Annotated in this window: 95 protein-coding genes, 3 tRNA genes, 1 other RNA gene and 1 pseudogene (2 of these 100 running past the window's edge); 59 read left to right on the top strand and 41 right to left on the bottom strand. The window is 58.9% G+C overall.

What is annotated here, in order from left to right; genetic code table 11:
* The 4 genes from HMPREF2651_RS10040 to HMPREF2651_RS10025 all read right to left on the bottom strand — a co-directional run.
* Positions 1-104 carry the 5' portion of an MFS transporter gene (locus HMPREF2651_RS10040; protein WP_053088410.1) on the bottom strand. It extends 1,069 nt beyond the left edge of the window, so the window shows 104 of its 1,173 coding nt (coding positions 1-104); the start codon lies at positions 102-104; its stop codon lies off the left edge, out of view.
* 124 nt (positions 105-228) lie between these two features.
* Positions 229-753 (bottom strand): CBS domain-containing protein, encoded by a 525-nt coding sequence (locus HMPREF2651_RS10035; RefSeq protein WP_049181300.1) that lies wholly within the window; start codon positions 751-753, stop codon positions 229-231.
* 296 nt (positions 754-1,049) lie between these two features.
* A complete protein-coding gene (locus tag HMPREF2651_RS10030) occupies positions 1,050-1,922 on the bottom strand; it encodes a patatin-like phospholipase family protein (protein WP_038626088.1) in 873 nt (290 codons plus the stop codon).
* Between the two features lie 96 nt (positions 1,923-2,018).
* A complete protein-coding gene (locus HMPREF2651_RS10025) occupies positions 2,019-3,269 on the bottom strand; it encodes a glutaminase (RefSeq protein WP_049181303.1) in 1,251 nt (416 codons plus the stop codon).
* Positions 3,270-3,421: 152 nt separating this feature from the next.
* Here HMPREF2651_RS10025 and HMPREF2651_RS10020 point away from each other — a divergent pair, with 152 nt between their 5' ends.
* Together HMPREF2651_RS10020 and HMPREF2651_RS10015 are read left to right on the top strand one after the other, a co-directional pair.
* On the top strand, positions 3,422-4,855 hold the full coding sequence (locus HMPREF2651_RS10020; protein ID WP_049181340.1) for a GuaB1 family IMP dehydrogenase-related protein: 1,434 nt from the start codon (positions 3,422-3,424) through the stop codon (positions 4,853-4,855).
* Positions 4,856-4,935: 80 nt separating this feature from the next.
* A complete protein-coding gene (locus tag HMPREF2651_RS10015) occupies positions 4,936-5,472 on the top strand; it encodes a YchJ family protein (RefSeq protein ID WP_311199638.1) in 537 nt (178 codons plus the stop codon).
* 3 nt (positions 5,473-5,475) lie between these two features.
* On the opposite strand, the gene HMPREF2651_RS10010 is transcribed toward HMPREF2651_RS10015, so the two are convergent.
* On the bottom strand, positions 5,476-6,462 hold the full coding sequence (locus HMPREF2651_RS10010; protein WP_038626080.1) for a DUF808 domain-containing protein: 987 nt from the start codon (positions 6,460-6,462) through the stop codon (positions 5,476-5,478).
* 171 nt (positions 6,463-6,633) lie between these two features.
* Between HMPREF2651_RS10010 and HMPREF2651_RS10005 the strand changes: the two genes are divergently transcribed.
* Positions 6,634-7,341 (top strand): isochorismatase family protein, encoded by a 708-nt coding sequence (locus HMPREF2651_RS10005; RefSeq protein WP_080972870.1) that lies wholly within the window; start codon positions 6,634-6,636, stop codon positions 7,339-7,341.
* A gap of 62 nt (positions 7,342-7,403) precedes the next feature.
* Here HMPREF2651_RS10005 and HMPREF2651_RS10000 read toward each other — a convergent pair whose 3' ends face one another.
* The gene (locus HMPREF2651_RS10000) at positions 7,404-7,958 is read right to left on the bottom strand and encodes a gamma carbonic anhydrase family protein (RefSeq protein ID WP_038626077.1); all 555 of its coding nucleotides are present in this window, start codon (positions 7,956-7,958) and stop codon (positions 7,404-7,406) included.
* Positions 7,959-8,064: 106 nt separating this feature from the next.
* On the opposite strand from HMPREF2651_RS10000, the gene HMPREF2651_RS09995 reads away from it, so the two are divergent.
* The 4 genes from HMPREF2651_RS09995 (at position 8,065) to HMPREF2651_RS09975 (ending at position 11,696) form a co-directional block, all read left to right on the top strand.
* Positions 8,065-8,388: a putative quinol monooxygenase gene (locus tag HMPREF2651_RS09995; protein ID WP_038629105.1), complete on the top strand. Its 324-nt coding sequence runs from the start codon at positions 8,065-8,067 to the stop codon at positions 8,386-8,388.
* The gene (locus HMPREF2651_RS09990) at positions 8,388-9,005 is read left to right on the top strand and encodes a hypothetical protein (protein WP_038626076.1); all 618 of its coding nucleotides are present in this window, start codon (positions 8,388-8,390) and stop codon (positions 9,003-9,005) included. The genes HMPREF2651_RS09995 and HMPREF2651_RS09990 overlap by 1 nt, the downstream gene beginning before the upstream one ends.
* Before the next feature lie 185 nt (positions 9,006-9,190).
* Entirely contained in the window at positions 9,191-10,057 is an 867-nt protein-coding gene (locus tag HMPREF2651_RS09985) for a 3-hydroxybutyryl-CoA dehydrogenase (protein ID WP_005510660.1), read from the top strand.
* A 280-nt stretch (positions 10,058-10,337) separates the two neighbouring features.
* The gene (locus tag HMPREF2651_RS09975; protein WP_049181306.1) at positions 10,338-11,696 is read left to right on the top strand and encodes an acid phosphatase; all 1,359 of its coding nucleotides are present in this window, start codon (positions 10,338-10,340) and stop codon (positions 11,694-11,696) included.
* An 8-nt stretch (positions 11,697-11,704) separates the two neighbouring features.
* Here the strand turns inward: HMPREF2651_RS09975 and HMPREF2651_RS09970 are convergent, their stop codons facing one another.
* The 3 genes from HMPREF2651_RS09970 to HMPREF2651_RS09960 all read right to left on the bottom strand — a co-directional run bounded on the left by HMPREF2651_RS09970 (position 11,705) and on the right by HMPREF2651_RS09960 (position 16,917).
* The gene (locus tag HMPREF2651_RS09970; protein ID WP_038626070.1) at positions 11,705-12,856 is read right to left on the bottom strand and encodes a MalY/PatB family protein; all 1,152 of its coding nucleotides are present in this window, start codon (positions 12,854-12,856) and stop codon (positions 11,705-11,707) included.
* Between the two features lie 97 nt (positions 12,857-12,953).
* Positions 12,954-14,537, bottom strand: coding sequence for a glycerol-3-phosphate dehydrogenase/oxidase (locus HMPREF2651_RS09965; RefSeq protein ID WP_038626068.1), 1,584 nt, complete (start codon positions 14,535-14,537; stop codon positions 12,954-12,956).
* A 685-nt stretch (positions 14,538-15,222) separates the two neighbouring features.
* Positions 15,223-16,917, bottom strand: a complete 1,695-nt coding sequence (locus HMPREF2651_RS09960; protein ID WP_049181307.1) for an FAD-binding oxidoreductase — start codon at positions 16,915-16,917, stop codon at positions 15,223-15,225.
* A 225-nt stretch (positions 16,918-17,142) separates the two neighbouring features.
* Between HMPREF2651_RS09960 and HMPREF2651_RS09955 the strand changes: the two genes are divergently transcribed.
* Complete coding sequence (locus tag HMPREF2651_RS09955; RefSeq protein WP_038626066.1) at positions 17,143-18,102, top strand: diacylglycerol kinase; 960 nt, start codon at positions 17,143-17,145, stop codon at positions 18,100-18,102.
* A gap of 57 nt (positions 18,103-18,159) precedes the next feature.
* Here HMPREF2651_RS09955 and HMPREF2651_RS09950 read toward each other — a convergent pair whose 3' ends face one another.
* From HMPREF2651_RS09950 to HMPREF2651_RS09925, 6 genes are all read right to left on the bottom strand, one after another.
* Positions 18,160-20,076 carry an ABC transporter ATP-binding protein gene (locus HMPREF2651_RS09950; protein WP_049181308.1) on the bottom strand — a complete coding sequence of 639 codons (1,917 nt, stop codon included), beginning with the start codon at positions 20,074-20,076 and terminating at the stop codon, positions 18,160-18,162.
* 60 nt (positions 20,077-20,136) lie between these two features.
* Complete coding sequence (locus HMPREF2651_RS09945; protein ID WP_038626062.1) at positions 20,137-21,489, bottom strand: maltokinase N-terminal cap-like domain-containing protein; 1,353 nt, start codon at positions 21,487-21,489, stop codon at positions 20,137-20,139.
* A 32-nt stretch (positions 21,490-21,521) separates the two neighbouring features.
* Complete coding sequence (treS, locus tag HMPREF2651_RS09940) at positions 21,522-23,333, bottom strand: maltose alpha-D-glucosyltransferase (protein WP_049181310.1); 1,812 nt, start codon at positions 23,331-23,333, stop codon at positions 21,522-21,524.
* Between the two features lie 107 nt (positions 23,334-23,440).
* Entirely contained in the window at positions 23,441-24,760 is a 1,320-nt protein-coding gene (locus tag HMPREF2651_RS09935; RefSeq protein ID WP_070586042.1) for a PH domain-containing protein, read from the bottom strand.
* Positions 24,761-24,820: 60 nt separating this feature from the next.
* Complete coding sequence (locus tag HMPREF2651_RS09930) at positions 24,821-25,309, bottom strand: PH domain-containing protein (RefSeq protein ID WP_038626055.1); 489 nt, start codon at positions 25,307-25,309, stop codon at positions 24,821-24,823.
* Positions 25,310-25,533: 224 nt separating this feature from the next.
* Positions 25,534-26,808, bottom strand: a complete 1,275-nt coding sequence (locus HMPREF2651_RS09925; protein ID WP_038626053.1) for a carboxylesterase family protein — start codon at positions 26,806-26,808, stop codon at positions 25,534-25,536.
* A gap of 100 nt (positions 26,809-26,908) precedes the next feature.
* Here HMPREF2651_RS09925 and HMPREF2651_RS09920 point away from each other — a divergent pair, with 100 nt between their 5' ends.
* Together HMPREF2651_RS09920 and HMPREF2651_RS09915 are read left to right on the top strand one after the other, a co-directional pair.
* The gene (locus HMPREF2651_RS09920; RefSeq protein ID WP_038629101.1) at positions 26,909-28,963 is read left to right on the top strand and encodes a M3 family metallopeptidase; all 2,055 of its coding nucleotides are present in this window, start codon (positions 26,909-26,911) and stop codon (positions 28,961-28,963) included.
* 75 nt (positions 28,964-29,038) lie between these two features.
* Positions 29,039-29,254 (top strand): hypothetical protein, encoded by a 216-nt coding sequence (locus tag HMPREF2651_RS09915; RefSeq protein WP_038626051.1) that lies wholly within the window; start codon positions 29,039-29,041, stop codon positions 29,252-29,254.
* A 358-nt stretch (positions 29,255-29,612) separates the two neighbouring features.
* Here the strand turns inward: HMPREF2651_RS09915 and malQ are convergent, their stop codons facing one another.
* Positions 29,613-31,832, bottom strand: coding sequence for a 4-alpha-glucanotransferase (gene malQ, locus HMPREF2651_RS09910; protein WP_038626049.1), 2,220 nt, complete (start codon positions 31,830-31,832; stop codon positions 29,613-29,615).
* Between the two features lie 154 nt (positions 31,833-31,986).
* Here malQ and HMPREF2651_RS09905 point away from each other — a divergent pair, with 154 nt between their 5' ends.
* From HMPREF2651_RS09905 to HMPREF2651_RS09850, 12 genes are all read left to right on the top strand, one after another.
* Positions 31,987-33,819, top strand: coding sequence for an AMP-dependent synthetase/ligase (locus HMPREF2651_RS09905; protein ID WP_038626047.1), 1,833 nt, complete (start codon positions 31,987-31,989; stop codon positions 33,817-33,819).
* 224 nt (positions 33,820-34,043) lie between these two features.
* Complete coding sequence (locus HMPREF2651_RS09900; RefSeq protein ID WP_016423121.1) at positions 34,044-34,730, top strand: hypothetical protein; 687 nt, start codon at positions 34,044-34,046, stop codon at positions 34,728-34,730.
* Positions 34,727-35,890, top strand: coding sequence for a radical SAM family heme chaperone HemW (gene hemW / locus HMPREF2651_RS09895; protein WP_038626044.1), 1,164 nt, complete (start codon positions 34,727-34,729; stop codon positions 35,888-35,890). Before HMPREF2651_RS09900 ends, hemW begins: the two co-directional genes overlap by 4 nt.
* Positions 35,891-35,899: 9 nt before the next feature.
* On the top strand, positions 35,900-36,937 hold the full coding sequence (gene hrcA, locus HMPREF2651_RS09890; RefSeq protein ID WP_048732700.1) for a heat-inducible transcriptional repressor HrcA: 1,038 nt from the start codon (positions 35,900-35,902) through the stop codon (positions 36,935-36,937).
* 2 nt (positions 36,938-36,939) lie between these two features.
* The gene (gene dnaJ / locus HMPREF2651_RS09885; RefSeq protein WP_070586040.1) at positions 36,940-38,070 is read left to right on the top strand and encodes a molecular chaperone DnaJ; all 1,131 of its coding nucleotides are present in this window, start codon (positions 36,940-36,942) and stop codon (positions 38,068-38,070) included.
* Positions 38,071-38,114: 44 nt separating this feature from the next.
* Entirely contained in the window at positions 38,115-38,894 is a 780-nt protein-coding gene (locus HMPREF2651_RS09880; RefSeq protein WP_049181319.1) for a 16S rRNA (uracil(1498)-N(3))-methyltransferase, read from the top strand.
* 12 nt (positions 38,895-38,906) lie between these two features.
* A complete protein-coding gene (locus tag HMPREF2651_RS09875) occupies positions 38,907-39,935 on the top strand; it encodes a PhoH family protein (protein WP_038626036.1) in 1,029 nt (342 codons plus the stop codon).
* 16 nt (positions 39,936-39,951) lie between these two features.
* The gene (ybeY, locus tag HMPREF2651_RS09870) at positions 39,952-40,485 is read left to right on the top strand and encodes an rRNA maturation RNase YbeY (RefSeq protein WP_005511056.1); all 534 of its coding nucleotides are present in this window, start codon (positions 39,952-39,954) and stop codon (positions 40,483-40,485) included.
* Entirely contained in the window at positions 40,482-41,810 is a 1,329-nt protein-coding gene (locus HMPREF2651_RS09865; protein WP_049181322.1) for a hemolysin family protein, read from the top strand. The genes ybeY and HMPREF2651_RS09865 overlap by 4 nt, the downstream gene beginning before the upstream one ends.
* 4 nt (positions 41,811-41,814) lie before the next feature.
* Positions 41,815-42,756 (top strand): GTPase Era, encoded by a 942-nt coding sequence (gene era / locus HMPREF2651_RS09860; RefSeq protein WP_048732786.1) that lies wholly within the window; start codon positions 41,815-41,817, stop codon positions 42,754-42,756.
* A 4-nt stretch (positions 42,757-42,760) separates the two neighbouring features.
* Positions 42,761-43,510, top strand: a complete 750-nt coding sequence (gene recO, locus HMPREF2651_RS09855) for a DNA repair protein RecO (protein ID WP_016423113.1) — start codon at positions 42,761-42,763, stop codon at positions 43,508-43,510.
* A 28-nt stretch (positions 43,511-43,538) separates the two neighbouring features.
* Positions 43,539-44,261 carry an isoprenyl transferase gene (locus HMPREF2651_RS09850; protein ID WP_016423112.1) on the top strand — a complete coding sequence of 241 codons (723 nt, stop codon included), beginning with the start codon at positions 43,539-43,541 and terminating at the stop codon, positions 44,259-44,261.
* Between the two features lie 29 nt (positions 44,262-44,290).
* Here HMPREF2651_RS09850 and HMPREF2651_RS09845 read toward each other — a convergent pair whose 3' ends face one another.
* A complete protein-coding gene (locus HMPREF2651_RS09845) occupies positions 44,291-44,785 on the bottom strand; it encodes a Fur family transcriptional regulator (protein ID WP_049181323.1) in 495 nt (164 codons plus the stop codon).
* A gap of 190 nt (positions 44,786-44,975) precedes the next feature.
* Between HMPREF2651_RS09845 and HMPREF2651_RS09840 the strand changes: the two genes are divergently transcribed.
* From HMPREF2651_RS09840 to HMPREF2651_RS10945, 3 genes are all read left to right on the top strand, one after another.
* Positions 44,976-46,361: a glycine--tRNA ligase gene (locus tag HMPREF2651_RS09840; RefSeq protein ID WP_048732689.1), complete on the top strand. Its 1,386-nt coding sequence runs from the start codon at positions 44,976-44,978 to the stop codon at positions 46,359-46,361.
* Positions 46,361-46,930, top strand: coding sequence for a hypothetical protein (locus tag HMPREF2651_RS09835; protein ID WP_049181324.1), 570 nt, complete (start codon positions 46,361-46,363; stop codon positions 46,928-46,930). The genes HMPREF2651_RS09840 and HMPREF2651_RS09835 overlap by 1 nt, the downstream gene beginning before the upstream one ends.
* 158 nt (positions 46,931-47,088) lie before the next feature.
* A complete protein-coding gene (locus HMPREF2651_RS10945; protein WP_141746498.1) occupies positions 47,089-47,334 on the top strand; it encodes a hypothetical protein in 246 nt (81 codons plus the stop codon).
* Positions 47,335-47,342: 8 nt separating this feature from the next.
* Here HMPREF2651_RS10945 and HMPREF2651_RS09825 read toward each other — a convergent pair whose 3' ends face one another.
* Positions 47,343-49,376 (bottom strand): TPM domain-containing protein, encoded by a 2,034-nt coding sequence (locus HMPREF2651_RS09825; protein WP_239663063.1) that lies wholly within the window; start codon positions 49,374-49,376, stop codon positions 47,343-47,345.
* A gap of 28 nt (positions 49,377-49,404) precedes the next feature.
* On the opposite strand from HMPREF2651_RS09825, the gene HMPREF2651_RS09820 reads away from it, so the two are divergent.
* Positions 49,405-50,697: a deoxyguanosinetriphosphate triphosphohydrolase gene (locus tag HMPREF2651_RS09820; protein ID WP_049181328.1), complete on the top strand. Its 1,293-nt coding sequence runs from the start codon at positions 49,405-49,407 to the stop codon at positions 50,695-50,697.
* A gap of 4 nt (positions 50,698-50,701) precedes the next feature.
* Here the strand turns inward: HMPREF2651_RS09820 and HMPREF2651_RS09815 are convergent, their stop codons facing one another.
* Entirely contained in the window at positions 50,702-51,220 is a 519-nt protein-coding gene (locus tag HMPREF2651_RS09815) for a guanyl-specific ribonuclease (protein WP_038626014.1), read from the bottom strand.
* Positions 51,221-51,340: 120 nt separating this feature from the next.
* Here HMPREF2651_RS09815 and dnaG point away from each other — a divergent pair, with 120 nt between their 5' ends.
* Complete coding sequence (gene dnaG / locus HMPREF2651_RS09810) at positions 51,341-53,272, top strand: DNA primase (RefSeq protein WP_083303373.1); 1,932 nt, start codon at positions 51,341-51,343, stop codon at positions 53,270-53,272.
* Between the two features lie 49 nt (positions 53,273-53,321).
* On the opposite strand, the gene HMPREF2651_RS09805 is transcribed toward dnaG, so the two are convergent.
* Both HMPREF2651_RS09805 and HMPREF2651_RS09800 read right to left on the bottom strand, forming a co-directional pair.
* Positions 53,322-53,954, bottom strand: coding sequence for an MBL fold metallo-hydrolase (locus HMPREF2651_RS09805; protein WP_048732678.1), 633 nt, complete (start codon positions 53,952-53,954; stop codon positions 53,322-53,324).
* Positions 53,951-55,108, bottom strand: a complete 1,158-nt coding sequence (locus tag HMPREF2651_RS09800) for an S-(hydroxymethyl)mycothiol dehydrogenase (protein ID WP_049181350.1) — start codon at positions 55,106-55,108, stop codon at positions 53,951-53,953. Before HMPREF2651_RS09800 ends, HMPREF2651_RS09805 begins: the two co-directional genes overlap by 4 nt.
* Before the next feature lie 284 nt (positions 55,109-55,392).
* Between HMPREF2651_RS09800 and HMPREF2651_RS09795 the strand changes: the two genes are divergently transcribed.
* A tRNA-Asn gene (locus HMPREF2651_RS09795) sits at positions 55,393-55,467 on the top strand.
* 744 nt (positions 55,468-56,211) lie between these two features.
* Here the strand turns inward: HMPREF2651_RS09795 and HMPREF2651_RS09790 are convergent.
* On the bottom strand, positions 56,212-56,685 hold the full coding sequence (locus tag HMPREF2651_RS09790) for a hypothetical protein (RefSeq protein WP_049181661.1): 474 nt from the start codon (positions 56,683-56,685) through the stop codon (positions 56,212-56,214).
* Positions 56,686-56,979: 294 nt separating this feature from the next.
* On the opposite strand from HMPREF2651_RS09790, the gene HMPREF2651_RS09785 reads away from it, so the two are divergent.
* Positions 56,980-57,417 carry a hypothetical protein gene (locus tag HMPREF2651_RS09785; protein WP_038626008.1) on the top strand — a complete coding sequence of 146 codons (438 nt, stop codon included), beginning with the start codon at positions 56,980-56,982 and terminating at the stop codon, positions 57,415-57,417.
* Between the two features lie 185 nt (positions 57,418-57,602).
* On the opposite strand, the gene HMPREF2651_RS09780 is transcribed toward HMPREF2651_RS09785, so the two are convergent.
* The 3 genes from HMPREF2651_RS09780 to HMPREF2651_RS09770 all read right to left on the bottom strand — a co-directional run bounded on the left by HMPREF2651_RS09780 (position 57,603) and on the right by HMPREF2651_RS09770 (position 60,761).
* On the bottom strand, positions 57,603-59,123 hold the full coding sequence (locus HMPREF2651_RS09780; protein WP_049181669.1) for an acetaldehyde dehydrogenase ExaC: 1,521 nt from the start codon (positions 59,121-59,123) through the stop codon (positions 57,603-57,605).
* Between the two features lie 121 nt (positions 59,124-59,244).
* Positions 59,245-59,970, bottom strand: a complete 726-nt coding sequence (locus tag HMPREF2651_RS09775) for a LuxR C-terminal-related transcriptional regulator (protein ID WP_049181670.1) — start codon at positions 59,968-59,970, stop codon at positions 59,245-59,247.
* Complete coding sequence (locus HMPREF2651_RS09770; protein ID WP_080972896.1) at positions 59,967-60,761, bottom strand: sensor histidine kinase; 795 nt, start codon at positions 60,759-60,761, stop codon at positions 59,967-59,969. The genes HMPREF2651_RS09775 and HMPREF2651_RS09770 overlap by 4 nt, the downstream gene beginning before the upstream one ends.
* 126 nt (positions 60,762-60,887) lie before the next feature.
* Here HMPREF2651_RS09770 and HMPREF2651_RS09765 point away from each other — a divergent pair, with 126 nt between their 5' ends.
* From HMPREF2651_RS09765 to HMPREF2651_RS09725, 9 genes are all read left to right on the top strand, one after another.
* Positions 60,888-61,604 carry an ABC transporter ATP-binding protein gene (locus HMPREF2651_RS09765; protein ID WP_038625999.1) on the top strand — a complete coding sequence of 239 codons (717 nt, stop codon included), beginning with the start codon at positions 60,888-60,890 and terminating at the stop codon, positions 61,602-61,604.
* Entirely contained in the window at positions 61,601-63,037 is a 1,437-nt protein-coding gene (locus tag HMPREF2651_RS09760) for an FtsX-like permease family protein (protein WP_038625997.1), read from the top strand. The genes HMPREF2651_RS09765 and HMPREF2651_RS09760 overlap by 4 nt, the downstream gene beginning before the upstream one ends.
* Before the next feature lie 181 nt (positions 63,038-63,218).
* A complete protein-coding gene (locus HMPREF2651_RS09755) occupies positions 63,219-64,493 on the top strand; it encodes a PhoH family protein (protein ID WP_038625995.1) in 1,275 nt (424 codons plus the stop codon).
* A 97-nt stretch (positions 64,494-64,590) separates the two neighbouring features.
* Positions 64,591-65,727 carry an ABC transporter ATP-binding protein gene (locus tag HMPREF2651_RS09750; RefSeq protein WP_038625994.1) on the top strand — a complete coding sequence of 379 codons (1,137 nt, stop codon included), beginning with the start codon at positions 64,591-64,593 and terminating at the stop codon, positions 65,725-65,727.
* Between the two features lie 61 nt (positions 65,728-65,788).
* Positions 65,789-67,012: a DUF4032 domain-containing protein gene (locus HMPREF2651_RS09745; protein ID WP_038625992.1), complete on the top strand. Its 1,224-nt coding sequence runs from the start codon at positions 65,789-65,791 to the stop codon at positions 67,010-67,012.
* Positions 67,013-67,538: 526 nt separating this feature from the next.
* Positions 67,539-68,822, top strand: coding sequence for an ABC transporter substrate-binding protein (locus HMPREF2651_RS09740; RefSeq protein WP_222867013.1), 1,284 nt, complete (start codon positions 67,539-67,541; stop codon positions 68,820-68,822).
* Positions 68,823-69,001: 179 nt separating this feature from the next.
* Complete coding sequence (locus HMPREF2651_RS09735; RefSeq protein ID WP_016423090.1) at positions 69,002-69,847, top strand: carbohydrate ABC transporter permease; 846 nt, start codon at positions 69,002-69,004, stop codon at positions 69,845-69,847.
* On the top strand, positions 69,848-70,762 hold the full coding sequence (locus HMPREF2651_RS09730; protein WP_370648091.1) for a carbohydrate ABC transporter permease: 915 nt from the start codon (positions 69,848-69,850) through the stop codon (positions 70,760-70,762). It abuts the gene before it with no gap.
* 115 nt (positions 70,763-70,877) lie between these two features.
* Positions 70,878-71,510: a MusI family membrane protein gene (locus tag HMPREF2651_RS09725; protein WP_049181676.1), complete on the top strand. Its 633-nt coding sequence runs from the start codon at positions 70,878-70,880 to the stop codon at positions 71,508-71,510.
* Positions 71,511-71,570: 60 nt separating this feature from the next.
* On the opposite strand, the gene HMPREF2651_RS09720 is transcribed toward HMPREF2651_RS09725, so the two are convergent.
* A complete protein-coding gene (locus tag HMPREF2651_RS09720) occupies positions 71,571-72,575 on the bottom strand; it encodes a PfkB family carbohydrate kinase (RefSeq protein ID WP_049181681.1) in 1,005 nt (334 codons plus the stop codon).
* A 94-nt stretch (positions 72,576-72,669) separates the two neighbouring features.
* Between HMPREF2651_RS09720 and HMPREF2651_RS09715 the strand changes: the two genes are divergently transcribed.
* From HMPREF2651_RS09715 to HMPREF2651_RS09695, 3 genes are all read left to right on the top strand, one after another.
* A complete protein-coding gene (locus HMPREF2651_RS09715; RefSeq protein ID WP_038625984.1) occupies positions 72,670-73,236 on the top strand; it encodes a thymidine kinase in 567 nt (188 codons plus the stop codon).
* An 872-nt stretch (positions 73,237-74,108) separates the two neighbouring features.
* Positions 74,109-74,468, top strand: coding sequence for a Cd(II)/Pb(II)-sensing metalloregulatory transcriptional regulator CmtR (locus HMPREF2651_RS09700; RefSeq protein WP_049181684.1), 360 nt, complete (start codon positions 74,109-74,111; stop codon positions 74,466-74,468).
* Positions 74,465-75,067 (top strand): cadmium resistance transporter, encoded by a 603-nt coding sequence (locus HMPREF2651_RS09695; RefSeq protein WP_049181685.1) that lies wholly within the window; start codon positions 74,465-74,467, stop codon positions 75,065-75,067. The genes HMPREF2651_RS09700 and HMPREF2651_RS09695 overlap by 4 nt, the downstream gene beginning before the upstream one ends.
* 343 nt (positions 75,068-75,410) lie before the next feature.
* Here HMPREF2651_RS09695 and HMPREF2651_RS09690 read toward each other — a convergent pair.
* Positions 75,411-75,484: transfer RNA gene (locus tag HMPREF2651_RS09690), tRNA-Ile, on the bottom strand.
* A gap of 279 nt (positions 75,485-75,763) precedes the next feature.
* On the opposite strand from HMPREF2651_RS09690, the gene HMPREF2651_RS09685 reads away from it, so the two are divergent.
* From HMPREF2651_RS09685 to HMPREF2651_RS09670, 4 genes are all read left to right on the top strand, one after another.
* Positions 75,764-77,407, top strand: coding sequence for a DHA2 family efflux MFS transporter permease subunit (locus tag HMPREF2651_RS09685; protein ID WP_141746496.1), 1,644 nt, complete (start codon positions 75,764-75,766; stop codon positions 77,405-77,407).
* Between the two features lie 320 nt (positions 77,408-77,727).
* A complete protein-coding gene (locus tag HMPREF2651_RS09680) occupies positions 77,728-79,104 on the top strand; it encodes a dicarboxylate/amino acid:cation symporter (RefSeq protein WP_049181620.1) in 1,377 nt (458 codons plus the stop codon).
* A gap of 10 nt (positions 79,105-79,114) precedes the next feature.
* Positions 79,115-79,969 carry a serine hydrolase domain-containing protein gene (locus HMPREF2651_RS09675; protein WP_049181619.1) on the top strand — a complete coding sequence of 285 codons (855 nt, stop codon included), beginning with the start codon at positions 79,115-79,117 and terminating at the stop codon, positions 79,967-79,969.
* A 268-nt stretch (positions 79,970-80,237) separates the two neighbouring features.
* Positions 80,238-80,861, top strand: a complete 624-nt coding sequence (locus HMPREF2651_RS09670) for a DUF3145 family protein (RefSeq protein WP_049181618.1) — start codon at positions 80,238-80,240, stop codon at positions 80,859-80,861.
* Here the strand turns inward: HMPREF2651_RS09670 and HMPREF2651_RS10845 are convergent.
* Both HMPREF2651_RS10845 and aceE read right to left on the bottom strand, forming a co-directional pair.
* Entirely contained in the window at positions 80,837-81,196 is a 360-nt protein-coding gene (locus tag HMPREF2651_RS10845; RefSeq protein ID WP_049181616.1) for an acyl carrier protein, read from the bottom strand. The two genes, HMPREF2651_RS09670 and HMPREF2651_RS10845, sit on opposite strands and share 25 nt — an antisense overlap.
* A complete protein-coding gene (aceE, locus tag HMPREF2651_RS09660; protein ID WP_038625976.1) occupies positions 81,196-83,952 on the bottom strand; it encodes a pyruvate dehydrogenase (acetyl-transferring), homodimeric type in 2,757 nt (918 codons plus the stop codon). Before aceE ends, HMPREF2651_RS10845 begins: the two co-directional genes overlap by 1 nt.
* Before the next feature lie 276 nt (positions 83,953-84,228).
* On the opposite strand from aceE, the gene HMPREF2651_RS09655 reads away from it, so the two are divergent.
* From HMPREF2651_RS09655 to HMPREF2651_RS09640, 4 genes are all read left to right on the top strand, one after another.
* Positions 84,229-84,639, top strand: coding sequence for a DUF3052 domain-containing protein (locus HMPREF2651_RS09655; protein WP_005511050.1), 411 nt, complete (start codon positions 84,229-84,231; stop codon positions 84,637-84,639).
* A gap of 123 nt (positions 84,640-84,762) precedes the next feature.
* Positions 84,763-84,834, top strand: a tRNA-Val gene (locus HMPREF2651_RS09650).
* A 71-nt stretch (positions 84,835-84,905) separates the two neighbouring features.
* Complete coding sequence (locus HMPREF2651_RS09645; RefSeq protein ID WP_038625973.1) at positions 84,906-85,511, top strand: zinc metalloprotease; 606 nt, start codon at positions 84,906-84,908, stop codon at positions 85,509-85,511.
* Positions 85,477-86,460 (top strand): cobalamin biosynthesis protein, encoded by a 984-nt coding sequence (locus HMPREF2651_RS09640; protein WP_370547261.1) that lies wholly within the window; start codon positions 85,477-85,479, stop codon positions 86,458-86,460. Before HMPREF2651_RS09645 ends, HMPREF2651_RS09640 begins: the two co-directional genes overlap by 35 nt.
* A gap of 8 nt (positions 86,461-86,468) precedes the next feature.
* Here the strand turns inward: HMPREF2651_RS09640 and HMPREF2651_RS09635 are convergent, their stop codons facing one another.
* Entirely contained in the window at positions 86,469-87,455 is a 987-nt protein-coding gene (locus tag HMPREF2651_RS09635) for an SURF1 family cytochrome oxidase biogenesis protein (protein ID WP_049181612.1), read from the bottom strand.
* Between the two features lie 275 nt (positions 87,456-87,730).
* On the opposite strand from HMPREF2651_RS09635, the gene HMPREF2651_RS09630 reads away from it, so the two are divergent.
* On the top strand, positions 87,731-88,312 hold the full coding sequence (locus HMPREF2651_RS09630) for a GtrA family protein (RefSeq protein ID WP_038625967.1): 582 nt from the start codon (positions 87,731-87,733) through the stop codon (positions 88,310-88,312).
* On the opposite strand, the gene HMPREF2651_RS09625 is transcribed toward HMPREF2651_RS09630, so the two are convergent.
* Both HMPREF2651_RS09625 and HMPREF2651_RS09620 read right to left on the bottom strand, forming a co-directional pair.
* Positions 88,309-88,812 (bottom strand): low molecular weight protein-tyrosine-phosphatase, encoded by a 504-nt coding sequence (locus HMPREF2651_RS09625; protein WP_370547223.1) that lies wholly within the window; start codon positions 88,810-88,812, stop codon positions 88,309-88,311. The genes HMPREF2651_RS09630 and HMPREF2651_RS09625 overlap by 4 nt on opposite strands.
* 68 nt (positions 88,813-88,880) lie before the next feature.
* Positions 88,881-89,561 (bottom strand): HAD hydrolase-like protein, encoded by a 681-nt coding sequence (locus HMPREF2651_RS09620; protein ID WP_049181610.1) that lies wholly within the window; start codon positions 89,559-89,561, stop codon positions 88,881-88,883.
* Between the two features lie 35 nt (positions 89,562-89,596).
* Between HMPREF2651_RS09620 and cobC the strand changes: the two genes are divergently transcribed.
* The 5 genes and pseudogenes from cobC to rnpB all read left to right on the top strand — a co-directional run bounded on the left by cobC (position 89,597) and on the right by rnpB (position 93,950).
* A complete protein-coding gene (gene cobC / locus HMPREF2651_RS09615) occupies positions 89,597-90,730 on the top strand; it encodes an aminotransferase class I/II-fold pyridoxal phosphate-dependent enzyme (RefSeq protein WP_038625961.1) in 1,134 nt (377 codons plus the stop codon).
* A 69-nt stretch (positions 90,731-90,799) separates the two neighbouring features.
* The gene (locus HMPREF2651_RS09610) at positions 90,800-91,987 is read left to right on the top strand and encodes a Nif3-like dinuclear metal center hexameric protein (protein WP_070586039.1); all 1,188 of its coding nucleotides are present in this window, start codon (positions 90,800-90,802) and stop codon (positions 91,985-91,987) included.
* A gap of 5 nt (positions 91,988-91,992) precedes the next feature.
* Positions 91,993-92,736, top strand: coding sequence for a zinc ribbon domain-containing protein (locus tag HMPREF2651_RS09605; RefSeq protein ID WP_038625957.1), 744 nt, complete (start codon positions 91,993-91,995; stop codon positions 92,734-92,736).
* Between the two features lie 24 nt (positions 92,737-92,760).
* Positions 92,761-93,426, top strand: a pseudogene (locus HMPREF2651_RS09600) (histidine phosphatase family protein); the annotation flags it as partial.
* Between the two features lie 59 nt (positions 93,427-93,485).
* Positions 93,486-93,950, top strand: an RNA gene (gene rnpB / locus HMPREF2651_RS09595) — RNase P RNA component class A.
* Positions 93,951-93,961: 11 nt separating this feature from the next.
* On the opposite strand, the gene HMPREF2651_RS09590 is transcribed toward rnpB, so the two are convergent.
* The gene (locus tag HMPREF2651_RS09590) at positions 93,962-95,125 is read right to left on the bottom strand and encodes a galactokinase family protein (RefSeq protein WP_038625952.1); all 1,164 of its coding nucleotides are present in this window, start codon (positions 95,123-95,125) and stop codon (positions 93,962-93,964) included.
* Between the two features lie 276 nt (positions 95,126-95,401).
* Between HMPREF2651_RS09590 and HMPREF2651_RS09585 the strand changes: the two genes are divergently transcribed.
* Positions 95,402-95,605 carry an SPOR domain-containing protein gene (locus HMPREF2651_RS09585; protein WP_016423068.1) on the top strand — a complete coding sequence of 68 codons (204 nt, stop codon included), beginning with the start codon at positions 95,402-95,404 and terminating at the stop codon, positions 95,603-95,605.
* A 12-nt stretch (positions 95,606-95,617) separates the two neighbouring features.
* On the opposite strand, the gene HMPREF2651_RS09580 is transcribed toward HMPREF2651_RS09585, so the two are convergent.
* A complete protein-coding gene (locus tag HMPREF2651_RS09580; protein WP_049181607.1) occupies positions 95,618-97,444 on the bottom strand; it encodes a CYTH and CHAD domain-containing protein in 1,827 nt (608 codons plus the stop codon).
* Positions 97,445-97,607: 163 nt separating this feature from the next.
* Positions 97,608-98,417, bottom strand: a complete 810-nt coding sequence (gene panB / locus HMPREF2651_RS09575) for a 3-methyl-2-oxobutanoate hydroxymethyltransferase (protein WP_224786587.1) — start codon at positions 98,415-98,417, stop codon at positions 97,608-97,610.
* A 140-nt stretch (positions 98,418-98,557) separates the two neighbouring features.
* Here panB and HMPREF2651_RS09570 point away from each other — a divergent pair, with 140 nt between their 5' ends.
* From HMPREF2651_RS09570 to HMPREF2651_RS09560, 3 genes are all read left to right on the top strand, one after another.
* Complete coding sequence (locus HMPREF2651_RS09570; protein ID WP_038625946.1) at positions 98,558-99,898, top strand: glutamine synthetase family protein; 1,341 nt, start codon at positions 98,558-98,560, stop codon at positions 99,896-99,898.
* 56 nt (positions 99,899-99,954) lie between these two features.
* Positions 99,955-103,137, top strand: coding sequence for a bifunctional [glutamine synthetase] adenylyltransferase/[glutamine synthetase]-adenylyl-L-tyrosine phosphorylase (locus tag HMPREF2651_RS09565; RefSeq protein ID WP_049181605.1), 3,183 nt, complete (start codon positions 99,955-99,957; stop codon positions 103,135-103,137).
* Positions 103,138-103,235: 98 nt separating this feature from the next.
* Positions 103,236-105,458: a hypothetical protein gene (locus HMPREF2651_RS09560; protein WP_049181603.1), complete on the top strand. Its 2,223-nt coding sequence runs from the start codon at positions 103,236-103,238 to the stop codon at positions 105,456-105,458.
* Positions 105,459-105,487: 29 nt separating this feature from the next.
* Here the strand turns inward: HMPREF2651_RS09560 and HMPREF2651_RS09555 are convergent, their stop codons facing one another.
* The 6 genes from HMPREF2651_RS09555 to ptsP form a co-directional block, all read right to left on the bottom strand.
* Positions 105,488-106,915 (bottom strand): MFS transporter, encoded by a 1,428-nt coding sequence (locus tag HMPREF2651_RS09555; RefSeq protein ID WP_049181602.1) that lies wholly within the window; start codon positions 106,913-106,915, stop codon positions 105,488-105,490.
* 78 nt (positions 106,916-106,993) lie between these two features.
* A complete protein-coding gene (locus HMPREF2651_RS09550) occupies positions 106,994-108,778 on the bottom strand; it encodes a thiamine pyrophosphate-binding protein (protein ID WP_239663072.1) in 1,785 nt (594 codons plus the stop codon).
* 132 nt (positions 108,779-108,910) lie between these two features.
* Positions 108,911-110,359, bottom strand: coding sequence for a threonine synthase (thrC, locus tag HMPREF2651_RS09545; RefSeq protein ID WP_070586038.1), 1,449 nt, complete (start codon positions 110,357-110,359; stop codon positions 108,911-108,913).
* 123 nt (positions 110,360-110,482) lie between these two features.
* Positions 110,483-111,727 carry a dicarboxylate/amino acid:cation symporter gene (locus tag HMPREF2651_RS09540; RefSeq protein ID WP_070586037.1) on the bottom strand — a complete coding sequence of 415 codons (1,245 nt, stop codon included), beginning with the start codon at positions 111,725-111,727 and terminating at the stop codon, positions 110,483-110,485.
* A gap of 80 nt (positions 111,728-111,807) precedes the next feature.
* Positions 111,808-113,211, bottom strand: coding sequence for a branched-chain amino acid transport system II carrier protein (gene brnQ / locus HMPREF2651_RS09535; RefSeq protein WP_038625928.1), 1,404 nt, complete (start codon positions 113,209-113,211; stop codon positions 111,808-111,810).
* A 465-nt stretch (positions 113,212-113,676) separates the two neighbouring features.
* Positions 113,677-115,343, bottom strand: partial view of a phosphoenolpyruvate--protein phosphotransferase gene (ptsP, locus tag HMPREF2651_RS09530; protein ID WP_049181598.1) — the 3' portion only. Its footprint extends 25 nt past the window's final position; 1,667 of the gene's 1,692 nt are visible here — the last part of the coding sequence; the start codon falls outside the window, past its right edge; it ends in the stop codon at positions 113,677-113,679.

Genomic DNA, 115,343 nt, shown 5'->3' with positions numbered 1-115,343 from the left:
AGAGCATCGGTTATTCGATACGCGGGCAGGAGTGGAGCAAAGAGGTTGGCGCCAAATGCAACAGCGAACATGCCCAGGGCTACCCGAATCCAGTCTCGTGCCACGATCTGCCTCCTGTCGACTTCTCTCCTGTGGGGGGATAAAACAGTGTGTCAACAAGAATAGGCCAGCTAGCAAACGCTAGCTGGCCTTTCGAGTTACTCGGGTTACCATCCCAAGCCAGTCGCTCTAGTTATTGGCGGCACCGAAAAACGCGGTAATCGGTGAGAAGAATCCCTTAGACTTCTTTGCCTTCTTAGCTGCCTTAGTCCTGCCAAGAATACGCTCAGAGATGCGGTCGGTAAGAACCCCTACCAGCTTGCCGCTGCTGACGACGGGCAACTCGCTGCGACGCCCGTCGATAAGCTGGCGAGCCCTGATGGCAGCTGGATCCTCGGGCTTGACGAAGACCTTCACAGGAGCGCCGACGGTGTTCATATAGGCATCGCGGTCGGCGTATTCGCGGAGTTCCTTCAGCGTAATGTCGCTGGTCAGGTAGCCTTCATCGTCGACGAGGAAGACACAGGTATCGTCATCGAGACGAGCAAATTCAGCTGCGTAGGTGCTCAGTGCCTCACCGACAGTGATGTCCTCCGGCAGCGCAATGTAAGAATCCGTCATGTGCATGCTTACGGTGTCAGGCAGGAGGCTGTACGGGCTGATTGAAGATTTCGGCTTGAAGAAGTTGGCGATGGTGTTCTGTGTCTGTGTCATTGTGGATCCTTTTCCAGGTATCCCAGCTCCTTTGCTAGGAGGGAATTTCTGTTGATTGAAAAATTATGGCTCCTTCGCCTAAGAGTGTTGGCAATGTAATACCGTAACTAAAGGTGGCCACTTCAGATGGACCCTTGCCTCGGGAGTCGTTCGAAACTCTCGATAAAGTGGAGGGCAGCGGCCTATGTAGATATAGGAGCCTTACCTAACGAGGTTGTTCGCTACGCAAAGGTTAACACAAGGTTACGTACGCAGTAAAGAGGAATGAACGAAAAGCTTCCTAAAGGTGGCGGAAGCTACAAGCCCATGAACTCTAGAATTGCTGGCCATTCGGCATCGGCTTGCGCCCGGCCGAGCTCGTAGTTGTGTATCAGCTTCGACCGCTTCCGCTCCGCCTTTGTGATGCTCATATTATTTGCGTAGAAAACATATGCTTGGCCTTTTCGTTCAAGCTCAGCAGCCCAATCGAGGGAGGCGTTGTAGCGCTCGTGCCTGGTGATAAGTAGCTCAGCCACCACCGGGTTACTGCGGAAAATCTGCCGCAGCAGCTGTGGGCGCTTAGGGGCGGTGCGGCGGAATCCCTTCGGACGGGTCAGAACGATGAGGAACTTCTTAAAGCCGTCGGCTTCTGCGGCATCGATTGGGATACCGCCTGATGATCCCAGTGCACCGTCGACGAAGGGAACGCCATCAATATAGGGCATACGCATGACGCCCGGAATCGTCGAACTGGCGCGAGTGTACTTCATCAGCGTGGGTAGATCTGGGATATTGTCCGGCCCCCAGTTGATGGTCTCGCCCGTATCCGCTCGGACAGCAGAAATCCGATAGGGAGTTGGATTGTTCTTAAAAGTCTCGTAATCCAGGGGCATGGCGCCGTCGGGAAGCCCCGCGTCTTCATAGATGTACTCGGCATCGAAATAGCCGCGTCCGCGCAACATTGGGCGCCAGCCGCTGCTGGCCGGCTGTGCAATGAAGTCAGTGAAGCTATTTATGGAGCGCTGGATATCCCGGGAAAGGTAATTGACTACGTGAGAGGCACCGGCGCTTACCCCGCCGACCCAACCGACATCGATGTCCTCGCGAAGTAGCCGTTCGACGAAAGGTGCCGTGTAACTATTGCGAGTCCCTCCGCCCTCGAAGACTAATGCTACATCGCTGACCTGCATTTATATCCCTCCGGTTGTTATCGCGCTGCTGTCTTTCGGGGGTTACGATTGTTCAAGACTACCCGAACCACCATATTGGATTTCGGTTAGCGTAGTTTACGGCGCATCCTGGATGATGACCGGCAGCAGCCCCTCGCCCATATCTGGGTTCGGCAGTACGCCCTCCGGGTCGTAGAACAAGATCTCCTTGCCCTCGTGGCTCAGACGTCGCATCGCTTCCAGAATCAAGGTGCGCCCCACCGGGTTGACAACGCCAACGCGGCTGACGTCGAAGACAACTTCGCTTTCCGACGGTGTGGAAGTCGCCAACCTGTTGAGAACAATCTCGGCCGCAGTGAAGTTGACTGGCCCCTGAATCTCGATGATCGAGCGGCCATTGCTGACGCGCGTACCGCGCAGCGCACGCGAACCAATCGCATCGGCATCCATGAGATGAAGGCCCAAATCTTCGGAGAGCTTCCGGAAGATGGCAATGCTGCGGACGCTGTTGCCGTGGTCGTTCAATCGCGGTGAAAAGGCTGCGAGACCCGCCTGTCCAGGCAGCGCGCCCAGCAAGCCGCCGGCGACACCGCTCTTGGCGGGAATTCCGACTTCGGTAAACCATTCACCGGCCTCGTCGTACATGCCGGCAATAGCCATCACGGACAAGACTCGGCGAACAACCGAGCGGCTGAGCACAGTCTGGTTGGTAACCGGGTTAACGCCGCCGTTGGCCAACACTGCGGTCATCATGGCGACATCGCGGGTGTTGACCAGCACGGAGCACTGTGCGGTGTAGCCGCGGACAGCATCGTGGGGCGTGGTTTCGATAAAACCGTAAGCTGCCAGCATATGCGCGATGGACATGTTTCGATGCGCGGAGTCCATTTCGCTTTCATAGGCGTCGTAGTCAACGCGGAGCTTGCGGCCAGCCAAAGTTGAGAGAAGCTCCACCATGTGCTTGGTGCGAGTCTTCCAGTTGGCACCTGGCTGGCATACGAACTGGTTGATCGCCAGTGCGCCGACGTTAATCATCGGATTCTTTGGTCGGTGCGTGCCTTGCTCCAACGACAATTCGTTGAAGGCCTCACCGGAAGGCTCGGTGCCCACAATACTGTCGATTTTGTCTTTGCCGTGCTCAGTGATGGCTGCGGCATAAGCGAAGGGCTTGGACATCGACTGAATCGTGAATTCAGTATCGGTGTCGCCCGCGGTGTAGGTGCGGCCTGACACCGTGGTCATAGCTAGTGCCAGGCGGTCGGGATCAGCTTCAGCAAGGGTGGGAATATAGTCCGCCACCTCGCCAGACTCATCGGGGCGGACGGATTCGACGATTTCGGAAAGGTAATCTTTGATCGGCGTTTTCATCAGATTTTGCTAAGCATCTTTCCTGGGAAAGGTAATCCCGGTTGAGTCAGTGGAGTCCCGTTCGAACCTACACCAGGCAAGGCCGGCCACTGATGCTCACCTCTGTGCACTCTCACCGTGCGCGCCGGAAAAATCAGCATATCCTGGGGTATGTGAAATTCCTCAACAATCAGTCCGTGCCCTACGAGCTGACCTACAGCGATGTGTTCATGGTGCCGTCGAAGTCATCCGTCGGCTCTCGCATGGGTGTCGATTTGTCCACTAATGATGGCACCGGCACAACCATTCCGATTGTGGTGTCCAATATGACGGCTATCTCCGGGCGCCGGATGGCCGAAACCACCGCCCGCCGAGGCGGAATTGCCATCCTGCCGCAGGACGTTCCAGCTGATATTGCCGCTGAGAGTATTCGCAAGGTCAAGTCCGCTGGGCTGGTTTTCGACACCCCGATCGTCGTCAAGCCTCACCACACCGCAGGGTATGCGCGCCATCTTCTGCCGAAGCGCGCGCACGGTGCGGCAGTGGTGGTGGAAGACAACAAACCGGTTGGTCTGATCACCGGCCGTGATCTGGCGGGCGTTGACAACTTTGCGCAGGTGGGGACGCTCATGTCCACTTCGCTATTTACGCTTCCGGCTGACATTGAGCCCCGTGACGCCTTCGACCAGCTCACTGCATCCGGGCGCAAGCTCGCTCCGGTGGTGGACGCCGATGGTGCGCTGGTGGGTATTCTCACGCGTAAGGGCGCGCTGCGTGCGACGCTTTACAAGCCCGCTGTTGACACTGAGGGAAAGCTGCGCGTCGGTGCGGCGCTCGGCATCAACGGTGATGTTGAAGGGCGCGCGAAGACACTGCTCGATGCAGGCGCCGACGTGCTCGTTGTCGATACCGCGCACGGTCATCAGGAATCGATGCTCCGTGCTTTACGACGAGTCCGCGCGCTCAACCCGCCTGTGCCAATTGCCGCTGGCAATGTCGTGACCGCCGATGGTGTTCGCGACCTAGCGGAGGCGGGAGCCGACATTATTAAGGTCGGCGTCGGTCCGGGTGCGATGTGCACAACCCGAATGCAGACCGGTGTTGGGCGTCCACAGTTCTCCGCCGTGCTCGAATGCGCTGCAGCTGCTCGTGAATGCGGCGTGCATATCTGGGCTGACGGTGGAGTGAAGGATCCCCGCGATGTTGCGCTTGCGTTGGCTGCGGGTGCGTCCAACGTGATGATTGGCTCGTGGTTTGCCGGCACTTTCGAGTCCCCAGGAGATGTCCAGAAGGACGTCGACGGGCGCATGTTCAAGGAGTCCTTTGGCATGGCTTCACACCGTGCGGTGGAGAGCCGAAATGCGCAGGTAGAGGCCTTTGAGAAGGCCCGGCGTGAGATGTTTGAAGAGGGCATCTCGACTGCGAAAATCTACCTGGAGCCCGGCCGCGAAGGTGTGGAAGACCAGATCGATCGCATTATCTCGGGTGTACGTTCGTCGTTTACATACGCGGGTTCGGCCACCATCGAGCAGTTCGCTGAGCGGGCAGTGGTGGGAATTCAATCCGCTGCGGGCTTTGCGGAAGGAATGCCGAGGGCGACGCGTTAGCCGTCGTCAAGCCTCTCGGGGCTAAACCGACTAGCGGCGCTGCCGGCCAATTGGTAGGTATGTAAAGACGTTGTTAGGACGTGTTTAGTACCACGTGTGAGATTGGGGAGGGGCTGGCGACTATGGGTCGGCAGTTAAGAGAAAACAGTGCTGTAACGGAGGCCGGATTGGGAACAGGAAACGGTGCTAGAGCAGGAAGCGGGAACGCATTTTTCGCTCGCGCCCGCGTTACTGATTCCGATTTGTGCCCGTGCGGTGGGGGACTCTACGGGCAGTGCTGTGGCCCGCTGCACCGCGGTGAGCGGGAGGCTTTGACCGCAGCTGAGCTGATGGCAGCGAGGTACAGCGCTTACGCTGCCCACGAGGTGGATTACATCTGGCGGACGTGGCATCCGCGGTACCGCCCGGAAGTTATCAATGTCGATGACGGTGTCGAATGGGAAGGACTCACCATCATCAACACTGTCGATGGTGGCGAGGACGACCGCGAAGGCATCGTGGAATTTGAAGCGGCCTTTCATGACCATGACGGTGTCGGCACGATGCACGAGCGTTCCCGTTTTGTTCGTCGTGCGCGACGTTGGGTCTACGTCGACGGCGAGGTCACCTACTCCTAAGCGTCAGCTTTCCTTGGCAGAGGCCTTCGCTGCATTTTCCTGGTCAGACTTGTCGTGCTTGCCGTGGTCGAATGGCAGCACGGCGACAATCGCCACAATGATTGCACCCCAGATGGTGCCGAAAATCAGTGAGCCGGTGGTGTTGGCCAACCAGCCGAGGAAGCCGCCGGTAAACAGCTGCTCAAGGTTGTGGACTAGCTGGTAGGGGAGGTGCCAGCCCAGCTCGTCGAGACCGACCACCATGATGTGGCCACCGACCCACAACATGGCAAACGTGCCGATAATGCCGATCGTGTTCAGAACGATTGGCATGGCTTTGACCAGCGCCGCACCAAACTTGCTGATACCGGCTGACTCCTTGGACTGCAGGTGCAGGCCAATGTCATCAATCTTGACCAAGAAGCCCACCACGCCGTAGACCGCAAGCGTGATGATGAGTGCCACCACGATAAGAATCAGCGCGCGGTTGAGCAGCGGCTGATCAGCGACCTCATTGAGAGAAATCACCATGATTTCCGCAGAGAGAATTAAGTCGGTGAAAATTGCAGACTTCACCAGCGAATCTTCATTCTGCGGTGTGCGGTTGGTCGCCGCCTCCATCCGTTCCTGCTCAGTCTGATCGGGAGAGATCCGGTGCTTAATCTTCTCCCAGACCTTTTCCATGCCCTCAAAGCACAGGTATGAGCCACCGAGCATCAAAATCGGCGTCAGCGCCCAAGGCAGAAACTGACTGAGCAGCAGCGCAATCGGCAGAATAATGACAATTTTATTTACCAAGGAGCCCTTGGTGATACGCCAAATAATCGGCAGCTCGCGTTTCGGCGAGACACCATCGACGAATTTAGGCGTCACCGCAGCGTCGTCAACCACAACACCGGCGGCTTTAGCGCTAGCTTTGCCGGCCGCAGCCGCAATATCGTCTGTTGTTGCCGCTGCAGCCCGTGCAATCGTGGCAACGTCGTCAAGCAGCGCGACAAGTCCGCCTGCCATAAAAACCTCCCGCATTGGAGGACGCGACTAAGAGCCGACGTCGTATCAAAGGATTATCGAAACGATTCTAACCGCTACACCGGATTGACTCTTTGTTGTCGGTAGCTTGTTGAAGTCTTGTCGATAGTTAGCGTGCTCCTCTGAATGTGAGCACGTGGCAAGATATAGGCCATGAACGCTTCCTTCTCCGAAATCTACCGACAGGTCAACGCGGGCAACGCCGATAACGCGGACAACGAGTCAGATACCAGCAACGATGCCGGCTCCGAGGAACAACAACGCCCGGCGCGTCCCCGCATGGCACTGGTAGTCGTCGACGCTCAGAATGATTTTTCCGCCGGCGGCGCACTTGCCGTCGACGGTGCTGAGGCAGCGTACACCGCTACCTATCTGCATGTCGCGGGCACAGCGAACAAGTACTCGGTTCTTGCGACCACCCGTGACAATCACATCGCCCCAGGCACTCACTTCTCTGAAACCCCGGATTTCGTCGATACCTGGCCGAAACACTGTGTCGCAGGTACCCCGGGTGCGGAAATTCACCCCGGCATGCAGCGCGCTATTGCGTTTTTTGAGCAGCTCAACCCCGCTGCTGTGCGCATCGATGTTACGAAAGGGGAGTACGCCGCCGCCTACTCCGGTTTCGAGGGAACAACGGAGGCTGACGTTTCGCTTGCCGACGCTCTCCGCGCCTCTGACATCGAAGAAATCGATGTGGTGGGTGTTGCGACTGACCACTGCGTCCGCGCCACTGTGCTGGATGGTCTCAAGGAGGGTTTTTCCGTCCGCGTTTTGAGCAATCAGGTCGCGGCGGTGGACCCGGAGCGCGGCAAGGCTGCACTAGCGGAATTGGCCGCGGCGGGCGCGACTGTGGTGTAGTGCTGCTACGTTAACCGTCAAACTATCCGCCTAGCCGCTCAGCTAGGTGCCTCGGCAGCCACCTAGTTAAAAGTCACCATATCCAGGTCGACCTCGCGGAGGTGGCGGTGGTTGGACGCTGTTTCCACATAACGCCCTGCATGGGCGATGAAGCCCTCTGCTTCCTCAGCCGAGAGTTGACGACGCACCTTGGCGGGAACGCCTGCAGCCAGTGATCTGGGGTCGATGACCTGATCTTCTAATACCACGGCACCTGCGGCAATGAGGCTGCCAGCGCCGATATGGGAACGTGAAAGCAGGGTGGACTTCATGCCGATGAGGCAACCATCTTCAACCGTGGTGCCGTGGACCAAAGCCATGTGTCCGACGGTGACATCATCGCCGAGAATTGTGGGCACGCCTCGGTCGACATGGACCGTGGAGTTGTCTTGAATATTGGTGCGCTGGCCAATGCGAATCGGTGCGACGTCACCTCGGAGAACAGAACCGTAGAACACGGAGCTATCCGCACCGATTTCGACATCACCGATAATGACCGCGCCGGGCGCAATCCAGGCGCTGGAATGAATACGTGGGGTCTTATCTTGGTAGGTGAGAATGAGCGGAGTGTTCATCATACAAACCAATATAACTGTCACCTGAGGTCAGCGTAAGAAAAATTCTTAGCGAAACTCTATTCTTCGAAGGGTGCAATTCTGCTTGGACGCGCCTACAGTGGGCGACATGATTTTTATCGTTGTGAATTACCAAGTTAAGCCGGAGTTTGCCGACGAATGGATGGACCACGTCGCCGAGTTCACCGCTGCCACCCGCGCAGAGGCTGGCAACAAGTGGTTTGAATGGTCCCGCAGCGTAGAAGACCCCAACCAGTACATTCTCGTCGAGGCATTCGATGATGACGCTGGTGAAGCCCACGTCAATTCCGAGCACTTCGCCAAGGGGCTGGAGGCGATGAAGCCGCTGCTCGCTGAGACCCCGAAGATTGTCTCGCAGGTACTGCCAGATAAGCAGGACTGGGATCGCATGGGCGAGCTGCAGGTCGACTAATGTCCTCAGACACCATTCGCGATGGCGCAGCCGCTTCCAGCAGCGACACCTATTCTCTGATTGGACGCGGCCTGCGTATTGGCTCTGCTGTGCTGGCCTCTGCTCTCGTCGTTGGTCTCAGTGCCTGTGGGGACAGCGATGAGGCAGCTTTGGAAGGCAGCCAACATCAGTCAAGCCAGGCGCCGAGTGCTGTTGCCTCCACCGCCGCTATTCGGGATAACTTGGCTCAGCTGGCGGCGGATACTGCGGCGCTGAAGAAAGCATCGCAGGCGCTAATTGCGAAGGAAACGGTCTCGGAAGAGACCCGAAAGATTGCGCAGCAGGCGGAGCCAATCTTTGCTGAAGAGGAATCGCAGCTAGTCAAGACTCTCGGCGTCGATGTCGATCCGTCTGAGACCAAGCTCGACACCGCCACCATGACTCGCCTCGAAAACGAGGAGGGGCCACACGCAGATATGGCTTATCTGACGTTGATGGAAGGCAGCCTGGATAAGATGCTCGGCCAGTGGGAAGAACTGGAAAAGCATGGCGGAAACGACCTGCAAGAATTGGCACGCTCTTCTCAGCAGCAGCTGGAAGATATTCAGCAGGCGCTGGAAAAACGTATGCAGTACTAGCCGCTGCCCAAACCTCGTGGGGGGAAATTCAAGTAAAAAGTCCTGCAAAGCGTGCCCGGGGAACCGGGGAAGTGAGTAGCGTGTAAATAAAGCCAGTGCGCTGTGATCGTCGTCAAGCGAATGCGCACTCGGATGAAGCACAATGCTGACTAATAGCCCAGAGTAGAAGGTAGGAAAATACGCCAATGGCAAATAGCATCTCGCGAGTAGGTATCGTCGGCGCCGGTCAGATGGGCTCCGGAATTATTGAGGTCTGTGCGAAGGCCGGTAGCGATGTCAAGGTCTGGGAGGCCAAGGAAGAGTTCCTTGAGTCCGGTCGCGCCCGTATTGAAAAGTCGCTGGATAAGGCCGTTTCCCGTGGCAAGCTAGAGCAGTCTGCACGTGACGAGATTCTGGGGCGTATTAGCTTCACCACCAAGCTGGAAGACTTCGCTGACCGTGAACTGGTCATCGAGGCCATCGTGGAGAACCCGGAAGTAAAGGCCAGCGTCTTCTCGCAGCTCGATGAGATTGTTGAGTCGGACGATGCCATCCTGGCTTCCAACACCTCCTCGCTACCAATTCAGTCCATTGCTGCAGCCACCAAGCGCCCGGAGCGTGTCATGGGCCTGCACTTCTTCAACCCGGTTCCGGTTCTGCCTCTGGTAGAGCATGTCGTTACTCTGACGACCGGTGATGTTCAGTCGGAGCGTGCGTACGAGTACGCTTCCGAGGCGCTGGGCAAGACCGTCATTCGCGCTAAGGACCGCTCGGGCTTCATTGTTAACGCTCTGCTGGTTCCGTACATCCTCGGCGCTATCCGCATGCTGCAGGACGGCATCGCTACCGCAGAGGACATCGATGCCGGCATGGTCAATGGCTGTGCGCACCCGATGGGTCCGCTGACTCTGGCTGACATGGTTGGTCTGGACACCATCAAGTTCATTGCCGATGCCATGTTCGATGAGTACAAGGAGCCGACTTACGCGGCACCTCCGCTGCTCAAGCGCATGGTTGAGGCGGGTCACTTCGGCCGCAAGTCCGGACGTGGCTTCTACGACTACTCCAAGTAGTCCACGCTTTTAGCCCCGTTTGGGGCGAGTATTGAATTCTTACCGGTTGACGGGCGTTTATCCCGCCAACCGGTTTCTTTTATGCATTTATCAGTGAAAACCCGGCGTCTGAGGGGGAAAGTTCCCACGATTGGCGCTAGCATCTTGAAAACTTGTTTCTTTTCAACGAGCCGAAACCTCACAGTGCGCTTAACATAAGTGAAGATTTTGTCAGACCTTGGCTTATAGAGCACTTCACAACTGGTGCCTCCCACGCAGCAATCTGGAAAGGAATGTTTCAGTGTCTTCTTTGAAGCCGCACAAGCGCATTGCAACTCGTACTCGCGTCGGCGCTGCTACCGCAGCAGTGGCAGTTGTAATGGGGCTTACGCCGGCAACGGCCGTGGCAGCTCCGGTCAACCCGTTGGCCGAGCTGGGCAACCGCCTGGACTCTGTTTCTGATCTCCCAGCTAATGTGGCCGCTCCAGAGGGAATTAAGCTGCCCGGCGGTGGCTTGGAGGTCCCGGATTCCATTTCGCTGCCATCATCTTCCGGGGAAAACACCGACCCGAATGCGCCGAAGCCAACCTCGTACCGCCCGGACCAGATTGCGCGCGCTTACCCATCGGATGCCGCCACCGATAACTGGTTCTACTTCTACGTTGTGCATCCTTTCGTGGAGCTGGAGAAGAGCCACCCAGAGGTCATGGACCAGAACCTCGAAACGGTCGTCCGCATTAACAACGCTGCCAAGAATGACCCGCAGGCACAGGAACTCGCTCTTGATGACGACTACCTAGACCCACTGGCCAATATTTCCACTGCTTTCGGTGCAAGCCTGGGTCAGCACTTCCGTGATGCCTACGATGAGGATCGGCTGCCGAAGGTGAAGGCCCTGCTGTCCGGCAACCTTGCTCGCGGCGGCGGTCTGGTCAGCTCGACCTTCTTCGAGAAGTACGTCTACGGCTACGATCGCCCGTTTGTGGTGGCGCCGGAGCGCATCGAGCGCTACTACCGCGAAGGCCAGGATGACCCGTACTCGACCACGCCGTCCTACCCGTCGGGTCACACCAACAAGGCTGCATGGACTTCAACCCTGCTGGCCCTAATGTTGCCGGAGGTTGCGCCACAGATTCAGGCGCGTGCGGCCGAGGCCGGTCATTCTCGCCTTGTCATGGGCGTCCACTACCCTCTGGACGTCATGGGCGGCCGCATGATGGGCAACCAGGCCGCAGCTGACCGTTGGGCAGACCCAGAGTTCCGCCCACTCATCGAAGAAGCAATGGATGAGCTGCGTACGGAGCTCGAGTACCGCTGTGGCGACACCATCGCCAACTGCGTTGCCAAGGACACCCCGTACATGAGCACCGCAGCTGCCGTTCAGCAGTACACCGAGCGCATGACCTACGACTTCAAGCAGGTTGGCCCGGCTAATGAGCCAGTTGTTGTTCCGAAGCGTTACGCAGGGTTGCTGGAGACTCGCTTCCCGCAGTTGACTGAGGAACAGCGCAACTCCATCCTTGCTCAGACTGCAATCCCATCCGGTTACCCGCTCGACCGCACCGACGGTGAGGGGCAGCACGTTCGCATGAACCTGGCTCGCGCTCTGGCCGCCAACGTTGTTGTCAACGCCGATGGCAGCGTCACTGTCACCAACTAAAACGTCAACTACAAGCGCAGGGCCGCGTCGAGACGGTCCAGGGCCTCACTGAGGATTTCCGGGGAGGTCGCAAAGTTAAGCCGCACATGCCCAGCCCCGCCTTCGCCGAATGCGAAGCCGGGGTTTAGTGCTATTTTGGCGTTTTCAACCAACCACGCAGCTGGGTCATCACTGTCAACACCAGGCACGTCACCCAAGTCCAACCACGCCAAGAATGATGCCTGCGGCGGGGTAAAGCGAGCCTGCGGCGCAATAGTGGACAAACGTGTTCGCAGAGTCTCACGGTTGGTGCGCAGGACATTGATAAAGTTGTCCAACCAGGGCACACCATCGCGGTAGGCGGCGGTGGCAGCGGCGACACCAAGAATAGAGGCGCCTTCGCGCACAATGAAGGGCAGCTCAAGCCAGGTTTTGGCATCTTCGTCGTTAAAGATAATCTGCGCACACTTGAGGCCAGCGGTATTCCAGCCCTTCGAGGTAGCAGTCACTGTGATAGTCACGGCCGCCGCGGTATCCGACACCGACGCGGTTGGAGTGTGAGTGCCATTTAGAACTACTGGGCCGTGAATCTCGTCTGAGATAACTCGTGCACCAAAGCGAGCGGCTAAATCGGTAATCTCACGCAGTTTTTCGGGGGAGTAGGTAAAGCCGAGAGGGTTATTCGGGTTACACAAGATTAGGCAACCGGCACCGTCGGCGAAGGCGCGTTCGAGGGCGCTGAGATCTGGGCCGTCGGCAAGCGTGGGAATGCACACTGTCTCGCGTCCCAGCGCGGGACCTACCTGGAAGAACGGCATATAGGCAGGAGTGGGGACGACAATTGCAGAATCGGGGCGGGTGAAGCGTTCAACCGCGAGCGTGACACCGCGGACGACGTCGGCGACTGCAAAGATATTGTCGGGGTTCGGGCGCCATCCGTAGCGTGCTGCGGAAAAGTCCGCGGTTGCGGTCGTAAGCGCGGTGATGTCTTGCGAGAGGTATCCGAACTGTTCGCGCTGACACGCCTCGTCGATTGCGGCGCTGACCGCAGGGCAGGTTGTGGCATCGGATTCGGCGACCCACAGTGGCAGCACGTCCGGGGAATATGCGGTCCATTTGACTGTCCCGCGGGAGCGGAGTTTATCGAGGGAGGGGAATGTGACAGCGTTATTTACACTCATAGTTTCCGTGTATACAGAAAAAACGGGAAGTCCGAAGACTCCCCGTTTTATCCAGTAGCTACGGCCACATCAGAAGCAGCCACAGCAATGACCAGCGCTAGGTCAGCCTCAGTGCCTCCTCAGCAGCTGGCAGGGCAGCTTCGCGATCAGCCTTGACCAGCCCCAGACGTGTGCGGCGATCGAGAATATCGTCGACACTGAGAGCTCCCTCGTGCGTCACATGCCAGGCGAACTCGGCGCGGGTGACATCGAGACCCTCCGCTACCGGGGCGAGCGGTCGGTCGAGCGGACAGGATTCGATGACCTCGAAGGATTCGGCACCGTAGCGATTAAACAGCGGCATCGGGATACGGCCTGCAGCGGCAGCGGTGCGAGCGCGGTCGAGCTCCTCCGGCTCGGAGCCCAGCACAGGGATCGTGCGGGTAGAGCACGGGGCAAGCGAAACACCGAGCTTCTCTTCGACCTTATCCACGGTTTGCTCAGCCATAAGACGGTACTCGGTGAGTTTGCCACCAGTAATGGAAATCAGGCCGTTCGGGGCCTCCAACAAGGCGTGTTCGCGAGAGAGGTCAGCGGTGTGTGCCTCGCCGGCGTCGATAAGTGGACGCAGGCCGGCGAAAGCGCCGATGACATCGCCGCGAGTGAGCGGAACCTCGAGTGCCTGGTTGATGACATCGAGCAGAAAAACGATGTCATCCTCCGGTACTTCCGGAATATCCGGGATCGAGCCCGGTGCATCCTCATCTGTCAGGCCGATGTAGACGCGGTTGTGCTCTGCGGGCAGGACAAAACAGAAACGGTTGGTGTGACCGGGCACCGGTACCGTGAGAGAGCCGGTAGGGTTGCCTAGCTTCGCGGCGTCGAGAACCAGGTGTGTGCCGCGAGATGGGCGAATCTTGATGTTCGTCGCCAGTTCGGCTGCCCACACACCAGTGGCATTGACCACAGCGTGAGCAGGCAGCTCGAAGGAATCGCCAGTGAGCTCGTCGATTAGTGTGGCGCTCGTGCCAGAGGCAGTCTCGCAGCGCACCCGGGTCAGAATAGTTGCACCGTAGCTAGCGGCAGTTCGAGCGATAGCGGTGACCAAGCGTGCGTCGTCACGCAGCTGACCGTCGTAGTTGACGTAGCCGAATCTCACCTCGCGCTTACGTACGGTCGGCGAAAGCTGGCTGACTCGGCGGGAACCGACAGTGCGGGACAGCGGCAGGGTAGTGGCGGAGGTACCAGCGATAATGCGCAGGAAGTCACCGGCCAAAAAGCCTAACCGTGGCAAAATTCGGGTCAGCGGTGCAAACTTATCCATCACCGGTACGACCTGCGGCAGGTTATGCACCAGGTGCGGAGCGGTGACGTCGAGCAGCGCACCACGTTCAATAGCTGAGCGGCGAGCGATACCGACATTGCCGCTGGCAAGGTAGCGCAGGCCGCCGTGGGCGAGCTTCGACGACCAACGAGAGGTACCGAAAGCTAAATCCTTCGATTCGACGAGAACGGTATTCAAACCCCTCGATGCTGCATCTAAAGCGATGCCGACACCAGTGATACCGGCGCCGATGACCAGCAGATCAGGGATCGCGCCCTTAGCGGTATCTTCGCGCAGACGATTCAAGTCCGCTTGCCGACGAGCCTTGTTCAAAACCGCAGCTGAGCGATCGCGCTGAGGAGCGTGCGTGGCAGTCATAGTCTTTCTTCCTCGACTTTCCCGAAGACGGTAATAGTGATGAAACGATCTGGCGTACGTGATGAAGTTGTGGAGTGCGTAGTGAGCGTGAACTATTTCGGGGCGTAACCCATTGCAAGGCAATTAGAAATAGACTAAGTTGTTCATTATCAACGACCGGCACGGATATTGATTCAAGAAATCTTTCTTAGTTGCGAATCATTTCCCGGGGATTACAAGGAAGGAGACACCTCGATGGCTATGCACCCAGCGTCCAACCGCTCTGAGTCCATGAACCGAGCTTTCGCCGCTACTGCACCATCGCTGCAGATGTGTTGCTGCTGTCTCCAGTCCGTGCCGCCCCAGACAGGTCGTAACTAAAAAGACGCGCTTAGGCATGTAAAACGCCACGCTGTTTGCGGTCGCACGGACGAAATCGCACCGATTGAGCCGACCCATCCCACCATCCGAGCATTCTCGCTTGGAATTCTAGGAAGAAGCGACAGCGACAATGACCGCAGCACTCGAATCTTTTACCCTTGACGATTACGTTTCACTGTTTATTTATGACGGCCCAACGTCGCCAGAAATCTACGCCAGTGAACTGGTCAGTCTAGCTCGCTAACCGAGGCTGGCGGCTAGACAGGCCGGGTTTTGCCGTGGTCAGCAGCAAATAGCGGTTGGGCCGAAGCTGGCGGCGACAGGGTTAGATCATGTTGCCGTCGTAACGCTCTTCCAAGGAGCGCGGGCCGGTAGCCAACTTGCCCGGGTTGAGGATGCCAGCGGGGTCGAGTTCGTCCTTAATTGCGCGCATGACCTTGGCGAACAATTCGGTGTTCTCCTCGTAGTACTGCGGGCTGTGATCCTGGCCAATGCCGTGGTGGTGCGTGATGGTGCCGCCGAATTTCATTATGGCCTCTGATGCCGCGGACTTGATGTCCATCCACTGCTGGAGAATCTCGCCCTCGGTCTCGCGGAAGAAGTACGTGAAGTACAGCGAGCAGCCGGATTCGTACATGTGCGAGATGTGGCAGAAGACGTACACCGGGGTGCCGTGCTTCTCGCCAGCGGTTTCCATTGCGGAGGCGATTTCGCGGCGCAGTGTAGCGGCGTTATCCCAGGTGGTGGCGGTCTCCAGGGTGTCGACACCGACGCGGCGGGTCATCATGACATCGCGCAGGTACGGCGAGGAGAAGCGGTGGTTAACCCAAGCCATGCCCGGAATGGAGCCCATGCGGACGCACTTCTTGGTCAGCAGGCGACCGGCCAGGCGCTCACGGGTGACGCGGGCGCCGACCGGATCAGTCTGGGCGAAGCCAAAAATCACCATGCACGGGGTATCGATGCCACGCAGCTTCAGGTACTTTGTGACCTTCTCGGACATGCTGGCGGAGCCCAGCTGAGTGAGGCCAAACAGCGTTTCCTTCTCGTCGGAGATGCGCGCTAGGTGCGGGATATTTCCGCTCTGCTCCAACTTGCGCAGCTCTTCGGCGGCTTCCTCAAAGGAGTTGAAGAAGTAGGTGTCGAAGAGCATCTCCTTTTGCGGACGCTGATTTAGGGCAATCGTCACATGCGTGATGATGCCCAGGGTGCCCTCCGACCCCAGGAAAAGCTCACGCGGGTTTGGGCCGGATGCCGACGACGGCATGTCGCGGAACTCCATGGTGCCGGCTGGCGTGACGACGCGCATGCCAATCACATTGCGGTCGATGCGACCGTAACCAGAGGATTCCTGGCCTGCGGAGCGGCAGGAAACCCAACCGCCGACAGTGGAGTACTCGAAGGACTGCGGGAAGTGACCAGCGGTGAAGCCGGCCTTGGACAGCTCCTTTTCCAGGTCGGGGCCGAAAACGCCGGTCTGGGCGGTGACGGTGCCAGCGACCTTGTCAATGTCGATGATCTTGTTAAAGGCGGTCATGGACACTGCGATGGCCTTACCCATGCCTCCGTCAATAGCCTCCACGCCGCCGACGACCGAGGTGCCGCCGCCGAAGGGGACGACTGCAATCTTGCGCTCAGCGCAGACCTTGAACAGGTCCTCGATATGCTTTTCAGTTTTCGGTAGTACAACAGCATCTGGGGCGACATCGAGCTTGGCTGCGCGAAGGCGAACCAGGTCGGGGTAGGAGCGGCCGACCGCGTGCTTGACACGGGTGTCATGGTCGGTGGCGACGGCATCCGCGCCGATAATAGCCCCCAGGGCCTCGACATCCTCGTTGCTGAGGCGACTATCGGAGATGGTGACATCGGCGATATTGCGCGGCGGGTTGTTTGCGTCCAATGACATGCCGATTTCGCGCTGCAGGAGCTTCTCGCTGGCCGCGGTGATTGGCTTGTCGTTGCCGTCAACACCCCAGCCCCACCAGCGCATGCGGTACGGAATCGTGAGCTTGTTAGACATCCTGAGCTTCTCCTTGGGCATCGGTGCTGAGAGCCTGAACTGCGGAATTATGTGTAACTTGTGCAGAAGCACATCTTTACATCTTTGTATTATAGCGGTATTGCGTTACGTTTTCTCGAAAAATGTCAATCATTCTTGGTAGGCTTTAGTTAGGTGCGGTAGCAAAACCGCATAAAGGCCAGTTTCGGCCGGTCAAAAGCCCACGTAAAAGTAGGTAATTCTTCGATGAACGCTAACGACAAAGATCTCAGTTACCCGCTGGGAACAACTAAGATTCGTACCCTCGCTCTGGTCACTAACCCCCACGCCGGTCATGGCGCCTCGCAGATTGCCTCAGCTCGGGCAAGTCGAGTGTTCGCGGATCGCGGTATCGACGTCATCGCTCTACAAGGTGCTAACCCCGACGATGCCCGCAAGCTCATTCGTGAGGTCATCGCCGACGGCCGAATCGATGCCTTGGCAGTTTGCGGTGGCGACGGCATGATTAACCTCGCGCTGCAGGAACAGGCACAGACCGGCATCCCCCTCGGCATCATCCCCGCAGGTACCGGAAACGACCACGGCCGTGAATACAATCTGCCGCGTGGCAATGCTCGCGATGCTGCTCATGTTATCGCCGACGGTTTCTGGACAACCACTGACCTCGGCCGCATTACGAGCGCAACAGGGGACCGGCGCTGGTTCGGCACTATCATGTGTGCCGGCTTCGACTCCATTGTCTCCGACCGCGTCAATCAGATGACCTGGCCACACGGCCGCAACCGCTACAACCTGGCCATCGTCCGCGAATTCTTGGCTTTCCACTCCCTGCCATTTCGCATCACGCTTGACGACCATCGGGTTCTCGAAGATCCCATCACGCTGGCCGCTTTCGGCAACACCCGTTCTTACGGCGGTGGTATGAAGATTTGCCCGTCTGCAGACCACTCCGATGGCCTGATGGACATCACCGTCATTGGCAAGGCCGGACGGATCAAGGCCGCCCTTGCTTTCAAGTCCGTATTTGACGGCACCGTTGAAAAAATCGGTGAGGTCAGTACCTATCGCGCTAAGAAGGCTTACGTGGAATATATTGGCCCGCCACGCCAGATGAATGCCTACGCTGACGGTGACCTCATGTTCCCGATGCCAGTTACGGTGGAAGTCGTTCCAGGCGCTGGCCGCTACATCGTTCCCCGTCCGTAAAAGAGCGCAAGGGGGTTCTCGTCGTCAAGCTTTTTCCGCATGCTTGACGACGTCGCGTTACCCCTTGATTCCGTAGCTCTTCAGGCGCAGACGATCCGCCGCAGAAGCCGAGGCCGTCAGGCGCAGCAGCTCGGCGTAGATGCCGTCAGTCTGTGCCAATTCGGCGGGTGCGCCCACCTCGTCGACGTGACCGTCACGCAGCGTAACGATGGTGTCCACATCGGAAATCGTGGACAGGCGGTGGGCGATGATAACCGTGGTGCGCCCCTCCATCAGCTTGTCCAAGCCACGCTGAACTTCGCGTTCTGCCTTGGTGTCCAGCGCTGAAGTGGCCTCGTCCAGGATGAGCAGGGGAGCATCCTTCAAAATTGCGCGCGCAATAGCGATGCGCTGCTTCTGGCCACCCGAGAGCTTCAACCCTCGCTCACCAATAGTGGTGTCGTAGCCGTCGGCGAAGCTGCGAATGAAGTCGTCGGCATTGGCCTTTTTGGCCGCAGCGATGACTTCCTCATCGGTAGCGTTGGGTTTGCCGTAGGCGATGTTCTCCCGAATCGTGCCGGAGAACAGCGAGGAGTCCTGGAACACGACGGCAGAGTCGGCGCGCAGAGTGGAACCGGAAACCTCGGAGACATCCGACCCCAGAACGCGCAAGTGGCCTGCGGTCGGGGCATAAAAGCCGAGCAGCAGGTTGACGATGGTGGACTTGCCGCCACCCGATTCGCCGACCAAGGCGATTTTTTGACCTGAGTACGCCTGGAAGCTGACGTTGGAGAGCACCGGCTTGTCCTCTTCGTAGGCGAAGTCCACTGCATCGAAGTCGACGACGGGAGCGTCTATAGCCTCCTGCTCGGCTGCGCGTTCCAGGGAGGAGCGGTAGGCACTGTCGCTGGCGACGTTGGCTGAGGTGGAACCTTCAGCGGTGGGATCGACGTTGCCGTTATTCGCGGTCGCTGCACTGAGCAGCTCCGGCTGCGTGCGGGCCTCTGGGGTGAGTTCCATAACCTTGAAGTAGTCTCGGGAACCGGCGACTGCGCGCTGGGCAGCGTCGACCAAGAAGCTCATCATGGTCACCGGTTGGCGCGCCATATTAATCAGCTGAATGAGCATGACCATGGTGCCGATGGAGAACTCACCCGACGAGGTGCGAAGGAAAAGCAGCAGGTAGATACCTGCGAAGATGACGTTCAAAATGCCGCCGCGCAGGGCATCCATGCGGTGCCACCACGTTGACTGCTCGTGGGTCAGGGAGATGGTGCGGCGGAAACGGGAACCAAAGAAAGCAATCTCGCGCAGCTCCGCGGTGAAGGATCGAACAACCTTGACCTGGCCGATGACCTCGGCAAAACGGCCACCGGCGATATCGATTTGTTCGTTTTTCTTGGCTTCAACCTTTTGCCAGCGTCTCGACGTCAATGCGGTGAGCAGGGTGTAGACCGGGAAAACGATAATCAGCAGCACCGCCAGCGGCCAGTAGTACCAAGCAGTGATGGCCAGCACTGCACCGACGGTCAACAACATCGGGAAGAAGTTGTTGGAAAACGCCTGGAGAAATTGCGTGATATTGGTAATCGAGCGTTCCAAGCGGGCGATAATTGTGCCCGTGACCTGGCTGTCGAAATAGCGCTGCGGCAGAGACAGCAGTTTTGCATAGTAACGGGTCGACAGAATCTCGCGCATGCGCGCGGTCATCACATCACCCAGGTAACCACCGATGTTATGCACGATGGTTTGCGTCAGATCGGCAATCAGCAGTCCGATGACCAGCCAAATCACGGTGCGAGTGGTGTTGGACATCGCCGCTTGGCTCAAGCCTTCATCGCTGGACACCGCGCCGACGATGGCATCGGTGGCATCGCGGATGAGGAAGGGGCTAATCAACGACGCGGCGGCGGTGGCCAGCGAACAGATGATGACCCCGATATAGAAAGGCCAGAGCACTCGCGTAGTGGATAGAATTCTGCTGAGCAGACGCACGAAAGACCTCTATCTTGCGGGATGATGACTCCCCGCTATGAAATTACTGCGACAAAAGCCCTATCCTAACAGCGAGCGCACAGCACCAAGCGGCAGTGGCAGCCAGTTGGGGCGGTTCTGGGCTTCGTACAGGCACTCATAGATGGCCTTATCCAGCACAAACGCTTCCAACAGTACCGGGTCGCTGCTGTCGCCATAGCCTTCCAGGAAGGCATCGATATTGCGGCGAGCCCACTGCTCAACACGCTCGGTCGCTGCCTCGGTGTCCTCACGTCCTGTCAGCAGCGGATAGTGAGCGGCATAATCGAAGGATCGAATCATGCCGGCGATATCGCGCAGGCGGTGGTCCGGCAGACGGCGCTCCTCCCACGGGCGCGACGGCTCGCCTTCGAAGTCAATCAAGCGCCATGAGCTTGGAGTGCGCAATACCTGCCCCAAGTGCAGATCACCGTGGATTCGCTGGACGACGGCACCACCTTCCGGTACCGCAGCCTCTGCGCGATTGAAGATAGCCTGCGCTTTATCCTTGACCTCCGCAATTTGTGGCACCACACCAGCGACGAAGTCCAGGCGAGCACGCAGGGGAGCCACCAACTCCGCACCGGTCAGGCGTTCCTTTACCGCGACAGCGGCGGCGAGGCTGCTGTGCACCGAGGCCACTGCTTCGCCGAGCGCACGGGCTTCGGAGGTAAAGTCGGTGCCCAAATCTTCCAGCGGGGTCTGACTGTCGCGGATGGCGTCGCGGACTGCGCCAAGAGCCAGCTCCCAGCCATCGACCGAGTTCGGTGCGAATTCCTGCAGCATGGCGGTGGTGTAGGTGTCCTCGCCAATAGTGGTCTCTACCCAGGAGTAGAGCTCAGGGACGAACTTGCAATCCGCCTGGGCCAGTGCGGCCAGCAGCTCCACATCGGCATTAGTGCCGGGGTAGAGGCGACGGAAGAACTTGCACATCACGCGGTCGTCGAAAATGACCGAGGTATTCGACTGTTCGACTCCCATAGGGCGGCCGGATTCCGGTCGGGGCTGCTCAGAGCCCGGCACACGCCGCAGTTCCATGCGGCCGAGCTTGCCTTCGTCGGAAAGTTTCTGGCCGAGTGCCGTGATGGCATCCGAATCGATCAGAGCGTCGTAGCCGACGATGCCCTCGGCGCGAACCAGTAGGGACTGCTCGTGGCCCTCGGGGACGTCCTGCGCCCAAGCGATGGGCAGCTGATAGGTCGGTGCGGAATGGGCGGTGTGCACTCTCACCAATGCGATATCGACATCGGGACTGTTGGGATTGTCGCGCAGTACGGGGTCAAGCGCGAGGATCTCGACGTGGTCGATGTCTGAGACCTTGTCAGCGAAAAAGCGCATCCTGACCAGTGTGTCTGCCAGCTCTTCGGCAATGAAATCGGCGGTGGGAATAGTCATTTCAGTTCATTCGCCTTTCGGGACTTAAAAGATCACTCTCTATTATCGGCGTTTGTGACGGCATCGGCATTGGCATCGGTGGCGGTGCCAGAGTGCTCGCGTGATGACGTCACCGGCGCGTCCGATATCGCCTGTGCAACCGGGATTGTCGGCGCGGACATTGAGACGCTCGATTCGGCGTTTGTCTCCGGCGGAAGCTGGATTTCGAACCAGTAGAAACCGTGGCCAGGAAGAGTGATCTGGTAGGAATCGGAGCCAATTGTGGGGAAGGGTACCGAACCCGTGAGCTCTACCGGTGTGGCACCGGCGAACTCGGACAGATCTAGTGAGACGGCCGCGGGATAGGAGGACAGGTTGTTGACGCACAGCAGTACTTCGTCGCCGAATGTGCGCAAATAAGTCAGAACAGAGGCCGTGTCGCTGTTTAACTCGCGGAAATCACCGAGGCCAAAAGCCTCATAGCGTTTGCGGACCTGAATTAGTCGACGCACCCAATTCAACAGGGAGTTGGAGTAGCTCGCCTGGTTTTCGACATTGACCGCCTGGTAGCCGTAGGTCGCATCCTGAATAGTGGGCAGGTAGAGCCGACCCGGGTCAGCCTTGGAGAACCCGGCATTGCGGTCGGGCGACCACTGCATGGGGGTGCGCACGCCATCGCGGTCGCCGAGCCATATGTTGTCGCCCATACCAATTTCGTCCCCGTAGTAGAGCACCGGCGAACCCGGTAGGGACAACAACAGGGCGTTGAAAAGCTCGAGTTGGGTGCGGTCATTTTGCAGCAATGGCGCTAGCCGACGGCGAATGCCGATGTTGGCCTTCATCCGTGGATCGTGCGCATACTCGGCGTACATGTAGTCGCGCTCGGCATCGGTGACCATTTCCAACGTCAGCTCATCGTGGTTGCGCAGGAAAATACCCCACTGAGCCGAAGAGGGAATCTCTGGCGTGGACTCCAGGATCTCCGAGATGGGAAAGCGGGACTGCTTGCGCACCGCCATGAAAATGCGTGGCATGAGCGGGAAGTGGAAAGCCATGTGGCATTCGTCGCCACCGACCTCCGGGTCGCCGAAGTATTCCACCACATCGGAGGGCCACTGGTTGGCCTCCGCCAGCAGGACGCGACCCGGGTATTCCTCATCCATGACCTTGCGGCAGCGCTTCAGAAAAGCGTGGGTCTCGGGCAGATTCTCGCAGTTAGTACCTTCGCGCTCGAAGAGATAAGGAACAGCGTCGAGGCGGAAGCCGTCAATGCCGAGATCCGACCAGAAGCGCAGCACATCGAGCATTGCTTCCTGCACCGCCGGATTGTCGTAATTCAGATCTGGCTGGTGGGAGAAGAACCGGTGCCAGTAGTACTGGCCACGCACCGGGTCGTAGGTCCAGTTGGAATCCTCGGTATCCACGAAAATAATGCGTGCGCCCGAGTAGGTGTCCGGGTCATCGGTCCAGACATAAAAGTCGCCGTAGGGGCCGTCTGGGTCGGTGCGTGACTGCTGGAACCACTCATGGCTATCGGAAGTGTGGTTCATCACCAGGTCAGTAATAACGCGGATACCGCGCGCATGGGCCTCGTCGAGAAGCACCTTGAAATCCTCGACCGTGCCAAACTCGTCGAGAACGGCGCGGAAGTCGCGGATATCGTAACCGCCGTCGCGCAGCGGGGAGTCGTAGAAAGGCGGCAACCAGAGGCAGTCAACGCCCAGCCACTGCAGATAATCGAGCTTTTCCGTCAGCCCTTTGAGGTCGCCGGAGCCGTTGTCGTCGGAGTCAAAGAAGGCTCGGACGAGCACCTCATAGAACACCGCGCTGCGGTACCACTCGTAATCTTTCTTGGCGATAGTCATGCATCCCAGCGTAATGACTATGCCGCTAGCCTGCAGAGGGAGTTTTCCTGCGAGATCCCACAAAACCGCGCGAGTCGGCTGTCCTGGGAGACCTCATGAAACACCTTTTAAACAGCCTTGTGTTCCTGAATCAGCGCGGCGAGTTGATACGCATCAGCCAGCGCCAGCTCCGTTGCCACCGGTGTGACAGTTCCTGGCACCATGTCGATTCGCACGTTCGCCACGCCCGCTGCTTTCTTCAGCGGAGAAATGGTTAGCGTATGCCCCTGAATACGCTGCCAGGGGACTATGAACCGCGTATGCCAGAACCGACCCTTGGTCACCAACAGCCCCCGCCGCGTGGCCTGCACCTTTTGAAATTTCCAGTCAATTGGGCTGAGCCACCATGCCGTGCGTGGAGTCTGCCAGGAGCACAACAGGTCATCGCCAGAGGCCGGTCCCGCAATCTCAGTCATCAAATCATCGACAATCGTATCGGTCTCCGCCGCCGGCGCCACGGGCACCAGTGCGTTGTTCGACTGTGTGCTGTCCAGACCATAGCCCGCCACCGAAACATCGGCACGGGACCATTTCCACGGGCGCCACCACAGTGGTTGAACCACTTTGAAGCCATGAATGCGATCAATGGGAATGGTTTGAGCGCGTGTCGACAACAGTCCGGCGGTAATTGCCAGACGCCTGCTTTCCGACGACACCTTCAGCGTGAAATCCCACGACTGATTTAGTACTCCGAAAAGGCCGAGCGCGAAACTGCCAATCACAATCAGAGTAGTGATGGTTACTCCGCTGAGGATTTCCACGATGAAGTCGGTGAACAGCGCAGAGACAACGGCGAGGAGGACAAGAGCTATGCCTACGAAAAGACCGGGGCCAATGGCCACGGATGCGACCAACCGTCCGACATCGACAGGGCCAAAGATGGTCTTCGTGTCGGACATGCGGGAGGACATGTGGGCGTTGGAGGCTTGAGCAGCGGCGGGGCTGTCGCCGTCGTAAAGCGAATGCGCCAGTTCGGTGTCCAGCTTTTCTACCTCACCCAACACGTCGGCGCGGAACCGTTCGCACTGCGGGGGAGTGAGGTATTTGATTGCGAAGTGTGAATCGGAGCCGCCAGCTGTTTCAATGACAATTTCCGCGAGCCCGAAAATGCGCGCCAACAATGGTTGGTTGATATCGACCGCCTGCACGCGGTCGAGCCTTGCCGCGCGTCGAGAACGCAGTAGCCATCCGGAGCCGTAGCGAACCTCATCGTCGGTAAGTTCGTAGAACGTATACCTCCAGGACAACCACGAGAAAAGAGCAATCAGGCCGATAATTATGGCGACCGCACCGGTACCGATAAGCAGGCCGAGCCATGCCCAGTCGTAGAGCTGAGTCACGACAGCAACGGCCAATTGCCACTGATTCGCAACTGCGAATGCAATCACCGCAGCGATTGTGGCGAAGCTTTTGAGCAGCGGGGATAGTGGATGAACTCTATGCTTCATTTAGAGACCCGCCATCCGGTCATGAGCACGCTGAGATAGACGGGTGCGCAGGGCGAGAGCTTCTTCGCGTGGCAAACCGTGGACGGCAGCATCCGAGCTCGCCGATGCTGTGTTGAGCTTCAGTGTTGCCAGCCCGAATAGTCGAAGGAGGGGTCCTTCATCGATGTCGATGAACTGAATCCGTCCGTAGGGAATGACAGTGATCGAGCGCCACCAGCGTCCGGAAGCAACGATGAAGTCGTTGTCCCCTTCGAGGTACCGGTGGGCACGAACTCGGCGGCCGATGAGCCAGTAGATATATGCGAAGTAGAGCACGCAGGCGAGGACACCTAACCACATCCACGGAGACCACATCACAGCAGCGACGACAGCTGCGATCGTGATAACTAGCAGGGGAGCGGCGTGCGCGATTCGCTTCACATTAGCCAGCGCGGGGTCGACCGGCTGCAGCGCAGAATTCTCGGGGATTAATAGATTAAGCGGCTCCATAGTTGACAGTTAAACACAGAGGGAAAGCTTGCCTCTCGCCTGGTGTATCGGTAAGAACGGTGGTTATGGATCGCAGGAAACTCATAGCAGTACTCATCACGCTGATTACCATTTTGGTCTGCGTAGAGATTTATCAGTACATGCAGACTTTGCCGAGCTAAATAGCAGCGCTAATCGGTGCGGCCAATGGCAAGCCTCAGCCGCCTCATGCGCCTAATCCCGTTTTATGCGCCAAAGAGCTGGCGCGGAGCCGCCCACGCATCGATGGCGATGCCCTCAACTGCCTGTGCGTCAGCGCCAGCAAAGGTGGTTATCTTGCGGTCGTCGTTGTAGCGGGGCATGTGCGAAGTGCCCTCGCGGATGAATTCGACCGCCACTTGGTGGAATGGATGGTTAGGCTCTTTCATACCGAAGAAGCGTGCAATATCGATGCAGTGCGGAGCACCACTGGTGCGGCCAGCAGGTGCGTAGCCCAACCCTTCTCCCGGTTCGAACTGTGCCGCCCACACATCCAGCTCAGCGGCCACGGACCGTTCGGCGACTTTAACAGCGTAAGAACGAATCGCGGAGTCAGAAATGACATTTCCCATCGGACGCTCGGCATAGGCGCCGGTCGGAAATTCGCCGTGGCCGCGATGCCCCTTGGCATAGCGCCGAGCCATCCACTCCCGCATGGGCAACTTGTCCATCGCCACAACCGGAGGTTCTGAGAAGAACTCTTCGCTGGTGGCGGTCACCATCGTGGGCAGTGTGGGAGCAAAGCTGTCAAAGCGAGGCCCAATTGCCGGATCCGAAGGCGAGGATGCCGAAACCAATTTCTGGGCCCGAGCGACCCTGCGTTCGTCGGCTCGCGAAAAGACCTCGGTGGACGGCGCACGTCCCACACCGATGCCCGCCAACGTGCGGCGGAGGCGCGAACCGGACAGCAGCGAGAAGGCCGGCGACATGGCGATGGTGCGCTGAATCTGACCGCGCGTGCGTTCGTCGGCCGCGAGGGTGAGCGCCAGCGCCGCACCCGCCGATTGCCCCGAGATAGTGATGTTGTCGATATCGCCGCCGAAGGCAGGCGCGTTCCGACGGGCCCACTGCAGCCCCAGATACAGATCATCAATGGCCCGGTAGGTCTCTGTTTGACTGTCGCGCCAGAATCCCTCCAGTCCCTTGCGGTATCCGAGCGAAACGGTGATGATGCCGGCCTGTGCAAAAGCCGTCGCGTCCGTCCAGGGCTCGGAGGGGTGCCCAAACTCGTAGCTACCACCGTGAATCCACAGCAATACGGGGTAGGAAGCGTCCGCGGGCCCAGTCGGTGCGGTGACGGTGAGAACTAACTCGCGCTCGGGCTCACAGCGCCGAGTGCCTGACTGTGGGCCGTCGGCCACTGGTGCCGACGCGGCAAACGGAGCAGCATCTGCGTAATCGATATTGAAAACTTGTATTGTGCCATCGTGAATCCGGCCGGTCAGTTGCCCGCAGGGAGCGGAAATAGTCGTCTCTGTCATGGCGGAAAACGCCTCCTCGTCACTGTTGGTCCTGCCAGAAGGGCGGGGAGCCTGTGGTAGTCGCGCTCGCGTTTTCGAGCACGCTACAGTTGAATTCACTATGACTAATGATGCACGAAATCCACTGTTGACACCGTCGGAATTGTTCTGCGAATTGCCAGATTTTGCGGCAATCGATGACAGCCACGTCCGCGAGGCGTTTAGCGAAGCAATGCGTAGCCATACACGCGAGATTGACGCCATCGCCACGTCGTCGGAGGCACCGACCTTTGTTAACACCATCGAGGCAATGGAGAAGGCGGGCCAAGATCTGGACCGCGTCGCTGCTTATTTCTTCAATGTTGCCGGCACGGACGCTACCGATGTCCGCATGGAAATTGAAGCCGAGATTGCCCCGCAGCTCACAGCACACCTGGATCAGATTCGCATGCGCAGTGACCTGTGGCAGCGCATCAATGCCATTGACAGCGTTGACGATGCCGCCAACCCGGAAGAAGCGAAGCTGCTGCTGAAGAAGGTCCGCGAGGACTTCCAGCGCGCCGGTGCGGACCTCAGCGACGAGGACAAAACCGAGCTTAGCCGCATCAATTCCCGCCTCTCTGAGCTTTCCACCGCCTTCGGCGAAAACCTGCTGAAGGACACCGTTGCGCGCGCCGTGGAAATCTACGACCGCGAAGAACTCGCCGGGCTTTCCGACGATGCCATTGCGTCCTTCGCCGCCTACGCGAAAAAGGCAGACACCGATGCGCCGTGGCTGATTCCACTGGACCTACCATCAACTCCTGCACAGCTGGCTGACCTCGATAATCCGGCTACTCGCGCCAAGCTCTACGAAGCCTCGCTGGGGCGCTCGGGTGCTGCCTCCGGCAAGTTCGACAACTCCGACATTGTGCTGGAAATGGCGCGCTTGCGTGCCCGCCGTGCCAAGCTGCTCGGCTACGACACGCATGCGGATTACGTCATTGCCAAGGAGACGGCAACCACCGCAGAGGCTGCTCGGAAGCTCATTGCAGACCTGGCGCCAGCTGCCATTGCCAATGCTGAAGGTGAGTACAAGCGGGTCGCTGATCTGGCTGGCGATGAGACGGTAACTGGCGCTGACTGGCCGTACTGGGAGCGCCGTCGTAAAGCGGAAGAATTCGCAGTCGACACGGATGAACTCAAGAACTACTTCGAGCTGCACCGTGTCATCGAAGACGGCGTGTTCTACGCTGCCCGCAAGCTCTACGGCATCGAGGTAGTCAAGCGCGAGGAACTGCAGGGATACGCGCCGGGCACGACCGTGTGGGAGGTACGCCAGGGCGGAGGCGAGACCATCGGCCTGATTATCACAGACTACTTCTCGCGTCCGACCAAGCGCGGTGGTGCGTGGATGAGCTCGTTTAGGGATCAGTCCCGTCTGTTGGGGCGCCTGCCAGTCGTGGTCAACGTGATGAACATCGCCGAAACCGAGCCGGGAACCCCGGTGCTGCTGACACTCGACGAGGTCACCACTGCTTTCCACGAGTTCGGGCATGCCCTCCACGGTCTGCTTTCCGACGTCACGTACCCGACCTTCTCGGGCACTAACGTCCCGCGCGACTTCGTGGAATTCCCCTCTCAGATCAACGAGAACTGGGCGCTTGAGCCGTCCATTCTGGCCAATTACGCCGTCCACGTTCGTACCGGTGAGCCGATTCCGGCCGAGCTAGTCGAGTCGGTGAAGAAGGCCCGCACCGCTGGTGAGGGATTCGCCACGGTTGAATACCTCGCGGCGTGCGCCATCGATCTCGCCTGGCACAGCCTCACTGAGGAGGAGGCAGCTCATGTCACTGATGTTGACGCTTTCGAAGCGGAAGCACTCGCCGAACTCGGCCTCGACGTTCCCCACCTGGCTCCGCGTTACCGCTCCCGCTACTTCAACCACATCTTCGCCGGCGGTTACTCGGCAGGCTATTACTCCTACCTGTGGGCGGAGGTTCTCGACGCGGACGGTTTCGGTTGGTTCACCGACAACGGCGGCGCCACAATCGGCGGCGGCAGCCACTTCCGCGAGGAGATTCTCTCCCGTGGTGGTGCCATCGATTTTATGGCCGCCTACCGTGCCTTCCGAGGTCGCGACAAGGACATCCAGCCGCTCCTCGAACGCCGCGGGCTGTCGGGCACTGATGCCTAGCTTCACGCTTTACGACGAGCGCCGCGACGGCCGCCCACTAGTTATTCCGGTCACCGGCAGGGTAGGTTGACACTCATGGCTGAAGCATTCGACAGGGTAGGGCAGTGGCTTATTCAATTGCCACTGCTTGCGCAGGTCAGCGTGCTATGCGCAGTTCTGCTGGTAGTCGGAGGGTTTGTTGCTTTCGTTCTCGTTGGTGCAATCGATGTCGTCAGCGGTCGTCTGTGGCAGTGGTCGGTGCGCCGGCGGGAGCGTTCGCAGGAGTGTCGAGGAGCGGGCAGCGACAGCTAGCCGATGCGGTAGTGGCCCGCGGATAGCTCACTGGGAGGCCCGAAGAATTGAGCTGGGACAAGCCCCCTTTAAGTATTGGGTCGCTATCGCTGCCCTAAGGTATGTCTTAAAGTATTAGGAAATTTGCCCAACAGGCTAGAGTTGGGTAGTTCGCAAATATTTCGCAGTAGGGAGCTGAGTTAGCATGCATCGGTCGAGGCACTCGAAGGTCCTACTTGCCCTAATCGTTTTGCTTCTTCTTATCCTCATCGCTGGTGCAGTCACCGATTTCCAGTTTTAGCCTCGGTTTTAGTGCCGGGCACATAACCTGAAAGATCGGTGAACAGCAAAAATGAGGGATTAGTCGCTCACGAACCAATTAACGCTTGAATCCGGGGAAGCGAGGCAGGTCCTCGACAAGCACGGCCTTGCCCTCGGCATCAGTTAGCGGAATACACCAGTTCGGGTACTGGTCGTGGGACGTGCCCGGCTGGTTCTGAGTGCGGCGGTCGCCAACCATGTCCACCAGCGCCTCGCACTTCAGCGCGGATGGCGTCTGGTCGAGGAAGCGGTGCAAACCCGTGACCAGCGCGTCAATTGGTGGCAGATTATCGCGGGTGAGGGACTGAACATCCATGTCTGCCGCAGCCGTGTCACCGAAACATCCGGCTTCCTTGGCCGCGCCCAAAACCTTTCGAATCCACTCGAAGTCCCGGCGGTCTTCCTCCGCGACGTCGGAAAGCAATAGCCCCAGGCGTTCCCGCAGTTTGATGTGTTCGCCTGCGAGATAGCCTGCTGTCGGCGGCAAATCGTGCGTGGTGACGGAGGACAAGCACAGGCTGCGGTAAGCGCTCGGTGGTTTCGGCTGGTCGCCTTCGGATTCAAACCACACGATTGAGGTGCCCATGATGCCCCGCGAAGCTAGGTAGTCCTGCACCCACGGCTCGAAAGTGCCCAGGTCTTCGCCTACCACGACGGCCCCAGCAAGCTCGGCCTCAAGTGCGAGAATGCCGACCATGGCCTCGTGGTCGAAGTACAGGTAGGTGCCATTGACGGGGGACTCCATCCGCGGCATGACCCAGAGGCGGAACATACCCAGCACGTGGTCAACACGAATGCCACCTGCGTGGCGAAGGATTGTGCGCAGCATGTCGCGCCACGGGCGATAGCCGGCCTCGGCTAGCTTGTGCGGGTTCCACGGCGGCTGCGACCAGTCTTGGCCGCGCTGGTTAAATCCGTCTGGCGGTGCGCCAACAGAGATAGCAGGAGCGAGCCAAGCCGCAAGGTTCTTGGCATCCGCACCGCCGGGGTGCACGCCGACGGCAAGGTCGGCCATGATGCCGATGCGCATACCCGCATCCAGGGCTGCCTCTTGTGCCTGACCGAGCTGCTGATCGAGAATCCACTGCACCCAGAGGTGGAACTGGAGGATTTCCTCCCGCAGAGATTCGACACTGGCGTGGTTGCCCAACGGTGGAACCAACTCGATATCGTTCTCGGCTACGGCACCAGAATCGGAAGTGGCAGCGCGGGCAGCATCGCGGGCAGCAGCGCGATCCGCGAGCTCGCGCTCGGTGCACCACGACGCGTAGTCGTATATGCCACGGCCCTCGGCCTCCAGCCAACGGTCAAATTCCGCCTGGCGTGCGCTGGACAGGGGAATCTTGTGAATTGCCCGCAATACCTTGAGCTTTGCAGCGTAGATGGGGTTGCGGTCAATCTCATCAGGGCTGTGATTGAGCTGGTGGAAAGAGTTCGCTAGCGCACGGGCTTCATCGGCCTCGTCCTTGTCCAGGTACCCGAACTCGTCGATAAGCTCTGGCCGTGCGTACAGCGGATTGACATAGCGGCGCGTGGTGGGCAGGTACGGTGAGTCTTCTACCGGAGGCAGCGGTTCTGCGGCGTGCAACGGATTGATGAGGACGAAATCAGAGCCCGCGTGCTGAGCGCTGACCTGTGCCAAGTCGCCGAGGGTAGCGAAATCGCCGATACCCCAGCTGCGGCTGGAGCGTACCGAGTACAGCTGTGCCATGACGCCATGCGCAGGATTCTGCACGTACTTGTCGGCAGTAGCGAGACGGTTGGGGGTTACGGCCACATCGCACTCAGCGACGTTGTCGTCGTTGACTGCACGCAAGCGGTGCCAACCAAGTGGCAGATCCTCTGGAATTGCGAAGGCGGCTTCTCCCATCAACACATCGCCGACCTGGCGTGGTGGAACCAAGTGGTGCACCTGTGCGCAGGGCCATTCTGCGCCATCCTCCAGTTTCACAGTCACGCTGACATTGCTGCCGTGTGGTACGTGAACCAGAACTCGGTGGAAGATGCCCTGGCGGGTAACTACCACGGGTGGGAGAAGGCGAGACCACTGCGTGTCCGCCCACTCACGACGGGCGTCGTTGATTTCGGCATCACTCGGATTTGGGCCCAAATCGATGTCGAGAGCAGCGAGAGTTTTTAGCACTGTCTCACGAGAGACGTGCACAAGTTGGCCCTCGGTGGAGTAGTAGGAAACCCCAACTCCGACATCTTTAGCGAGGTCGGCGAGCGGAGAGGAAAGGGGAGGATTGGAAGCTGCCTGTGTCACTCTTTCCATCATGCCAGTTTAGAAAAACTTTGCCAGTAGTAAGACAAATCACTTCGTTATCGAAATATTCAGTGAAATCACAACGGCGCAGGGTTTGATGTTCTAAGTTGATTCCTAACGAAACCAACGACGGACAGAACTACCGAAAGTAGGGGTTTGTAACTCGATGCGTGAATATACTACCGAGGCGAAATACGTCATCGGCGAGGACGAAACGATTATTACCTCGCTGCAGGAGCTGGTGCAGAAGCGCCCGAAGCTGGTGCTTTTCACCCGCCCCAAGAACTTTGAGTGGGTAAATGTCACCGCTCAGGAGTTTTATGACGAGGCAAAGGGGGTCGCTAAGGGGCTAATCGCCAATGGTGTTCAGCCGGGCGACCGCGTAGCGCTGCTCAGTGAGACTCGCTACGAGTGGAACCTGATCAATACCGCTATCTGGATGGCGGGCGCCGCTGTTGTCCCGATTTACGGCTCTTCTTCGTCTGGCCAGATTCGTTGGATTATTGAAAACTCCGGTGCTGTTTTCGCATTTACTGAGTCGCGTGAGCATACCGACCGCATGAAGCCGCTGCTGGTCGAAAAAGGCGCCGAGAACCCGGAGGGCGAGTCTCAGCTGCGTCGTGTGCTGGAGATTAACGCTTCCGCTACTGACACCATTAGCTACGAAGGCCGTGACATTGACGGCGACGAGGTCGAGCGTCGCATCAAGGACACCAAGGCCGACGACCTGGCAACCGTGATTTACACCTCCGGTACCACTGGCCGTCCGAAGGGCTGCGTGCTCCTGCACAGCAACTGGCTGGCGGAGGCCCGCGCCATCCTCACCAACGAGATTGGCCTGATTGCCCGTCCGGGTAACCGCATTCTGACCTTCCTGCCGTTGGCGCACGTGTTGGCTCACGCAGTGTCCCTGGCTTCGATTATCGCTGGTGCTACCCAGTCTCACTGGGCTGATACCAAGACCGTCACCCTGGAGTTCCAGCGTTCTCGTCCGCACCTGATTCTCGGTGTGCCGCGCGTGTTCGAGAAGGTTCGTGACTCCGCCTACGCCTCCGCTAAGGAGAAGGGCGCATTCGGTCTGGCCATGTTCGAGCGTGCTGAGGCCACCGCCATCGAGTACTCCAAGGCGCTGGATACTCCGGCAGGTCCGTCGCGTGTCTTGAAGCTGCGTCGCCAGCTCTACGATCGCCTGCTGTTCTCGAAGATTCGCGCAGCTATGGGTGACGCCGTTCAGTACACCATCTCCGGTGGTTCGGCTCTGTCCTCTGACCTCGGGCACTTCTTCCGCGGTCTCGGTGTACCTGTCTACGAAGGCTACGGTCTGACCGAGTCCACGGCTGCCATCACCGTGAACAACCCGGGCGAGCAAATCATTGGCACCGTTGGTCGTCCAGTTGGTGGCTGTTCCGCCGCTATCGCTGATGATGGCGAAGTTCTGCTGCGCGGTCCGGTTGTGTTTGACCGCTACTGGAAGAACGAAGAGGCAACCAAGGATGCCTTCATCGACGGCGAATGGTTTAAGACTGGCGACCTCGGTGAGCTGACCGAAGAAGGTCACCTGAAGATCACCGGCCGCAAGAAGGACCTCATTGTCACCGCCGGTGGTAAGAATGTCGCGCCGGGCCCGATGGAAGACCGCATGCGTGCGCACCCGCTGGTGTCCCAGGCAGTCGTCATCGGCGATGGTCGTCCGTTCGTCTCCGTGTTGGTCACCCTCGATGAGGAGGCACTGGAGAAGTGGAAGATTGAGCACTCCGTCCCCGAGCACACCTCGATCCGTGAACTCGCTGCCTCCAGCGCAGTTTTGCGCGCCGAGATTCAGGATGCCGTCAACTCCGCTAATGAGCTGGTTTCTCACGCAGAGGCTATTAAGAAGTTCCACATCCTGGACAAGGACTTCACCGAGGAAAGCGGCGAGCTGACCCCGACGATGAAGGTCAAGCGCAACATTGTCATGGACAACTACTCGCGCGACATTGAGGCTCTCTATCAGCGTTAATTCACTGTCAAGCCGCTGTCGATAGAAAACGGCAGCGTGTTGTTACCGCGCTAGCGCCCCTCACCCCATTAAGGTGAGGGGCGCTAGAAATTTTTAAGGAGTTTTCAGTTTTCGAACGCCGAAGTTCGCCGATATTTTCCGGCATTCGCCGAAATTCGTCGAAGTTCGAAAGACGAAACGAAAATGATGTCACCGAGGCCGAAGATGTCGTGGGAGGGCGGGCAATGATTAACCACTTCGATGCTCGGCTACGCCTGCGCGAAGTGACCCAAGAGCTCTACGACATTGGTGACGAAGTTGCCGAACACATCGAGCACCTCGCTCAGGCGGTTGCTGATGTAGATCGTGAGCTGGTGGACGAATGTGTCCTCGAGCTCGCTGACATCGTTGACGAGGCCGTTGAGGACTGCCGCCCTCTGATTGGTGAACTTGATGGGCTACGCCAAGCGTTTACCTCCGGCATTCGCTCGGGGCGCATCGGTACTCTTTCCTCTGCTTCGACACCGCGACGACACCCGCATCCGGCACCGAAGTCACCGGATGTGCAGTCGCTGTCACTCATCCCGGCGCCATTGAAGCATCCGGTTGCAGTCCCTACGGTCACGCAGGCAATGATTGCTCGCTCCGATGCCGTGGCCTCCTACCTGGAGGAACTCGCCGACTGGGTTTCCGCCGAAAACATCCGAGGCGTGGAAAAGCTCGGTAGTGTGGTGCTTCCGCAGCTTTACGCGCAGTCTGGTCGCCGTGCGCTGTCTGCTGCCGCTGCCTGGTGCGTTGCTGTTCCCGAGACTCATCCGGCAGTTGCAAATGCGCTGCGCGGCCGCAGGCCTCCGGAGTTCCTGATGGAACGCGCCCGCATTGATGAAATTGTTCGCCGCGTCAAGCAACGTCGAGCCAAGGAGCATGCGTGAGCGAAGCCTCCGCACACACCGATTCCTTCGGTGTCTACTTACACGTCCCATTCTGCGCCACCCGTTGTGGCTACTGTGATTTCAACACGTACACGCCAGGTCAGCTGGGCAGTGGCGAGACGCAGGGAGACTACCTCGATGCCATCGTGGCTGAGCTCGAGATGGCCGTCGTAAAGCACCCTGAACTCGCGCGTGGCGCCGACACCGTATTCGTCGGCGGTGGTACGCCGTCGATGTTGGGAGCGAGCGGTCTTCGTCGTCTGCTCGACGGTGTGCGCAACAGTTTTGGGCTTGCCGACGACGCCGAGGTCACCACTGAGTCGAATCCCGAGTCGACCTCTCCGGAGTTCTTCGAAGGCCTGGCCGAGGCAGGGTTTACCCGTGTGAGCTTGGGCATGCAGTCGGCTGTGCCGCATGTGCTGGCCACTTTGGATCGTACGCACACGCCGGGGCGTCCTGCGGCAGCGGTGGCGGAGGCCCGCGCGGCCGGTTTTGAACACATCAACCTCGACGTTATCTATGGCACGCCAGGGGAGTCGATGGCTGACCTCGATACGACGTTGGAGGCAGTCCTGGCCACGGAGGTTGATCATGTTTCGGCGTACTCGCTGATTGTCGAGCCAGGTACCGCGATGGCGCGTAAGGTTCGTCGCGGTGAGCTGCCGATGCCTGACGACGATGATCTCGCCGACCGCTACGAGCGCATCGATGCTGCACTGAGTCAAGTCGGTTTCTCCTGGTATGAGGTGTCCAACTGGGCGAAGCCGGGTGGCCAGTGTCGCCACAACATGCTCTACTGGCGCGATGGAAATTGGTGGGGTGCGGGGCCTGGTGCACATTCGCACCTGGATGGCACGAGGTTTTACAACGTCAAGCATCCGGCTCGCTACGCGGCGACCATTTCCGGCGGCGAGTTGCCAATCAAGGATTCAGAAGGGCTAACGGCCGAGGATCGACACACCGAGAAGATTATGCTGGGCCTCCGCCTGGCGGAGGGCATTGATGCCAATCTGCTCGGTGAGGATGAATTGGACAAGGCACGTCGGCAAGCGGAAGCGGGCATGGTGGAGTTTGTTTCCGTCGATGGTGGTCAGCGGATTCAGCTGACAAATCGCGGCCGTTTGCTGGCCGACGCAATAATTGTTGACATCCTTAGTTAAACTATCCGCATGTCATCTCAGACGGATAAGCGCAGGCAGGAAGTTCTTCGGGCAATTGTCTCGGATTACGTAGCTTCCCAGGAGCCGGTCGGCTCGAAGGCTCTGGTGGAGCGCCACAATCTGGGTGTGTCCTCGGCGACCATTAGAAATGACATGGCTGTGCTGGAGGCCGAGGGCTATATCCAGCAGGAACATGCATCGTCCGGGCGTATCCCGACTGAGAAGGGCTACCGCCTTTTTGTGGACAACCTTTCGCAGATTAAGCCGCTGTCCCGGGCTGAGCGCCGAGCTATCCTCGAGTTCCTCGAAGGTGGCGTCGATTTGGAGGACGTGCTGCGCCGAAGTGTGCAGCTGCTGGCCCAGCTAACCCGCCAGGTCGCAGTAGTGCAGGTGCCGACGCTGGAGGTCTCCCGCGTCCGACACTGCGAGGTCGTCCAGCTCGCCGACGCGCGATTGTTGCTGGTAGTCATCACCGACACCGGGCGCGTGGAGCAGCGCAATGTCGAGCTGCCAGCACCGATGGATCCCGATCTCGTGCCGCTGTTGCGTGAGCATTTCAACCGTGCAATGTCGGGGCACACACTTGCCGACGCGTCGATTGCGATTTCCGATCTTGCGGCTAACGCCCCGCGCGATTTGCGGGATGTAATCATCCGCTGCTCGACAGTGCTGGTGGAGTCGTTAATTGAGAGGCCGAATGACAGGCTCATCCTGGCCGGGGCGTCGAATTTGACCCGTGGTAATATGGCCGGTCGCTTACCTTCTACGTTGCCCATGGTTCTTGAGGCTCTCGAAGAACAGGTGGTCGTGTTGAAACTGCTGTCGGCCGCGCAGGATTTACACCATGTCCGCGTTTCTATCGGTGAGGAAAACGAGGACGAGGAGCTGCGCGCTACTTCAGTTGTTTCAACTGGCTATGGCACCGGCACCGAGATTTTGGGTGGCATGGGAGTAGTTGGCCCCACATTTATGGATTATCCGGGAACAATTTCCTCGGTTGCTGCTGTTGCACAGTACGTTGGCCGGGTATTGAAAGGAAGTAGCTAAAGTTGGCACGCGACTATTACGGCATCCTCGGAGTGGAGAAGGACGCTACGGACGCTGAGATTAAGAAGGCGTACCGAAAGCTGGCGCTCAAGTACCACCCAGACCGTAATCCGGGTGATGAAGAAGCTGCGGAGAAGTTCCGTGAGGCCTCTGAAGCGAACGAGGTCCTGCTGGATCCTGAAAAGCGCCGGATTGTGGATATGGGAGGAGATCCTCTCAATCCGCAGGGCGGTATGCCAGGCGGTGGCTTCGGCGGTTTCGGCGGCGGCGGAGTCGGCGATATCTTCGAGGCATTCTTCGGCGGTGCCGGCGGTACCCGCCAGCGCCGCTCGCGTGTGCAGCCAGGTGCAGATGCGCTGCTGCGTATTTCTCTGGGCCTCGATGAGGCATTCACCGGTGTCCGCAAGCCCATCACGGTGGACACCGCGGTGCTGTGTGAGCAGTGCGAGGGAACCGGCTCGAAGTCCAAGTCCAAGCCGAAGATGTGTACCAGCTGTGATGGCACTGGCGAGATTCAACAGGTCCAGCGTTCTTTCCTGGGCAATGTGATGACCTCGCGGCCGTGCCCGACTTGTGAGGGCACCGGCGAGATCATCCCCGATCCGTGTAACAACTGCGGTGGCGACGGTCGCGTTCGCGCTCGCCGTGATCTGACGGTAAACGTTCCGGCAGGTATCTCTGATGGCATGCGTATTCGCATGGCAGGGCAGGGCGAGGTCGGCCCGGGCGGTGGCCCGGCGGGTGACCTCTACGTGGAAGTTGCCATGGACCCGCACCCTGTATTCGAGCGTGAGGGCGATGATCTGCACTTTAACGTGCAGGTGCCCATGGCTGATGCCGCTCTTGGTACCGAGTTTGAGGTCGACGACCTGCTCGGTGAGCCAATGACCATCAAGGTTGATTCGGGAACCCAGCCGGCAGAGCAGATTCGCCTGTCGGGCAAGGGAATGCCACATTTGCGCGGCGAGGGCAATGGCGACGTGGTCGCACACGTCGATGTCACAGTGCCGACGAAGCTGGACCGCAAGTCCCGCGAGCTGCTGGAGAAGCTACGCGAGCACCGCGATGATGATGCCAAGGTGGCAGACTCGAATGAGCGCCACGGTTTCTTCTTCCGTTTCCGCCGCCGTTAAAACACGCCATCTCCAAAGCCCCCTCCAGTGAGTGTGAAGCACGCATGAGTTTGCCCGTATTTCTCGGTGAGTTCACCGAGCTGCCGCGCCCGGAAGAAATCATTCGAATCCTCGGGCCGGAGGCCAAACACATCAGCGTTCGCAGGCTGAAAGAGGGCTCGGAGATTCTTCTTGCCAATGGTGTGGACAAGGTGGTGCGGGCACAGCTCATGCACGTAGATCCGCGTGAGGTCCACGTTCGTGTGGTCGCCGCCGAGGAACGTCCACGTCCGCGCCCGCACGTCACCGTGGTGCAGGCGCTGCCGAAGTCGGATCGTGCTGAGCTTGCGGTCGATTTGATGACCGAGGCCGGGGTCGATGAGATTATCCCCTGGGCGGCCGTGAATTGTGTGGCTCGATGGCAGGGTACCGCGAAGGTCACTAAGTCCCGCGCTAAGTGGCAGTCGGCTGCGCGCGAGGCAGCCAAGCAGGCTCGTCGTGCATGGATTCCGCCGGTCGCTGACCTACATAGCTCCGCCGATATTGAGCAACTCATCCGGGAAACCACGTCAGCAGGTGGTGCGGCAGCCGTTTTGCACGAGGAGGAAACAGCTCCGTTCGTGGACTTCGCCGCACGCGCAGCAAACGCTGACAAGGTTCTTTTTATCGTCGGCCCAGAAGGGGGAGTCAGCCCCGGGGAACTCGAGGCCTTCCGTGACGCAGGTGCGAGCTCGGTAGTACTCGGCCCGACAGTTCTCCGCAGTGCCCTTGCTGGAGCTGCTGCTCTTTGTGCACTGGGGCCGTTGACAAAGCGCTGGGGCGGCGCACCCACGCGTGGTCAGTAGGATAGACGCATAATGACAAAGTATTCAGTAACTGCTCGTACCACTGCCGTCGTCGAGCTCGATGACAATCTCGCGCCGATCGTGGTCGGCTATGCGGACCAGAATCTGCGGCTGTTGGAATCTCTGCTGGCAGCGGATATTCATGTCCGCGGCGGGGTTGTGACAATCAAGGGTGCTCCGGCGGATGTTTCGTTGGCTGTCCGCGCTTTCAAGGAGCTGGAGGCGATGGCCCGTCGTGGGCACGAGCTCTCCCCGGAGTCGGTGCGGCACGCGGTGGGCATTGTGGATCGCGGGGAGAAGTCCGCCAGCGAGGTGCTCGGTGGCGGCATTGTGACTCATCGTGGCAAGACCGTGCGTCCCAAGACAGAGGGACAAAAGAACTACGTCGATGCCATCGACCGCTATAACGTTGTTTTCGGTATCGGCCCCGCCGGTACGGGCAAGACGTTCCTGGCCATGGCCAAGGCCGTTGCTGCGCTGAAGAATAAGCAGGTAGAACGCATCATTCTGACTCGCCCCGCAGTGGAGGCGGGTGAGAACCTGGGCTTCCTGCCGGGTACGCTGCACGAGAAGATCGACCCCTACCTGCGCCCATTGCACGATGCGATGCGCGAAATGCTTGAGCCAGAGCTGATTCCAAAGCTGATGGAAACTGGGGTAGTGGAGGTCGCACCGCTGGCGTACATGCGCGGTCGTACCTTGAACAATGCTTTCATCATTCTCGACGAAGCACAGAACACTACTCCGGCGCAGATGAAAATGTTCCTTACCCGCCTGGGCTTCGGTTCGAAGATGGTCATCACCGGCGATGCCAGCCAGGTCGACCTACCCCGTGGGCAGAAGTCTGGCCTGGCCGTCGCCCGTGAGGTGCTGCGCGGCGTGCCGGGAATCGCTTTTCCGGCGTTGGCCGCCGCAGATGTGGTGCGCAACCCGCTGGTGACCGCAATTGTCGAGGCCTACGATGACTACGATGCCTATAACGAAGGTATTGAGCAGGGCGCCGAGTCCCCACAAAAGCGACAGTCCGCCACAAAGCGATAAAGGACGCTGAAATTACATGAGCATTGAAGTTTTCAACGAGTCCGGTCAGGGCGTCAATGAAGAGTCGCTTATCGACGTTGCCCGGTATGCGCTGGGGCGCCTGGACGTGCATCCGGCAGCTGAGCTGAGCATTCACATTGTCGACTTGAAGACGATCGAAGACCTCCATGTGCGCTGGCTGGATCTGCCGGGGCCGACGGATGTGATGAGCTTCCCGATGGATGAGCTCACTCCTGGCTCTGGCCGACCGGATGCAGCTAGCCCAGGGCCTGCGATGCTGGGCGACATTGTGTTGTGCCCGGAGTTTGCCGCGGGGCAGGCGGAGCGTGCAGGCCATCCGCTGAGCCACGAGTTGGTTTTGCTCACCGTGCACGGCGTACTGCACCTGTTGGGCTATGACCATGTCACGGCGGAGGAAGAGCGTCAGATGTTCTCCCTGCAGAATGGTCTGTTGGCGGACTGGTACGACGACATCGATCGTCGTGGCGTGAGCTTTTCCGAAAAACCAATCAACCCCAATGCGTTCCCGGAGCGTTCTAACGAGCGATGATCACTTTAGTAATTGTCGCCGTTGTGGCGATGATCTGCGCTGGCGGACTCAACACAGTCGAAACTGCGGTCGCAGGGATTTCCCGTGCACGCGTGGCAGAGCTGCAGCGTGACGAGGTCGCGGGTGCTAATGCGCTTCTCAAGGTCGTAGAAAATCGGGCTCGGCACGTCAATGTGCTGGTGATTCTGCGGACGCTGTGCGAGTCAATCGGTGCAGTGACGCTTGCGGCGGTCTGTCTTAAGCTTTTCGAGCCGGAGCGCTGGGCCATTGTGGCTGCAGTGGTGTTGTTGGCTCTGTTCACCTTCCTGGTCCTCGGGGTGTTTTCCCGCACGATGGGTCGGAAGAATCCATACTCGATTTCCCTTGCCACCGCGGTCGTCTTAAGTTTTATGGCCAAGGTGTTGGGGCCACTGGAAAAGTTGCTGATTTGGTTCGGCAACATCATCACCCCTGGTGGTGGCTTCCGCGATGGCCCGTTCGCCACCGAAGTCGAGTTGCGCGAGATGGTCGATATCGCCCAGGAGCGCGGCATTGTGGAGCACGATGAGCGCCGCATGATTCAGTCTGTGTTTGATCTCGCGGAAACGTCGGCACGCGTTGTTATGGTTCCGCGCCCAGAGATGGTGTGGATCGAGGCAGATAAGCACTGTGGTCAGGCAGTGGCACTATGCGTGAAGTCAGGTCACTCGCGACTGCCGGTGATTGGCGAGAGCGTTGAGGACATCGTCGGCGTCATTTACTTGAAGGACATTGTCCAGCAGACGTACTCGCGTACTGATGGCGGCCGCGGTGTTCGCGTCTCCGAGGTCATGCGCGACTGCGTTTTTGTGCCCGACTCCAAGCCACTGGATGATCTGCTCGATGAAATGCAGCGCACCCGCAATCACATCGCCATTCTCATCGACGAATATGGATCGGTCGCCGGCCTTATCTCTATTGAGGACATCCTCGAGGAAATTGTCGGTGAGATTGCCGACGAATACGACGAGGCCGAGCAGGCCCCCATCGAACCGCTGGGGGATGCCTCCTACCGCGTGCAGGCGCGCCTCAGCTTGGGCGAGCTCGTTGAGCTTTACGACGAAGCCCACGGGCGCGAGCTCGTGTTCGATGACGAAGTCACCGATGAGGTGGATACGGTCTCCGGCCTGTTGGCCTATGAGCTCGGACGTGTACCATTGCCGGGTTCATACGTAGAATATGCAGGACTGAAGTTTACCGCCGAGGGCTCGCGTGACCGTCGTGGTCGTATGCGGGTACGCACTGTGGTGGTGGAGCCGACTGCGGAGTTCTACTCCGAGGAAGAAGATACTGATGGGCAATCTTGATGACATGCTGGCCAATGCCGGACTTGGCGGCGATGCTGATGATTACAGCGCGCCGGAGGGCTTTCGCTCCGGGTTCGTTTCCATTGTGGGACGTCCGAACACGGGTAAGTCCACGCTGACCAATTCCCTGGTGGGCGAGAAAATCGCTATTACCGCTAACCAGCCGGAAACCACGCGTCACCCGGTGCGCGGTGTGGTTCACCGCGAGAACTGCCAGATTGTTGTCGTGGATACGCCCGGTCTGCACAAGCCACGCACGCTGCTCGGTGAGCGTCTGAATGACATGGTTCAGGAGACCTATTCCGATGTGGATCTGGTCGCGCTGGTCGTGCCTGCCGACGAGAAAATTGGCCCCGGTGACCGTTGGATCTACGAGAACGTTTCCAAAGGTTGCAAGAACATCATGGGCATTGTGTCCAAGGTGGATAAGGTCTCTCGCGACACCATTATCGAGCGCCTGATTGAGCTGCAGGAGTTGCTCGGTCCGGATGCTGAGCTGGTGCCACTGTCGTCGAAGTCCGGCGAGAATATCAACACGCTGATTGATGTAATGGCTTCCCAGTTGCCGGAGGGGCCGCGACTGTACCCAAAGGGTCACATCACCGATGAGGATCTGCACACTCGGATGGCAGAGCTCATCCGCGAGGCGGCCCTCGGCGGTCTGCGCGATGAGTTGCCGCACTCTGTGGCAGTCCAGATTGATGAGGTGCTACCGAGCCAGGACCGCGAAGGCGTCCTGGACGTCCACGCTGTTATCTATGTCGAGCGTTCGGGGCAGAAATCCATTCTCATGGGGCGCGACGGTCGACGCATGGGCACCACCATTCACAAGGCTCGTAAGGAACTCATCGCGTTGCTTGGTCAGAATGTTTACCTTGACCTGCGCGTGAAAGTGTTGAAGGACTGGCAGTCGGACCCGAAGCAGCTGGGCAAGTTGGGATTCTAAAAAATTGGTCGAGCCGTATCGCGACCGTGCGCTGGTCGTACGCCGCTACGACCTCGGCGAAGCCGACCGCATCATCGTCCTTTTCACCCGCGACCACGGCCTAGTCCGCGGTGTCGCCAAAGGCGTGCGCCGAGCGAAGAGCCGCTTCGGCTCCCGCCTGTCACCATTCGTCGACGTGGATGTCAACATTTACCCACGCCGGGGGCTGTCCACTATCGCCGGCGCAGATACCGTGCGTACGTGGGCGGCACCGCTTGTCGACGACTATGCGCGCTACACCTGTGCGTGTGCAGTCCTGGACGTCGCCGAACGTATTGTCGGTGAGGAACAAGTGCCGGCTCCCGAATTGTGGGATCTCACCACCCAATCGCTCGACGACGTTGCGGCCGGTCGCCATCGCCCCGATTTGTTGTTGACCTCCTACATCCTGCGGGCAATGGCACAGGCCGGTTGGCAGCCAAGCCTCTTTGAATGCGCAGGCTGCGGCAAAGCCGGGCCTCATCATGCGTTTTCTCCCGCACTGGGTGGAGCAGTGTGCACTAACTGCAGGCCACCGGGTGCGGATACTCCGCCGACCGAGGTTCTGCATCTGATGTGGCAGCTTGCTCATGAGCAATGGGCGGGCATCGATACGTCGTCAAGCGAATTTGAGGGGCGGATGGCGACGGCGCGTACCCTAACGGCGAAGTACCTGCAGTACTACCTGGGCCGCCGGGTGCCGGCGCTGGAACATGTGGATGCTTTTTGGCAGTAAATAGTGGCGGTGGGGCACAATAGGAAGCGTGTTGAATCCTCCTGTACCGCAGCAATTCGTGCCCAATCACATCGCGCTTGTGATGGACGGCAATGGTAGATGGGCCGAGCAGCGTGGGCTCAAGCGCACCGAGGGGCACAAGCGCGGTGAAGCCGTGCTGATGGAGTGCGTCGATGCTTGTTTGGAGATGGGCGTCAAGCACCTGTCGGCCTACGCATTTTCCACTGAGAATTGGCGCCGTTCTGTCGATGAGGTCCGATTCCTGATGGGCTTTAATCGTGATGTGCTGCGCCGACGTCGTGATGAGTTGGATTCGAAGAACGTTCGCGTGCGTTGGGCAGGGCGCCGTCCGCGCCTGTGGCGCTCGGTGATTAAAGAGCTTGAGATCGCCGAGGAGCAGACGAAGGACAATGACGCGCTAACTCTGTATATGTGCGTCAACTACGGTGGTCGCGCTGAGATTGTTGACGCTGCTAGAGAGATTGCTCGTCAGGCAGCAGCGGGGGAACTCAGCGAATATGACTTGACTGAGAAGTCTTTCGCACAGTTCCTGGATGAGCCGACTATGCCGGATGTTGATTTGTTCCTGCGTCCGTCGGGTGAGCAGCGCACGTCCAACTTCTTGATCTGGCAGTCCGCCTATGCGGAGATGGTCTATCAGGACAAGCTTTTCCCGGATTTCGGTCGGGATGACATGCGCGCCGCAGTGGTGGAGTACGCCAAGCGCGACCGTAGATTCGGCAAGGCCTAGAGCCGGTATTTTTGGGGAGGGGAGCCGGGCTACTTCTTCTGGCAGTCCCTGCACAGGCCGAAGACCTCGGCAGTGTGCCCGGTCAGATTAAAACCGTGCTCCTCCGCCAGGCTGTGAGCCCACTGCTCGACGGGTCCGCCAGCGACTTCAACGGTGCTGCCACAATCGGTGCAGACTAGGTGATGATGGTGGTGGTCACCGCACAGCCGGTAGAGAGCCTCCCCGGAGGCATTGTGCAGAACATCGACAATGTCCATTTCTGCAAGGGACTGGAGCGTCCGATAGACCGTCGTCAAGCCGACCTTGTCCCCACGTTCCGTCAGCGACTTATGAATGTCAGCAGCGGAGCGAAAATTAGGAGCTTCACTCATAATCGACACGACGGCGCGGCGTTGGCGAGTACTGCGCTGGCCGATGCGGGTTGCGGCCGGCCGCGCGGAAGCGTGCGTCCCGGGGCTAGCGGGGGAGCCCGTACCACGTGGGTTTTCGCCAGAACTAACTTCGTGCATATCATCGCCAGCCATGTAAACGACACTACCCGGTATCGGTGGGACAAGATGCGCTAGAGTATAGGGGAACTTTTAACTGGCCTCTCGGGGTCAGTACATTTTGCTTTTCATTACGTCGTTCGCCGCACGGAACGGGCTGAATCGAGTGTCCGGAAAAGGCGTGTGGTGTGCGATGCGAAGCCATTTATAAGGAGTGGTCTAGACCGTGGCACCTAAGTCAGTTGTCGATACCGTCGCCAACCTGTGTAAGCGCAGGGGATTCGTTTACCCGTGTGGTGAAATTTACGGCGGTACCCGCTCGGCATGGGATTACGGTCCCCTGGGTGTGGAGCTGAAAGAAAACATCAAGCGCCAGTGGTGGAAGACCTTCGTCACAGGTCGTAAGGATGTCGTCGGCCTGGATTCCTCCATTATCCTGCCGCGCCAGGTCTGGGAAGCTTCCGGTCACGTCGCTACCTTCACTGACCCGCTGGTGGAGTCCCTGCACACCCACAAGCGCTACCGTGCTGACCACCTGCTGGAGGCCTACGAGGCCAAGCACGGTCACCCGCCGGCCAATGGTCTGGCAGACGTTCCGGACCCGGAGACCGGACAGCCGGGCAATTGGACCGAGCCGCAGATGTTCTCCGGTCTGATGAAGACCTTCCTCGGCCCGGTCGACAATGAGCAGGGCCTGCACTACATGCGCCCGGAGACTGCTCAGGGTATCTTCGTCAACTTCAAGAACGTTATGACCACGGCTCGGATGAAGCCACCGTTCGGTATCGGCCAGACCGGTAAGGCATTCCGCAACGAGATCACCCCGGGTAACTTCATCTTCCGTACCCGCGAGTTCGAGCAGATGGAAATCGAGTACTTCGTCGCACCGGACCAGGCTGAAGAGAAGTTCGACGAGTGGGTCGACGCCTGCTGGAACTGGTTTATTGACCTGGGCGTTAACCCGGAGAACATGCGTCAGTTCGACGTTCCGAAGGACGAGCGCGCGCACTACTCTGCACGCACGATTGACTTCGAATACCGCTTCCACTTCCAGGGCAACGAGTGGGGCGAGCTGATGGGTGTCGCCAACCGTACGGACTACGACCTCGGCTGCCACATCGAGCACTCCAAGGAAGATCTGCGCTACCACGACCAGGTCACCGGCGAAAAGTACGTCCCGTACGTCATCGAGCCGTCCTTCGGCCTGACCCGCGCCCTGATGGCCTTCCTGTGCGATGCCTACACCGAGGAAGAGGTGCCGAACGCAAAGGGCGGCACCGACACCCGTACCGTGCTGAAGCTCGACCCGCGTCTGTCGCCGGTTAAGGTTGCTGTTCTGCCGCTGTCGAAGAAGGACACCCTGACTCCGACTGCTGAGGCTGTCGCGGACAAGCTGCGCCAGCACTGGGCCGTCGATTACGACACCTCCGGTGCTATCGGCCGTCGTTACCGTCGCCAGGATGAGATTGGTACTCCGTTCTGTGTCACCGTTGACTTCGATACTCTCGAAGACAACGCTGTGACCGTCCGTGACCGCGACACCATGGAGCAGGAGCGCGTCAAGATTGACGAGCTGGAGAGCTACCTCGCAGCGCGCCTGGTGGGCTGCTAATGGCCGAAGAAGTTTTTTGGGAATCCTATAGTCTCGGCGACGGCTCCCGGGAAAAATCCGAGCAGACCTGGCCGATTCTGAAGGAAAGCACCGAAATAGGCACGTACAGCCGTGATGAGCAGGGCGATCGCCTCAACACCCCGGAAGGGGAGTGGGTTATTGACGCCTCTGCTGATCACCGTGTTTCCGCCACGCTTCCCGACGGTCGCGTGTTCTCGACCGTTGCTGCTGACCGTGACAAGATTTCGCGAGCCAAGCAGCTTTCAGTGACCTTTGGGCCGGATCGCCCCGAAGGCAAGCTGGTGTGTGAGGGATCGACGAACTACGTCATCGAGAATGCAAAGACCGGCGAGAAGTGGGGCCAGTTCACCGGTGCGTCCCGTGGCGTGCGCCACGCAGAGGTGCAGTTCGACACCGACGAAGGCCGTGCGCTGCCGGAAGAGGAGAAAATCTTCCTGGTCTACAGTGCTCGTCGAGTGCTGGAGTCCCGCATGGTTTCCTCTACCTGGATTCTCACTGTCTGCTTGCTCTTACTGATTGCCTATATGATTTGGGTGTGGATCGTGTAGCAACTATTGCAGACGGCGTCGTTTACGACGAGAACAAAAAGGCCCTGTCCGACGGTTGGAGCTGTCAGGACGGGGTCTTTAGTGCTTTTTGGATCACCTCGCCACAAGGGCGTGGTTGGCAGGTGAAAGCCCGCTTTTTTAGCACGAACGCGCTAGTAATGACGAATCCGGACGAGGGGGAGTCTTTCGTCCTCAACAGAGAAGGACGGGGAATTCGTACGGTCTTCGACATCGAGCGCCCAGGCTATGAGCTCGCCCGAATCGTCAGAGAGGACAGCCTAGGCCGAGCGGTATTTGGCGTCTATGCCCAGGAGGGAGACTTCCGGGGGAGTTTCGAAGACTGGCTGATTGCCGCCGCACTGGCGACGTGGTCTGTGGATGGACCACGCCAGATGCGAATTTAGGCGGGAATCTAGAAGCCCATTGTGCTGCCGGAGCCGCCTGGTCGGCTCGAACCTCCGCCGAAACCGCCGAAGCCGCCGATGCTGCCACCAAAGCCGCTGTTGTTGCTGAGCATGCTGCCCAGCACCATGCCAGCGACCATCGAACCGTTGCTGCCGCCACCGCGGCGCTGATCCTGGTAGCGGCGGATGTCACGGCGAGCCAAGTCAGCGGCCTCAGCCGCGAGCTTGCGCGCACGACGCGCGTAGGCCAACGCCTTTCGCGGATCGTCGTTGGCCAAGCCCTGAGCAGAACCGTAAGCACGCTGTGCCTCTGCGAGGCGAGTGCGAGCCTCAGCGCCAACCACACGGCGGCGGGTAGCAATCAAGTCAGCTGCGGCGCGAATGTGGTTGTCGGCATCTTGCATGCTGTGCTGCAAAGTGGCGGTAGCTCGGGCGAACGACGCGGCCTTGTCTCGAGCGGAGTCCAGGGCTTCGTCGAGCAGCTCATCGGCATCGGTCAGTGCGGTCCAGGAACTCAGCGGATCCACTTCGGACTTATTGGCTGCCACGCCGAGTGCTTCACGGCCTGCTTCGATGGCCGCATTGAGACGCTCGCGGTTGATGTTGGCGCCTTGCGGTGCCGACATCAGGTGCGAGGCCTCATCGATTTCACCGCGGACCTCGGCGATAAGGGAAGCCAGTCCAGCGACTGCAGCGTGAATATCGCTATCGGCGTGTTCAATGGCCTCTAGAAGACTCTCTGCCTGTGTGAGCGCAAAGTCGGTGGCCGACAGCGCATCGATCAGACCACCTTGCTCACCGGCGGGCAGGTCAGCGATGCGGTGGGCCTCAGACATTGACTGGTCAGCCTGATTCAGGTGCTCCGTGGCCATGTCGATATTGTCGGTCACAGAGCTGAGCATCTGCTCTTCGTAACGTGCGCGCAGACCGTCGAGAATTTCTCCGGCACGCGGCATACGTGAGCGCAGCTCGACACTTCGCTGAGTGAGCTTCGAAATGGTCGCTTCAGCATTCATCAACTCCTGGCGGAGTTTCTGGAAGTTTGCGGCCTCGCCGTCGAGCTGGTCATCCGCAACACCACAGGTGGAGATAATCTCCAGCAGGACACTGCGGCGCTCGATTTCGTCGGCTACGGAGCCGTCGTCAAGCTGTTGGCGAAGTACAAACGCGCGCTCGAGCGTGGACTGAGAGTGCTTCAGTGCGTTGTCGAAGCTGCGGATGCGTTCGGTGCCGAACTCAGCACGAGCGAGGTCGAGTTCGGTGCTGGCTTTGCGGATGGACTCATCGGTACTGACAATCTCATCGCGCGCAAGAACATCGAGCGAGCTGGTGCTCAGCGAGTCCAGCGAAGAAACATCCCTGGGGTCGATGTTGCGGCCACGAGCAATCTCTTCCTCGTCGCGCTTCTTCTTATTGCGTCGGCCCACGGCCCAGGTGGTGCCACCGACAACGGCGGCACCACCGAGGCCGGCGCCGAGTGCCCACCCACCGGCGGAGCCGCTGCCACCGCCTGCCTCGGCGATGGCAGCTTCGCCCGCAGCCGCCCAGTTGTCGTCCTCTAACAACTGCCCTTGAGCTGCGCTGTTGACGGCTTCTGCATTGCTGGGGAAGGAGTCGCCGACGAACGCGCCTAGGTTGCGGTCTTCCACGGCGACGACCAGGACACCGCGGTTGTCAGCAGCGCCGAGGTGCTCCCAGGCCTGCTGCGCCCATTGCTCGCCCTGAATGCCGTCGAAGCTCTTGATGTAAAACACCGAGAACAGGAGCCGCTTGTCGGTCTTGAGCTGCTGAATCTGCTCCTTTAAGCGAGCTTTTTCGCCGCCGCTCAGCACACCGGCGAGATCGTCCACGTCACCTGACACATCCGCCGGTGCCTCGGCGTGCGCCAGGGATGCTGACGGTGCGAGTGCCAGCAGCGATGCAGGTGCATGAACCGGCGACTGTGTCGGCAGTGCAGTTGTGATGAGCGGCATGCTCAGGCCGAGGAAAACACCCGATGCGGCAAGGTAAAGGGGGCGAAACACGCGATTCCTGTCAGACATATCTACAAGGATACGTAACAATAATTACGTGGCCGGTAAATTTTCGTATTCATCTTTTGAACTCGCTCGTATCGTCGAGGAGTCTCCGAAGCAGTCATTGCTGCCCGGAGTGCAGACCTTGGAAACCCACCGGGCGGCGTTTGCACGAGATCGCGCCCGCGTCCTGCACTCCGCAGCGCTGCGCAGGCTGGCTGATAAAACTCAGGTTGTGGGGCCAGGGGAGGGCGATACTCCGCGCACACGCCTGACTCACTCGCTGGAGGTCGCACAGATTTCCCGCGGAATCGCCAGCGAACTCGGTGCAGATGAGGATCTCGCAGAGTTGGCCGGCCTGACGCATGACATCGGGCATCCGCCGTATGGCCACAACGGTGAGCGCGCCCTCAACGAGATTGCTGCTGGTTGCGGCGGGTTCGAGGGCAACGCGCAGACGCTGCGTATTCTTACTCGCCTCGAGCCGAAGGTACTCGATGGCACAGGTGAGCCCTGTGGACTCAACCTCACGCGGGCGGCGCTCGATGCGGCCTGTAAGTACCCGTGGACACCAATCGGTCCCGATGGTCAGCTCCGCCACAAGTACGGGGCCTACCAGGAAGATGCCGCTATTCTGCAGTGGATTCGACAGGGCGTTCCGCACGGCAAGCAGTGTCTTGAGGCACAGATTATGGACTGGTCTGACGATGTCGCCTATTCCGTCCACGATGTCGAGGATGGCATCGTATCTGGCCGCGTTAACCTGGGCGTTTTGTGGGACACGGTGGAATTGGCCGCGCTCGCTGACAAGGGCGCTGCCGCATTTGGTGGCGATCCGGCGGAGCTTGTCGAAGCTGCCGGGCGTCTTGCCAGTTTGCCGGTGGTATCAGCTGCGGCGTCCTATGATGGTTCGCTGCGCTCGCTGGTCGCGCTGAAACGGATGACCTCGGAGCTGGTTGGCCGTTTTGTCACGGCTTCCGTCGCGGGTACGCGTGCTGCCTCCGGGTCGACGCTTCCGCTCGGGCGTTACGACGCGGACCTCGCCGTGCCCAGCTCGATTCTGGCGGAGGTCACCATGCTGAAGACCATCGCCGTGTTGTATGTGATGGATCTTCCGCGTCATATTCGCCGTCAGGAGCGTGAGCGCGATCGTCTTTTCCGGGTGGCCGAGTATCTGCAGGAGGGCGCTCCGGGAACGCTTGATCCGATGTTCCAGTGGCTCTATTCCCGGGCGGAGAGTGACCAAGCGCGGCTGCGGGTTATCGTTGATCAGCTAGCGTCGATGACGGAGTCGCGTGTAGAGCGGCTTGATCGCCAGATTGCCGGTGTGGCCGCGGCGTGGGGATAGTTGTCTAGTCCTCCGCGTCTGGAATTTCGCAGAAGCTCTCGTAGTGGTCGTCGGTGTAGTACCAGACATCCGGGTCATTTTCGGAACCGCCGCCGACAACAATGCGACGTGCACCGCGGCTGGAATTGCCCGGGGTGGTCACGGTGTATTCGCGGTAGTAGTCACCGCGCTGCCTCGGCAGGCGTCCCTCGTAGTTGCCGAAGTGCTTGCCGTCGTGCTGCGAATAGATGTGGTCCTGGTCGGTCAGGATGCGGTCGATAACATCGTCGGCCTCCTGCGGCAGGGTATCTACTGCGCAGGTGGCGCCCTTGGCGCCAGTCTTGTTGCTGCCCGAATTAGTGCCAGGCTTCGGACTCGATTTCGAGCTGGGCGCAGCGGAAGTCTGCGATTCGGAATTCTGCGACCCCTGTGAGTTCTCGGATGCCGTAGAGTTCTGATCTCCGCCATCGAGCCCCAGATAGCTACCAGCCAACACCAGGGCGGCAGCGCCTACGCCGCTCGCAATCTTCTTCCACTCAGCCATGGCTAGTATCTTTCCATATCTGTTGCCACCGGCACGTTTTTGGGTTGGGGCGCGAGGGCTCGTCGTTAAGCGAAACCTTTACGGCGGAGTCGATTGGACGGGTTGGGTAAGGTTATTTTCATGGCTAGGGGAAGAATTCCGGACTCCGATATCGCGGCGATCCGCGAGCGGACTCCGATTGAGGAGATCGTTGCGGAATACGTGAACCTCAAACCGGCTGGCGCGGATTCTCTGAAAGGGCTTTCGCCTTTTAAAGACGAGCGCACGCCGTCGTTCCACGTACGCCCCAATCATGGTTATTACCACTGCTTTTCCACTGGCAAAGGCGGTGATGTATTTAGCTTTCTCATGGAGATGGAGCACCTGTCTTTCCCGGAGGCTGTCGAAGCCTGCGCAGAGAAGATTGGCTTCCACATTAACTATGAGGGCGGCGGCACGGGCCGTCGCGAGGAACCGGGAACCCGACAGCGTCTCATCGCCGCAAACCGCGAGGCACAGAAGTTCTACCGCGAGCAGTTCTCCACGCCAGCGGCAGCGCCTGCGCGAGAGTTTCTGGAAAACCGCGGCTTCACCGCTGAGCACGCGGCCCAGTTCGGCTGTGGCTACTCGCCGGCCGGCTGGGACACTCTAACCAAGCACCTGCAGCGTCTGGGCTTCAGCTTCGAAGAGCTGGATAAGGCTGGTCTTTCCAAGATGGGGCGGATGGGGCCGATCGATCGTTTCCACCGTCGTCTCATGTGGCCGATTCGCAATATGTCCGGCGATGTCATCGGCTTTGGTGCCCGCAAGCTTTTCGACGATGACAACCTGGGCAAGTACATGAACACGCCCGAGACCATGCTGTACAAGAAGTCCAAGGTGCTCTTCGGCCTGGATCTGGCCAAGAAGGACATTGCTGCTGGTCATCAGGCTGTGATTGTGGAGGGGTACACCGACGTCATGGCCATGCACGCCTCGGGTGTGACCACGGCCGTCGCGTCCTGTGGTACCGCTTTTGGCGAGGAGCACCTCCAGCTGCTGCGCCGTCTCATGCTCGACGATAACTTCTTCCGCGGCGAACTCATCTACACCTTCGACGGCGACGAGGCAGGGCAGAAGGCCGCCATGCGCGCCTTCGAGGGCGAGCAGAATTTCACTGGCCAGTCCTATGTCGCAGTCGCGCCGGACGGCATGGATCCGTGCGACTTGCGCCAGAAGAAGGGCGAGGCCGCAGTGCGCGACCTCGTCGCTTCACGACGACCATTGATCGAATTCGTCCTCCGCACACTTCTGGCCGACTACGACCTGACCGCCGCTAATGGCAGGGTCTCCGGGCTGCGCCGCGTGGTGCCTGTCCTGGCCCAGCTCAAGGACGCGGCGCTGCGCGATGAGTATGCCCGCGAAGTTGCCGGCTGGATCGGCTGGAATGATGAGGCCGAGCTGGTACAGCGCGTCCGCGAGGAGGCCAGTCGGCCACAGAATGAAAAGCGCACCCCCTACCAGCGTCGCCAAGAAGAGGCCCGTGCCCGTGAAGAGGCGGAGGAAGCGCGGCGCCGGCGCAACCCGGCACTGCCGTATCCAAATCCGCGGGACCCTGTGCTCTATGCGCAGCGTGAGGCCCTCAAGCTGGCAATTCAGGAGCCCGCCACCACCGGTCCGGTATTCGATGCGCTCGCACCCGAGACCTTTGGGCATCCGACCTACCGGGCGGTATTCGACGCCATCATGGCTGCAGGTGGTGCCTGTGGGGAAGCGGCCACGCAGCCACATAGTTGGGCGACCGCAATTATGGATCAGGCGCGGGAGGACGTCGTCAAGCATCTCGTGACTGAGCTGGGCGTGGAGCAAATCGCCGTCGATGCGGAGACGCTGCGCCCGTATGCGCAGGCGATTCTGGCGCGACTGCAGGAAGTGTGGGTCGGTGACCAGATTGCACAGCTGAAAGCGATGCTCTCGCGGATGCGCCCCTCAGACGACGAAACCGCCTACAACTCGCTGTTCGCGGACCTGCTCGCGATGGAGCAGTACCGCCGCGAACTGCAAGCAGAGGCGGTCAAGGTTGTATTTGAGTAGCTAGTGGTTAGTAGTTTCTAGGCGCCAGCCACCCGTCAACAGCTAGCGACTAGTAGCCGCGGCGAATCCACTCTTCCAAGTGTGGAGCCTCGCGACCAATCGTCGTGTGATCGCCATGACCCGTGCGGACAGTCGTTTCCGCAGGCAGAGTCAGCAGGTTGTCGCGGATGGAGTTAATAATCGTGTCGAAATCCGAGTAGGATCGACCGGTCGCTCCAGGACCGCCGGAAAACAGCGTGTCACCCGAGAACAGCTCCGCGGCCTCCGGCACGTACAGACAGCACGAGCCAGGGGAGTGGCCCGGAGTGTTAATAATGACAACCTCCGTGCCCGCAATCTCCAGGCGCTGACCGTGTGCGAGGTCCTCGTGCGCCAGGTCCGGCCAGGACTGCTCCCACAACATCTGGTCGCCCGGGTGGACCAGCAGGGGAGCGTCGAGCTTTTCCTGCAGCTCAGGGGCCACAGTGATGTGGTCGTTGTGTGCGTGGGTGCACACGATGGCCTTGACCTTGCGCCCATCCACCGCATCGATGATCGGCTGCGCCTCATGCGCCGCATCGATGACAATGACCTCACGGTCATCGCCGAGCACCCATACGTTGTTGTCTACGTCCCACGTGCCACCATCGAGCGAGAACGTGCCCGAGGTGAGAACGTGGTCGACCCTCAAATCCTTGTTCACAGCGTCACCACCGATCGCAGTACCTTACCGGCCTTCATAGTGTCGAAGGCCTCATCAACATCCTCAATGCCAATGCGCTCCGTTACGAAGCCCTCCAACGGCAGGCGGTTTTGCAACGACAGATCTACCAGCATCGGGAAGTCCCGCTCCGGCAGGCAGTCGCCGTACCAGGACGACTTCAGCGCACCACCGCGGCTAAACACATCCGCCAGCGGGATGTCCAGCTCCATCGTCGGCGCCGGAACACCGACCAGCACAACACGTCCAGCCAGGTCACGGGCGTAGAACGCCTGCTTGTAGGTTTCCGGACGGCCGACCGCATCAATCACGACGTCAGCACCGAAACCGTCGGTCAGCTCACGCACTCGCTTAACGACGGGATCCTCTTCCCCGGTGCCCTTATCGCTCTTAGCCAGCTCCGCAGAGTTAATGGTCTCGGTCGCGCCGAATTCGCGGGCGGTGTCGAGCTTCTCGTCCGAGATATCGATGGCAATAATCGTGCTAGCGCCAGCCAGCTTGGCGCCGGCGATAGCGGCGGTACCAACGCCACCGCAGCCGATGATGGCTACTGATTCACCGCGCTTGACCTCGCCGGTGTTGATGGCCGCACCGATGCCGGCCATGACGCCGCAGCCAAGCAGACCCGCAACGGCCGGATCGGCTGCCGAATCGACCTTGGTGCACTGGCCCTCGTGGACGAGGGTGGCATCCGCAAAGGCGCCGATTCCAAGTGCTGGGGTGAGGACCGTGCCGTCGTCAAGCGTCATGGGCTTGGAGGCGTTGAAAGTGCTAAAGCAGTACTGTGACTCACCACGCTTACAGGCGCGGCACTCGCCACAGACGGCGCGCCAATTGAGGACAACGAAATCGCCGACGGCAACATGCGTGACCTCTTCGCCAACCTCGGAGACTACGCCTGCGGCCTCGTGGCCGAGGAAGAACGGGTACTCGTCGGCGATATCGCCGTCGCGGTAAGCCAGATCGGTATGGCACACGCCGCAGGCCTGGATGTCAACAATGACATCGTTCGGGCCCGGGGATGGGATGTGGATATCTGTAAGTTCTACCGGTGCACCCTTCTCGCGTGCGATAACACCGCGAACAACGCGTGCGGTTTGCTCGGTGTTTTCGGTTCCGTTGGTTTGTTCAGACATAAGCCCCATCGTATGAACGCGGTATGAAAAGTGCATGATGGAAAGCGTTTTCAGTACTGCTGGGGGCTTCGTTGGGCTGTGTGAGATTGCGTGGATTGTGTGGATTGCACGGATTGTGTGGTTTCAAGAACTCACAACAATGTCATGGCCGATGGGAATAAGATGCCTAAATGAACCTCTGACCTGGCGATTTGTGAGTTTCAAGGGGTCTGGGTAAAGTATCTATCCGTCGCAAGGAACGGTGTGGCCGAAGTATGGTTTAGCTAGTTCTTGGCGGTGAGTATTCCTCCATAGCTCAATGGCAGAGCATTCGACTGTTAATCGAAGGGTTGCTGGTTCGAGTCCAGCTGGAGGAGCCAATAGGCCAGGTCAGAGAGTTTTTCTCTGGCCTGGTTTTTTATTCGCAGTGTTAATCCACTAAAACAATCATTAAATATTCGGGCCAAAGGACAAAATTCGTGTCTTTCCCCGACGCGCCCCGGCTGGTTATTGAGGGGTTGGGCCGTGGGAGTGAGCGGTCTATTTTCTATTCCGCCACTTATGGCCAAGTTTCGGGGTCTTGTCGATGGTTTTTCGGCACTTATGCGCACGGTATTGGCCGGGTCTCTCACATGTCGATGAGGTATTCACTTATGGCCACGCTCCAGCGCATCGATAGGTGAATACCTTGGCCACAAGTCGCTGGAGTCTTGGGCCAGAGCGCTGGAGCCGAAAGCTTGCCACTTACTCGCCATTTATGCGGGGGTTCTAGAATCCCAATAGCGCAATGACAAGTGAAGAGGAGCCATCACGGCATCGCGGCAGCACGCCACGTATGGCTCGAAGATGACGTATGGCTCGACAGTAACGTTTGGCTCTGTGTACGCGACCATATGTACACATTTGCGCCACAGGTCACTTTTGGGCCATAGGCGGACAGTTAAGCCATAAGTGGACAGGCGCATAGGAGGCGATGGAGCACTATTTTTTTTGGGGGGGGGCACAAAGCTGCCCGAGCTAGCCAGTACCTGAGTACTTAGAGACGTGGGCGCTATGAGTTCCCCAGCCGAAGCCGCAGGTGGCGCGGTTGGGCTGGGGCGCGGGGACCGTCGTAAAGCTAAAGGTTAGACCTGATCCAGGAGGTCCCAGAGTGTCGAACTGTGGATAATCTGCAGGTCGTGGGCTTCGGGCGCGACGTTGACGTGGCCGGGCATGAGCGTCACGGACGAATGCGTGTGACCGTGAACGATGCCGGTCCAACGATTAGCGTGCGGAGCCCAGCGGACGGCATTCTTGGACGCGGTCCGATCCATCAGCGTGGGGTAGTGGTTGAAGAGATAGGCCTTCTTGCCCTGTTTAATCTGGAGATTCAGGCTGATGAGGTCAAAGACATTCTGGAAGGCGCCCATCCATTCCATCTGCACCGCAGGCTGGAACTTGGGGTGAATCTGATCGTGGTTACCAGGAGTCAGAATCATGGTGAGGTTGCGCGCTGACTTGACCTCGGCCAGCTTCTCCAGCGCGTAGGTATCTTCGTGGACCGAAATATGGGTTAAGTAGCAAAAAGTGTGTCTGGTCGGCGTTTCGCCGGTGGGCACCTTTTTCCGTTTAGTCCCAATGCGAGTTACTGGCCACGTTTATGACCGGTGGCGTTGGGCCGATCCGAGTTACTGACTGTGGTTATGTCAAAAATGGCCCGGAAAATTGCCTGAAAGTGTCATAAGCTCGCACAGTTTCACATTTGCAGCCCGCAAGTTTCCGGGTTGTCGGTTTTTCTACTTAGCCCACTCTATGCTCGGAGGGTTTTGCGCCTGTGAGCGTAACTCGATTCTCCGTTGGAGGGGGAGAGAGACTCAGTCACGCTGCAGGTCTCCTCACGTAACCTGGGACGCATGAGGCTCGACAATATAACCCGCCCCTTGCTGGCGTCCTTTTTCGCCGCGGTCGCGTGGAGTGTTTTGAGTGGGCTAATCTTGCCGGAGCCCAATCTCGCCTACGACGAAGGAATTGCGTCGTGGATCGTGTCCATGCTGGTCTCAGTAGTGCTGGTCGGAGCAATAGCTGTTTTTGCCGGTGATGGTTCGTCGGCCCGGGGGATGACCAGCGCGCGGAGCATTGTCCCAGCAGCTACCGGCGCAGGAATTGCCGCGCTTGGCGATCTGGTATTCCTATTTCTCACCACGTCGCCCGATGGTCAGGACGGCCTGGTCGTCGCCTATGTCGTGTTCTTCTACATCCCGCTACTTTTTCTCGGCGGATGGGCCGCCAGCGCCGCGATTAATCGGATGCGTAGGTGGTACCGGCAAGTGAAGAAAGAAAGAGAGGCCTAGCTGGCGGCCGTGAGCTAGGCCTCTAAATTTGGAGTCGCCAGCGCCTGGTGCGTCAGGTTAAGGCCGACTATCGAAACCGGCTAGGCGCGGAGGGCGTTTTTTGGGGGCGGGCAAGGCAATTGTCGACACCTTTATCGGACGTGAATCGGAATCGAAAGATTGCCCAGCCCAGAGGGAGCGGATTTTTAGAACAGGCCAGTCGGGTTCTCGTCGTAAGAGACGAGCATGCACTTGGTCTCCTGGTAGTGCTCGAGCATCATCAAGTGATTCTCGCGGCCGATACCGGACTGCTTGTAACCGCCGAAGGCTGCGTGAGCAGGGTAGCTGTGGTAATTATTCACCCATACGCGACCGGCCTGGATACCGCGGGCAGCGCGGTAGGCGTTGTTCTGGTTGCGGCTCCACACGCCAGCGCCAAGGCCATAGATGGTGTCGTTGGCAATTTCGAGAGCCTCTTCCAGGGTCTTGAAGGTTGTTACGGCCAGGACCGGGCCGAAGATCTCCTCGCGGAAGAAGCGCATCGAGTTGTCGCCCTTAAAGATTGTCGGCTCGACGTAGAATCCTCCCTCCAGTCCTTCGGGCTTGGCGACGTTGCCACCGGTGAGGACCTCGGCGCCCTCCTTCGGTCCGGATTCCAAGTAGCCGGAGATCTTGTCCAGCTGCTCCTGGGAGGCCTGGGCGCCCATCTGCACCGACGTATCTAGCGGGTTGCCGGTCTTAATCTGCTTGACGCGCTCGACCGCGAGCTTCAGGAACTCATCAGCGATGTCTTCGTGAACCAGGGCTCGCGACGGGCAGGTGCAGACCTCGCCCTGGTTCAACGCGAACATGGCCAGGCCCTCGACGCACTTTTCGCGGAACGCGTCGTCGGCGTCCATGACATCGGGGAAGAATATGGACGGGGACTTGCCGCCGAGCTCCAGCGTGATCGGAATAATCTTGTCGGACACTGCCTTGTTAATCAGCTGGCCCACGGCAGTCGATCCGGTGAACGCAATCTTGGAAATCCGGTCGCTTGCAGTCAGCGCAGCACCAGCCTCGGTGCCGAGGCCATTGACAATGTTGAGGACGCCGTCAGGAATCAGATCGGCGATGATCTCAGTGAGCATGAGAATCGACGCGGGGGTCTGCTCTGCGGGCTTGAGTACGATGCAGTTGCCGGCGGCCAGGGCCGGGGCGATTTTCCACGCGGCCATCAGGAGGGGGAAGTTCCACGGGATGATCTGGCCGACGACGCCGAGTGGCTCGTGGAAGTGGTAGGCGACCGTGTTGTCGTCGATTTGCGAGATGCGCCCTTCCTGCGTGCGGGTGGCGCCGGCGAAGTAGCGGAAGTGGTCGATGGCGAGGGGGATGTCAGCGGCGAGAGTCTCGCGGATGGCCTTACCGTTCTCCCAGGTCTCGGCGACTGCAATCTTCTCAAGGTTTTCCTCCAGGCGGTCTGCGATGCGGTGGAGGATCAGCGCCCGCTCGGCCGCAGGGACCGCGGCCCAGGAGTCCTTCGCTTTGTGTGCGGCGTCGAGGGCGAGCTCAATGTCTTTCTCGTTAGACCGCGGTACCCGGCAGAAAACCTCGCCCGTAATCGGGGTGGAGTTGTCCATGTACTGCCCGTCTACTGGGGGTGTCCACTTACCGCCGATGAAATTCTCGTACTGCTCCTTGTACGTGAAGATTGCATCGGGGGTGCCGGGGTTGGCATAAACAGTCATGTAGACACGTCCTTTCGGTGGGAAAACAACAAACGTACGAGCCAACTTTAAAGTGTGACTTGTGCTACTAGCAACACTTATTTTTTCATCGCCTTTGCGAGCGATGCGATTGCTGCCGACCCTAAATCTGCCCCGACGTCGCCGTGAGAAATTCCAAGATTGCTCGCACACGGCGGTTTTCCTCGCCGGGCTCCAGATGCAGCTTCATAAAGATGTTGGACACGTGTTTCGCCACTGCCGCCCCGGAAAGCACGAGGTCATCGGCAATCTGCGTATTGGACTTGCCTCGTGCCATCAGCTCGAGCACTTCGCGTTCGCGCGCCGTTAAACTGGCTAGCCCCGATTTGCCGGACTGCATCAATGCCGTCGCCACATCAGGGTCAATCACCACGCCACCACCTGCGACGACCTCGAGCGAACCCAAGAAGTCCAGCACCTGGCCAACGCGGTCTTTGAGCAGATACCCGGTCCCGCCACTCGAGCTGCTGCCACTCGAGCCGACCCCAGTACCAACCCCAGCACTACCTCCAGCACCGCCCGGCGAGAACAACTCACGCGCATACGCCGGCGCCACATACTGCGACAACACCATCACATTCAGCTGCGGATAACGCTCGCGCAACTCGACCGCCGCCCGCAGGCCGTCGTCACTCATCTTCGGTGGCATGCGCACATCGGTAATCACCAGATCTGGCAACTCGCCCGTGTCATCAAAACGGTCATCGATGTCCGCCACCAGGCCGTGGGCAGTATCGACCATCGCAATGACTTCATGTCCACGCTTTTCGACGAGCCCCGCGACCCCCTCCCGCAGGAGTGCCGAGTCATCCGCAATGACAATTTTCATTTTTTCTCCGCACCTTTCTTCTCCACGCTTTCCATATCCACGCCTTCCATTTCTCCAATGCCCGATTCCCAGCGATTTAGCATCAAGGGAATTCTGGCTATTACCTGCGTTGGCCCGCCTTCGGGAGAGTGCATGGTCATCGCACCGTCGAAAGTAGCTAGACGCTCTTTCATGCCCCGCAATCCGCGCCCCAACTTCGCACCACCGGGGCCTTGGTCGGTAATTGAAATATTCAGTGTTTGATCTGAGGTGAGCAACACAGAAACAGGGGCATTCGGTGCATATTTCGCCGCATTAGTCAGTACTTCTGCACAGAAAAAATATGCCGCGGCGAGCACGCTTTCCTCCAATTCCGGCAGGGGATAGGGAGTGTGCACAACAACGTGAGGGCCATACCCTTCAGCAATTTCCTCAACAGCCGCTTGCAGACCGCGATCGCGCAACACCTGCGGGTGAATTCCGTGGACCGTTCGTCGCAAAGCACGTAATCCATCCTCCAAATGGCCGTGCGTTTCCGCCAAGAGCTGCATTAGTTCCTCATTGCCAGTATTGGATGCCTCTAATTCCGCAAGTCCTAATTTCATTGAAGCCGCAACAATGTATTGCTGAGCTCCGTCGTGGAGGTCATTTTCAATGCGGCGACGTTCAATCTCAAAGGCTTCGGCAATTGTTCGTCGTGAAGCGGTAAGTTCGGCGATGCGGGCGGCGGCGGATTCCTCGTAGCTGCGTTTATGCGCTTTTTCGCGGCGGTTCGCGCCGATATATTTGCGGAAATAATCCTTCAGCTCCATAGTTTCCTATGGTACGAAAGCTCTGTGTGCGGAGGAATTAATTTCCGGCATGGTAGACCTAGCACTACCGCAAAAGGAAAGTGGGCACGGTGTTGAAATCGCCTCCGTGCGAGTGAAATGAGTGTCATGACAGAGAACAACAGCCCAAGAAACGCACGACTTTGTATTCGTGACATCACTAAGTCCTACAATTCCGCTCCCGTTCTCACCGGCATTTCGCTGACCATTGAGCCCGGCGAAACCGTTGCAGTCATGGGACCGTCCGGTTCTGGTAAGTCCACGTTGCTGCACTGCATGTCCGGCGTGTTGCTGCCGGACGACGGCGACGTCATCTTCGGTGACACCAAGATCAATTCGCTTTCCGACGCCGACCGCTCCGCCCTCCGCCTGCACGACTTCGGCTTCGTCTTCCAAGACGGCCAGCTCCTGCCCGAGCTGACTGCCAGGGAAAACGTCGCTTTGCCAATGATTCTGCAGGGCAGGAAGCGCTCAACGTCACTCGCGCTTGCCGACGATGTACTCAGCCGCCTGGGCCTAAAAGACCTCACGCGCCGTCGCCCAGGACAAATGTCCGGCGGTCAAGCGCAACGTGTGGCCATTGCCCGCGCGATGGCCGGTGAGCCAGGTGTCATCTTTGCTGATGAGCCGACTGGCGCGTTGGACCAGTCCACAGGTCATGAGGTCATGCAGCAACTGATTGCGTTGGTGGAGCAGACCGGCACGACCTTGGTGATGGTTACTCACGATGTGAGGGTGGCCGACTGGTGTCGTCGACGTGTGGAGATCCGCGATGGCCTGATTCACGACGACCGCCTGCTGGCAGGAGCGGAGGTTACAAAGTGAGCACCGTAACTGAAGCACCAAAACCTCAAAGAATCCCTACCGGCGCACTAGCGGACCTGAGCACGCGGCTGCAGCGCGCCGGGCGTGAATCCCATTCGGGAAACGGCTGGTTATCCGCATTGTCCGTGGTGGCCATGACCGTGAGTACCTGGTTGGCGTTGGTCGTCGTCGGTGGCACGGCCATGTTTTACCGCCGTTGGCAGGCTGAGCCAAAGCTGCCGCCGAACCCAACGCCTGAGGATTACATGAATCAAGGTCAGGGTGAGATGTACCTGCAGCTGGCACTCGTGGCCTGTGTTTTTGTGATTCCGGCAATGGTTTCGCTGGTGGCACAGTCGGCGGTGCTTGGCGCTGCAGGGCGGGAGCAGCGACTGGCAACTCTGCGCTTGATTGGTCTGTCTAACAGGGCAGTTACACGCATGGTTATTATCGAAACCCTCGTGTTGGCGGCTGTTGGGCTTGTGGTGGGCACGCTCTTGTCGGTTGCCACCGCGCCATTCTGGGCGATGATCAAGTTCGATAATGACTACCTGGATACCTGGGACATGCTGCTGTCTTGGTGGGGCTACCCACTCGTCTGGGGTGCCGTGGTGCTTCTCGCGCTCTTTGCGGCTGTGGTTGGTTTGCGTAGGGTGATGATTTCACCGCTTGGCGTTAGCCGTAAAGAAGTGCCCAAGTCGATGAAGGCATGGCGCATGATTGTGGCCGCTGTTATCGGTGCGGGTGTGCTGTACGTGGTTGGCAACTCCAATATCGCGGGTGGAACCCTCTCGACCATAATTGGTGTCGCAGCGATGATGTACCTGATGGTCTGGGCAATTGGCCTAGTGGCGCCTTTCTTTATCCAGCTTGTTGCCCGCATCTCCAGCTTCTTCGGTACTTCAAGTGATTTTGTGGCGACGCGACGAGTAGCCACTAACGCTAAGGAATCGTGGCGTCGAGTAAGTTCCATGGCCTTCCTGTCTCTGCTGCTTGGCTACACAATGATGGTGCCTGGCGAAGACAAGATTGAAGAAGTCGCAGACGCCACATTCGCGCACGATATTGCAACAGGTGTGACTATTACCTTCGTAATCGGCTTCATTCTGCTGCTGGTATCGACCGTGCTGACTCAGGCCTCAGCTGTCTATGAAGAGGCATCGCTGACAAAGGCGCTGGACTTCATCGGTACTCCAATCACCTTCCACCGCACGGTCACTTTTAAGCAGACATTCTTCCCCATGCTTGTGACCAGCATCTTCGGCTTTGTCATGGGTGCGCTGTTGGGGGCGTTCATGTTCGGTCCGGTCGCGAACGAAATCACTTTTGGGCAACGCTCACTTGTTGTTGCGCTGGCGTACGTCTTGGGAGTTTTGGCAGTTGGCGCTGCGACCTTGGCTGTCGATCCACTTCGCCGCAAGCTGCTGGGACGTCAGATTCGCCACAACGACTAGTCGCCATTGCAACGACTAGTTGCCATTAAAAGGGCAGTGGAGTGGCCGTGCAGTGGTGCTCGGCCAGTTCCTTAGGGTTCAACTTGAGGATTAGAGCTCGTAACCAACTGTGGTTCATCTGATAACCAAGCATTCATCTCACAACCACGTAATTTCTACCTCTGACTTTTAGCCTGAGGGCATGCGTACCTACGTGCTTGATACCTCGGTCCTGCTGTCCGATCCCCACGCCACCAAGAAGTTCGACGAGCACCAAGTTGTGCTTCCGCTGGTCGTGGTGAGTGAGTTGGAGGCCAAGCGCCACCACCCAGAGCTGGGGTGGTTCGCCCGAGAAGCGCTCCGTTTCCTCGAAGAGCTGCGCTACCGCTACGGCCACCTGGACCGGCCTGTGCCCGCCAATGACCTTGGCGGGTTTATGCATATTGAGCTCAACCACTCCGATCCTTCCATCCTCCCCGCAGGCTTCCGCACCGCCGAAAATGATCACCGCATTCTCGCTTGCGCCCTTAACCTTCAGCACGATGGCCATGATGTCGTGCTGGTCACCAAGGACATTCCGCTTCGCGTTAAGGCTGGGGCGGTGGGATTGCCTGCCGACGATTACCGCGCCCAGGACGTCGTACTGACTGGGTACTCGGGAATGGTGGAAGTGGACGTCGACCCGGAGGAAATTGATCGTCTCTTCGCCAATGGCTTTTTGGAGCTCGAGCAGGTTCAGGAGCAGCCGCTGCACTGCGGCGTGCAGCTCAGCGCCGGTAGCCAGTCTGCGCTGGCAAGGGTGAGCGCCCCGGGCGTCGTCAAGCTTGTGCGGGGCGATACGGAGGCGTTTGGGCTGAAGGGGCGGTCGGCGGAGCAGCGTGTGGCGCTCGACCTGCTGTTGGATGACTCGGTGGGGATTGTTTCCCTCGGCGGCCGAGCCGGCACGGGTAAGTCGGCGCTTGCGCTGTGCGCGGGTCTGGAGTCGGTGCTGGAGCGCGGTCTGCATCGCCGAATCGTGGTGTTTCGTCCGCTCTACGCGGTCGGTGGCCAGAACCTTGGTTACCTGCCCGGTAGTGAGGACGAAAAGATGAACCCGTGGGCGCAGGCTGTTTACGACACGCTGGAGGGGCTGGTCTCGGAGAACGTCATGGATGAGATTGCCTCGCGCGACATGCTAGAGGTACTGCCGTTGACTCACATTCGCGGTCGTAGCCTGCATGACAGCTTCGTGATTGTCGATGAGGCACAGTCGCTGGAGCGCAACGTACTGCTGACGGTGCTGTCGCGTCTTGGTAGCAATTCCCGGGTCATCCTTACGCACGATGTGGCGCAGCGTGACAACCTGCGCGTCGGCCGCCATGACGGTGTACAGGCGGTGATTGAAAAACTCAAGGGTAATGAGCTTTTTGCACACATCACGCTGAAGCGCTCGGAGCGCTCGAAGATTGCGGAGCTCGTGACGGGGCTGCTCGATTAAGAGTAAGCTTATGAGGCAGATACGTAGGAGCTGTTCCTGCGGTTACTTTCACTCGGATCGTTCGGCACGTACCTGCCGATGAAAGGTTTGCATTCACATGGCTACTGTGACTTTTTCTGATGCCACTCGCATTTACCCTGGTGCGACGAAGCCTTCTGTGGACAAGTTCAACTTGGAAATTGCCGATGGTGAGTTCCTGGTTCTGGTGGGCCCCTCCGGTTGTGGTAAGTCCACAACACTGCGCATGCTTGCCGGTCTGGAAGAAGTCAATGAGGGCAAGATTTTCATTGGAGATCGTGATGTGACCAATGTCTCGCCCAAGGATCGCGATATTGCGATGGTCTTCCAGAACTACGCACTGTACCCGCATATGACGGTGCGCGAGAACATGGGCTTCGCGCTCAAGATTGCTGGTGTGGACAAGGACGAGATTGACCGTCGTGTCGAAGAGGCTGCAAAGACTCTGGATCTAACTCAGTTCCTGGACCGCAAGCCTAAGGCTCTGTCCGGTGGTCAGCGTCAGCGTGTGGCAATGGGGCGTGCGATTGTGCGCAAGCCGCAGGTGTTCCTGATGGACGAGCCGTTGTCGAACCTGGACGCGAAGCTGCGTGTTCAAACCCGCACACAGATTGCGGCCATGCAGCGTCGGATGGGCGTGACCACGATGTATGTCACCCACGATCAGACTGAGGCGCTGACCATGGGCGACCGCATCGCCGTTATTAACTTCGGTGTTCTGCAGCAGGTCGGTACTCCGCGTGAACTCTACGAAACCCCGGCAAACGAATTCGTCGCAGGCTTCATTGGCTCACCTGCGATGAACCTGGGCACGTTCAACGTCTCGAACGGTTACGCCACGTTGGGTGAGGCCAAGATTAAGCTGCCGGAAGCGACACTTGCTGCAATCGTGCCGGAGGATCAGAACCAGATTATTGTGGGCTTCCGTCCGGAGGCATTTGACCTGGTCGAGGGGCCGGGCGATGACGTCATTCCGGTGCAGGTCAATTTGGTCGAGGAATTGGGCTCCGATGCATTCATGTATGGCGACCTCGTCGGTGGTGGAGCACTGAGTTCCGGATCCTCCTCTAATCCGGACGAAGAGGAGCACGGTCAGGTGGTTATTCGTACCGCCCCGCGCACCGCGCCGAAGTTGGGCTCGGTAGTTTACGGCAAGATTCGCCCGGGCATGCTGCACCTGTTCTCTAAGTCGACTGGTATGCGCCTTCCAGCTTAAACTCCTACGTTTAGATGAAATGAGTAGCTGGTAGGGCAGCAGGACAGTTTTAGGAGCCACCGTGTCGGAAACTATGAAAATAGCCGCGACAACGGTGGCTTCGAAGCTTTTGCGCCTTCCTTGGCATATACCTCTGGAACAGTGGCCAGATGATTTGTTAGCCGCCCTACCTCAGGGAATTTCCCGGCACATTGTCCGATTCGTCAACTTAGACGACCGCGTCATTGCAGTGAAAGAAATTGGTGAGTTCACTGCTCATCATGAATACCGAATGTTGCGTGACCTGATCAGGCTAGGTGCTCCATCGGTTCGCCCGCTCGCGGTAATTACCGGCCGTAAGGATGCAGATGGCGAACCGTTAACTGCCGCACTCGTCACAGAACATCTCGAGTATTCGCTGCCGTATCGTGCAGTTTTTTCTCAACAGGTCACCCGCGAAACTGTGGTTCGCCTGATTGACTCTTTAGCAGTTCTGCTAGTTCGTCTGCATCTGCTTGGTTTTTACTGGGGTGACGTGTCGCTGTCGAACACTCTGTTTCGTCGTGACGCAGATGCCTTTTCCGCCTACCTTGTCGACGCGGAGACGGGAGATTTGCAAGGTACGCTCTCAGATTCCCGCAGGCTCTACGATGTCGACGTTGCCCATACCAATATCATCGGGGAGCTCATGGATCTGCAGGCCGGCGGATTCCTGGATCCTGAAATGGATGTAATTGCGGTGGGTAGACGCATTATTGAGCGTTATGAAGATTTGTGGCAAGAGCTGACGGGGGAAGAATCCATCGGTGTTGAGGAGCCTTGGCTTGTCGATGAGCGGATGCGCAGGCTCAATGACCTCGGTTTCGATGTCGGTGAGCTGAAAGTCACGAGTGATGGTGGCCGCGTTGTGTTCCGACCACGGGTGGTTGACGCAGGCCATCATCATCGGCAGCTGATGCGGCTGACAGGATTGGACGTGCAAGAGGGGCAAGCGAGGAGGATGCTCAATAGTATGCAGACCTTTCGGTTGTCGGAAGGTCTGGAAGGGATCCCGCTAGAGCAAGTTGCGCACCGATGGCTGCGTGAAGTTTTCGAGGCCACAATCCTGGCTGTGCCCGAGGGGCTGCGTGGAAGGCTGCAGGATGCGCAGATTTTCCACGAGGTCTTGGAACATCGCTGGTACATAGCGGAAAAACGCCGTGCGGATGTGCCGCTTCAAGAAGCGGTGCAGAGCTACGTGGCCCGAGTGTTGCCCGGGCATCGCGACGAGTCCGTATATCTTCCGGCGAGCGATGAGGTCGAGTAGCTCTCTAAAAGCAGACTGTTGAGCGTACGATTATTTCAAAAGTGACAACCAAACGACCTACCAGAATGTATATAAAAATATACATACAGGCCAAACAGGGGTACTTTTGGCGGTCGGGTGGTTGTCGGGTCTGTGTGTGATTGTCGCGGCCAGGTGCTTGCTTTGGTGTCGGTAGATGGCTCTGTTCAGTGAAAACAGCTCGAGAACAGCTCTAATTCTAGGTGTGTTTTCGAGAGCTTTTACTATTTTTCTCCTTTGCATTTGTTCACAGCTGACTGAAGGCCAACCTAAATTGGTTTTGGTCAAGTAAGATTTTGGTGAGACCGAATGCCCGCGTGGGTGGCATCGAAGTTCGCATGAAAGGCTACTTCTAGCCGCAGGGCGGGATAATCCAATTAGGCCACGGCTGTTGGCAAATATCCGTCCGAATTACTCGGAGGGTGCCATTGAAGTGGCCTTTCTTCTCAAGGGAGAAAATATAGTGAAGAACTTCAAGCGCCTTTCAGCTCTGTGTGCAGCAGGCCTGATGGCAACCGCTGGTTTGGTTGCGTGCTCGAGTGATGATGCGGTTGCAGATGGTGGTGTCTACTTCCTTAACTTCAAGCCGGAGCAGGATGCCGCATATCAGAAGATTGCGAAGGCATACACTGACAAGACTGGTGTTCAGGTCAAGGTCGTTACCGCTGCTTCGAATTCCTATGAGCAGACTCTGAAGGCCGAGATTGGTAAAAAGGACGCGCCAACACTGTTCCAAGTCAATGGTCCGGCGGGCCTGCGTACTTGGCAGGAATACATGGCAGACATGTCTGACACTGAAATTGCACAAAACCTCAACGAGGGCATTGAGCCGCTGAAGGGGGAGGACGGCAAGGTATACGGCGTCCCGTTTGCAGTCGAGGGATTTGGCCTGATCTATAACGAAGAGATCATGGACAAGTACTTCGCGATGCCTGATGCCAAGGCCAAGAGCATCGACGAAATCAAGGCCTTCGGAAAGCTGAAGGAAGTCGCTGAGGACATGCAGGCCAAGAAGGACAAGCTGGGAATCTCCGGCACCTTCGCTTCCACCTCGCTCGCCTCCGGTGAGGATTGGCGCTGGCAGACGCACTTGGCCAACGGGCCGGTTCATTATGAATTCGAGGACCTTGGCACCAAGGAAACCGCTGATGTGAAGTTCAAGTACAACAAGGAGTTCAAGAACCTCTTTGATTTGTACCTGAATAACTCCACTGTCGAAAAGACTCTGGCCCCGTCGAAGGCTGTGTCCGACTCGATGGCTGAGTTCGCTCAGGGCAAGGCCGCTATGGTTCAGAATGGCAACTGGGCATGGTCCCAGATCAACGATGTCTCTGGCAACGTGGTCAAGCAGGACAAGATTAAGTTCATGCCTATGTACATGGGTCTGAAGGACGAGGATAAGACCGGCATCTCGGTTGGTACTGAAAACTACCTGACGGTCAACTCTAAGGCTTCGGAGGCTTCCCAAAAGGCAACGAAGGACTTCGTCAACTGGCTGTTCAACACCGATGAGGGCAAGAAGTACGTCGTCGAGGATCTTGGATTCATCGCTCCGTTCCAGAACTTCACTGAAGCCGACACTCCGAATGACCCGCTGGCCAAGGAAGTTGCCGCAGCAATTGAGAACGAGGACCTGACCACCATCCCGTGGGACTTCCAGTACTTCCCGTCTCAGCAGTTCAAGGATGATTTTGGCGCAGCGCTGGCGCAGTACGCTTCCGGAAAGATGCCGTGGGACAAGGTTGTCGAGACTTTCGCCGACAGCTGGAATGCGGAATCTCCAAACAATTAAATACCAGCAAATCAAAGGTGAGCCATTCCATCGGTGAGCGTGAAGCGAAAGTTTCTCGTGCATGAACAACCGACGGAATGAGCTAAACCAATGGCAAGGCGGAGCTCGGGGCTCGGTGACCTGTTAAACCGGTCTCGAGACACTGGGCTCCGCCTTCAGCTTTAGGAGCGGTGTTGTAGATGCAAGCAACATTGAAAAAGTATTTCCCAATTTTCGTGCTACCCACACTGATTGCCTTTGCAATCGCGTTCTTGGTGCCGTTCGTAATCGGTTTCTTCCTATCATTTACTGACTTCACAACCATCACTAATGCGCAGTGGGTTGGTATCGAGAACTATCAGAAGGCCTTTAGCGAGCGCGAGGGCTTCGTCGCTTCCTTCGGATTCACTCTCATGGTGGTTGTTGTTTCCATCATTACTGTGAACTTGTTCGCGTTCTGGATCGCATGGATTCTGACGCGCAAGCTGAAGGGCACGAACTTCTTCCGCACAGTCTTCTTCATGCCGAACCTTATCGGTGGCATCGTGCTCGGTTACACCTGGCAGTCGATGATTAACGCCGTGCTGGCATCCTACGGTACGACGATTGTGTCCGACTGGAAGTTCGGTTACGCCGGTCTAATCATCCTCATCAACTGGCAGCTGGTCGGCTACATGATGATTATCTATATTGCCGGTCTGCAGAATGTCCCGCCGGAGCTCATTGAAGCTGCGGAGATTGATGGCGCCGGACGCTGGGAGATTCTGCGGCACGTTACTATCCCGATGGTCATGCCATCGATTACCATTTGCCTCTTCTTGACCCTGTCGAACACTTTCAAACTCTTCGATCAAAACTTGGCCCTGACCAATGGTGCGCCGGGTTCAGAGACAGAAATGGTTGCTCTGAACATCGTCAACACCATGTTCAACCGAATTGGTGTGGAGGGCGTTGGTCAGGCCAAGGCAGTAATTTTCGTCGTCGTGGTCGTAGCGATCGCGATGCTGCAGCTGCGTGCTACTCGCAGCAAGGAAGTGGAGGCATAAATGTCTGTCGATGCTGCAATGACCACTGAAACGACCACCAAGCTCCCAAAGGCCAAGCCCGCTAAGCAGGACGAGGCCAAGGTGGGAGGCGTATCTAAGGTCATCATCTACGCGATTCTGGTGTTTTTGACCATCGTGTTCTTGGGGCCAATCGCGTTCATTATCTTCAACTCGTTCAAGTCCAAGTTCGCAATTTCAGATAACCCCTTCCAGCTGCCACTAGGTGACATGTGGGTCGGGTTCGAAAACTACGCCGTCGGCCTGATGAAGGAGGGCTTCGGCTGGGCGATCGTGTGGTCCTTTGTCATCACGATCCTCTCGGTTATTGCGATTGTGTTCTTCTCTGCGATGACGGCTTACTACATCACGCGAGTGAAGACGTGGTGGACCTCGCTGCTGTATTACCTGTTTGTGTTCTCGATGGTCATCCCGTTCCAGATGGTGATGTTCCCGACCGTCAAGATCGCCGACATGCTGCATTTGAACAACCCAATCGGCATTGTGGTGCTCTACTTGGGCTTTGGTTCTGGCCTGTCGGTATTCATGTTTGCCGGCTTCATCAAGTCCATCCCGATCGATATCGAGGAAGCCGCGATGATTGACGGCGCATCTCCGATGCAGAACTACTTCCGCATCGTTTTGCCCATGCTCAAGCCGACTGCAGTGACAGTCGCAATTCTTAACGCGATGTGGGTATGGAACGACTACCTGCTGCCGTACCTGGTCATTGGCCTGTCCACTAAGTACAAGACCATTCCGGTTGTCGTGCAGAGCTTCGTTGGCTCCAACGGTAATCGTGACCTCGGCGCGATGATGGCAATGCTGGTGCTCGCAATCATTCCGATTGTGATCTTCTACGTCGCTACCCAGAAGCACATTATCGAGGGTGTTGCTGCGGGTGCCGTTAAGGGATAGCCGCCTAAGCGTTAGCGCATAGGGTGCCAAGCACCGCGTTTTTCCAAAGCGAAAGCCTCAACCGCGTAGGTTGAGGCTTTCGTCTGTTAATCAGCCTTTATTAAGATATGAACTCGTGGATAGATTTTTCAGCACCGATACAAAGTTCTACGCAGCCTGGTCGCTGTTAGCAGACCTTGTAATCATCAACCTGCTGATGATCGTCGCATCCATCCCTATAGTCACTGCAGGCGCCGCAACTCGCGCTGGAGTAGTGGTCGCTCGCGATATGGTCCGTGAAGAGGGCTCGAGGCCCGTACGGCGTTTCTTACGCACCCTGTTGGACAATTGGCGCACACCAACCTTGTGGTGGCTGTTCACCTTGGTTCTCGCCGGTGCCATCGGCTATGAGTTCTACGTTATCTCCCGCGCGGACCTCGGCACTGTCGGCCTAATCTTCGCCGCAGGAGTTACCTCCGGGGCGCTAATACTGCTGGGAATTACCGCGTGGGTCTACTCGCTGTGCTCGCTTTCCGACGGTCAATCGTCGCTACGCCGAACCCTGGCAACGGCCACCAGCATGACTGTCAAAAACCTGCCGCGGACTGCGCTCGCAGTTTTGGCGCTTCTCATCGTGCCCGCGGCCATTTTCTTTTTTCCGGCGAAGATCTACGCGATCGCTACCTATGTCTTCCTCATCGGGTACTCGCTGAGTTGGTATTTGGTGATGCTGGCGCTTGAGCCCGTTCTGCCAGACAATGCTGGGTAGGTTTTCCCACTGGCACTGACTTAATCGGTGCCAGCTCGCACACCAGGCTGTTGACGGCCCTTAGCCCTCGTACTCCTTAATCTGGGGAAAGTCCTCCGCCTCGACCATCTCTAGCAGCTTCTCGCGGCGGACAAACGCGGAGCATGCGCCGACCGCCTGTACGGCTGCTGCACCTGCTGCGGTGGCCAGAGGGACGGCGTCGTAAAGCGAGGTACCCTTAGCCAGTTCCGCGGTGAGCGTGCCGACGAATGCGTCGCCGGAGCCAGTGCCGTCGACAATCTTCTCCTCTGGCAGCTTGAGCGCGGGATGCTCGTAGATTGTCGGCTCGTCATCGAGACCGTCGGAGTGCTGTGCGAAGAGACAGCCGTGGTCGCCGCGGAGCATTATGACGCTGGGGCAGTACTGCAGTAGTGCCTCGAGCTGTGCGCGGTAGTCGGTAGCGCGGATGCCCTCGGCGATGTCCAGGCGACGGATTGTTTCCCAGGCACCCTTCATGTTGACAATCAGTGGATCTGCATGGTCAATCAGCGCAGGTGTAACGGTTACGACCGGATTAAGGTTCAGTACCAGTCGCGCGCTGTACATGGATGCGACGGACGCGATGGCCTCAGTTGCTTCCGGGAGGAGCTCGCCCTGTGCGAGCACGACATCCGCTGATGCGAACTCATCGACGAAATCGGTGGGATCGGTCAGCGCATCGGCACCGCGCTGGACAAAAATGACCGGGCGGCCCTTGCGGTTCGTTGCAACGAAAGCGCTGCCGGTCGGCAAATCCCAGGAAGTCTTAATGGAGTGGACATCTACGCCGTGTGCGTTGAGTTCCTCGACCACGACGTCCGCAGCGCGATCCTCACCAACCGTACCGGCCATGACAGCACGGACACCGTCGTAAGCAATGGCAACGGCCTGGTTAGCGCCCTTACCGCCTAGCGAATTAGTGCCGTCATCAACGATGAGCGTGCCACCTTCGACGGGGACGCTATCGACCTGGACCAGGGTATCTAGGTGGATCGATCCGCATACAACAACGGTTGGATTCTCATTCAGGTCAGGATTCGGCTGCATAAAAATATAGGATAGTCGCGAATTGAAATCCGCGTTGGCCGCCCGGTTCCACGCCCGTCAGAGCCCGCGAATCGATGCCCTACAATCGATGGCTATGGCAAAACTGTACTTCCGCTACGGAACCATGAACAGCGGAAAATCCATCGAGGTCCTTCGCGTCGCCCACAACTACCGCGAGCGCGATATGCGACCGTTGATCGCCAAACCGGCCGTGGATACTTTGGCTGACGGCGACGTGCACTCCCGCATCGGAATTGCGGAACGCGCGCACCTCATCCACGACGGCGATGACCTTTCCTCGCTTGCCGACGGCCACGATTGCCTAATCATCGATGAAGCACAGTTTCTCACCCCCGACCAGGTTGACCAGTTGCTGGGCATTACCCTTCGCGGTACTCCGGTGCTCTGCTATGGCCTGCGTACCGACTTTCGCACGCATGCCTTCCCGGGCTCCCAGCGATTGCTTGAAGTCGCCCACACCATTGAGGAAATTAAGACAATTTGCACCTGTGGGCAGAAGGCCATCTTTACGGCGCGGTTGAACCCGGACGGCAGCATTATTCTCGACGGCGAGACCGTGGAAATTGAGGCACTCGAAGCGCCGAAGTACATCTCCCTATGTGCCAGCTGCTACAACCGGATGTCGGGTAAATGGGCGTGAGCTGCCGAGGACAGTCCCGAGAGCTAGAGCTAGACAAGAAAACGGGCGAAGAGAAATAGGGAACAAAAAGGGAACAGCCCCGGCAGTCGAACCGTGGAAGTTCGCCCACCAGGGCGGGACTTTCACGAAACCTCCTGACCTGTTATATCAGGTCCACGGTTACACCCCGGTTACACCGGGTTTCGCCCCCGGTTACACGACAGGAGTCAATTATATGATGTGAACAGGAGCGCTCCTTGGAACGGGAAGTCAGGAAATTCCGCTTCCGCCTCTTCCTGCCTCTCGGCAAGCTCCACGCTCCACCGTGAACGCTCGACAAGTTCGTCAAAGGTGAGCACCTCCGGTGACTTACGGTTCGAGCGGAAACTTTCAAACCTACGGAACTTCTAGTCAATTAGGTTGCCTTCGGCGCGGCACAAATCGCACATGGGCCGATCACCAGAAACGAGCGTGGTTCAACCAAGTATGCACCGTCGCCGATGTTGTCTCTCGTTGTCCCTCTCGGCAATCCATCCGGCAAGGCTCTCCTTGGCGGCGCGAACCGTCGTCGAACCCCGAGGTGCCCCCTTTGCAAACGGGAATCGAGTCTAGGCTGCGGATGAGGTAGATAAGTTTGTTCGAGCCTTCCCGGTTCAAGATGATGAGGCCATCGAGAGTTGTCCCGTTCGGGGCATTGCTTGGGGCCTGAAAACGGATCTCGCGAACTACGCCAGGCTCGTGCGCAACTTGAATCTCGAGCTGGCGACGCTGTTTTCGCAACTTTGCCGGAATCTCTGCCATCTCTGCTCCTTCCACTGTCTCTTGAGCAGCACACACAGCTGCACCGCTACCCGGAACTTGACTAGTTCAGTGCCCGCTGTATAGTTCAGTGCATGCTGACTATTGCTTCGCGTCTCGACGTGATGAACCGCCTGGGTCGTGCACTGGCCGACCCCACTCGATCCCGGATCATCTTGACCCTGCTCGACCATCTCGCTTACCCGGCGGAACTGTCCCGAGATCTGGACCTGACACGCTCGAACGTGTCCAATCACCTGGCATGCTTGCGCGATTGTGGGATTGTCGTCTCCGAGCCCGAGGGGCGTCGGACGCGATATGAGATCGCCGATCCGCACCTGGCGCAGGCGCTGACTACATTGGTCGATGCCACCTTGGCAGTAGATGAAGATGCCCCGTGCATCGATCCCGCCTGCTCGGTTGCCGGGTGCTACGCAGCTGGGGAGGACGCATGATCCTCACCACGGTCTTGCAGGCGATAGGCCTGTTCGCAGCTACCAACATCGACGACATCATCGTGCTCTCCCTCTTCTTCGCGCGAGGGGCAGGCCAGCGCGGCACCACCGCCCGTATTCTGGCCGGCCAGTACCTCGGATTTGCCGGCATCCTCGCTGCCGCGATCCTTGTGACCATCGGTGCCGGAGCATTCCTGCCCTCGGCAGCCATCCCATACTTTGGTCTCATCCCTCTGGGCCTCGGCCTCTGGGCCGCATGGGAGGCCTGGCGCGGAGACGATGACGACGATGACGATGAGGCCAAGGTTGCCGGCAAGAAAGTCGGTATAGGGACAGTCGCAGGCGTCACTTTTGCCAACGGCGGCGACAACATCGGCGTCTACACCCCTGTATTCCTCAGCGTGGAACCTCTCGCGGTAGTCGCCTACTGCGTTATCTTCCTCGCGCTCGTTGCGGTCCTGGTGGCCCTGGCAAAGTTCGTCGCCACCCGCCCTCCGATCGCGGAAGTGCTCGAACGCTGGGAGCACATCCTCTTTCCCATCGTTCTCATCGGCCTCGGCATCGTGATCCTCGTCAGTGGCGGAGCCTTCGGGCTCTGACGTAGCGGCAGTGTTCCAAACGGCCCCGACCGGGCACACCCCTCTCGGTTCAGACCCCAACAACTACCCGCAGCCAGTCCTGCGTGATCACAGCAACAAGACCGCTATGAAGCGCTGCAAAAACCGCGCCACCAGATGAGTACGGAAACTCTTCCGCGGCTCGGTCCGCGCTCATAAACAATCCGCGCTATAACCCGAGCAGGAACGGCGTTCAGACAAAGAAAAATGACCCCTCCGAACGAACGGAGCGGGTCACTTTTGTGTTCGCGGCCGTTTTCCTTCGGCCGACAGGAGGTTTCGTGAAAAGATTGGAACAGTTTCGTGAAACCCCCAGGGCATTTAGTGCCCCCACCAGGGCTCGAACCTGGGACAAAAGGATTATGAGTCCTCTGCTCTAACCGACTGAGCTATAGGGGCAAGGATTGGGTGCTGTGAAGCGACAATTAAGCGCTACAAACCAGTGCCCAAAACCTCATAGCATCATAGCAATCAGCCACCGTGCGGTGATAAAAGCCCTATATCCAGCGGTTCCAGGTGCAGTTATACAGGCCCAATGAAGCCGTCCCTAGTTCTCAATGACCTTATCTCCCGGTCGCGACGAAGAAAAGTGCCTCCCCGTTCTCCGCCAACCAAAGCCCGCAAAGTTACGACTTTCGGTTGATGAATCAGTACTTGGACACTTCTAGCATTAATCCTATGAGTACGAAACCTTCCTTGAGCAGCGCCGACGTCTCAGCCGACGCACAACCCGGTGCTACAGAGAAAGCGGAGGGCACCGCCGTCACGGCAATCGCCAACGAGGATCAGATTGCTGAGTTCTCGGCCTCGCCACAGCGCTGGTGGGGCCTGCTCGTGCTTGCGGTTGGCCTAGGCATGATTGTCCTCGACGGCACCATTGTTGGTGTCTCACTGCCGACTATCATTTCGGAGCTGGGCCTCGACATCGTCGGTGCGCAGTGGATTACCACTATCTACTCCGTCGTCTTCGCCGCGCTGCTGCTAACCTCTGGCCGTGCTGGTGACCGCTTTGGCCGTCGAACCCTTTTTCTCGTCGGTCTGGTCATCTTCACGGGCGGCTCCGTTGTGGCCGCGCTTTCCACATCCTTGGCCCCGTTGGTCGTAGCCCGCGTTATCCAGGGCATTGGTGGCGCGTGCATTCTGCCGTCGACACTGTCCAGCGTTAACGCACTGTTCCGTGACAAAGATCGCGCCACCGCATTCGGCATCTGGGGTGCGGTCATGTCCGGTGCCGCAGCAGTCGGCCCGCTCTTGGGTGGCGTCCTTACTCAATTCGCTGGTTGGGAAGCCATCTTCTGGGTCAATGTGCCCATCGCTGTGGTGCTTTTCCTCCTTGCGCTGCGCTGGGTGCCGAACACCGCGGGCGAGACCAATGGCGCTGGTGGTTTCGACGTTCTCGGCCTGCTGCTATCTGGAATCGGCTTTGGTGCCGTCGTCTTCGGCATCATTCAGGGTGCCAAGATTGGGTTTGCTTTTCCCTCCGCGCCCGTCGTCACGCTCTTGGTTGGTGCGGTGGTGCTCGTCGCCTTCGTGCTGTGGGAGAATCGTCGTCGGAAGAACGCGGATCCTGCGCTGTTGGATGTGTCGATGTTCTCCTACGCCACGTTTAGCTGGGGGAATACGACGGCGATGCTCGTCGCGGTGGGTGAGTTCGCGCTGGTCTTCGTGCTGCCGCTCTACTTGGTGTCGGCGATTGGCTTGTCGACGATTGCAACTGGCCTGGTCCTGGCAGCGATGGCTCTCGGCGCGTTTTTCGCAGGTGCCATGGCACGTCATCTGGCGGCCCGGATTACCCCGGCCGGTGTCGTGATTGTGGGGCTGGGGCTCGAGGTCTTTGGTTCGCTGCAGTTGGCGGCGGAAGAGCGTGTTGGCCTGCCGTTGTGGCTAGTTGTGTTTGCGCTGATTATCTACGGTCTGGGCCTTGGCCTGGCGTCGGCGCAACTGACCTCGCTGGTGCTCGGCGATATTCCGGTGCGTCTGTCGGGACAGGCGTCGGCGACGCAGTCGACAATCCGGCAGATTGGTTCTGCTCTCGGTGCGGCACTCGGTGGTATGGCGTTGACGATTGGGCTGGATCGCGAGATTGCGAAGTTGTCGCCGGGACTGGAGCAGATGGGGCAGGGGCTGAAGGATTCCGCCGGCTCTACCCTGATTGGTCTGCGGGCGCAGGGCGCTTCCGACGCTGTATTGATCCCGCTGACAAATGCGTTTGCACATGCCACACAGTTTGCGCTGTATTCCGCCGTCGGTGCGCTAACTATCGGTTTCCTCTGCTCGCTAAAGGTACTGCAGCTGCGCAAGCAGGCTGAGAAAACGAATTAAAGATTCGGAATATTTGGCTGTGAGCCTGCGTTGGGAATTGGTGTCACAACATCAATCGTGGCAGTCTTATCGTTTGTCTCTTAACCGGACTTGCAAGATAGAAATGACCAACATGAAAATGCTCACAAAGCGGCGTTGGCTCGATTACGGCCGAATTTCCACTTCCTCCTGTCGCTAAACACTTCAGGTTTCCGCCCCCGTTGCGCCTACCTCTTCGAGGCTGAGCCCAGCGGCCCTCGGATACCCCATCACGCGCATATGTCAGATGACCTAAAGCGCGCCATAAGTGTTTTCAGACAGATAAAAATCCAGGAGGAAAAGTGAATAAATTCAAATGGGCGACCGGCTTCGGTGCCCAAGTTGTCTATGGCCTGATTATTGGTCTCATTTTGGGCTTCATGGCCCGCAGTACTGGCGATGACTCCTCGCTGCGCACAGCGCTGGACGAGGTCGGCAGTACCTACGTCACGCTGTTGAAGCTGCTCATTCCGCCGCTGGTGGTCACCGCAGTCGTGGTGTCGATTGCCAACCTGCGCCAGGTCGCAGGCGCAGCCAAGCTGGCTGTTTCGACGCTTATTTGGTTCGCCATCACATCCTTTGTATCGGTGGTTATTGCCATTGGCCTGGGCTTGCTTATCAAGCCGGGCGTTAACTCCGGCGTCGATGCCTCGGCTGCACAGGAACCGGATTCTGTGGGCTCGTGGTGGGGATTCCTGCAGAGCATTGTCCCGCAGAACTTCCTCGGCCTTGGTGTGAAGATCAGCGAATCTGACGGTGCTGTATCCGGCTCGCTGAACTTCAACGTCCTGCAGCTGCTGGTCATCGCGATTGTCTTCGGTATTGCCGCAGTAAAGGTCGGCCCGAAGGCTGAACCGTTCATCGAGTTCTCCGGCTCTCTTTTGACCATCGTGCAGAAGGTGCTGTGGTGGGTTATCCGTCTGGCACCAATCGGTACTGCGGCTCTGATCGGTCATGCTGTCGCTGAGTACGGTTGGGAAGCACTTGGCAGCCTGGGCAAGTTCGCCATTGCCATCTACATTGGCCTGTTCCTGGTTATCGCAGTTGTGTACCCAGTTGTGCTGAAGATTCATGGCATTAGCCCAATCGACTTCTTCCGTCGCGTCTGGCCAGTGACCTCGCTCGGCTTCTTTACTCGTTCGTCGATGGGCGTCATGCCGGTCACTGAGCGCGTTGTCTCGCGTCGTCTGGCAGTGCCGGATGAGTACGCCTCTTTCGCAGTGCCGCTGGGTGCTACCACGAAGATGGATGGTTGCGCTGCCATTTACCCGGCTATCGCAGCTATCTTCGTGTCGCAGTTCTACGGGGTACCGCTGGACTTCACGGACTACCTGCTCATCATCTTCGTCTCCGTTATCGGTTCGGCTGCAACTGCTGGCACCACCGGCGCTACCGTCATGCTGACCCTGACTCTGTCGACTCTCGGCTTGCCACTTGCCGGCGTCGGCCTCCTGCTGGCTGTTGAGCCGATTGTGGATATGGGACGCACCGCGGTGAACGTCACCGGCCAGGCCGTGGTCCCATTGGTCGTCGCAAAGCGTGCAGGAATTTGGGGCCAGGACGAGTGGGACGCAAGCGCCAACGCCGACCTGTCGCCAGCCGACGAAACAGCTGACGAGTCGGACGACGAGTCTGCGGACGCGCCTGCTGAGAAGTCCACGTCTGCCGCGCTTGCGTAGTCTTGAGGACATGACTTCTTGGAAGCCGTCTGTTCTAGCGCAAGTTGACCAGTGGCCAGTCGATGCGGTCGCGGCTGCCGCGCGTGCCGACGATGGCAGTTGGCACACCCACGGTGATAGCGGCCGAGTTTTTGAACTGGCCAGTGTGACCAAGCTGTTGGCGGCCGTGGGAATGCTTGTGGCCGTCGAAGAGGGTGCGCTGGAGCTCAATGAAGAGCTCACGCCACCCGGTCGTGGTGCGACTGTGCGTCACCTACTGGCGCACGCCGGCGGGGTGGGGTTTGCCAGCCGTGAGCTGGAAAAAGAGCCAGGGGAGCGGCGTATTTACTCCTCCGCGGGTTTTGACATCATCGCCGATGTAATCGCCGCGGAGGCAGACATGCCGTTTAGTGAATACCTGCGCCAGGCTGTGTTTGAGCCGCTAGGGATGGCGGATTCCGTGCTGGATGGCTCGGCAGGGCATGGCGCGCGCAGCAGCGTCGCTAATCTCATGGCCTTCGTCGATGAGATTCTCGCCCCGACTCTTCTGCATCCCGATACCGTGACTGAGGCGTTGACGGTGCAGTTCCCGGGGCTGAATGGTGTTGTGCCTGGCTATGGTATGCAACGTCCGGCCGATTGGGGCCTGGGCTTTGAGATCTTCGGGCACCCCGATTCCAAGCAGGGGCTGTGGTTTGGTGCCTCGATGCCCAAGGATGTCGCAGGCCATTTTGGGCAAGCGGGCACACTCCTGTGGCTGCATCGTCCAACCGGACGGGCGGCAATCGCGCTGACCGACCGAGATTTCGGCGAGTGGGCAAAGCCTCTATGGGCCGACTTCAACGACGAACTCTGGAGTGAGCTGGAAGAACACGCTGAGGATTAAGGGGGATGTGGAGTAAGCCGGCGTCGCTTGCGGCGCCGATTTTTCGTCTCAGCGTTAAATCACATCTGGGGGATTAAGGACAACTTGAGGGTTGCCAGCAGCCGTCTTGGAAATAACAATCATAAACACGTGCAACGCAAACCTCAGAAGTGTTGTTTTACCGCAGTGCTTTTTCTGCAGTGTGGCAAGTGTCGTTGGATGAGTTCGTAGGGGAAGACGAATCTCGTCTTACACCAATTGACCGCAACCTTTCCGAGGACCTTCGTCTATGCGCACCCAACTTTCAGGCGTCCTGTGGATTCACAGCATGCCAGGGCCGCTGCAACCACACATCACGTGGGCGCTGGCCCGACTCAGCATGCCCGATGGCACTAAGCCAGGCCGGGATATTTGGCGTGCGACCGACCAGGATTCCACTTTGTGCGCTGAGGTGCCTTTCACTGCAAGTGCTGACACCATCGCCACACTGGTGGACAACCTGGCTAGGTGGCCGCGCCTCTATTTCGAGCTGGCGCAAGACCCAGCCGTGGATGATGACGGCTACGCCATTGACGGTATGCGCTACTGCCATACCCCGCAGCTGGGGACTTTCTCCGGACAGACCGATGCCGCCGGAAACATCGTGATCAACGAAGACGCGCTGCGTTCCATCATGGCGCGCGGCGGCGACATCAAAGGTGCCCTCGACGCGGCCATCGGTGGGCCGTGGGACCGCGTGTTAGAGCCGATGCGCATGATGACGGCAGGCTACGCCCCCGAAGACTGCTTTACGACGTCCACCCCTGCCGGGACCGACAGTGCCAGCGGCAACTCGACCGCTGGCAACGCAGACCTTGGTGGGGTAGAGGCAGCTAACGTGCTGCAGCTCTACCCGCGCCGGGCGGCGATGTAGTCAACTACATCGCCGAGGGTCTTAAACGAGGAAATGTCCTCGTCCTCAACGCGGGCTCCCAGCTCTTCTTCGCAACGGACGGCCAACTCTACGACGCTTAGGCGGTCAAAACCGTAGTCGGTCAGCGGGGTGGAGAGCTCTAAGGACTCCACCTCGTCGTTAGCCATCTTTTTGACGATTGCCGCGACCTCGCCGTGAAGACCTGCGGGCAGGTCAGCGTCGGCGGAACTCTTCTTCGAGCCCCCGTTCGCTGCATTAGGAGAGGCATCGTCAGCGTCACCGGTGACCTGTGTGCCCAGTAGGGCGCTGAGCTGATCTCCAAGGCTTGAGGTCATTATTCAGCGTCCTGAGTGGTTGCGGTTGGATCGGTAATCTGCAGCTCTTCAGCTGCTTCCTGGGCGACATTCATGTCGAGCTTGCCAGCGCGTGCCAGTGCGGACAGGGCCGCAACAGCGACTGACTCGCCGTCGGAGTTGAAGTAGCGGCGAGCGGCCGGACGGGTATCCGAGAAGCCGTAGCCGTCGGTGCCGAGGACGGTGTAGTCACCCGGAACCCACTTGCGAATCTGCTCCGGGACCGCACGTTGGAAGTCGGTCACTGCGATGAACGGCCCATCGGTGTCGGACAGCTGGCGGGTAACGAAGGCGTCGTCGACCTCTTCAGCCGGGTTGTGTAGACGCTCAGTGTCACGCTCGTGCCCATCGCGGGCCAGCTCATTCCACGATGTCACCGAGTAAATCGAGGAAGCCACGCCGTAGTCTTCCAGGATGTCCGCGGCGCGCAGCGCCTCCTGCATGCCAATGCCGGAAGCCAGCAGGTTGACATGCTTGTCGCCCTCAGCCTTGCGGAAGCGGTAGATACCGCCAAGTAGCCCCTCGACATCGAGGTCTTCCGGGACAGCCGGCTGCGAAGTCGGCTCATTGTAGATAGTCAGGTAGTAGATGACATCTTCGCCGCGCTCTGGCCCGTACATGCGGTCGATACCGTCGCAGACGATGTAGGCAATCTCGTAGGCGAACGCCGGGTCGTAGGAGACCACAGACGGGTTCGTAGCCGCCAGCAGTTGGGAGTGACCGTCCATGTGCTGCAGGCCTTCACCGGTCAGCGTCGTGCGACCAGCTGTAGCGCCGAGCAGGAAGCCACGGGTCATTTGGTCACCAGCGGCCCAAATGGAGTCAGCCGTACGCTGGAAACCGAACATCGAATAGAAGATGTAGAGCGGAATCATGGCAACGCCATGGGTGGCGTACGCCGAGCCGACAGCGGTAAACGACCCCACAGAGCCCGCCTCGGAAATGCCCTCGTGCAGAATCTGGCCGTCCTTCGCTTCCTTGTAGGACAGCATCAGCTCATGGTCGACCGGAGTGTAATTCTGGCCGTGCGGGTTGTAGATCTTCAGCGTCGGGAACCAGGAGTCCATGCCGAAAGTACGGGCCTCATCAGGGATGATGGGCACAAAACGATCCTTGAGGTCCTTATCGCGCATCAGGTCCCTGAAAACACGCACCGTCGCCATAGTGGTGGCAACCTTCTGCTTACCTGATCCCTTGAGCAGGTTCTTCAGGCTCTCAGGCTTTGGCACTGTCAGAGGCTCGTAGCTAGTGCGGCGCTCTGGCACGAAACCGCCGAGCTCCTTGCGTCGCTCCAGCATGTACTGCACTTCCTCGGACTCCGGGCCCGGGTTGTAGTACGGCGGCAGGTAGGGATCCTTCTCCAGCTCCTCGTCGGAGATTGGAATGCGCTGGTTATCGCGGAAAAGCTTCAGGTCGTCGAGTGCTAGCTTCTTCATCTGGTGGGTCGCGTTGCGGCCCTCGAAGTTGTGGCCAAGGCCATAGCCCTTAACCGTGTGCGCCAGGATGACAGTCGGCTGATCCTTGGTCTCCAAGGCCTTCTTGTAGGCAGCGTAAATCTTGCGGTAGTCGTGGCCACCGCGACGGAGGTTCCAAATCTCCTCGTCGGTCATGTCCTCGACCAGCTTGGCAGTGCGCGGGTCACGGCCGAAGAAGTGCTCTCGCACCCAAGCGCCGTCGTTAGCCTTCAGCGTCTGGTAATCGCCATCGCAGAACTTATTCATCAGGTCGACTAGTGCGCCGTCCTTGTCCTTGGCGAAGAGCTCGTCCCATTCACGGCCCCAAACGACCTTGATGACATTCCAACCAGCGCCGCGGAAGAACGACTCCAACTCTTGGATGATGCTGGTGTTACCGCGCACCGGACCGTCGAGACGTTGCAGGTTGCAGTTAATGACGAATGTCAGGTTATCCAGGTTGTTCAGCGCCGCATGCTGAATGGCACCACGGGATTCCGGCTCGTCCATTTCGCCGTCACCGAGGAAGGCCCAAACGTGCTGCTGTGAGGTGTCCTTGATGCCGCGGTCATGGAGATAGCGGTTAAAACGGGCCTGGTAGATAGCGTTAATTGGTCCCAGCCCCATAGACACCGTCGGGAACTCCCAGAACTCCGGCATGCCATGCGGGTGCGGGTAGGAGGGAAGGCCATTGCCCTCACCGAGGGAGACCTCCTGTCGGAAACCGTCGAGGTCCTCTTCGGTCAGGCGCCCCTCTAGGAATGCACGGGCGTACATGCCCGGCGAAGCGTGGCCCTGGAAGAAGACGTGGTCACCGCCGCCTGGGTGGTCCTTGCCGCGGAAGAAGTGGTTAAAGCCGACCTCGTAAAGCGGTGCGGCACCCGCATAGGTGGAGATATGTCCGCCCACGCCGATACCTGGACGCTGTGCGCGATGGACCATAATTGCCGCATTCCAGCGGATCCACTTGCGGTAGCGGCGCTCAATGTCCTCATCGCCTGGGAATTCTGGCTCCATCTCAGTCGGGATGGTGTTGACGAGGTCTGTCGAGGTCAGCGGCGGTAGGGCCACGCGCTTTGCCGTGGCACGTTCCAGCAGTCGCAGCATGAGGAAGCGTGCGCGTTCCGGACCTGCCTCTTCCAACAGGCCGTCGAGAGACTCAAGCCACTCCTTGGTCTCTTCAGGATCTGCATCCGTGAGATAGGAGGCGACCCCATCACGGATAAGGGCAAAATTTGACTCATCAGAGTGGGCTTGTGGCGTACCTGACGATGTATCGGACATTGTGAGCTCCTTTCAGTCCCTGAAGGAAAGGCAAAGGTTATTGTTCTCCACTCTACTTCTGAATCGTTTGTTGTGCCCCTAGCCGTTTCTTACACACGCTTTCACCGAATAATCCGCTTGGCTTTACGACGAACATTGCGAAGAACACCGCGAAAACTGCACCTTTTTGGGGAAATTCTTATTTTGCAGCTGTGAAAAATGTATTTGAGCGGTAAAATTTCTCCACATAGTTCGAAAAATCGAGCTGAATATTTTTTCTAGAGGAGGAAAAGGGAAGTGGTCAACGCCACAGGCGCTGCTCATGAATATGCGAGCAGGCTCGGCATCAAGGAAGGTCAGCTAGTCCAGGAGGTTGGCTGGGATACAGACTGTGACTCAGCAATCAGTGAGTCGGTCGAGAATTTCCTGGATGCAGACCTGCTCGACGAAGACACGGATGAAGTTGTCGACGTCGTATTGCTGTGGTGGCGTGAAGAAGACGGCGACTTGGTCGATGGTCTTGTGGATGCTTCCCGCCCTTTGGAGGATGAAGGTCGCGTTTGGCTACTCACGCCGGGCGCTGGTCAGCCGGGTGCCATTGATCCTGGCGTGATTGACGAGTCCGCACAGCTGGCAGGTTTCTCCAACACCTCGGCGCTTCGGCTGGGGGATTGGCAGGGCAATTGCCTGGTGCAGCGCTCTAGCTAACCGGCTCTAGCTGTCCCGTTTGAATCGGCTACTAGCTGAGCTGTTGAAACAATCGACATAAACGCTGTTTGTAGTGCGCAATTGGCAATCTATGTTTTCCGTGTGTTAGAGTTTCGCAGCAGCGCGGCGATAGCTCAGCGGTAGAGCTCTGGTTTTACACACCAGCGGTCGGGGGTTCGAAACCCTCTCGCCGCACAGATATAATCCGCCCGGATTCTTGTAACGGAGAATCCGGGCGGATTTTGTTTGTGCTAAACTTCCGGTCTGTGCGTTTTACAAAATCGCTTGCCACCATTGTTTTTGTCGGATCTCTGCTCGCGGGCGCTCCCGCCTACGCAATCGGCGGGGATGGGAAACCGATAATCGATTCGGCCACCTGTAAAGCAATGGTCAAGGCTGCAAATGCGGGCGAGCCGGTGGATAATCCGTCGATTCTCCATCTCTCGGATCAGATGCCTTCCTATATTGCCGATGGCACTTTGGATTACGTTGTTGCCCCAGATTTTCCGTACCGCGCACAGCTAGATGCTGCTACTCAAGAGTGGAATGAAAAGCTCGGTGGCAAGGTTGTGCTTCGGGAAGTGACCAAGGACAAGGCTGATTCGGATACTGTGAACGTTCGCTATGTGCCAAGGCCGGACTCGCGCGTCTTGGCTTCTGCATCGGAAATTAGTAAGGAGATGACGGTTTTCGTTACTTCCACTCTCTATCCCGATGCAATTCGCAGCACTCTTGCCCACGAGTTTGGGCACTTGCTCGGTATCCGGCACACTTGTGATTACACCTTGATGGCCGCATCGCAGCACCGCCATCCGGCAGCGCATGTCACTCCGCTCGATGTCGCAGCCGTTCTGCAGGGGCAATTTGATTAGATTGTGTACACATGCCAGAAGTCGACACCTCTGGCGGCGTGGAGCGGCCATCGCAGTGGGGTATGCACTTGACCGCATTTTCGCAGATCCCACCAATCACCATCCGGTGGCCCTCTACGGGCAGGCCGTCAGCAAACTTGAGTGCCGAATCTACGCCGACTCCAAAGCGCGCGGTGTGGCGTTCACCGCAATCGCAGTGACCACGCCGGTAGCGCTTGCCGCCGCAGCCAGCACAGTCGCACCGAGTCTCACGCTGGCTGCCGCCACGTGGGCTTCGCTCGGCGGCACTACTCTCCGCCGTACTGGCGAGCGCATGACTGACCGACTCACTTCCGGCGACATCGATGCCGCCCGCGAACTTGTGCCGTGGTTGTGTTCGCGTGATCCGGAAGCTCTCGACGCTGATGGCATCGCCCGAGCGACCGTCGAATCGCTCGCTGAAAATACCTCCGACGCAGTCACCGGCACTCTCATGTGGGGTGCCATTGCAGGCGCTCCTGGTGTGGTCGCTCATCGAGCGGCTAATACCCTCGACGCGATGGTGGGGTACCGCAACGCTCGCTATCGGCAGTTCGGGTGGGCCAGTGCACGGCTTGACGACGTCGTCGGGTTCTTCCCCGCGAGACTTACAGCTGTCGCAACTGTGGTTGCAGGTCCGGACCGTCGTCAAGCATTGGCAGCGTGGCGACGAGACGCCGGCAACCACCCAAGCCCAAACGCAGGCATCGTGGAGGCAAGCGCTGCAGGCGCGCTGGGGCTGCAGCTGGGCGGCGCGACGGTGTATCCCAGCGGAGTGGAGATGCGCCCGGTGCTTGGCAGTGGTCGGAGGCCTGCGGTGGCCGATGTGCGGCGTGCCGCAGGGCTGAGCAAGCGAGTACAAAACATCGTTGCGCTAAGCTGCGCCGGAGCAGCAGTAATTGCCGGATGTGTTCGACGAGTGAAAGCGTGAACTGAGAGTTAGAAACGCTCGTCGTATCGGTTATCGCGATAACCCGCGGCGCGGTGGCCAGTGTTGCCGTAGCGCTGCGCCATGCGCTGACGGTGCAGCTCAGCGGCGCGATCCTCTTCGGGCTTAGCCGGCGGAGGGGTGGAAGTGGTGGCATCGTCCGATTCGGGTGCCGCGTCCTCGGTGTCATCAGCGTGATTGACTGGTTCTGCGGCTTCGGCATCGCGGAGATTCTTGGCCATCTCCTCCTGCTCCGCGCGGTCGCGTTTGCGTTCGACAATCTCGGCGCGAATGAACCAGACGACGGCCAGCGGCACGAGAGCGCCGAAGAAGATCCACTGGATGCCGTAGGAGAGGTAGGGGCCGGACTCCAGGGTGGGCAGCGGAATGGCCTCGATGACGGCATCGGATTTGTCCGAGAGCTGAAGCCAATCGGGGTTGAGTTCGGTGCCGACGAGCTCGGACACTTCCTTGGTATTGATTCCGTAGACCTGCGGCGGGGTGCCGGGGATTGGGGCGGTCTCGGCGGGAACCTCGTTTCGGCGGATAAAGGCCGAGATAGTCAAGGTGCCCTTCGGGGCTGGCTCAACATTGGGGGTGCTGGAGTCTGTAGGACGCACAAAGCCACGGTTGACCAGGTAATTTTCGCCATTGTTAGCGACGAAGACATCGAGTACCTGGACAGCGGGTGCGCCATTTACTGGGCGGTTACGCAATAGTACGCGGGTATCCGGCAGGAAGGACCCGGTGGCGGTAACGCGACGCCATTCGTTGCCCTCGACGAAGCCTTTGCCCTTGGGCATTAGCTCGTTGACATCTACGGGGTTGAGCTCGAATGAGTGCTCAAGCTGCTGATTGCGATGCTGCGTCGCGGTGTTCTTACCCAACTGCCACGGAGCCAGAACAGTAAATGCGAGATAGGAAAACGCAATGGCGACAATCGCAGTGAGAACCCATCCAGGGGTCAGAAACTGGCGCACATTCTTAAACACATTCATTGAGCTTACCCGGTGCTGTGGCTGGCACCAGAGCGGCTGGCACTAGAGCGGATGGCACTGTTGTGGCGGGTGGGCAGTGGCACCTGTTTTAAAAGTGCATACCAAATGAGCACAGTGCTGATGAGGTGATGAGGGGGAGGAAAAGGCTGATTGCCGTGAGGGAAATCTCGCTTTCACAAGGATTCACCTGCGCGGAGATTGAGTGAACTTCGGGTAAAGTTGTTTGAGCGTATTTGACGGGGAATCTACCCGGGATAGATGGAAAGAGAGGTGTCGTGGTGGGCACGCAAACAGCGAAATCTTCGCCTTCACGTCGCTTCAGCACAGTCTCGCGCCAGTTCATCAAGTTCGGTCTGGTCGGCGGCACAGGTGTGGTTGTCAACCTGATTGTCGTGATCATTGCCCGTAAGTTGGGTCTCAGTCTGGGCACCAATGAACACGACGTGTTTTTGAACCTGTTCGGAACACGGTGGAATATCCGTTACTCCCACGTCTATGCAACTCTGGCGTTTGTCGTGGCTAATATTTGGAACTTCCAGCTCAACCGGTCCTGGACTTTCCGAACTGACAATCGCCCGAACTGGTTTAGACAGTTCTTCCCGTTTTTATTTGCAGGTATCTCAGCACTGATTGTGAACCTGGTTGTCATTACGCTGCTGACTAACCCCACCTCGCCGCTGGCACTGCCAACGGACATTTTCGACGACTCCACCGGTTTTAGGAACCGCCTCTACTGGGCAAACCTCATCGGTGTCATCTTGGGCACGCCCGCTAACTTCATCTTGAATAAGATTTGGGCGTTCCGAAACCGAGGCAATGCCAATAAAACAAAAGAAAAGGTTGTTTTGAAACCTTAACGTTCAGAGGCCAGCGCCAGAGTCTCACGCAACCATGCGATGATGCCCGGCGTCGCGGCCTCAATTTCGTTTCGAGTGCGGACGAACCCCTCCGGGCCACCGTAGTAGGGATCGGCCACGACGGCACCCTTCGGGGACGCCGGGTCGAAGGAACGCAGCAGGCGAATCTTTTCTTTTGGCACGCCAGCGCGGAGTAGACCATTGATGTGCGATTCATCCATGGCGATGAAAAGCGTTGCATCCATGTGCTCATCGCCTAGCTGTGCGGCGGTGTGATTTGGGTCGTAGCCGGCATTTTCCAGCTCGGCTTGCGCCCGCTCGTCGGCGGGTTCGCCGACATGCCAGCCGCCGATTCCGCAGGAGGCGAGCAGGACATCGTCGGCAAGCGCATTGGCTTCAACTGCGTCACGGACGATGATTTCAGCCATGGGGGAGCGGCAGATATTTCCGGAGCAGACAAACACGACGTACACGGACTCAGTACGATGCGACGAGTTCATAAGCATAATAGGCAAAACCAAACTTCTCGGAAAATAAAAATAGGATTGTCACTAATCGTTGACGAGTCTTAAAGATACAGCATTTCCCGCACAACACGATTCAGGTCCCCAGGCGACGACGCCACCGCCGCTGCCGATGCCCACTCAGATTCTGAGCCGTAGCCCCATTTAACAGCGATGGCGGGGATGCCGAACTGTGCTGCGCCCTCAAAATCATGGATGCGATCGCCGACCATTACGACCGAACCACGCGGGCGCACTGCTTCATCGGGTTCAATGCCCAACTCCTTGAGCGTGTACTCAATGACCTCAGTCTTTGTCTGCCGTGAGCCGTCGTCGCTGGCGGCGCCGATGAAGTCAAAGGCGTCGAGAAGTCCGAAATTGTCCAGGGTCTTGCGGGCGAAGTACTCGCCCTTGGAAGTCGCAGTGGCTAGCTGTACGCCTGCTGCCCGCCAATCGCGCAGGAGCTCCGGCCAGCCGGGGAACATCTCGGCACGCTGCCAAGCACCGGCGTGTTGATGCTCCATATACACAGCGAAGGCTCGGTCGACCTGTTCGTCGGAAAGCCCGAGAGATGCGAGTGTTTCCACCATTGGCGGCCCGGGAATCGTGTTGATGAAGCTCTCAGGCGGAAGTGGGCGGTCAATTTCCTCCAATGCAAGGCGAAATCCATGTGCGATTGCGGGGAGAGAATCGGCGATGGTGCCGTCGACATCAATAAGGACAGTGGGGCGATGGCCAGTGGACATATTGTTCATCCTAAAAGGTCATTAGGCTGGATGGCATGTTAGACGACCCGCTGCGCTATCACGGCGACCAGGCCGCCCATGGCGCTGACCTGGACTTTGCCGTCAATGTCCACGGCACCACACCGCAGTGGCTACAGCACTCGCTGGCCACGTCCCTCGGAGAACTTGCCGCGTATCCGTCGGCGCAGCTCGATGCCGACGTCCGCGCCGCCATCGCCGCCAACCACAATCGCAGCGCCGACGAGGTACTGCTTCTCCACGGCGTCGCCGAGGGCTTCTCGCTCTTGCCTCACTTGGGCTTGCCCGCCACAATCGTCCAGCCGCAGTTCACCGAACCCGAAGCCGCCTTCCTCGCCGCAGGAGTCGAGGTGGATTCGCTGGTACTGCCGTCGCCGTACACGCTCATGCCTACGCTTGCCGACGTCCACGAGAACGCATCCTTCCCGCATTCCCAGCAGCTTGAAGGCCGGATGGTCATCATCGGCAATCCGACCAACCCCACCGGCGTTGCTCATTCAGCGAATGACCTGCGGGGGCTCGCCAGCCGTTGTGGAATCCTGGTCGTGGATGAGGCGTTTATGGACGTCGCCGATGGCGAGATTATTCGGCGGTGCTCGCTAGCCGATTGCAGGCCGGGGGAAGCGAACAGAATCCCCGATAATGTCATCGTTTTCCGCAGTATGACTAAGACCTGGGCAATCGCAGGTCTGCGCTGCGGTTACGCACTCGGTCACCCGGAGCTCCTGGCACAGCTGGCGCGACGGCGTCCGCACTGGCCGCTGGGCACGTTGCAACTTACCGCTATGGCGGAAATCGCGCGTCGTGAGGAAGAGCTGCTATCAGAAATTCGTGCCGAGATTCGTCAGCAGCGCGAGTCTATGACCCAGCTGCTAGTGGCCGCCGGCTGGCAAGTGTTGGATTCCGAGGCTCCCTTTGTCCTGGCGCGTCCGGGAGGTGACCGGAGTTCTCACGATGGGCAGGGTGCTGCGGAGGTTGACGTCGTCAAGCATGAGCGTCTGAGACAGCGGCTCGCTGCGCGCGGAGTAGCCGTGCGGCGTTGCGACACCTTTGCCGGCCTGGACGGTTCGTGGTGGCGGCTGGCCGTGCGGGATGACGCGAGTGTGCGGCGGCTTGTTGCGGAAGTAGCGGATTTGCTGTCGCAGAACTGATGCGGTGGGGCAGAGTTCACTACGCTGGAAGAGAAGCTGGAGAGAAATGCATGTTGAAGGGATGGATGTATGACGGACTCTGCGCAGACCCGTGCCGAGGGCAATAACTCGGTGGTGACCGTTGGCGACGTGCGTACGGCGATGGACGCGGCCTACCCGCCGGCACTGGCGGAGAGCTGGGATAAAGTTGGCCTGATTTGCGGTGACCCGCAGGATGAGGTGCGTCGCATCGCGTTGGCGCTGGACTGCACTGACGAGGTCGCAGATCGCGCGATTGCCTCCGGTGCTCAGATGCTCGTTGTGCACCATCCGCTGCTTCTGCGCGGTGTGAATTCCGTGGCGGCGGATACACCGAAGGGTCGGATTATTCATAAGCTGATTCGGGCAGGTGTAGCTCTCTTTGCAGCGCACACTAACGCTGACAGCGCACGACCGGGTGTCAATGACCAGTTGGCCACGATGCTCGGAGTCGAACCGGGTGCGCCGCTAGCTCCGCAGCCGGCTCCCGGCTTGGATACCTGGACGGTGAAGGTTCCGGCAGATCACGTCGATAAGGTCGCGCAAGCCATGTTTGAGGCGGGCGCGGGCACTATCGGCGACTACGACAGCTGTGCGTTTCGCATTAACGGCCGCGGCCAGTTCCGCCCGCTGAGCGGGGCAAATCCCTTCATCGGCGCCGAGGGGCAGGTCGAGTATGTCGAGGAAGTGCGCCTGGAGATGGTCGCACCACGGTCCATGCGCGCGGTGATTGTTAAGGCTCTCGTTGCAGTGCATCCGTATGAGGAACCGGCATTCGACATCGTGGACAATCAGGCCACCGGTCTGGACCCGCAGCAGGCTGTGGGCATTGGGCGAGTGGGCACGCTAGATACGCCGATGCCATTTAAGGACTTCGTTGCGCGTGTGGCTGAGCGTCTGCCTGCAACGGCATGGGGCGTGCGCGGCGCAGGCGATCCGGAGCGGATGATTCGTACGGTTGCCGTTGCATCTGGTTCGGGCGACTCTTTCCTGGACACTGTGGCGAAGATGGGCGTCGATGCTTTTGTTACCTCGGACCTGCGGCATCATCCTGTAGATGAGACGCTGCGGACCGCGGACTTCTGCGTCGTGGATACGGCCCACTGGGCCAGCGAGTTCCCCTGGTGCTACCAGGCCGCAGACATGCTGGCCGAGAGGCTCGGGGTCGCGACCGAGGTCCTTGAGGTGCGCACCGATCCCTGGACAGTGGCAGAATCGTCGACACAGGCAAGGAAGTGAAGACCATGAGGCTTAGTCCACAAATCCAAGTGGCGATGTTGGAAAAGGCGGAAAACCAAACTCTGTTGGATGGGCTCACCGCCCGCCAGAACGTTCTGCCCGAGCGTGCCGAGTTGCAGGAGCTGCGCAAAAAGCACAGCCGTCAGGCCAGTGAGGCAGCGCGCTCCAAGCTCAGCGCCTCCGATATTGGCCGCGATATTGCCAAGCTGGAATCGGACATCAACAAGCTGAAGGCTCGCGAAAAGGCAGACCGTCTGTCGCTCGGTGCCACAGAAGACGCATCCACGCGCCGTGACCTCGAACACGACCTGCGCTCCACCGAGCGCCGCCGCGAACGCGCTGAACAGGAACTCCAGCAGTACGAGCGCATGCAGGAGGCCTATCAGGTCGACGCTGAGCACGAATACGACGCCGACGAGGCGCACGATGACATCGTCGCCGCCAAGCAAAGGCTTAACGACGCCGAGGTTGACCTCATTGCGCGCATTTCCATCGCTGAGACCCGAATCGAAGAGGCTGACAAACTCATTGATGGTTCGGCAGCCAAGCTTTACCGTCGTCTAGCGCTTGCTAACGGCATCCCTGTTGCACGCCTGAACGGGCGCACCTGCGGTTCCTGCTTCATGGAGCTCGATGTCGGAACCGTGCATGAATTCACCACGCTCGCGCCGGAAGAAGTGACGTTCTGTCCTGAATGTGGCGCGATGATCGTGCGTGCGGAAACGCTGGGAGCAGTGAAAGGCAAGTAAATGAGCCAGGCTGCAGACAAGCGCGATAGCGCGCCGGGCTGGACGGGTGCGACCACGGACCCCACGCGGCTGGTGCTGCTGCGCCATGGGCAGTCGCCGATGTCGATTCGCCGGGAGTACTCGGGAAGTCGTTCGAACCCCGACCTGACGGAGGTCGGCAGGCAGCAAGCGGCAGCGGCGGCACGGCACCTCGTAGAGCTGGTCGATAGCGGCAACATGAATTTCTCTGCCATTGTGGCCTCTCCACAGCGTCGTGCACAGCAGACCGCAGAGGCGGCAGCAAATGCGCTCGGCCTGGATATCCACGTTGACGAGGACCTGCGGGAGACCGACTTCGGGCAGTGGGAGGGCATGACTTTCTCCGAGGCGCACAACTCCACCCCTGAGCTGCACAGTTCTTGGCTCGCGGACCCGACCGTGGCGCCGCCGGAGGGGGAGGATTTCCGCTCGGTCGATAGCCGAGTGGGCGCCGCGCGTGAGCGCATCGCTCAACAATTCGGTGCCTCTGATGTGCTGGTAGTCAGCCATGTCACGCCAATCAAGTCGTTGCTGCGCCAGGGGCTCGGCTGTGGCTTTGAAATCTTCACCCGCCTGCACCTGGACCTGGCCAGCCTCTCCATCGCGGAGTTCTACGCAGATGGGCCGACATCAGTGCGGCTGATTAACGACACCAGCTACCTGCGTGGTTAGCAGCCCGGTACGGCGGGTTATTTGAATTGCGGTTGTGGCGGGTACACTAACCATTCGAGCGAGCCGGCCGGGTGATCGCGGCAGTTAACGGAACCGGACGCCTCTTTTACAGAGTGTGTCCAGGCCGCTGTCGAGGAAAGTCCGGACTCCACTGGGCATGGTGGTTGCTAACAGCAACCCAGGGTGACCTGCGGGAATAGTGCCACAGAAAATAGACCGCCGGGCGCACAGCCGATGTCTTTGACGTAAAGCTGTGGAGATCCGGTGAGGGTGAAAAGGTGCGGTAAGAGCGCACCAGCGGGGCAAGTGATTGCACCGGCTAGGTAAACCCCACCAGGAGCAAGGCAAAATCGCGCATGCTTCGTCGTGCGTGTGCGCGAGTGTTTGAGGGCTGCCCGTCCGATACTCGCGGGTGTGCTGCTTCAGGCTGTCAGCAATGGCAGACCGAGATGGATGATCGCCACCCGGCGCTTTCCGAAAGGAGCGCCGAGGGACAGAATCCGGCTCATAGGCCGACTCGTTCACACAAGCTTTTTTACTCGACCACCGCGCCGGCCGAAGTGTTCTCCACGCGGATGGTCTCGGAACCGCCGTCGTTAAGCGCGGAGGCAATCCGATCGGCGTCGTCGACGTGGGACCACATCACCAGCGACGCGCCCGGGCACGGCGCGCAACGGGCAATCTTCTCACAGTCGATGGTGTCGGTCAGCTCGGCAATCTGCCCCAGTACAGAGCTTGCCGACGGCGCGGAGCCACGCTCACTGACATCGCGCGAAACCCCTGCGATGGCTGCTTGAATATCGCTGTGCCGGATGTGACCGATGACTGCGCGGGCGCGGTCGGAGGATGCGTCGGCATCGTCAAGCCACTGGATGGCGCGGCCGATGGTGGGGATGTTTTCGTCGTCCGGGTGCACCTCGTGACGAGCGCGTACCCAGTCCGCGACCCGCTCCTGTGCGTCGGGGAGGCTAGCGAGAGTCGGCACGCCGAAAGCAGCGCAGGCTTGCTGGAAGAACTCGTAGCGCTCTTCGTCTGGCGAACCGCCGGTGACATCCGGGGAGTAAGCGATAGTCAGCGCCAACGACTGTGGCAACGCCGTCTGCGTGACTGCCTCGTCGGAGTGGTTGATGCACAGTAGACTGTCCGGGCGGCTGCGCAGTGCCGTGGTGTAGGGGTACAGCGGCCACGACTGGCCCTTTACCTGCACCATGGTCTCGTGGATAGCGGTGGCAATACGCGTGCGGGTAGGTACATCATCACGGTCGCCAAAACGCGCATTGAGAGCCAGCGCGAGTGCACACTGAATTGCCGGAATCTCTCCAAAACCGCGACCTGGCGCGATAGTGGAGGCAATGGTGACCTTCAGGCCATTGCTGTTGCGCGGAACGAGGTGCAGCGAGTGCTGCAATGCGACGATGGTAGCCGCGACAGCGGTCGGCACCTGCGAAAAAGCGGCGGGGACGCTGTCCGGGAAATCCATCTTGGTAGTTTCGCGCTTGTACACGACAATGAGCTGCTGCTCGTCGATCTCTTCAATACCGACCGCGGCATAAGCTGGAATGGCGGTGGTTAGGAGCATGCCGCCGGAGGACGCGCAGTCCTCACCCAACAGGTTGATGGAACCCGGGGCGTATGCAACTGAAGCATTAGAACCGACGGCATCGAAGACGTCGTTTACGACAGCGGGTGCGGCGGGCATGGGTGAAACCTCTCCAGAGATCGGACTCATAGTGCTTGTGTGCAGTGTTTGTATTCAGCGCTCGGATTCAGCGCTTGTGTTCTAAGGTGAACAATTCCGTCGATAATACCCGGCTCGGGGGACAGTGACAAACCTATATACTGGGATTTTATGTCGCCGCAGCGCACATGGCAGGCAAAGGATTGCCTTTCTGCAAGCTTGCTTATGGGCGGAGTTAGCGGTGGCACAACCGCTTGATAACTCGACATGTTCTCGATGTGGAAGAGGAGAAGAATCGTGAGCGACAACAGCAGTAAGTGGTACTACCAGCCATCGACAGGCACGGTGTTTCAGGGGAAGAAAACCGGTTGGGACGACCGAATGGGCCCTTATGATTCCGAAGAGGAAGCCCGCGCTGCCATGGAAAAAGTCGCCGAGCGCAACAAGGCGGCCGACGACTGGGATGAAGAAGATGATGACTGGGGCGTAGCTGAGAAATAAGGCTCTACGCGTTTAGGCCTTCTTGCCCTTCTTAATCTTCTTTTCCATCTTGCGGAAGGCCTTGAAAACCTTTGCCGCGGCATCGTCGTACTCAGCCAGGGCCTTCAGGCCGTCGTAGTACTCCATCTGGTAAAGCACGCCGTAGCCGAAGGCGTCCCTGCCCGCACGGGAGGCACGCTTAGCGCGAGCCAACACGAAGTCACGCGCAGTACAGGTGTCCTGGAAGTCACCGAGAACCGACTGCAGGTTCTTGCAGGCAGCGTAGAGCTTCTCGGTCGGCAGGTCCGCGTTCTGAGCAGCTTCCGCGCTGTAGCGGAGCTTCTTCGCAGCTTTGCGGACATCGTGGTAGCGCTCGTCCAAATCTGCCTCTGGAAGGTCAGCATCCTCTCGGCCATCGAGTACCAGGTTGTGGCGACGACGGAACTTCGAAAACGCGCTGCGCAAGTGATCGAGCAGCACCGCAGTGGTGTCGAGTTCCTTCGGTGCCTTTACCTTCTCCGGCTCGGCCTTGTCTGAGGTCGTGGAAGCAGCTGCATCGGCGGCAGCAGCAGTATCAGTCTCAGCCGCGACCTCGGAGTCAGCTGCCGAAGCATCCTCGGAGGCTGCGGCCTCCGCGTCGTCGACAAGCGAATCATCCTTCTTCTTGGACTTCTTTTCCCCAGCCTCGGCCTCTTCCGAGTTTGCGGCGATTGGCGGGTTGGCGAGGAACTCATCGAGATCGTCGAGAAGTTGCAGGTACTCGCTGGAATTGAGTGCGAAAATGACTCGCTGATGAGCGCGGTCGTAGTCCTTCTGGACATCCTCGACGAGATTCGCACGCAGCTCCTCGCCTAAAGCGGCGCTTTCGCGATTGGCCAGCAGCTCCTCCCAGCGCATAGCAACGACCTCTGCGTCACGGGCCACACCGAGAACACCCGCCAGCTGCTTGAGGTTGCTCTCCAGCTCAGCGACCTTATCGCCCACGACAATGCCGTGGAAGGTCTGCATGTGACTGCGCAGCTCACGAGTGGCGACGCGCATCTGATGCACCGAGTCAAATTCATCGCGGCGTACCTTCGGGTCGTACTCGACCATCTTGGCCACGTTAGCGGCCAGCGCATCGACCACGGTGCGCCCCGGCGTGCCCTTCGGCAGCTTCGCTGGAGTCGGCGGCAGGGGAGCAGAATCGATGGAGTCACCCAACGCCGTCGCCAACTTCGACGGGCTTTCCGACGGCACGGCACCAGCCACCTCAGCGACCTTGGACATCGCTGCCATTACAGCCTTGCCGTCCGGGTGATCTGCCCAATCCCCCAGAAGCTCAATCTCCCACTCGCGCCAGGTGGTGGTTTCTCCGCCGTCGAGGAAGGAAGTCGCCGTGACGTGGTCATCCGCGAACTCCGCCATGGGAGTGCCATCGAGGGCAAACACCGTGGTGACGTGGCGCTCATTGTCTACCTGCGCGATTGGTTGCAGCGGGTGATTGCGCACAATTGCGCGGACGGGGGCAAGCAACTCGGTGGGCACGACGTAGTCGGCGTCGCGGCCTTCACCGTTAACAGAGCCCTCTTCCAGGTCAACGCCATATTCGAGGCGACCGCCGTTGCCCGGCGCCTTCAGATGCCAACCCTCATCGGGGCCGCCGGTGCGGCGACGCAGGGTGTGCTTGGAACGGGTCAGACGCAGGTCCGCCGTGTCCAGATAAATCGCGGAGAGATTTCGCACCTCAGTGGTGGTGGAGCCAACCTGTGGAACGAAATCGAACGATGGGGCTACCACCTCTGGGGTAGCTGAGAACTTAGATTCCACCTCCAACGCCGCAGTTGGAGTTTTGGACTTAGAACCAGACTTAGATGCCATAAGCACCAATTCTACCCCCGAATCGAAGAACCCTTAAGTTACGGATGTCTGGTTTTCGTATTTGATTGCCTGGACTGGGCGGTGCCCTTAGACGTAGACGGGGGCTGGGCGGGGCCTTTAGACGAAAGCCCAGTCCAAAAAAAATCGGCTCACCCCAGGGCGGTTAACCCGAGAAGTTCTGTGCCTCAGTTGGGAACTCGCGGGAGTGCACCTGGTCGACATACTGCTTAGCTCCCTTGGTCAGCATCTCGCCGACCTCTTCGAACACCGAACTAAACGACGGCCTGCGGCCATCGGCCGGAACTGCAAAGGCATCTTGCCAGACGAGAACCTGGCCATCGCACTGGTTACCAGCGCCAATGCCACAGGTTGGGATGGATAGATCACGGGTAATCTCAGTGGCCAAATCTGCAGGCACCATTTCCAGGACCACGGCCGAGGCACCAGCATCGGCTACCGCGTGGGCGTCGGCACGCAGCTGTTCCGCCCCCGCACCGCGTCCCTGTACCTTGAAGCCGGACAGCGCGTTGACGGACTGCGGAGTGAAACCGATGTGTGCCATAACCGGAATGCCGGCGTTGACCAGCGCACGGATGCGCGGAGCGATGCGCACGCCACCTTCGATCTTGATCATGTGTGCGCCGGTTTCGCGCATCATCTTCGCGGCGGACAGCACGGCCTGCTCATCGGAGGCCTCGTAAGTGCCGAAGGGTAAATCGGCAACCACAAGTGCGTTGCCAGCGCCTCGGACGACACCGCGAGCAAGCGGAATCATTTCTTCCAGCGTGATCTCGGTGGTGGTGTCGTAGCCGTAGACGACGTTTGCTGCAGAGTCGCCGACCAGTAGCAGCTCGACACCGGCGGCGGAAAAAGCGCGCGCGGTGGAGTAGTCGTAGCAAGTCAGCATTGCCCAGGGGCGAGACTCAGCCTTCCATTCGGCCAGATTATTCAGACGAATCTTTTTTCCGCTCATGCCAATAGAGCATGCCATAGTCACACGCAATCCGAGACCACGAGGGCAGCAGTTATGACGCGGGTGGGGCAGTTGGCTAGCCACGCCGAATGGTCAAAATGCGTACCGCGAATCCGGGCACCTGGGTAACGTTGGAAAGTATGAACAGTCAGCAGGAATTCGTCCTCCGCGCAATCGAAGAGCAAGATATCCGCTATATCCGCCTCTGGTTTACTGATATTTTGGGGTATCTGAAGTCCGTTGCCGTCGCTCCGGCTGAGCTTGAGGGGTCCTTCGAAGAGGGCATCGGTTTCGATGGCTCCGCGGTAGAGGGCTTTTCCCGCGTCTCCGAGGCTGACACCATTGCGCAACCGGATCCTTCGACGTTCCAGGTCATGCCACGCCTGCACAAAGAAGACACAATCACGTCCGCGCGCATGTTCTGCGACATTGTCATGCCCGATGGTCAGCCGTCGTGGGCAGATCCACGCCAGGTGCTGCGCCGCCAAATTAAGGCGCTTGCCGACGAGGGCTTCCACGCGTTCATCCACCCGGAGATTGAGTTTTTCCTAGTAGAGAGCCTGGCTACTGACGGAAAGCCGCCGGTGCCAACGGACAATGGCGGTTACTTTGACCAGGCGGTCTACGACCGCGCTCCCCGCTTTCGCCAAGAAGCGATCACGGTGTTGGAAGACATGGGAATCCCCGTGGAGTTCTCCCATCACGAAAACGCGCCGGGCCAGCAGGAAATCGATCTGCGCTACGCCGATCCGCTGACTATGGCGGATAACGTGATGTCTTTCCGCTACATCATTAAGCAGATTGCAATGAAAAATGGTGTGCAGGCGACATTCATGCCGAAACCTTTCCAGGACTTGCCGGGCAATGGCATGCACACGCATATTTCCCTCTTCGAAGGGGACACAAATGCATTCCACGATCCGGATGATGAAAATCAGCTCTCCGACACCGCAAAGGGCTTCATTGCTGGCATTCTGACTCATGCCAGCGAAATCTCCGCTGTGACCAATCAGTGGGTCAACTCCTACAAGCGCACGGTCTTTGGTGATGAAGCTCCGACGTCTGCGACCTGGGGCATGGCCAACCGCTCGGCTCTTGTGCGTGTTCCCATGTACTCGCCGGGCAAGGCGCACTCGCGCCGGGTGGAAATTCGTTCCCTGGACTCCGCATGTAACCCATATCTTGCGTACTCGGTAATTTTGGCCGCCGGTTTGAAGGGAATTAAGGAGGGCTACCAGCTGCCGGAGCAGGCAGAGGACAACATCTCGGAGCTGACCAAGCGGGAACGCCGTGCGATGGGCTACCGCGATTTGCCGACGTCCCTGGAGGTGGCGCTGCAGGAGATGGAACGCTCCGATTTGGTGGCCGATGCTCTCGGTGACCATGTCTACGAGTTCTTCCTACTCAATAAGTGGCGCGAGTGGCGCGAGTTCCAGCGTCAGGTGACGCAGTGGGAGCTGCGCACAACCCTGGATTACTAATTTTCCCGAACCGCTACCTACCTTTTTCGTCTTTAGTTTTTGGGTGACCAGTTTCAATGGTGATGAATCGACCTCGCACATCCCGCCAGTCAGTGCCGCGGCCCGCAGCGCTGGGCTTGCGTAACGACGATCGGACGCGCGCTGACCTGGAAGATTTGGGGTGGTACAACGAGGAGTCCCTACAGCTGTTGTGGGGGCTTGCCGGAGCCAGCGACCCCAAGCTGGCGCTCGTGGCACTAGTGCGGCTCAAAGGCGCTCTCGACGAGCTGGAGCAGGATGGAAAGCTGGAGAACTGGGCCACCTGGTCTGGCCTCGATGAGGCCATGCGTGAGCAGGTTCCGCTGCGTACGCGTATGTTTGCGCTGCTCGGGGGATCGAGTGCACTGGGCGATCACCTGGTTGCGCACCCAGAAAAGTGGATTCTGCTCCAAGCTGAGCTTCCCACTGAGGCAGACATGTTCCGCGAGATGCTCTCCAGCGTTGGGGCTGTGCCCGAGGTCATCGAACTCACTGATGAGGCCAGTCTGGAAAAGCAGGAGGAACCGGAGTACCGCAAGCCGGTCGTTGCGCCCGCCACGCTTGAAGGCCCCGGTTTGTACCGTGCGAAGCTCACCGGCCGTGAGGCCGAAGTTGCGATGCAGTGCGCCTACCGCGACTTGATTATGCGTATTGCGTGCCACGACTTGGCTGGTACGTACCCACGGGGTCCCCGCCGCCCTGGACAGCCACAAGTCCCATTCCGTCAGGTCTCGGAGGCACTCAGTGACTTGGCGGATGCAGCGTTGACGGCTGCACTGTCTGTGGCTGTTCAACAGGTCTTTCCTTCCGCACCGGTCTCAACACGCCTGGCCGTAATCGCCATGGGTAAGTGTGGTGCGGAAGAGCTGAACTACATCTCCGATGTGGATGTCATTTTCGTCGCAGAGCCGGCGGATGCCCGAGCTACTCGTCTAGCCAGCGAATTTATCCGGATTTCTTGCCACTGCTTCTTTGAGGTCGACGCGAATCTCCGCCCGGAGGGCAAGTCGGGTGCACTCGTACGCACCGTGGATTCCCACGTCGCTTACTACAAGCGCTGGGCTGAAACCTGGGAGTTCCAAGCGTTATTGAAGGCGCGGCCGATGACAGGCGATGTCGAGCTGGGCCGCGAATACATCGATGCTCTAGCCCCGATGGTGTGGACCGCCTCTCAGCGAGACTCTTTCGTCGACGACGTTCAACGCATGCGCGCCCGCGTGGTACAAAACGTCCCCGAAGAGCTTCGCTACCGAGAGCTCAAGCTTGGACGCGGTGGTCTGCGTGATGTCGAGTTCGCGGTGCAGCTGCTGCAGTTGGTCCACGGTCGCTATGACGGTAGCCTCCGCGTGCTGCCAACTGTGATGGCACTCGATGCACTTGTCGAGGCTGGCTACATCGGTCGCGAAGACGGTGCCGCGCTGATTAACGCCTACGAATTCATCCGTCTGCTGGAGCACCGCCTGCAGCTGCAGAAGATGCGACGGACGCATTTGTTGCCCGCCGAGGACGACACCGAAGCTCTTCAGTGGCTCGGTCGAGCCTCTGGCCTCGTCGGTGAGGGCGGCACCGATGCCAGCAAACCGCTGGCCAAGCAGGTTCGACTGGCCAGCTCGCAGATCCGCTCCCTGCACAACAAGCTTTTCTACCGTCCACTGCTGAACTCCGTGGTGGAGCAGGACATTGGAACCCTGCAGCTATCGGCCGATGCGGCAAAGCGCCAGCTGGCCGCGCTGGGCTATCAGTACCCGGATCGCGCCTACGAGCATCTTTCTGCGCTGGCGGCAGGCACCTCGCGCAAATCGCGTATTCAGGCGATGCTCCTACCTACGCTGATGGAGTGGCTATCTTCGACGCCAGATCCCGACGCGGGTCTGCTCAATTATCGCAAGCTCTCTGAGAAGCTCCACGACGAAACCTGGTTTCTGCGAACGCTGCGCGATGAGGGCATCGTCGGTCAGCGGCTGATGCGCGTGCTCGGTTCTTCGCCCTACGCGTCTGATTTGATTATGAGTGCGCCGGACGTAATTAAACGGTTCGGCGACGGTGCGTCCGGGCCGAAGCTACTGAATACCGACTCCGATGCAGTCGGGCGTGCGCTGGTCGCAGCGGCTGCCCGTCACAACAGTCCAGCTAAGGCCATTGGTGTGGCACGTGCGTTGCGCCGTGCAGAGCTCGCGCGCATTGCCTCCGCGGATCTCTTCGGGCTGATGGATGTGCAAGAGGTCTGTCACTCTCTGTCGATGGTGTGGGACAACGTGCTCGAAGCTGCCCTCGCCGCCGAAATCCGTGCGTGGTCGCTGGAGCATCCTGACTCGGAGGTTCCGGGCGTTATCTCCGTGATTGGTATGGGGCGACTTGGCGGTGCTGAACTGGGCTACGGCTCCGATGCCGACGTGATGTTTATCTGTGAACCTCGCAAGGACACCGAAGGAACGCCGCTTGTCGACGATTCCGAGGTAGTCAAGTGGGCAACCAGGATTTGTGACTCGTTGCGTCGTCGACTGGCAAAGCCAAGCCAGGACCCGCCACTGGAGGTCGATGTGGACCTGCGTCCAGAAGGACGCTCGGGCCCGATTGTCAGGACCCTGGATTCCTATGTGACCTACTACGAGCGCTGGGGTGAAACCTGGGAGATTCAGGCACTGCTACGTGCTACCTGGATTGCCGGCGATAAAGACCTCGGCACCCGCTTCCTCAAGGCCATCGATTCGCTGAGGTACCCACAGGGCGGAGCTGATGCCAAGATGGTCCGCGATGTCCGTCGTATGAAGGCGCGTGTTGATTCGGAGCGACTGCCGCGCGGCGCTGATCGGCGTACCCACACCAAACTCGGTTCCGGCGCACTGACCGATATTGAATGGACTGTGCAGCTGCTAATCATGCTGCATGCCCATGAAGTGCCGGAGTTGCACAACACTTCGACGCTGGAGTGTCTGGAAGTGCTGAAAAATCGCGAGATTCTAGATGCGGAGGATACCGACGCACTTCGGGATGCCTGGCTGATGGCGACGAATGCTCGTAATGCGCTGGTGCTCACGCGTGGTAAGCGCACGGACCAGCTGCCACAGCCGGGGCGTCAGCTGACTCAGGTCGCAGGTGCTGCAGGATGGGATGCATCGGATTCCAACGGTTTTATTGAGCACTATTTGCGTCTGACTCGCCACTCCAGCCGTGTCGTCAATCGCGTGTTTTGGGGTGAGGAGAACCCCGACCACGAGTAGCCCGGGCAGAGGTCTGCCGAACCTTGCTGCGAGGCTCATTATGCGGCAGCGGGGTGCAGCCTTTGTCTTAGCACGGCGACCGGGCATAATGGTGGGCTATGGAACGCAACGTCGATTACTCGGTACGCCCTAGGTATGAGGATTTCATTCTCAACCTCGATGGCACTGACCTGCGTTTTTTATTGAGCCGCACGTGTCCAGCAGCTGACACCTCAGCTGCTGGACAAGAGGCGGTGGAATTGCTGATGTCACAGGATTCAGCGCATACGGCGCTGTCTTTTTGTGATCCCGATGTTCTCGATGTGGCTCACTTAGTTCATATTCTGGAGGATTCCGCATCGCTGGATACCCTCGCAGAAGTGGCCTATTGGGCATCGGATGCGGACGTGATGGCACACGATACGCCGAAGGGTGTTGACCGCAAACGTCGTCGCGTCGGCAAGCAACAGCTTGAGCATGTGCTACGCCGTGGCCAGCGCCAGGGGCTCGTGTGGGAGGAACCGGCGGGCGTGTGGCATGTGCCGCCACATATTTCGGAGGTGTTCCCGGCGGAACCGAGCCTCAGCTTCCGCGTCGCCGACTTGGTGGCGAATATGCCAGCGGATGTGCTGAGTCGTCGTATGGAGCGCATGGGGCTGGAGCCGGATAGCGCGCGCGGAGAGGGTGCACCGCGAGCTCTGAACGCCAGCGATTTGACGGTGCGCAATTTGCAGGCTCGCCAGGTGGAGCAAATTGCAGGCTTCCTCTGCGATCCGGTGAAGGTGCGGGCGCTGGTGATGACAGCGCCGGTGGATATTCGCAATGAGCTGCGTTGGATGGCAACCGACGAGAAATACTTGCCCTCCTACATGTGGTCCGAACTGCGTGCCGACGCGGTGCGATGGGCCGAAGAGCGTCTGCTGCTGACTGTGGTTGAAGAACCGGCGATGCCGGTATTCGAGCAAGAGGCGGAAGCACACAACGGGCCGACAGAGGTTGCCCGTCTGGTGGGCGCAGTAGCGTTGGCGCTCAAGGGCGACATGTGGTCGATTCGTAAGCCGCATCCGACGGAGTCTTTCCCGGCAACGCTGGAGTCAAAGGAGTTGACCGAAGCTTCTGTGGCTGCGGTGGCGTTTGCTTCGGCGTTTATGGATGCTGCGGGCAGCGGCGACGGGCGCCTGAAGGACCCGTTGCACATGTATGAGGAATCGAGCCTGCTGTGGATTCAGGACTTTGCAGCATCAATAGGCGCGAGCGGTTTCGCGGCGCCCTGGATTGTGGAGATGCTGGTCAACGCGGGACTAATTCACGCTGACAGCGGGCATCCGACTCCGCGCGCACTGCAGTACTGGTACAACGCCGATGCCTCGACCCGTTGGGCGTATCTCGTGGCGGGCTTCCTCGTTGGTCGCGGTCCGTGGCACGGTGAGTTTCCGTGGGTGACGGTGGGTGTCGATGATTTGTCGCATGCCACCCTTGCTTACGGCTACCCGTTTGCCGCACGTGAAGTAGTGTCGCTGGCCGCGCAGCTGGAGGAAGACCAGAAGTTCTATGGCTGCTGCGTCGAAGGGCATATGGCTTGGAATGTCGACAACCTCTGCGCTCGCAACGGCGCTGATGGGGACGCGATGGTCGGTTGGCTGCTGGAGCAGGCCGGCATCTTGGGCATTCTCTACCATGGGCACGCCTCGTGGCAGGCCATGGCCATCATGTATGCCTTGCACGACATTTGGCTGACTGATCAGCATGTCGGAGCTCAGCGTATCGCTGAACTCATCGCTGAGTATGCCGCTGGCCAGGTGCCGACGGCGGAGGCAGTCCAGATTGCCCGCCTGTTCAAGGATGCCGCGCCTAACGAGCGTCTGGCTGCCACACTGGATGGCGTCGCCAGTAATCAGGTTGCCCTCGCGTTGGACTTCATCGGTGACCGCGAAACCTGCGCGGAAACCTCCCGCTGGATTATTTCCGAGGAGAGCCTGCGTCGCGCATGCCTCGCGGTTGACGGTGACGTTGATGTCCTGTTTTCCCAGCTGGGGCCACTGGTCAATAGTTCTATGAAGCTGGTCATCTACGCCGAGCTAGTCCGCATTACTAAGACCGAGAAGTTGCAGGAAATGTATGAGCGTGAGGCCGTAGAACCAACGCCTTCGCTTGACGACGCCCCGGAGAACGCAGCCCCCGAAACTGACACCGGTGAGCGCGTTTCCCATGGTGCTCAGACCGATGGCAGCGAACGCACGGCGGATAGCGGCCACGCAGACACCTCTGAGCAAGCGGACGACTCGGAGGACTCGGACGACTCGGAGGGGCTGGAAGGGCCAGAGCAGCTTTCGCTGTTCTAACCAATCTGTCTCTCGGCTTCCTGTAGTTCCTACTCCGTAGGTTCCAGCTCAAAACGGCTCTGCTGGGCGACAAAGCGTGCCGCCGCACGCTTTGCGACCAGCAGGCCAACGAAACCAATCGCCCACACACCGACGACAGCCAACCAGCCAATGCGGAAGGTTTCCCAGGTGTAGTTTCCATCGGGAGCTGCAATATCCAGCAGGAAGCCGACACCTTGTGCGGCGAGCATGGTGGCCACAAAACCGCCCATATTCGCCAGCCCAGTGCCGGTGGCGAGTACCTTGCGATCGACCTCTTCGCGCACTGAGTCGAAGCCGAAGTTGGACATCGCACCAAGACCGGCCATGAGGATGTTGACCACGATAATTGCCCAGTACGCTGGTGGGTTGCTCGGTGCCAGGAACACAATCCAGACGGCCATGTTGATAAACGCGATTGCGACAACAACCTTGATGCGGTCGCGGCCGGTGCGTGCCGACACCATGCCCATCAACGGCCCGGCGATAATTACTGACAGCGTGTTAATGACCAGCACCACACTGGCCTCGGAGGGCTTAAGCCCCATACCCAGCATCATCAGAGGCATGCCCCACAGCAATGTGAAGATGCACTGATGCATCAAACCAGTCCAGTGCGTGAAGAAACCCTGCCAGCAAACCGGGTGAGTGGTCACAGTCTTCAGAGTCTGGCCGATAGTCAGTTTCTCTTCGGCTGCGGCAGAGGCTCCGCCCTCAGCAGCCGTCTTCGCGGCCTTTTTGGCGGCGCGGCGTTCACGAAGTGACATCCTCGCTGTGGAGGAGTTCTCCGGGACGTCGGCAAGCGCGATCATGCCTACGATGGCGATGAGAAGACCTGCGGTGCTCAGCGACAGGAACGCGGGTACCCACCCTGCGGCGTGCAGAATCGCGAGGAATGGGACAGCAGAGATGAACTGACCGAGCTGGCCAAGACCAGCCGTGAGCTGTGTGAACAGCGGAGTGACGTGCAGCGGGAACCATGCGGGAAGCAGGCGCATAGCACCGAGGAATGCGGTGGCATCGCCGGCGCCGATGAATACACGAGCGATGACAGCCAGCGGATACGATGTCGTAAACGCGATGATGACCTGGCCCAGCGCCATGATCAGTGCGCCCACGACCATGGTTTTCTTGGCGCCGACGCGGTCAATGATGATGCCCGTCGGAATCTGCGCCAGGGCGTAGACACCAACCTGCACGGCGGTGAACAGCGCGAGTTGGGAGGCGTTGATATGGAAGCGATCGAGCGCCTCGACGCCAGCGACACCCATGGAGGTGCGGCCGACGATGGCAACGATGTAGGTAATCAGCGCCGCCAGCCAGACGGCAATCGCGCGGCCAGTGACGTGCTCGCGCGGGTCCTTTGCCACCGCGGTGGAGGGCTGATCTGTTGATGAAATCTGATCTTTACCGTTACGCTGCTTTACCACTCGCCACATTGTAGACCCCATCAACTAACCGGCCTGAAGTGGGGGTCGCACCGGGGGTCTAGGTGACCCGATCATGCTCGCGGCAAATTACCTTTGTGCCTTAGCCAGAACTTCCTTCACGAAGTCCGCAACCACCAGCCGTGAGACCTTGAAATCAATTACGGCAACGGAAGCCTCATCGGAGTTGGAAACGTCATGGAAATAAGCGTCGAGCTGGGCAAAGTCTTCAGGTTTGCCGACACTGAAACCGTGAGCGCCATAGGCGCGCCCGACTGCGGCGAAGTCGTAGTCGGCAATCTCCATGGACGAGGTGTCCAACCCGACATCGCCAAACTGGTGCAGCTCCGCGCCGTAGGCAGCATCGTTAATGAACACCACACAACCGCCACGACCACGCCGCAGCTGCTCGATCGCCGCAGGTAAATCCGCAATACCCATCGTGCCGCCACCGTCACCGGCGACTAGCACACAATAGTCCTCGGGCCGTGCCGCCGCGAGGCCGACAAGCGAGCCCATGCCCAAACCAATTGACTGAATTGCCGTGCCCACAATCACTTGCTGCTGCGGACCAGGTACATCGAGATACTTCGGAACCCATCCCAGGAAATGGCCACCGTCAGTACACACAGCGCGCTCATTGGGCAGGATACGATTTAGATACTGCAGGCACGCCCGCGGATCCAACCGGCCATCCGCGCACGTCAGCGACTCGACCTGCGCTGTCGTCGGCAGTGCCTTCAACTCCGCACGCCATGTGCTTGACGACGATCCCAGCGTCTCACCCATTGCGCTATCTTTGGCTGTCTGCGCCCGAGATTCCAGGGGCTTCTCCAGCTGCTCTGCCAGGACGGGCAGAAGTTCCTCCAACTTAGCCAATAGCGGTGTCACCGATGGCTGAGCGGCGGGATGGGGCTCGTCTACAACCTGGATAATTTTCGCGTCCGGTGCAAACATGTTGCCGCCACGGTTTTGGAAAGCGTTGAAGCTTGCTCCCAGGAACAGTACCATATCGGCCTGTCGAGCTAGTTCTACCTGCCACGTATGCGCAAAACCGCCCACGGTGCCGATCTGCCACGGGCTGGAAAGCACATGACGAGCCATCGCTGAGTGCATAAACAGTGCCCCTACACTGTCCCCGATGCGGCGGACTAGCTCGGCGGTATCGGAGAGTAGCACACCTCTACCAGCAATAATGAGAGGGCGACGGGCAGCCTGCAGTTCCTCTGCCAGCGACGTGACAGTTGACTCTAACCATTCTGGTCTGCTGGTGTGTAGATGCTCCTGGTTAGCTGACTGTGTTTCAGACGCAGATGTCGTTATCTGTGCTTCTTGGAGGTCATAGGGGAGCAGCAGCACGACAGGCTGCCGAGAGCTCAGTGCGTGCTGGACTGCAAAGTTTGCGTCGTCAAGCGCGGACTCGGGAGTAACAGTGCGATGGCAGACGTCGAGGGCGTCGAGGAGCGCCGCCTGATTGAGGTCAAAGGGGCGGGGGCGTTCCGGGTGCGTGCCGACGACAAAAATAAGCGGGATACGGGCTACGCGAGCCTCCGCCAGAGTGGTTAGCGCATTGGTGAATCCTGCGCCACAAGTGGCGGTCGCGATAGCAAGCCCTCCGCCTGCGCGGTGGAAGGCATCGGCGGCCCCGACAGCAGCCGATTCGTGTCGGACGGAGGAGTAGCCGAATCCCGATTCAGTAAGGGCTGACGTGAAGTGGGAGTTCGCATTGCCGATGAGACCGAAGCAGTGGTCGCAGTGCTGGGCCAGTGTGTCGGCCAGCGCCCGCGAGACCGTTGTGGTCTTTTGGGAACCTTCCCGCGGGGAAGACGCGGGCGCGTGGGGCATAGGACGGCTATTAACTCGAGTGAAACTCATGTGAACAATTGTGAGGTAACCACGGGGGTAATAACAGCCCTATAGCCCAAGATAATGCCGTTTGCCCTTAAAAAAGAGGGCACTATTCCACATCGCTGCTGCGCGGATGGGGGGCGTTGAGCTAGATCGGCTTTAAGCCACGTTGTCGTCGATGAACTTCTTCACCACATCGACATCATTCGGTAGCTCGGTGACGCGGCGCGGGGCATTCATGATGTCCGCGAAACGCTCCGGGCAGTCCGGCTTGCGTCCAGTGGCCTCCAGGATTGTCTCGGAGAACTTCACCGGCAGGGCGGTCTCCAGGCAGACAATTGGGGTGGATACCTGGTCTACCAGGCCGCGGGCGACGTGGATGCCGTCAGCGGTGTGCGGATCGACCATGACCTCCAGGCGCTCCCAGCAGTCCTTGATGGTCTCGACGCGGTCAGCGTGGGTGGAGCGACCGGAGAGGAAACCGTACTGGGCAGAAGCCTCCGGGAAAACCGGATCAGCAGTAAGAGAGAAGCCACCCTCCTTGACCTTGACACCAAAGAGGTCTGCAGTGCGCTCAGCATCGCGCCCCAGCAGATCGAAGATGAAACGCTCGAAGTTAGACGCGCGGGAGATATCCATCGATGGGGAAGAGGTCGCCTGTGTCTCCGCCGCGCTGCGCACGCGGTAGGCGCCCGAGTGGAAGAACTCATCCAGGACATCGTTTTCATTGGTAGCCACAATCAGGCGGTCAATTGGCACACCCATCTGACGTGCAATATGACCAGCGCAGATATCACCGAAGTTGCCGGTCGGCACACTGAAGCTGACCTTCTGCGAGTTATCGGCCTCAGCACCGTTGCCGCCAGTGACACGAATCCACGAGGAGACGTAGTACACAATCTGAGCCATCAGGCGAGCCCAGTTGATGGAGTTGACTGCGCCAATGTGGCGGCTGGCCTTGTAATCCAAGTCGCCGGAGACAGCCTTAACGATGTCCTGGCAATCATCGAAGACACCGTCGAGGGCGATGTTGTGAATGTTGGCATCCTGCAGACCAAACATCTGAGCCTGCTGGAAAGCGGTCATTCGACCAGCCGGCGTTAGCATGAACACGCTGATTCCCTCACGGCCATGCATTGCGTACTCGGCCGAGGAACCCGTGTCACCAGAGGTGGCGCCGAGGATATTCAGGGTCTCGCCACGACGAGCCAGCTCATACTCGAAGAACTCACCGAGCAGCTGCATCGCCATATCCTTGAATGCCGCTGTGGGGCCCATGGACAAGTGACCGATGTAGAGCTGATCTTCCAGCTTCGTCACCGGCACAATATCCGGATCGGAGAACTTCGGGTAGGTGTACGCCCGTGCACAGATACCGCGCAAATCCTCCAGCGGAATGTCGTCCACAAAAAGGCTGACGACCTCTGCAGCCAAGGCTGCGTAACCGTCGTCGACAAGCACGGAGCGCCAACGCGTCAAAGTGGCATCGTCAACCTGTGGGTACTCGACCGGCAGGTAGAGACCGCCGTCGTTAGCGAGACCTCCCAGGAGAATGTCTGAGAACTTGTGCGGCGTGCGCTCTGGGTCGCGAGTCGAAATGAAGTCCAAGGCGGGCCCCTTACATGTATGCCAACACCCGCCGCATCGGCCTATAAGAAGGCCTTGTGAAAGATTGCGGCGGGGTTGACCGATGGGTGTTTTCTTTAATTTTTACATATGTACTGAAGCCAGTCAGGCCTCGGCTGCGGAAGATGCGGAATTGGCCACTTCCGCGTCGAAGCTGAGCTCTTCGGAACGGTCGACGACATCATCCTTGGCGAAGCGGTTAACGATCATGGCAATTGCGCCGTCACCAGTGACATTGCATGCGGTACCGAAGGAGTCGATGGCGATGTAGGCGGCAATCATCAAAGCGACCTGCTCCTGATCGAAGCCGAGCATGGACTGCAGCACACCGACCGCGGCCATAATTGCGCCACCCGGAACGCCCGGAGCCGCAATCATGGTGATACCCAAAGTGAGAATGAAGCCGATGGCCATACCCGGCGAAACCGGCTTGTCCGCCATGAACATCACCGCAAACGCGAACAGGATGATCTTCATCATCGAACCGGCCAGGTGAATGGTCGCGCACAGCGGCACGGTAAAGCCAGCGACCTTCTCCGAGACACCATTCTTCAGCGCGGCCTTGTAAGTCACCGGAATGGTAGCGGCCGAGGACGAGGTGCCGAGCGCGGTGGCGTAGGCCGGCAGCATGTTCTTCAGGGATTGCCACGGGCTGCGGCCAGCGATGGCACCCGCGATGGAGAACTGGATTGCCAACAGAAGCACGGTGCCGATGACTGCCAGAACGAGCACCTTGAAGAACATCGACAGCGTCGTGGTCAGGTTGCCGTTCATGCCCATAGACAGGAACATGCCGAAGATGTAAACCGGCAGCAGCGGGATGATAAACGCCGAGATGATCTTCATAATCACATCGCGCAGCTGTGTCGCACCGCGGTAGAGCGAGTCCGACTTCACGGTGGTCATCGCCACACCGACCGTGAAAGCCAGCAGCAGGGCGGTCATGACGTCAAACGGCGGTGGCATCTCTACATTGAAGAAGCTCTCCAGCGCGCCCTCATCAATATCCACCGATGCACCGGCCTGATCAGCGCCGAGCAGCCAAGGGTAGAGCCCCTGGGTAGCGGCGTAGGCCAATAGGCCCAAAAACACCGTCGAGCCGTAGGCAATAGCAGTGGTAATACCCAACCACTTTCCGGCACCACGGCCCAGGCTGGCAATCGCCGGCGTGATGAGGGCAAAAATCAGCACCGGGATAAAGAAGCCCAGAAAGTTACCAAAGAGGCCATTGAAAGTGACAAAAATTCGAGCCAGCCATTCCGGGAAGAAAAAGCTGCAGACAATGCCCAGAATAATCGCGACAATAACGCGGAATAGGAGCGTTTGCGTAAAACGCATTCGGGTACTCATAGTCAATCCTTGTTCGGATGGAATTTACTTCTCTAGCGTGCGGTATTTACGTTAAGCAACGCAAATGACCGGGTGTGGTTTTACGCCTTTTCGGCTACCTCTTCTGTAACGGCCTCGTCGGCAAGCACACTCGCCGGGCGATTTGCGCGCTGCTTTCGCGTGACGACGTCAATTGCGTAACCAATCACCACCGCTGCCAGAGTCGGCAGGAACCATCCGAACTCGATGGTCTGACCAGGCACGAGACTAAGGAAGTCCGCCAAAGCAGAACCACCGACACCCAAACCGGAGAGTACTGAGATACCCGACCAGATGGTGGCAACCCAGACGCCCAGGCGGTAGGTGTAATACAGCTTGAAGGAGTAGGAAATGACTGGGTCGAGAAGTGTCAGTGCAATCAGCGTGATTGCCGGCGGGTAAATAAAGGTGATAATCGGCGCGGCAATCGCCAGTACCTGAGACAGCCCCTGTGTTGCCATTACGAAGGACATAACCGTGAAGACAATCGCCCAGGCCTTGTAACTGATACCCGGAAGCAGCAGATTGAAGAACTCACTGGTTGCGGCAATCAGACCGACGGCCGTGGTCATGCATGCCAGCAGAACGATGAGACCGAAGACAATCTGACCGCCCTGACCCATGGCCTGTTTGGAAGCCTCTGCGAGGATGCCCGAGCCGTTATCGAAGGAGGCAGCATTCGGCAGCACCTGGCCGACATAGCCCAATCCCAAGTAGATGATGGCCAGCAAAATGCCGGCGAACAGGCCTGAGATCATTGTGCCGCGAACCATACGCTTGCCCTCTGGGACACCGCTGACGCGGAGGGCAGAAATGACAATGATGCCGAATGCAAGGCCGGCGATGGAGTCCATGGTGAGGTAGCCCTCGACTAGGCCGGAGGCAAATGGGGTAGAGGAGTACTTTTCAATTGGCGCAGCCGGAGCGGCATCGAATTTGAATGCCGACATTCCAACCAATACAACCAAGAGAATCAGCAGAGCCGGGGTGAGAATCTTGCCCAGTTTGGACACAATTTCATTCGGATTCCACGCCAATGCCAACGCGATACCGAAGAAAACAAAGTAGAAGGACGCAGCGGCGGCCAGCGAATCACTGCCGAAAATCGGCTGGACACCGGTTTCGTACGACACGGCACCGGTACGCGGCAGAGCGTAGAAAGCACCGATGGAAAGGTATGCGATTACCGGGAAGCCCAGGGAAAAGATGCGGCCCGCGCGGAACGCTAGGTCACGTAAATTGCTGCCTGAAATGGCGATCGCAATGATGGCCAGAACTGGCAACGCCACACCGGTGAGCAGGAAGCCGGTGATTGAGGGGCCAAAGTTGGTACCGGAATCCACTCCGAGCTTCGGCGGGAAGATGAGGTTGCCCGCGCCGAAGAACATCGAAAACAGCATGAGCGCTGTAACAACGATTATGGAAGCGAAAGACTTCGGGGACTCCACTCCGCTCGACTTGGTCATGAGAATTGTGTTCTTTCTAAATTAGTGTCGCCCATAAGGTCAAGGGCGATGCTGCATGCTGCTGTGGCGACGCCGTTGTTGCTGGTGCTGCGGTAGCGCAAACGCCCGTTACAGCAGCGCAATTGCAGTTCGTGTGCCCATGTAGATGACAGGCCACGATGCCGAAAACTGACACTTTAATGTGAAATTGTGAATTGTCACGGGCTGGGTGGAGCCTGTTGCGTGAATTAAGTTGTGGCTTGTATGAGCCGTCTTTATTTGAACTATTAAGGGGCTTCGACGGCGTTGGTGGTGCCGACGAAGGCACTCTATTTATCTTAATGGGGCGTTCGAGAGAGGGAAAATCAAGAAAACTCCCAGAAAGTTCGCTGCTCGTGATCGTTCGATGCGCCAATAAAGAAAGAGCCTGGCACACACTTTTACGCTGACCGTGTGTGCGCCAGGCTCAGTAATAATTCCGTCGCTCTACAGCAGATCCTTCACCTTCGGATCCACCAGCGCGGTCACTGCGGCCTTCGCATCGGCCGCAGTCTCGGCATCGACAGCGTACGCTGCCATCTGCTGGCAGGTAGCGCGGTCGTGGAGGCGGAGAGCGGCGCGGACGGCCGGTACCTTCTTGGAAGCCATGGACAGCGAGCTCACGCCGAGACCCACCAGGACCAGTGCCAGCAGCGGGTCACCGCCGGCTTCACCGCAGACACTAATGGGCTTGCCGGTAGCATTGCCGCCCTTGCATGCGGACTTAATCATTTGCAGTACCGCTGGTTGCCACGGGGAAAGCAGATCCGCCAGAGCCCCCTGCATGCGGTCGGCCGCCATAGTGTACTGCGACAAGTCGTTAGTACCAATGGAGGCAAAGTCCACAATGGACAGCAGCTGCTTCGCGCGAATTGCTGCTGCGGGGACCTCAATCATGATGCCGACCTTCGGCAGGCCACGCTCACGCGCCCTGTCCGCAAACCACTTTGTTTCTTCGACCGTTGCTATCATCGGAGCCATAACCCGCAGGTCAGCCTTACGGCCGGTGGCATCAAACGCAGCGGCGAGTGCATCCAGCTGCGTATCCAGCAAATCTTCCCGAGCCTGCGACAGGCGCAGTCCGCGGCGACCCAGCGCCGGGTTTTCTTCCTCGCCTAGGTCGGCAAAGCTCAGCGGCTTATCCGCACCCGCATCCAGTGTGCGCACAACCACGCGTCGCTCACCGAATGCCTTCAGCACACGAGTGTAGGTTTCCGTTTGTTCTTCCAAACTCGGAGCCTTGTCGCGGTCGAGGAAAAGGAACTCAGTACGGAACAGGCCGGTGCCCTCATTATCCTGCGCTGCTGCAGACTCACCATCTTCCGCCGTACCAATGTTGGCCAGCAGATTCACAGGGTAACCATCAGCGGTTTTGCCTGCGCCCACAGACTGCGCCAGGGCGGCTTCCCGGCGACGAGCGCGCTCTTCCAACTCGGCGACCTCATCGGCGGTCGGATTCGCAATCACCTCACCGGCACCACCGTCAATGGCGACAAAGGTACCGGCCTCAAGTTCTATGACGCCCTTCGCCTTAACGACGGCCGGAATGCCCAGCTGAGCTGCGAGGATAGCCGTGTGGCTGGTCGGCCCGCCACCAGCGGTGGCGATGCCTACGACCAACTCGGGATCAAGCCCCACGGTTTCGGCGGGCGCGAGATCGTCGGCAAGCAGAATAGTGGGGGTGGAGACATCCGGGACGCCCGGCTTTGGCAGGCCACGCAGCTCGCAAATTGTGCGGTCGCGAACATCGTAGAGGTCGGTGACACGTTCAGCCATGTAGCCGCCGAGGCTTGAGAGGAGCTGCGCGTAGTCTTCAACGGCATCGTGAACTGCCTGGGTGACGCCGGAGCCCGCCTTGAGTTTCTTTACCACAGCCTTGGCGAGTGCCCTATCGGAAGCCAGTTGCGCAGTGGCCTCCAGAATCGGACGCGCCTGCGGGCTGGAATGCTCAGCCTGCTTCTTCAGCGACTCTGCGACGTTGGCCATCGCTGCGCGGACGCGCTCACCATCGGCGACAGGGTCGGTCGACGACGGCTCTTGGGTATCAACTCCCGGAGCGGGGAGTACCTTTACTACTTCAGCGCTGGCCGTACCGGTCGAGACACCGATGCCAT

It is taken from the genome of Corynebacterium sp. HMSC063A05, assembly GCF_001809695.1.
In the GTDB taxonomy this organism is placed as follows: Bacteria; Actinomycetota; Actinomycetes; order Mycobacteriales; family Mycobacteriaceae; genus Corynebacterium; species Corynebacterium amycolatum.
Note: the sequence above shows the minus strand (reverse complement) of the source record. Positions and strands in the feature narration are given on the sequence as shown.

Coding starts and splice junctions, on each gene's coding strand:
- HMPREF2651_RS10000 (WP_038626077.1), bottom strand. CDS start 7,958: ATGATGAACACTCCGCTCATTCTCACCTACCAAGATAAGACCCCACGT.
- HMPREF2651_RS09610 (WP_070586039.1), top strand. CDS start 90,800: ATGACGGACTCTGCGCAGACCCGTGCCGAGGGCAATAACTCGGTGGTG.
- HMPREF2651_RS09905 (WP_038626047.1), top strand. CDS start 31,987: ATGCGTGAATATACTACCGAGGCGAAATACGTCATCGGCGAGGACGAA.
- HMPREF2651_RS09965 (WP_038626068.1), bottom strand. CDS start 14,537: ATGACTGCCACGCACGCTCCTCAGCGCGATCGCTCAGCTGCGGTTTTG.
- HMPREF2651_RS09670 (WP_049181618.1), top strand. CDS start 80,238: ATGCGCACCCAACTTTCAGGCGTCCTGTGGATTCACAGCATGCCAGGG.
- HMPREF2651_RS09675 (WP_049181619.1), top strand. CDS start 79,115: ATGACTTCTTGGAAGCCGTCTGTTCTAGCGCAAGTTGACCAGTGGCCA.
- HMPREF2651_RS09735 (WP_016423090.1), top strand. CDS start 69,002: ATGCAAGCAACATTGAAAAAGTATTTCCCAATTTTCGTGCTACCCACA.
- HMPREF2651_RS09640 (WP_370547261.1), top strand. CDS start 85,477: ATGTCGCAGCCGTTCTGCAGGGGCAATTTGATTAGATTGTGTACACAT.
- HMPREF2651_RS09740 (WP_222867013.1), top strand. CDS start 67,539: ATGGCAACCGCTGGTTTGGTTGCGTGCTCGAGTGATGATGCGGTTGCA.
- HMPREF2651_RS10030 (WP_038626088.1), bottom strand. CDS start 1,922: ATGCAGGTCAGCGATGTAGCATTAGTCTTCGAGGGCGGAGGGACTCGC.
- HMPREF2651_RS09770 (WP_080972896.1), bottom strand. CDS start 60,761: ATGGAGCTGAAGGATTATTTCCGCAAATATATCGGCGCGAACCGCCGC.
- HMPREF2651_RS09605 (WP_038625957.1), top strand. CDS start 91,993: ATGAGGCTTAGTCCACAAATCCAAGTGGCGATGTTGGAAAAGGCGGAA.
- aceE (WP_038625976.1), bottom strand. CDS start 83,952: ATGTCCGATACATCGTCAGGTACGCCACAAGCCCACTCTGATGAGTCA.
- HMPREF2651_RS09815 (WP_038626014.1), bottom strand. CDS start 51,220: ATGGCTGAGTGGAAGAAGATTGCGAGCGGCGTAGGCGCTGCCGCCCTG.
- HMPREF2651_RS09785 (WP_038626008.1), top strand. CDS start 56,980: ATGAGGCTCGACAATATAACCCGCCCCTTGCTGGCGTCCTTTTTCGCC.
- HMPREF2651_RS09970 (WP_038626070.1), bottom strand. CDS start 12,856: ATGAGTGTAAATAACGCTGTCACATTCCCCTCCCTCGATAAACTCCGC.
- HMPREF2651_RS09635 (WP_049181612.1), bottom strand. CDS start 87,455: ATGAATGTGTTTAAGAATGTGCGCCAGTTTCTGACCCCTGGATGGGTT.
- HMPREF2651_RS09775 (WP_049181670.1), bottom strand. CDS start 59,970: ATGAAAATTGTCATTGCGGATGACTCGGCACTCCTGCGGGAGGGGGTC.
- HMPREF2651_RS09750 (WP_038625994.1), top strand. CDS start 64,591: ATGGCTACTGTGACTTTTTCTGATGCCACTCGCATTTACCCTGGTGCG.
- HMPREF2651_RS09865 (WP_049181322.1), top strand. CDS start 40,482: ATGATCACTTTAGTAATTGTCGCCGTTGTGGCGATGATCTGCGCTGGC.
- HMPREF2651_RS09780 (WP_049181669.1), bottom strand. CDS start 59,123: ATGACTGTTTATGCCAACCCCGGCACCCCCGATGCAATCTTCACGTAC.
- HMPREF2651_RS09845 (WP_049181323.1), bottom strand. CDS start 44,785: ATGGCTGGCGATGATATGCACGAAGTTAGTTCTGGCGAAAACCCACGT.
- HMPREF2651_RS10025 (WP_049181303.1), bottom strand. CDS start 3,269: ATGAAAACGCCGATCAAAGATTACCTTTCCGAAATCGTCGAATCCGTC.
- HMPREF2651_RS09730 (WP_370648091.1), top strand. CDS start 69,848: ATGTCTGTCGATGCTGCAATGACCACTGAAACGACCACCAAGCTCCCA.
- HMPREF2651_RS09985 (WP_005510660.1), top strand. CDS start 9,191: ATGGCAAATAGCATCTCGCGAGTAGGTATCGTCGGCGCCGGTCAGATG.
- HMPREF2651_RS09580 (WP_049181607.1), bottom strand. CDS start 97,444: ATGGCATCTAAGTCTGGTTCTAAGTCCAAAACTCCAACTGCGGCGTTG.
- HMPREF2651_RS09720 (WP_049181681.1), bottom strand. CDS start 72,575: ATGCAGCCGAATCCTGACCTGAATGAGAATCCAACCGTTGTTGTATGC.
- HMPREF2651_RS09755 (WP_038625995.1), top strand. CDS start 63,219: ATGCGTACCTACGTGCTTGATACCTCGGTCCTGCTGTCCGATCCCCAC.
- HMPREF2651_RS09695 (WP_049181685.1), top strand. CDS start 74,465: ATGATCCTCACCACGGTCTTGCAGGCGATAGGCCTGTTCGCAGCTACC.
- brnQ (WP_038625928.1), bottom strand. CDS start 113,211: ATGACCAAGTCGAGCGGAGTGGAGTCCCCGAAGTCTTTCGCTTCCATA.
- HMPREF2651_RS09945 (WP_038626062.1), bottom strand. CDS start 21,489: ATGACTATTCCCACCGCCGATTTCATTGCCGAAGAGCTGGCAGACACA.
- HMPREF2651_RS09555 (WP_049181602.1), bottom strand. CDS start 106,915: ATGTGGCGAGTGGTAAAGCAGCGTAACGGTAAAGATCAGATTTCATCA.
- HMPREF2651_RS09800 (WP_049181350.1), bottom strand. CDS start 55,108: ATGTCTGAACAAACCAACGGAACCGAAAACACCGAGCAAACCGCACGC.
- HMPREF2651_RS10005 (WP_080972870.1), top strand. CDS start 6,634: ATGAACGCTTCCTTCTCCGAAATCTACCGACAGGTCAACGCGGGCAAC.
- HMPREF2651_RS09570 (WP_038625946.1), top strand. CDS start 98,558: ATGAACAGTCAGCAGGAATTCGTCCTCCGCGCAATCGAAGAGCAAGAT.
- HMPREF2651_RS09550 (WP_239663072.1), bottom strand. CDS start 108,778: ATGAGTTTCACTCGAGTTAATAGCCGTCCTATGCCCCACGCGCCCGCG.
- malQ (WP_038626049.1), bottom strand. CDS start 31,832: ATGATGGAAAGAGTGACACAGGCAGCTTCCAATCCTCCCCTTTCCTCT.
- HMPREF2651_RS09565 (WP_049181605.1), top strand. CDS start 99,955: ATGGTGATGAATCGACCTCGCACATCCCGCCAGTCAGTGCCGCGGCCC.
- HMPREF2651_RS09930 (WP_038626055.1), bottom strand. CDS start 25,309: ATGGAGCCGCTTAATCTATTAATCCCCGAGAATTCTGCGCTGCAGCCG.
- HMPREF2651_RS10845 (WP_049181616.1), bottom strand. CDS start 81,196: ATGACCTCAAGCCTTGGAGATCAGCTCAGCGCCCTACTGGGCACACAG.
- HMPREF2651_RS09995 (WP_038629105.1), top strand. CDS start 8,065: ATGATTTTTATCGTTGTGAATTACCAAGTTAAGCCGGAGTTTGCCGAC.
- HMPREF2651_RS09920 (WP_038629101.1), top strand. CDS start 26,909: ATGACTAATGATGCACGAAATCCACTGTTGACACCGTCGGAATTGTTC.
- HMPREF2651_RS09590 (WP_038625952.1), bottom strand. CDS start 95,125: ATGCCCGCCGCACCCGCTGTCGTAAACGACGTCTTCGATGCCGTCGGT.
- HMPREF2651_RS09925 (WP_038626053.1), bottom strand. CDS start 26,808: ATGACAGAGACGACTATTTCCGCTCCCTGCGGGCAACTGACCGGCCGG.
- HMPREF2651_RS09915 (WP_038626051.1), top strand. CDS start 29,039: ATGGCTGAAGCATTCGACAGGGTAGGGCAGTGGCTTATTCAATTGCCA.
- HMPREF2651_RS09540 (WP_070586037.1), bottom strand. CDS start 111,727: ATGAGTACCCGAATGCGTTTTACGCAAACGCTCCTATTCCGCGTTATT.
- panB (WP_224786587.1), bottom strand. CDS start 98,417: ATGAGCGGAAAAAAGATTCGTCTGAATAATCTGGCCGAATGGAAGGCT.
- HMPREF2651_RS10945 (WP_141746498.1), top strand. CDS start 47,089: ATGACGAATCCGGACGAGGGGGAGTCTTTCGTCCTCAACAGAGAAGGA.
- HMPREF2651_RS09620 (WP_049181610.1), bottom strand. CDS start 89,561: ATGTCCACTGGCCATCGCCCCACTGTCCTTATTGATGTCGACGGCACC.
- cobC (WP_038625961.1), top strand. CDS start 89,597: ATGTTAGACGACCCGCTGCGCTATCACGGCGACCAGGCCGCCCATGGC.
- hrcA (WP_048732700.1), top strand. CDS start 35,900: ATGTCATCTCAGACGGATAAGCGCAGGCAGGAAGTTCTTCGGGCAATT.
- HMPREF2651_RS09715 (WP_038625984.1), top strand. CDS start 72,670: ATGGCAAAACTGTACTTCCGCTACGGAACCATGAACAGCGGAAAATCC.
- ybeY (WP_005511056.1), top strand. CDS start 39,952: ATGAGCATTGAAGTTTTCAACGAGTCCGGTCAGGGCGTCAATGAAGAG.
- HMPREF2651_RS09955 (WP_038626066.1), top strand. CDS start 17,143: ATGAACGCTAACGACAAAGATCTCAGTTACCCGCTGGGAACAACTAAG.
- treS (WP_049181310.1), bottom strand. CDS start 23,333: ATGACTATCGCCAAGAAAGATTACGAGTGGTACCGCAGCGCGGTGTTC.
- HMPREF2651_RS09835 (WP_049181324.1), top strand. CDS start 46,361: ATGGCCGAAGAAGTTTTTTGGGAATCCTATAGTCTCGGCGACGGCTCC.
- HMPREF2651_RS09990 (WP_038626076.1), top strand. CDS start 8,388: ATGTCCTCAGACACCATTCGCGATGGCGCAGCCGCTTCCAGCAGCGAC.
- HMPREF2651_RS09560 (WP_049181603.1), top strand. CDS start 103,236: ATGGAACGCAACGTCGATTACTCGGTACGCCCTAGGTATGAGGATTTC.
- HMPREF2651_RS09880 (WP_049181319.1), top strand. CDS start 38,115: ATGAGTTTGCCCGTATTTCTCGGTGAGTTCACCGAGCTGCCGCGCCCG.
- HMPREF2651_RS09900 (WP_016423121.1), top strand. CDS start 34,044: ATGATTAACCACTTCGATGCTCGGCTACGCCTGCGCGAAGTGACCCAA.
- HMPREF2651_RS09825 (WP_239663063.1), bottom strand. CDS start 49,376: ATGTCTGACAGGAATCGCGTGTTTCGCCCCCTTTACCTTGCCGCATCG.
- HMPREF2651_RS09875 (WP_038626036.1), top strand. CDS start 38,907: ATGACAAAGTATTCAGTAACTGCTCGTACCACTGCCGTCGTCGAGCTC.
- HMPREF2651_RS09625 (WP_370547223.1), bottom strand. CDS start 88,812: ATGAACTCGTCGCATCGTACTGAGTCCGTGTACGTCGTGTTTGTCTGC.
- HMPREF2651_RS10010 (WP_038626080.1), bottom strand. CDS start 6,462: ATGGCAGGCGGACTTGTCGCGCTGCTTGACGACGTTGCCACGATTGCA.
- HMPREF2651_RS09685 (WP_141746496.1), top strand. CDS start 75,764: ATGAGTACGAAACCTTCCTTGAGCAGCGCCGACGTCTCAGCCGACGCA.
- dnaG (WP_083303373.1), top strand. CDS start 51,341: ATGGCTAGGGGAAGAATTCCGGACTCCGATATCGCGGCGATCCGCGAG.
- era (WP_048732786.1), top strand. CDS start 41,815: ATGCTGGCCAATGCCGGACTTGGCGGCGATGCTGATGATTACAGCGCG.
- HMPREF2651_RS09960 (WP_049181307.1), bottom strand. CDS start 16,917: ATGTCTAACAAGCTCACGATTCCGTACCGCATGCGCTGGTGGGGCTGG.
- HMPREF2651_RS10035 (WP_049181300.1), bottom strand. CDS start 753: ATGACACAGACACAGAACACCATCGCCAACTTCTTCAAGCCGAAATCT.
- HMPREF2651_RS09700 (WP_049181684.1), top strand. CDS start 74,109: ATGCTGACTATTGCTTCGCGTCTCGACGTGATGAACCGCCTGGGTCGT.
- HMPREF2651_RS09765 (WP_038625999.1), top strand. CDS start 60,888: ATGACAGAGAACAACAGCCCAAGAAACGCACGACTTTGTATTCGTGAC.